At 41.7% G+C, this 115,343-nt stretch carries 119 protein-coding genes and 4 pseudogenes (2 of these 123 cut by a window edge); 110 read left to right on the plus strand and 13 right to left on the minus strand.

Annotated elements, in window-relative coordinates; genetic code table 11:
- The 3 genes from ydiJ to VV1_RS11255 form a co-directional block, all read left to right on the plus strand.
- Window positions 1-1,848 carry the 3' portion of a D-2-hydroxyglutarate dehydrogenase YdiJ gene (gene ydiJ, locus VV1_RS11245; RefSeq protein ID WP_011080252.1) on the plus strand. It extends 1,197 nt beyond the left edge of the window, so the window shows 1,848 of its 3,045 coding nt (coding positions 1,198-3,045); its start codon lies beyond the left edge, outside the window; the stop codon is at window positions 1,846-1,848.
- Window positions 1,849-1,920: 72 nt separating this feature from the next.
- Entirely contained in the window at window positions 1,921-2,382 is a 462-nt protein-coding gene (locus tag VV1_RS11250) for a methyltransferase family protein (protein ID WP_011080253.1), read from the plus strand.
- Window positions 2,383-2,658: 276 nt separating this feature from the next.
- A complete protein-coding gene (locus VV1_RS11255; RefSeq protein ID WP_224638851.1) occupies window positions 2,659-4,185 on the plus strand; it encodes a S1 family peptidase in 1,527 nt (508 codons plus the stop codon).
- Window positions 4,186-4,291: 106 nt separating this feature from the next.
- Here the strand turns inward: VV1_RS11255 and VV1_RS11260 are convergent, their stop codons facing one another.
- From VV1_RS11260 to hutC, 6 genes are all read right to left on the minus strand, one after another.
- Window positions 4,292-5,017, minus strand: a complete 726-nt coding sequence (locus VV1_RS11260) for a DUF3581 domain-containing protein (protein WP_011080255.1) — start codon at window positions 5,015-5,017, stop codon at window positions 4,292-4,294.
- Between the two features lie 186 nt (window positions 5,018-5,203).
- A complete protein-coding gene (gene hutH / locus VV1_RS11265) occupies window positions 5,204-6,745 on the minus strand; it encodes a histidine ammonia-lyase (protein ID WP_011080256.1) in 1,542 nt (513 codons plus the stop codon).
- 5 nt (window positions 6,746-6,750) lie between these two features.
- Entirely contained in the window at window positions 6,751-8,448 is a 1,698-nt protein-coding gene (gene hutU / locus VV1_RS11270; protein ID WP_011080257.1) for a urocanate hydratase, read from the minus strand.
- A 62-nt stretch (window positions 8,449-8,510) separates the two neighbouring features.
- A complete protein-coding gene (gene hutG, locus VV1_RS11275; RefSeq protein WP_011080258.1) occupies window positions 8,511-9,521 on the minus strand; it encodes a formimidoylglutamase in 1,011 nt (336 codons plus the stop codon).
- A complete protein-coding gene (gene hutI, locus VV1_RS11280) occupies window positions 9,514-10,734 on the minus strand; it encodes an imidazolonepropionase (protein ID WP_011080259.1) in 1,221 nt (406 codons plus the stop codon). The genes hutG and hutI overlap by 8 nt, the downstream gene beginning before the upstream one ends.
- 120 nt (window positions 10,735-10,854) lie before the next feature.
- On the minus strand, window positions 10,855-11,562 hold the full coding sequence (gene hutC, locus VV1_RS11285) for a histidine utilization transcriptional repressor HutC (RefSeq protein ID WP_011080260.1): 708 nt from the start codon (window positions 11,560-11,562) through the stop codon (window positions 10,855-10,857).
- A 193-nt stretch (window positions 11,563-11,755) separates the two neighbouring features.
- Between hutC and VV1_RS11290 the strand changes: the two genes are divergently transcribed.
- The gene (locus VV1_RS11290) at window positions 11,756-12,499 is read left to right on the plus strand and encodes a sporulation protein (protein WP_011080261.1); all 744 of its coding nucleotides are present in this window, start codon (window positions 11,756-11,758) and stop codon (window positions 12,497-12,499) included.
- A 17-nt stretch (window positions 12,500-12,516) separates the two neighbouring features.
- Here VV1_RS11290 and VV1_RS11295 read toward each other — a convergent pair whose 3' ends face one another.
- Window positions 12,517-13,500 carry a DUF3187 family protein gene (locus VV1_RS11295; protein WP_011080262.1) on the minus strand — a complete coding sequence of 328 codons (984 nt, stop codon included), beginning with the start codon at window positions 13,498-13,500 and terminating at the stop codon, window positions 12,517-12,519.
- A 337-nt stretch (window positions 13,501-13,837) separates the two neighbouring features.
- Here VV1_RS11295 and thrS point away from each other — a divergent pair, with 337 nt between their 5' ends.
- The 4 genes from thrS to rplT all read left to right on the plus strand — a co-directional run bounded on the left by thrS (window position 13,838) and on the right by rplT (window position 17,014).
- On the plus strand, window positions 13,838-15,766 hold the full coding sequence (gene thrS, locus VV1_RS11300; protein ID WP_011080263.1) for a threonine--tRNA ligase: 1,929 nt from the start codon (window positions 13,838-13,840) through the stop codon (window positions 15,764-15,766).
- Window positions 15,767-15,769: 3 nt separating this feature from the next.
- A complete protein-coding gene (gene infC, locus VV1_RS11305) occupies window positions 15,770-16,321 on the plus strand; it encodes a translation initiation factor IF-3 (RefSeq protein WP_072604784.1) in 552 nt (183 codons plus the stop codon).
- A 103-nt stretch (window positions 16,322-16,424) separates the two neighbouring features.
- Window positions 16,425-16,619, plus strand: a complete 195-nt coding sequence (gene rpmI, locus VV1_RS11310; protein WP_011080265.1) for a 50S ribosomal protein L35 — start codon at window positions 16,425-16,427, stop codon at window positions 16,617-16,619.
- 41 nt (window positions 16,620-16,660) lie between these two features.
- The gene (gene rplT, locus VV1_RS11315; protein WP_004727974.1) at window positions 16,661-17,014 is read left to right on the plus strand and encodes a 50S ribosomal protein L20; all 354 of its coding nucleotides are present in this window, start codon (window positions 16,661-16,663) and stop codon (window positions 17,012-17,014) included.
- Between the two features lie 57 nt (window positions 17,015-17,071).
- Here rplT and VV1_RS11320 read toward each other — a convergent pair whose 3' ends face one another.
- Window positions 17,072-18,034: an integron integrase gene (locus VV1_RS11320; RefSeq protein ID WP_011080266.1), complete on the minus strand. Its 963-nt coding sequence runs from the start codon at window positions 18,032-18,034 to the stop codon at window positions 17,072-17,074.
- Between the two features lie 317 nt (window positions 18,035-18,351).
- On the opposite strand from VV1_RS11320, the gene VV1_RS11325 reads away from it, so the two are divergent.
- Window positions 18,352-18,576: a hypothetical protein gene (locus tag VV1_RS11325; RefSeq protein ID WP_024701874.1), complete on the plus strand. Its 225-nt coding sequence runs from the start codon at window positions 18,352-18,354 to the stop codon at window positions 18,574-18,576.
- 225 nt (window positions 18,577-18,801) lie between these two features.
- Here VV1_RS11325 and VV1_RS24825 read toward each other — a convergent pair whose 3' ends face one another.
- Window positions 18,802-19,095 carry a hypothetical protein gene (locus VV1_RS24825; protein WP_011080268.1) on the minus strand — a complete coding sequence of 98 codons (294 nt, stop codon included), beginning with the start codon at window positions 19,093-19,095 and terminating at the stop codon, window positions 18,802-18,804.
- Window positions 19,096-19,343: 248 nt separating this feature from the next.
- Here VV1_RS24825 and VV1_RS11335 point away from each other — a divergent pair, with 248 nt between their 5' ends.
- From VV1_RS11335 to VV1_RS11455, 24 genes and pseudogenes are all read left to right on the plus strand, one after another.
- On the plus strand, window positions 19,344-19,994 hold the full coding sequence (locus VV1_RS11335) for a phosphatidylinositol kinase (protein ID WP_133295515.1): 651 nt from the start codon (window positions 19,344-19,346) through the stop codon (window positions 19,992-19,994).
- A 252-nt stretch (window positions 19,995-20,246) separates the two neighbouring features.
- Entirely contained in the window at window positions 20,247-20,468 is a 222-nt protein-coding gene (locus VV1_RS11340; protein ID WP_043920980.1) for a VF530 family protein, read from the plus strand.
- 755 nt (window positions 20,469-21,223) lie between these two features.
- Complete coding sequence (locus VV1_RS11345; RefSeq protein ID WP_043921097.1) at window positions 21,224-21,679, plus strand: hypothetical protein; 456 nt, start codon at window positions 21,224-21,226, stop codon at window positions 21,677-21,679.
- A gap of 155 nt (window positions 21,680-21,834) precedes the next feature.
- Window positions 21,835-22,473, plus strand: a complete 639-nt coding sequence (locus VV1_RS11350; protein WP_011080272.1) for a DJ-1/PfpI family protein — start codon at window positions 21,835-21,837, stop codon at window positions 22,471-22,473.
- Window positions 22,474-22,592: 119 nt separating this feature from the next.
- Window positions 22,593-22,777: pseudogene (locus tag VV1_RS25090) on the plus strand (hypothetical protein).
- A 1,129-nt stretch (window positions 22,778-23,906) separates the two neighbouring features.
- Window positions 23,907-24,660, plus strand: a pseudogene (locus VV1_RS25385) (hypothetical protein).
- A 154-nt stretch (window positions 24,661-24,814) separates the two neighbouring features.
- Window positions 24,815-25,240, plus strand: a complete 426-nt coding sequence (locus VV1_RS11365) for a hypothetical protein (RefSeq protein WP_043920981.1) — start codon at window positions 24,815-24,817, stop codon at window positions 25,238-25,240.
- 142 nt (window positions 25,241-25,382) lie between these two features.
- Window positions 25,383-26,207 (plus strand): DUF4393 domain-containing protein, encoded by an 825-nt coding sequence (locus VV1_RS11370; protein ID WP_011080275.1) that lies wholly within the window; start codon window positions 25,383-25,385, stop codon window positions 26,205-26,207.
- Between the two features lie 613 nt (window positions 26,208-26,820).
- The gene (locus tag VV1_RS11375) at window positions 26,821-28,125 is read left to right on the plus strand and encodes a KAP family P-loop NTPase fold protein (protein ID WP_011080276.1); all 1,305 of its coding nucleotides are present in this window, start codon (window positions 26,821-26,823) and stop codon (window positions 28,123-28,125) included.
- Between the two features lie 1,244 nt (window positions 28,126-29,369).
- Window positions 29,370-29,627, plus strand: a complete 258-nt coding sequence (locus VV1_RS11380; protein WP_005448240.1) for a type II toxin-antitoxin system Phd/YefM family antitoxin — start codon at window positions 29,370-29,372, stop codon at window positions 29,625-29,627.
- Window positions 29,615-29,917: a type II toxin-antitoxin system RelE/ParE family toxin gene (locus tag VV1_RS11385; protein WP_011080278.1), complete on the plus strand. Its 303-nt coding sequence runs from the start codon at window positions 29,615-29,617 to the stop codon at window positions 29,915-29,917. The genes VV1_RS11380 and VV1_RS11385 overlap by 13 nt, the downstream gene beginning before the upstream one ends.
- Before the next feature lie 695 nt (window positions 29,918-30,612).
- On the plus strand, window positions 30,613-30,984 hold the full coding sequence (locus tag VV1_RS11390; protein WP_011080279.1) for a hypothetical protein: 372 nt from the start codon (window positions 30,613-30,615) through the stop codon (window positions 30,982-30,984).
- Window positions 30,985-31,125: 141 nt separating this feature from the next.
- A complete protein-coding gene (locus VV1_RS11395; RefSeq protein WP_043920982.1) occupies window positions 31,126-31,461 on the plus strand; it encodes a hypothetical protein in 336 nt (111 codons plus the stop codon).
- Window positions 31,462-32,155: 694 nt separating this feature from the next.
- The gene (locus VV1_RS11400) at window positions 32,156-32,500 is read left to right on the plus strand and encodes a hypothetical protein (RefSeq protein WP_043920983.1); all 345 of its coding nucleotides are present in this window, start codon (window positions 32,156-32,158) and stop codon (window positions 32,498-32,500) included.
- A 175-nt stretch (window positions 32,501-32,675) separates the two neighbouring features.
- Window positions 32,676-33,485 carry a hypothetical protein gene (locus tag VV1_RS11405; protein ID WP_011080280.1) on the plus strand — a complete coding sequence of 270 codons (810 nt, stop codon included), beginning with the start codon at window positions 32,676-32,678 and terminating at the stop codon, window positions 33,483-33,485.
- A 192-nt stretch (window positions 33,486-33,677) separates the two neighbouring features.
- On the plus strand, window positions 33,678-34,136 hold the full coding sequence (locus VV1_RS11410) for a hypothetical protein (protein WP_043920984.1): 459 nt from the start codon (window positions 33,678-33,680) through the stop codon (window positions 34,134-34,136).
- Window positions 34,137-34,292: 156 nt separating this feature from the next.
- The gene (locus VV1_RS11415) at window positions 34,293-35,003 is read left to right on the plus strand and encodes a hypothetical protein (RefSeq protein WP_011080282.1); all 711 of its coding nucleotides are present in this window, start codon (window positions 34,293-34,295) and stop codon (window positions 35,001-35,003) included.
- A gap of 1,682 nt (window positions 35,004-36,685) precedes the next feature.
- Entirely contained in the window at window positions 36,686-37,579 is an 894-nt protein-coding gene (locus VV1_RS11425) for a DUF4747 family protein (protein WP_043920986.1), read from the plus strand.
- A complete protein-coding gene (locus tag VV1_RS11430) occupies window positions 37,579-38,049 on the plus strand; it encodes a hypothetical protein (RefSeq protein WP_043920987.1) in 471 nt (156 codons plus the stop codon). The genes VV1_RS11425 and VV1_RS11430 overlap by 1 nt, the downstream gene beginning before the upstream one ends.
- Window positions 38,050-38,173: 124 nt before the next feature.
- Window positions 38,174-38,599 carry a bifunctional diaminohydroxyphosphoribosylaminopyrimidine deaminase/5-amino-6-(5-phosphoribosylamino)uracil reductase RibD gene (locus VV1_RS11435; protein ID WP_011080284.1) on the plus strand — a complete coding sequence of 142 codons (426 nt, stop codon included), beginning with the start codon at window positions 38,174-38,176 and terminating at the stop codon, window positions 38,597-38,599.
- A 146-nt stretch (window positions 38,600-38,745) separates the two neighbouring features.
- Window positions 38,746-39,210, plus strand: a complete 465-nt coding sequence (locus tag VV1_RS11440; RefSeq protein WP_000203717.1) for an acyltransferase — start codon at window positions 38,746-38,748, stop codon at window positions 39,208-39,210.
- A 165-nt stretch (window positions 39,211-39,375) separates the two neighbouring features.
- Window positions 39,376-39,954 carry a PH domain-containing protein gene (locus tag VV1_RS11445; protein ID WP_080553426.1) on the plus strand — a complete coding sequence of 193 codons (579 nt, stop codon included), beginning with the start codon at window positions 39,376-39,378 and terminating at the stop codon, window positions 39,952-39,954.
- Between the two features lie 169 nt (window positions 39,955-40,123).
- Window positions 40,124-40,495 carry a nuclear transport factor 2 family protein gene (locus VV1_RS11450; RefSeq protein WP_043920988.1) on the plus strand — a complete coding sequence of 124 codons (372 nt, stop codon included), beginning with the start codon at window positions 40,124-40,126 and terminating at the stop codon, window positions 40,493-40,495.
- A gap of 165 nt (window positions 40,496-40,660) precedes the next feature.
- On the plus strand, window positions 40,661-41,122 hold the full coding sequence (locus VV1_RS11455) for a GNAT family N-acetyltransferase (RefSeq protein WP_011080286.1): 462 nt from the start codon (window positions 40,661-40,663) through the stop codon (window positions 41,120-41,122).
- 184 nt (window positions 41,123-41,306) lie between these two features.
- On the opposite strand, the gene VV1_RS11460 is transcribed toward VV1_RS11455, so the two are convergent.
- Entirely contained in the window at window positions 41,307-41,507 is a 201-nt protein-coding gene (locus tag VV1_RS11460) for a hypothetical protein (protein WP_043920989.1), read from the minus strand.
- 291 nt (window positions 41,508-41,798) lie between these two features.
- On the opposite strand from VV1_RS11460, the pseudogene VV1_RS25120 reads away from it, so the two are divergent.
- The 30 genes and pseudogenes from VV1_RS25120 to VV1_RS11610 all read left to right on the plus strand — a co-directional run bounded on the left by VV1_RS25120 (window position 41,799) and on the right by VV1_RS11610 (window position 68,040).
- Window positions 41,799-41,984, plus strand: a pseudogene (locus VV1_RS25120) (hypothetical protein).
- Window positions 41,985-42,732: 748 nt separating this feature from the next.
- On the plus strand, window positions 42,733-43,656 hold the full coding sequence (locus tag VV1_RS11465) for a hypothetical protein (protein ID WP_011080287.1): 924 nt from the start codon (window positions 42,733-42,735) through the stop codon (window positions 43,654-43,656).
- A 150-nt stretch (window positions 43,657-43,806) separates the two neighbouring features.
- The gene (locus tag VV1_RS11470; RefSeq protein WP_043920990.1) at window positions 43,807-44,439 is read left to right on the plus strand and encodes a hypothetical protein; all 633 of its coding nucleotides are present in this window, start codon (window positions 43,807-43,809) and stop codon (window positions 44,437-44,439) included.
- A 1,093-nt stretch (window positions 44,440-45,532) separates the two neighbouring features.
- Window positions 45,533-46,060, plus strand: coding sequence for a hypothetical protein (locus VV1_RS11475; RefSeq protein WP_243742139.1), 528 nt, complete (start codon window positions 45,533-45,535; stop codon window positions 46,058-46,060).
- 141 nt (window positions 46,061-46,201) lie between these two features.
- The gene (locus VV1_RS11480) at window positions 46,202-46,630 is read left to right on the plus strand and encodes a hypothetical protein (protein ID WP_011080291.1); all 429 of its coding nucleotides are present in this window, start codon (window positions 46,202-46,204) and stop codon (window positions 46,628-46,630) included.
- 136 nt (window positions 46,631-46,766) lie between these two features.
- Window positions 46,767-47,135, plus strand: a complete 369-nt coding sequence (locus VV1_RS11485) for a hypothetical protein (RefSeq protein WP_011080292.1) — start codon at window positions 46,767-46,769, stop codon at window positions 47,133-47,135.
- A 210-nt stretch (window positions 47,136-47,345) separates the two neighbouring features.
- The gene (locus VV1_RS11490) at window positions 47,346-47,936 is read left to right on the plus strand and encodes a hypothetical protein (protein ID WP_133295513.1); all 591 of its coding nucleotides are present in this window, start codon (window positions 47,346-47,348) and stop codon (window positions 47,934-47,936) included.
- A 145-nt stretch (window positions 47,937-48,081) separates the two neighbouring features.
- On the plus strand, window positions 48,082-48,561 hold the full coding sequence (locus VV1_RS11495) for a hypothetical protein (RefSeq protein WP_043920992.1): 480 nt from the start codon (window positions 48,082-48,084) through the stop codon (window positions 48,559-48,561).
- Window positions 48,562-48,713: 152 nt separating this feature from the next.
- Window positions 48,714-49,511 carry a hypothetical protein gene (locus VV1_RS11500; protein ID WP_043920993.1) on the plus strand — a complete coding sequence of 266 codons (798 nt, stop codon included), beginning with the start codon at window positions 48,714-48,716 and terminating at the stop codon, window positions 49,509-49,511.
- A gap of 1,045 nt (window positions 49,512-50,556) precedes the next feature.
- Window positions 50,557-51,432: a DUF6731 family protein gene (locus tag VV1_RS11510; RefSeq protein WP_011080297.1), complete on the plus strand. Its 876-nt coding sequence runs from the start codon at window positions 50,557-50,559 to the stop codon at window positions 51,430-51,432.
- Window positions 51,411-51,860: a hypothetical protein gene (locus VV1_RS11515; protein WP_133295512.1), complete on the plus strand. Its 450-nt coding sequence runs from the start codon at window positions 51,411-51,413 to the stop codon at window positions 51,858-51,860. The genes VV1_RS11510 and VV1_RS11515 overlap by 22 nt, the downstream gene beginning before the upstream one ends.
- Before the next feature lie 214 nt (window positions 51,861-52,074).
- A complete protein-coding gene (locus VV1_RS11520) occupies window positions 52,075-52,422 on the plus strand; it encodes a hypothetical protein (protein WP_043920995.1) in 348 nt (115 codons plus the stop codon).
- Between the two features lie 146 nt (window positions 52,423-52,568).
- Window positions 52,569-53,075 carry a GNAT family N-acetyltransferase gene (locus tag VV1_RS11525; RefSeq protein ID WP_043920996.1) on the plus strand — a complete coding sequence of 169 codons (507 nt, stop codon included), beginning with the start codon at window positions 52,569-52,571 and terminating at the stop codon, window positions 53,073-53,075.
- Window positions 53,076-53,755: 680 nt separating this feature from the next.
- Entirely contained in the window at window positions 53,756-54,013 is a 258-nt protein-coding gene (locus VV1_RS11530; protein ID WP_005448240.1) for a type II toxin-antitoxin system Phd/YefM family antitoxin, read from the plus strand.
- The gene (locus VV1_RS11535; protein WP_011080278.1) at window positions 54,001-54,303 is read left to right on the plus strand and encodes a type II toxin-antitoxin system RelE/ParE family toxin; all 303 of its coding nucleotides are present in this window, start codon (window positions 54,001-54,003) and stop codon (window positions 54,301-54,303) included. Before VV1_RS11530 ends, VV1_RS11535 begins: the two co-directional genes overlap by 13 nt.
- 633 nt (window positions 54,304-54,936) lie before the next feature.
- A complete protein-coding gene (locus VV1_RS11540) occupies window positions 54,937-55,431 on the plus strand; it encodes a GNAT family N-acetyltransferase (RefSeq protein WP_011080299.1) in 495 nt (164 codons plus the stop codon).
- A 34-nt stretch (window positions 55,432-55,465) separates the two neighbouring features.
- Window positions 55,466-56,311 (plus strand): hypothetical protein, encoded by an 846-nt coding sequence (locus VV1_RS11545; protein WP_243742157.1) that lies wholly within the window; start codon window positions 55,466-55,468, stop codon window positions 56,309-56,311.
- 640 nt (window positions 56,312-56,951) lie between these two features.
- On the plus strand, window positions 56,952-57,920 hold the full coding sequence (locus VV1_RS11550; RefSeq protein WP_011080301.1) for a hypothetical protein: 969 nt from the start codon (window positions 56,952-56,954) through the stop codon (window positions 57,918-57,920).
- A 1-nt stretch (window position 57,921) separates the two neighbouring features.
- Window positions 57,922-58,308 carry a hypothetical protein gene (locus tag VV1_RS11555; RefSeq protein WP_011080302.1) on the plus strand — a complete coding sequence of 129 codons (387 nt, stop codon included), beginning with the start codon at window positions 57,922-57,924 and terminating at the stop codon, window positions 58,306-58,308.
- Between the two features lie 149 nt (window positions 58,309-58,457).
- A complete protein-coding gene (locus tag VV1_RS11560) occupies window positions 58,458-58,799 on the plus strand; it encodes a hypothetical protein (protein ID WP_043920998.1) in 342 nt (113 codons plus the stop codon).
- Between the two features lie 1,192 nt (window positions 58,800-59,991).
- Window positions 59,992-60,327 (plus strand): hypothetical protein, encoded by a 336-nt coding sequence (locus VV1_RS11565; protein WP_011080303.1) that lies wholly within the window; start codon window positions 59,992-59,994, stop codon window positions 60,325-60,327.
- Between the two features lie 635 nt (window positions 60,328-60,962).
- Window positions 60,963-61,370 (plus strand): hypothetical protein, encoded by a 408-nt coding sequence (locus VV1_RS11570; protein ID WP_193387253.1) that lies wholly within the window; start codon window positions 60,963-60,965, stop codon window positions 61,368-61,370.
- Between the two features lie 151 nt (window positions 61,371-61,521).
- Complete coding sequence (locus tag VV1_RS11575; protein ID WP_011080305.1) at window positions 61,522-62,001, plus strand: GNAT family N-acetyltransferase; 480 nt, start codon at window positions 61,522-61,524, stop codon at window positions 61,999-62,001.
- 183 nt (window positions 62,002-62,184) lie between these two features.
- Window positions 62,185-62,838, plus strand: coding sequence for a hypothetical protein (locus VV1_RS11580; protein WP_043920999.1), 654 nt, complete (start codon window positions 62,185-62,187; stop codon window positions 62,836-62,838).
- Window positions 62,839-62,981: 143 nt separating this feature from the next.
- Window positions 62,982-63,503 carry a GNAT family N-acetyltransferase gene (locus VV1_RS11585; RefSeq protein ID WP_011080307.1) on the plus strand — a complete coding sequence of 174 codons (522 nt, stop codon included), beginning with the start codon at window positions 62,982-62,984 and terminating at the stop codon, window positions 63,501-63,503.
- A 783-nt stretch (window positions 63,504-64,286) separates the two neighbouring features.
- Window positions 64,287-64,550 carry a hypothetical protein gene (locus VV1_RS23410; protein WP_011080308.1) on the plus strand — a complete coding sequence of 88 codons (264 nt, stop codon included), beginning with the start codon at window positions 64,287-64,289 and terminating at the stop codon, window positions 64,548-64,550.
- A gap of 146 nt (window positions 64,551-64,696) precedes the next feature.
- Window positions 64,697-65,488: a Cthe_2314 family HEPN domain-containing protein gene (locus VV1_RS11595; RefSeq protein ID WP_043921000.1), complete on the plus strand. Its 792-nt coding sequence runs from the start codon at window positions 64,697-64,699 to the stop codon at window positions 65,486-65,488.
- A gap of 156 nt (window positions 65,489-65,644) precedes the next feature.
- A complete protein-coding gene (locus tag VV1_RS11600; protein ID WP_011080310.1) occupies window positions 65,645-66,070 on the plus strand; it encodes an N-acetyltransferase in 426 nt (141 codons plus the stop codon).
- Window positions 66,071-66,697: 627 nt separating this feature from the next.
- Complete coding sequence (locus VV1_RS11605) at window positions 66,698-67,456, plus strand: restriction endonuclease (RefSeq protein WP_043921001.1); 759 nt, start codon at window positions 66,698-66,700, stop codon at window positions 67,454-67,456.
- A 134-nt stretch (window positions 67,457-67,590) separates the two neighbouring features.
- A complete protein-coding gene (locus VV1_RS11610; RefSeq protein ID WP_043921002.1) occupies window positions 67,591-68,040 on the plus strand; it encodes a GyrI-like domain-containing protein in 450 nt (149 codons plus the stop codon).
- Between the two features lie 33 nt (window positions 68,041-68,073).
- On the opposite strand, the gene VV1_RS11615 is transcribed toward VV1_RS11610, so the two are convergent.
- Window positions 68,074-69,042, minus strand: coding sequence for an IS30-like element ISVa6 family transposase (locus tag VV1_RS11615; protein ID WP_011080312.1), 969 nt, complete (start codon window positions 69,040-69,042; stop codon window positions 68,074-68,076).
- Between the two features lie 776 nt (window positions 69,043-69,818).
- On the opposite strand from VV1_RS11615, the gene VV1_RS11620 reads away from it, so the two are divergent.
- The 5 genes from VV1_RS11620 to VV1_RS11645 all read left to right on the plus strand — a co-directional run bounded on the left by VV1_RS11620 (window position 69,819) and on the right by VV1_RS11645 (window position 75,842).
- Entirely contained in the window at window positions 69,819-70,163 is a 345-nt protein-coding gene (locus VV1_RS11620; RefSeq protein WP_043921003.1) for a hypothetical protein, read from the plus strand.
- A 1,114-nt stretch (window positions 70,164-71,277) separates the two neighbouring features.
- Window positions 71,278-71,796, plus strand: coding sequence for a GNAT family N-acetyltransferase (locus tag VV1_RS11625; RefSeq protein ID WP_011080315.1), 519 nt, complete (start codon window positions 71,278-71,280; stop codon window positions 71,794-71,796).
- A 145-nt stretch (window positions 71,797-71,941) separates the two neighbouring features.
- A complete protein-coding gene (locus tag VV1_RS11630) occupies window positions 71,942-72,430 on the plus strand; it encodes a hypothetical protein (protein WP_043921004.1) in 489 nt (162 codons plus the stop codon).
- Between the two features lie 587 nt (window positions 72,431-73,017).
- Complete coding sequence (locus VV1_RS11635) at window positions 73,018-73,551, plus strand: hypothetical protein (protein WP_133295511.1); 534 nt, start codon at window positions 73,018-73,020, stop codon at window positions 73,549-73,551.
- A 1,646-nt stretch (window positions 73,552-75,197) separates the two neighbouring features.
- Entirely contained in the window at window positions 75,198-75,842 is a 645-nt protein-coding gene (locus VV1_RS11645) for an 8-oxoguanine DNA glycosylase OGG fold protein (RefSeq protein WP_011080316.1), read from the plus strand.
- 25 nt (window positions 75,843-75,867) lie between these two features.
- Here VV1_RS11645 and VV1_RS11650 read toward each other — a convergent pair whose 3' ends face one another.
- The gene (locus VV1_RS11650; RefSeq protein ID WP_011080312.1) at window positions 75,868-76,836 is read right to left on the minus strand and encodes an IS30-like element ISVa6 family transposase; all 969 of its coding nucleotides are present in this window, start codon (window positions 76,834-76,836) and stop codon (window positions 75,868-75,870) included.
- A 245-nt stretch (window positions 76,837-77,081) separates the two neighbouring features.
- Here VV1_RS11650 and VV1_RS11655 point away from each other — a divergent pair, with 245 nt between their 5' ends.
- From VV1_RS11655 to VV1_RS11755, 22 genes and pseudogenes are all read left to right on the plus strand, one after another.
- Window positions 77,082-77,714, plus strand: a complete 633-nt coding sequence (locus VV1_RS11655; RefSeq protein WP_011080317.1) for a hypothetical protein — start codon at window positions 77,082-77,084, stop codon at window positions 77,712-77,714.
- Window positions 77,715-78,334: 620 nt separating this feature from the next.
- Window positions 78,335-78,541, plus strand: a complete 207-nt coding sequence (locus VV1_RS11660) for a hypothetical protein (protein ID WP_011080318.1) — start codon at window positions 78,335-78,337, stop codon at window positions 78,539-78,541.
- A 701-nt stretch (window positions 78,542-79,242) separates the two neighbouring features.
- Window positions 79,243-79,449, plus strand: coding sequence for a hypothetical protein (locus VV1_RS11665; protein WP_043921007.1), 207 nt, complete (start codon window positions 79,243-79,245; stop codon window positions 79,447-79,449).
- 234 nt (window positions 79,450-79,683) lie between these two features.
- Window positions 79,684-80,052: a VOC family protein gene (locus VV1_RS11670; protein WP_011080320.1), complete on the plus strand. Its 369-nt coding sequence runs from the start codon at window positions 79,684-79,686 to the stop codon at window positions 80,050-80,052.
- Window positions 80,053-80,344: 292 nt separating this feature from the next.
- The gene (locus VV1_RS11675) at window positions 80,345-81,553 is read left to right on the plus strand and encodes a site-specific integrase (protein WP_011080321.1); all 1,209 of its coding nucleotides are present in this window, start codon (window positions 80,345-80,347) and stop codon (window positions 81,551-81,553) included.
- A 274-nt stretch (window positions 81,554-81,827) separates the two neighbouring features.
- Window positions 81,828-82,064: a helix-turn-helix transcriptional regulator gene (locus VV1_RS11680; RefSeq protein WP_011080322.1), complete on the plus strand. Its 237-nt coding sequence runs from the start codon at window positions 81,828-81,830 to the stop codon at window positions 82,062-82,064.
- On the plus strand, window positions 82,057-82,308 hold the full coding sequence (locus tag VV1_RS11685; RefSeq protein ID WP_011080323.1) for a hypothetical protein: 252 nt from the start codon (window positions 82,057-82,059) through the stop codon (window positions 82,306-82,308). Before VV1_RS11680 ends, VV1_RS11685 begins: the two co-directional genes overlap by 8 nt.
- Window positions 82,305-83,840, plus strand: coding sequence for a replication endonuclease (locus VV1_RS11690; RefSeq protein WP_011080324.1), 1,536 nt, complete (start codon window positions 82,305-82,307; stop codon window positions 83,838-83,840). The genes VV1_RS11685 and VV1_RS11690 overlap by 4 nt, the downstream gene beginning before the upstream one ends.
- 171 nt (window positions 83,841-84,011) lie before the next feature.
- Window positions 84,012-87,782, plus strand: coding sequence for a DNA replication protein (locus VV1_RS11695; RefSeq protein WP_011080325.1), 3,771 nt, complete (start codon window positions 84,012-84,014; stop codon window positions 87,780-87,782).
- 305 nt (window positions 87,783-88,087) lie between these two features.
- On the plus strand, window positions 88,088-88,555 hold the full coding sequence (locus tag VV1_RS11700) for a GNAT family N-acetyltransferase (RefSeq protein WP_021276192.1): 468 nt from the start codon (window positions 88,088-88,090) through the stop codon (window positions 88,553-88,555).
- A gap of 1,375 nt (window positions 88,556-89,930) precedes the next feature.
- Window positions 89,931-90,341, plus strand: coding sequence for a hypothetical protein (locus tag VV1_RS11705; RefSeq protein ID WP_043921008.1), 411 nt, complete (start codon window positions 89,931-89,933; stop codon window positions 90,339-90,341).
- A gap of 610 nt (window positions 90,342-90,951) precedes the next feature.
- Window positions 90,952-91,548, plus strand: a complete 597-nt coding sequence (locus VV1_RS11710) for a class I SAM-dependent methyltransferase (RefSeq protein ID WP_011080328.1) — start codon at window positions 90,952-90,954, stop codon at window positions 91,546-91,548.
- Window positions 91,549-91,708: 160 nt separating this feature from the next.
- Window positions 91,709-92,146, plus strand: coding sequence for a hypothetical protein (locus tag VV1_RS11715; RefSeq protein ID WP_039470159.1), 438 nt, complete (start codon window positions 91,709-91,711; stop codon window positions 92,144-92,146).
- Between the two features lie 594 nt (window positions 92,147-92,740).
- Window positions 92,741-92,953: pseudogene (locus tag VV1_RS25535) on the plus strand (hypothetical protein).
- A gap of 765 nt (window positions 92,954-93,718) precedes the next feature.
- Entirely contained in the window at window positions 93,719-94,183 is a 465-nt protein-coding gene (locus VV1_RS11720) for an ASCH domain-containing protein (protein ID WP_043921009.1), read from the plus strand.
- A 636-nt stretch (window positions 94,184-94,819) separates the two neighbouring features.
- Complete coding sequence (locus VV1_RS11725) at window positions 94,820-95,053, plus strand: hypothetical protein (protein WP_043921010.1); 234 nt, start codon at window positions 94,820-94,822, stop codon at window positions 95,051-95,053.
- Between the two features lie 181 nt (window positions 95,054-95,234).
- Window positions 95,235-95,594, plus strand: a complete 360-nt coding sequence (locus VV1_RS11730) for a VOC family protein (protein ID WP_011080330.1) — start codon at window positions 95,235-95,237, stop codon at window positions 95,592-95,594.
- Window positions 95,595-95,729: 135 nt separating this feature from the next.
- Window positions 95,730-96,242, plus strand: coding sequence for a GNAT family N-acetyltransferase (locus VV1_RS11735; RefSeq protein WP_031791505.1), 513 nt, complete (start codon window positions 95,730-95,732; stop codon window positions 96,240-96,242).
- Between the two features lie 170 nt (window positions 96,243-96,412).
- Window positions 96,413-96,946 carry a P-loop NTPase family protein gene (locus tag VV1_RS11745; protein WP_011080332.1) on the plus strand — a complete coding sequence of 178 codons (534 nt, stop codon included), beginning with the start codon at window positions 96,413-96,415 and terminating at the stop codon, window positions 96,944-96,946.
- Window positions 96,947-97,478: 532 nt separating this feature from the next.
- Window positions 97,479-97,649: a hypothetical protein gene (locus tag VV1_RS24840; RefSeq protein ID WP_005500224.1), complete on the plus strand. Its 171-nt coding sequence runs from the start codon at window positions 97,479-97,481 to the stop codon at window positions 97,647-97,649.
- Window positions 97,650-97,843: 194 nt separating this feature from the next.
- Window positions 97,844-98,743, plus strand: coding sequence for a TIR domain-containing protein (locus tag VV1_RS11750; RefSeq protein WP_011080333.1), 900 nt, complete (start codon window positions 97,844-97,846; stop codon window positions 98,741-98,743).
- A 793-nt stretch (window positions 98,744-99,536) separates the two neighbouring features.
- A complete protein-coding gene (locus tag VV1_RS11755; protein ID WP_011080335.1) occupies window positions 99,537-100,067 on the plus strand; it encodes a GNAT family N-acetyltransferase in 531 nt (176 codons plus the stop codon).
- A 25-nt stretch (window positions 100,068-100,092) separates the two neighbouring features.
- Here VV1_RS11755 and VV1_RS11760 read toward each other — a convergent pair whose 3' ends face one another.
- Window positions 100,093-101,061, minus strand: coding sequence for an IS30-like element ISVa6 family transposase (locus VV1_RS11760; RefSeq protein WP_011080312.1), 969 nt, complete (start codon window positions 101,059-101,061; stop codon window positions 100,093-100,095).
- 236 nt (window positions 101,062-101,297) lie between these two features.
- Here VV1_RS11760 and VV1_RS11765 point away from each other — a divergent pair, with 236 nt between their 5' ends.
- The 20 genes from VV1_RS11765 to VV1_RS25200 form a co-directional block, all read left to right on the plus strand.
- On the plus strand, window positions 101,298-101,861 hold the full coding sequence (locus VV1_RS11765) for a hypothetical protein (RefSeq protein WP_011080336.1): 564 nt from the start codon (window positions 101,298-101,300) through the stop codon (window positions 101,859-101,861).
- A 617-nt stretch (window positions 101,862-102,478) separates the two neighbouring features.
- Window positions 102,479-102,664: a hypothetical protein gene (locus VV1_RS25185; RefSeq protein ID WP_011080338.1), complete on the plus strand. Its 186-nt coding sequence runs from the start codon at window positions 102,479-102,481 to the stop codon at window positions 102,662-102,664.
- Between the two features lie 282 nt (window positions 102,665-102,946).
- Window positions 102,947-103,426: a GNAT family N-acetyltransferase gene (locus VV1_RS11770; protein WP_011080339.1), complete on the plus strand. Its 480-nt coding sequence runs from the start codon at window positions 102,947-102,949 to the stop codon at window positions 103,424-103,426.
- Window positions 103,427-103,560: 134 nt separating this feature from the next.
- Window positions 103,561-104,010, plus strand: coding sequence for a GNAT family N-acetyltransferase (locus VV1_RS11775; protein WP_011080340.1), 450 nt, complete (start codon window positions 103,561-103,563; stop codon window positions 104,008-104,010).
- Window positions 104,011-104,183: 173 nt separating this feature from the next.
- Window positions 104,184-104,642: a hypothetical protein gene (locus tag VV1_RS11780; RefSeq protein ID WP_043921013.1), complete on the plus strand. Its 459-nt coding sequence runs from the start codon at window positions 104,184-104,186 to the stop codon at window positions 104,640-104,642.
- 135 nt (window positions 104,643-104,777) lie between these two features.
- On the plus strand, window positions 104,778-105,293 hold the full coding sequence (locus VV1_RS11785; RefSeq protein ID WP_011080342.1) for a GNAT family N-acetyltransferase: 516 nt from the start codon (window positions 104,778-104,780) through the stop codon (window positions 105,291-105,293).
- A 150-nt stretch (window positions 105,294-105,443) separates the two neighbouring features.
- Window positions 105,444-105,857 carry a hypothetical protein gene (locus VV1_RS11790; RefSeq protein ID WP_043921014.1) on the plus strand — a complete coding sequence of 138 codons (414 nt, stop codon included), beginning with the start codon at window positions 105,444-105,446 and terminating at the stop codon, window positions 105,855-105,857.
- A gap of 135 nt (window positions 105,858-105,992) precedes the next feature.
- Window positions 105,993-106,466 carry a hypothetical protein gene (locus VV1_RS24845; RefSeq protein WP_011080343.1) on the plus strand — a complete coding sequence of 158 codons (474 nt, stop codon included), beginning with the start codon at window positions 105,993-105,995 and terminating at the stop codon, window positions 106,464-106,466.
- Window positions 106,467-106,609: 143 nt separating this feature from the next.
- Window positions 106,610-106,795: a hypothetical protein gene (locus VV1_RS25190; RefSeq protein ID WP_011080344.1), complete on the plus strand. Its 186-nt coding sequence runs from the start codon at window positions 106,610-106,612 to the stop codon at window positions 106,793-106,795.
- Window positions 106,796-107,550: 755 nt separating this feature from the next.
- Window positions 107,551-108,126, plus strand: a complete 576-nt coding sequence (locus tag VV1_RS11800) for a hypothetical protein (protein WP_011080345.1) — start codon at window positions 107,551-107,553, stop codon at window positions 108,124-108,126.
- Between the two features lie 140 nt (window positions 108,127-108,266).
- Entirely contained in the window at window positions 108,267-108,596 is a 330-nt protein-coding gene (locus VV1_RS11805; RefSeq protein ID WP_011150407.1) for a hypothetical protein, read from the plus strand.
- 627 nt (window positions 108,597-109,223) lie between these two features.
- Entirely contained in the window at window positions 109,224-109,616 is a 393-nt protein-coding gene (locus VV1_RS11810; RefSeq protein WP_011080347.1) for a hypothetical protein, read from the plus strand.
- 63 nt (window positions 109,617-109,679) lie between these two features.
- Window positions 109,680-110,162 carry a hydrolase gene (locus tag VV1_RS11815; protein WP_011080348.1) on the plus strand — a complete coding sequence of 161 codons (483 nt, stop codon included), beginning with the start codon at window positions 109,680-109,682 and terminating at the stop codon, window positions 110,160-110,162.
- A gap of 154 nt (window positions 110,163-110,316) precedes the next feature.
- On the plus strand, window positions 110,317-110,622 hold the full coding sequence (locus VV1_RS11820) for a hypothetical protein (protein ID WP_043921015.1): 306 nt from the start codon (window positions 110,317-110,319) through the stop codon (window positions 110,620-110,622).
- A 1,085-nt stretch (window positions 110,623-111,707) separates the two neighbouring features.
- A complete protein-coding gene (locus VV1_RS11825; protein WP_011080349.1) occupies window positions 111,708-111,950 on the plus strand; it encodes a DUF6868 family protein in 243 nt (80 codons plus the stop codon).
- A 167-nt stretch (window positions 111,951-112,117) separates the two neighbouring features.
- Window positions 112,118-112,690 carry a hypothetical protein gene (locus tag VV1_RS11830; protein WP_011080350.1) on the plus strand — a complete coding sequence of 191 codons (573 nt, stop codon included), beginning with the start codon at window positions 112,118-112,120 and terminating at the stop codon, window positions 112,688-112,690.
- A 114-nt stretch (window positions 112,691-112,804) separates the two neighbouring features.
- Window positions 112,805-113,179, plus strand: a complete 375-nt coding sequence (locus VV1_RS11835; protein WP_011080351.1) for a RidA family protein — start codon at window positions 112,805-112,807, stop codon at window positions 113,177-113,179.
- 161 nt (window positions 113,180-113,340) lie between these two features.
- The gene (locus VV1_RS11840; RefSeq protein WP_011080352.1) at window positions 113,341-113,781 is read left to right on the plus strand and encodes a GNAT family N-acetyltransferase; all 441 of its coding nucleotides are present in this window, start codon (window positions 113,341-113,343) and stop codon (window positions 113,779-113,781) included.
- A gap of 520 nt (window positions 113,782-114,301) precedes the next feature.
- Window positions 114,302-114,844, plus strand: coding sequence for a cation-transporting ATPase (locus VV1_RS11845; protein WP_011080353.1), 543 nt, complete (start codon window positions 114,302-114,304; stop codon window positions 114,842-114,844).
- 158 nt (window positions 114,845-115,002) lie between these two features.
- Window positions 115,003-115,343, plus strand: the 5' portion of a protein-coding gene (locus VV1_RS25200; protein WP_052298471.1) for a tetratricopeptide repeat protein. It continues 136 nt past the right edge of the window; only the first 341 of its 477 coding nucleotides appear in the window; it begins with the start codon at window positions 115,003-115,005; its stop codon lies off the right edge, out of view.

The raw sequence follows: 115,343 nt of genomic DNA on the forward strand, positions 1-115,343 counted from the left end.
GCGGTTGGCTTGCTTGGTGCTGCGAAAGGACGAGCCAAACCGGTCGCGTTTGCGGAAGATACCTGCGTGCCACCAGAAAATTTGGCCGATTTTATCGCTGAGTTTCGTCAATTGCTGGACAGTAAAAATCTCGAGTACGGTATGTTTGGTCATGTGGACGCCGGGGTTTTGCATGTTCGTCCTGCACTTGATCTATGCGACCCGACACAAGAACTGCTCATGCATGAGGTGTCTGATGACGTTGTCAAACTGGTTGCGAAATATGGCGGTTTGATGTGGGGTGAGCATGGTAAGGGTTTTCGCTCAGAATACGGCCCTGACTTTTTTGGTCAAGAGCTGTTTACCGAGCTAAGACGCATTAAAGCGGCGTTCGATCCTCACAATAAAATGAACCCAGGTAAGATCTGTACACCACTTGGTAGCGATGCAGAACTCGTCAAAGTCTCTGATACCAAAAGGGGTTTTTACGATCGCCAAATCGACGTAAAAGTGCGCGACAGCTTCAAACAGGCGATGGAATGTAATGGCAATGGCTTGTGTTTTAACTACGATACAAGCTCGCCAATGTGTCCCTCGATGAAAGTGACGGCAGACAGACGCCATTCACCAAAAGGTCGTGCAGGTTTGGTTCGTGAATGGTTGCGCCAGTTGACTGAGCAGGGCATTGATATTTTGGATTTGGAAGCTCAAACCCTACAGGGTTCTCCGACCATTAAGAACATGCTTGATCGAGTCCGTAATCGAATTAATCAGCGTCATGAGTACGACTTCTCTCATGAAGTGTATGAGGCTATGAATGGTTGTTTGGCGTGTAAAGCGTGTGCCAGCCAATGCCCAATTAAAGTGGATGTGCCGAGCTTCCGTTCGCGCTTTCTCAACATCTACCACAGCCGTTATCAACGCCCGGCGAAGGATTATCTGGTTGCGAACATCGAAACCTTGTTACCTATCATGTCTAAAGCGCCACGCTTGATTAATGGTGTGATTCGCCAGTCGTGGATGCAAAGCTTAACGGAGAAAACGGTCGGTTACGTGGACACACCTTTATTGTCGGTCCCAACCTTGAAGCAGCGACTGGCAACACTTAAAGAGTTTGATTTACAACAGTTAAATGCGCTTTCAAGTGATGAAAAACGCGATCACGTCTTGATTGTGCAAGATCCCTTTACCAGCTATTACGATGCACAGGTTGTTGAAGATTTTGCTGCGTTAGTCACAAGCTTAGGTAAGACGCCAATATTGTTGCCGTTCAAACCCAATGGTAAAGCGCAACACATCAAAGGCTTTTTAAAGCGTTTTGCGGCAACTGCGAGTGATACTGCGAAGTTCCTAGAGCTGGTGGCAGATTTAGCGATTCCTATGGTTGGTGTCGATCCTGCATTGGTGCTTTGCTATCGTGATGAATACCAAGAGATCTTAGGGGACAAACGAGGCGATTTTCAAGTGCTCACTGCGCACGAGTGGTTACTGCCTCGTCTAGCGGAGTTTGATGTAACCAAAGGCAGCGCGGAGCCGCCTTGGTATTTGCTGGCGCATTGTACAGAAAAGACGAAATTACCGAACGCGGAAAAAGAGTGGGGCACTATTTTTGCTCATTTTGGCGCTCAGCTTAATACCGTCCCAGTTGGTTGCTGTGGTATGGCTGGCACGTTTGGCCACGAAAGTGACAAGCTACAAATGTCGAAAGATATCTACGCCTTGAGCTGGCAGCCAAGTTTGGAGACATTACCAAAAGAGCGTTGCTTGATCACTGGCTACTCATGCCGCTCTCAAGTGAAGCGCTTTGAAGGCGTTCAACCTCTCCATCCGGTGCAAGCACTGCTTTCCATCTGTCGCCAGAATGGATGACCGTGAGCCCAGCGTTATGCTGGGCTTTTTTGTGAAAAGAACCAGCGACCGTAAAGGTCTCCGGAGTTGAGAATGGACAAACTCGAGTTAAAAATCCCCCCTGTTGCCGTATTTCTTATCCTCATATTTTTTATGTATTTGACGAGTGAGTTTTTCATCTCATGGTCATTTTCACTTAGTGGTCGATTATGGTTCGCTGGTGTGTTGTTTGGCTTGTCTGGTGTCATTGGTATTGCCGGCGTATTGGCGTTTCGTCAAGCGCAAACAACGGTGAATCCGGTCAAACCAGAAAGTGCTTCGACAGTGGTATCTAATGGCATTTTTGCGTATACCCGCAACCCCATGTACCTCGCTTTATTGCTACTGTTACTCGCTTATGCGATTTGGTTAGAGAATATGTTGGCCTTTGCTGGTTGCCCTTTATTTGTTGCCTATATGAACCGCTTTCAAATTTATCCCGAAGAAAGAGCGTTAGAAGGATTGTTCGGTGAGCGTTATTTAGTTTACAAACAAAAAGTTAGACGCTGGATGTAATATAAAAGAAAGCTGTTTCTAATGTAGTGATTGTGAATATTGAGAAGCGTGATATTGATCTGTGAAATGAATTCCATCTTGATGGTGTTTGCTCTTTATGAATGGTGCGTTTGATATATGATTTATTGATTTTTAAGAACAATAATCATTAACGTCATGTTGTAAGGAAATATCATGTATCGTCGGAAAATACTTTCTATCGCTATCATATCTACATTGGCTTTCGCGAATAGCCAGGCTTTAGCTCTCGATTCATTGAATAGCTCGGAAAGTTCTGTGGAACGCTCTAATCGAATTATTGGTGGGGCTACGGCACCTGCCGAAAAGTGGCCATTTATGGCGGCGGTTGTGAGTAAGGGTTACAACGGAGGTAAAGGCCAATTTTGTGGCGCCAGTTTCATTGGCTCTAGATATGTCCTGACGGCTGCGCACTGTTTGGATGCAACCTTGGGTGAAGACATTGAAGTGATCATCGGCCAGCAGAATCTGTCTGCAGCGACGAGTGAACAACGTCTTTCAGTGCGTAAAGTATATATTCATGAAGAGTATGCTGACGCTGCTCTGGGAAATGACATCGCCATCTTAGAGTTGAGTGAAGAGTTTGAAGGCGCTCCCGTTGCCTTAGTAGAAGCCAGTTTTAGGAATTCATTGGCTGCTGGGACTAACTTGACAGTGATGGGATGGGGAGATCAAGACCCAACAGATAACTTTCGTGGTGCAACTCAGTTACAGCAAGTTGACGTCAATCTGATTGCTCAGCAAACATGCCGCAATGTCGGAGGAGATTACGCTAAGATTTCCGATACGGCATTTTGTGCGGGACTGGTTCAAGGCGGCAAAGACTCATGTCAAGGTGACAGTGGTGGCCCGATTGTTGTCAGTGATAATGGCCAATACAAACAGTTGGGTATTGTCAGTTGGGGTGATGGTTGCGCGGAGAAAGGCAAGTACGGTGTGTATGCCAATGTCAGTTATTACGCTGATTGGATTGCCAATAAAACAAAAGGCCTGAGTTACGATCAGCATGTTTATGAGGGCATCGTCTCACCAGGTATTCAGAGTGCGACGTTAACTTACCGAAATAATACCGAGAGTGAGTTATTGCTATCCAACTTCTCCACGACGTCAAGTGCTCAAATTGTTCATAATACTTGCGAACAGCCTCTTGCAATCGGAACAGAGTGCCAAATTACTACAAGCTACAGTCTTCTTGGCTCTGGTGATTTTTCTTATGATGTGACAATGGATAGCAACCAAGGTATAGGCCAAGTGAAATCGACGGTGCATTATCAATCTTACCCATTGGCCGACCCGTTCATATCAGATTGGATCATGGGACAAATTCCTAAGCAACAACTGTCCGTATTTAGTCAGGGTATCGAGTGGGATTTTTCTGCGATAGGGATTATGTCCGGTAATTTAGAAAAGGATCAACATTCAGGTATTGCGATTTCAGGGATAGAAAAAGGACAACTGGCCTTGGACATGTCTGTCTCTTCGGAAGAAAAATTTGATGAATTAAAGATTTTCGTCAATGGCAGACTAGAGTTGTCGGTAAGTGGAGAGCAAAAAGGGACGGTCTCATTCGTGTTACCCCGCGAGAAAAACGTAATTGAATTGGTATATGTGAAAGATGAGTTAGGAAGTGAAGGGGCAGATCGCGGTTTCTTAAATGCCATTCGCTACAGTTCATCACTCATCTTACCATCGGCAGAAAGTTCAAGTTCGGGTTCAAGCAGTGGTGGTAGCTTAGGTTGGTTATCGTTATTTGCTTTGTTGGGTTTCTTAAGACGAAAATACTAACAGAATAGTAATGTGTACGTTTTGACCATCTCGTATTAAAGAGAAAGGGAGCTTTAAATAAGCTCCCTTTTGTTCTTAGTATTGTTTGTTTACTTGGCTAAGTCACTTATGCTGCTTGCGCAAACTGCTGCAAGAAGGCTTCTTTACGTTCGTTAAAGCGGTTAACCAAGTCATCAACAGCATCTTGGTCATAAGGCTTTAGGCCGCTGGCTACCATGCGTTTAATCCCTCGTCCAACTACTTCGCCATCTTCTTTAAACGCGAAGTTAAGGGTGACAACACCACGTTTACCATCGACATCAAAGGTGGCGCCGGTAAATGCCACCTCTGGGTGAGAAAGATCCAGACGTTCAAATTCGACTTCCATGCTTTCGTAAATCACCAGAGGACGCTGGCAATTGATCATCATCTGCTGCTCTTCCATTAGAGGCACCATGATGTGTGGGAAGTTCATGCCTGAGAATTGAACATAGTTGGTCACCACGTGCTCAATGAAAGCCGCATCGCGATTCACGTCGCCTTCGCGGCTCATGTGCAGATACTCTTTACCTGCAGCATCAAGTACGGCACTCTCTTTTGCACACTTATTTTCAATGTGAAGAGCCACACCATCGTTGACCATGCCAGAAAAGTCGAAACGCATTTTTTGGCTGACGCCTTCTTTGCTGAGCAGTACGGCAAACAAAAGATCGCCAGGTACGCAGAAGCGCTTGCTGTCTTCATCATGGATTGGGTTATAGTCTCCCGCGACTTTTTTTGCAAAGTGGCTTGCTTGCTCGCGAGTGAACTGAAATTGATGGTTATTGCTTGAAAAATAAGGTGTTAGAAACATATGTCGTATGATATAGCCAAAACTGTGGCTGATTATACGCTATGAGAATAGATTCAATGGTCCATCCAGTGTGAAAGTTCAATATTTGCTCACAGATTTGGGTGCAAAGTGAACGGTTTACATCTGGAAACAAGAAGCAAGAGGGCAAGTTATGCCCTCTTGTGGTTATGGTTTGCTTATCCGTGATTAGAGAACACTCGGTAACAGCGCTTCTGGCATCAGCACGTTGTGCATGGCCAGCTTTAGCAGTGAGTTGGCCTTTTCAATATCCGGTGCAAAGTAACGGTCTTTATCATAGAAACTGACTTTCTCTCGTAGCATCTGCTTTGCTTGTTCTATGCGAGGTGAGGATTTATGTGGTGCACGGAAATCCAGTCCTTGCGCCGCTGAGAGATACTCTACCGCTAAGATGCCACGTGTGTTTTCACCCATTTCACGTAAACGACGGGCGGCAAAGGTGGCCATGGACACATGATCTTCTTGGTTCGCTGACGTTGGTAAGCTATCCACGGATGCCGGGTGTGCAAGAGTTTTGTTTTCACTTGCCAACGCCGCTGAGGTCACTTGCGCAATCATAAAACCAGAGTTGACTCCGCCGTTATCGACCAAAAATGGTGGCAGCTTAGAGAGTGCGCTATCAATCAGCAATGCCATGCGGCGCTCTGAGAGGCTACCGATTTCTGCAATCGCGAGAGCAAGGTTGTCTGCTGCCATAGCAACAGGCTCCGCGTGGAAGTTACCACCAGAAATGATGTCGTCATCTTCAGCAAATACGAGGGGATTGTCGGAAACCGAGTTCGACTCAACCAACAAGATCTCAGCTGAGTTACGGATCTGCTGCAGACATGCGCCCATCACTTGCGGCTGGCAACGCAACGAATAAGGGTCTTGCACCTTTTCACAGTTGCTGTGTGACTGGCCAATTTCACTACTGGTGTCCAGTAGATGACGATAGGCCATCGCCGAATCCATTTGGCTACGGTGTCCGCGCACGCGGTGAATACGCGGGTCAAAAGGACGGCGACTCCCTAACGCAGCTTCGACTGACATTGCGCCGCAGACGGTGGCGGATGCGAAGAGGTCTTCAGCGATAAACAGACCTTCCAACGCGAAAGCCGTCGAGGCCTGTGTGCCATTCAGTAGTGCCAGACCTTCTTTTGGTGCAAGCGTGATCGGTTCAAGGCCAGCAATTTTGAGTGCTTCTAGGCCTGAGATAATTTTGCCGTTGTGACGCGCTTGCCCTTCACCCAGTAACACTGTGCTCATATGAGCCAGTGGGGCCAAGTCGCCCGATGCCCCAACCGAGCCTTTTTGTGGTACACAAGGATAAACTTGCGCGTTGACCAAATCGATCAGCATTTGAATGACGTTGAGACGAATACCGGAATAACCACGGGATAGGCTATTGATTTTGAGCACCATCATCAGACGTACCGTTTCATCTGCCATGAACTCGCCGATACCCGCTGCGTGAGAAAGGACGATACTGCGTTGCAGTGTTTCAAGATCTTCTGGGGCGATGCGTGTATTGGCCAATAAGCCAAACCCAGTATTAATGCCGTAAACGGTGCGATCCTCGGCGATGACTCGTTCAACCACTTGAGTGCTCTCTTCAATGGCTGGAATCGCGGACGCATCAAGAGAAAGATTGATCGGGGAACGACTGACTTGACGCAGTTGATTTAAGCTAAGACAACCGGGCTTTAGCGTGAGATTTAACATATCCATATTCCTTACTTCAACTTGCTCAATTCTTCGTTCAGCATCGGCAGGTCAAGACCTTGCTGCGCTGCGCACTGTTTGGCGATGTCGTAACCCGCATCGGCGTGGCGCATCACTCCCGTTGCAGGATCGTTATGCAGCACTCGGGCAATACGCGCTGACGCATCTTCTGTTCCGTCACAGCAAATTACCATTCCAGAGTGTTGCGAGAAGCCCATGCCTACACCACCACCATGATGGAGTGATACCCAAGTCGCACCACCGGCGGTATTGAGGAGGGCATTGAGCAGTGGCCAGTCAGAAACCGCGTCTGAACCGTCCATCATGCCTTCCGTTTCACGGTTTGGGCTGGCGACGGAACCCGAATCTAGATGATCACGACCAATCACGATCGGCGCTTTTAGTTCGCCATTTTTCACCATTTCATTAAATGCCTGGCCTAGGCGTTCGCGATCTTTCAGACCCACCCAGCAAATACGTGCGGGTAAACCTTGGAATTGAATTCGCTCGCGTGCCATGTCTAACCAATTGTGCAGATGAGGATTGTCAGGAATCAGCTCTTTCACTTTTTGGTCTGTTTTGTAAATGTCCTCAGGATCGCCCGACAGCGCCGCCCAGCGGAAAGGGCCAATGCCTTCGCAGAACAAAGGTCGAATATATGCTGGCACAAAGCCCGGGAAATCAAATGCATTCTCGACCCCTTCTTCTAGCGCCATTTGACGAATGTTGTTGCCGTAATCGAGCGTGGCGGCTCCACGACTTTGCAGTTCAAGCATGGCTTTGACTTGAACCGCCATGGACTGTTTTGCGGCTTTGACGACAGTGCTCTCGTCTTGCTGACGCATTTCCGCTGCGTAGGCCATACTCCAGCCTTGCGGTAAGTAGCCATTCAACGGGTCATGTGCCGAGGTTTGATCGGTGACGACATCGGGCGTGATGTTGCGCTCCACCAATTCTGCGAACACATCGGCGGCGTTACCCAGTAAGCCAACAGAGACAGGCGTGTCGGATTCTTTGACGATGGCCAACGCTTCCTCTAGGGTGGTCGCTTTCTTATCGACATAACCCGTACGTAGGCGATAATCGATACGCGATTCATCACATTCAACGGCAATCATCGAGAAGCCAGCCATGGTTGCAGCAAGTGGCTGTGCGCCGCCCATGCCACCAAGACCACCAGTGAGTACCCAACGACCTTTTGCTTCACCGGCGAAGTGTTTTTTTGCAACAGCGACGAAGGTTTCGTAGGTACCCTGTACGATGCCTTGAGAGCCGATGTAGATCCAGCTGCCCGCGGTCATTTGGCCATACATCATCAAGCCTTGTTTATCGAGCTCATTGAAGTGTTCCCAGTTTGCCCAGTGTGGAACCAGGTTAGAGTTGGCGATCAGCACGCGTGGTGCATTTTTATGCGTAGGGAAGACACCCACAGGTTTACCTGATTGAACCAACAAAGTTTGGTCGTCTTCCAGACGCTCAAGCACTTCAACAATCTTGTCGAAGCATGCCCAATTGCGTGCAGCACGCCCAATGCCGCCATACACCACTAAGGCGTGCGGATGCTCAGCCACATCAGGATCCAAATTATTCATCAGCATGCGCAATGGCGCTTCGGTCAACCATGACTTGGCTCTTAGCGTGGTGCCATGAGGGGCGCGAATGGTTCGGCTGGTGTCTAGGCGAGGATCTTGTCCTTGGCTCTGTGTCATTGTAAGACTCCTTTAATTTCACGTAGCGGTGAACTCATCGGTTCACCTGATTGTTGTTCTGTTTATTGATGTTCGAGTTTGTCGTTCATGGCGTTGGCAATGTCCCAGCACAATCTGGCCGCTAGCCGCGCTGTTTGGCTGTCGACGTCATAAGTCGGGTTGTATTCGGCAATGTCGGCCAACATTAATTTGTCTCGGTGCGCGAGGATACGATCAAGAAAGGGCGCTAAGTTGTCGTAACTGACCCCTCTTGCCGCAGGGGCGCTTACGCCTGGCGCGGTGGCCGCAGGGAAAACGTCCAAGTCAATGGTCAAATAGAGGTAGTCGCAGTCGTCGATAAAATGCTGCAACTGGGTAAGATGGTAGTCGTGGTTGACCGAGCCAAGATCTTTGTCTTCAACAAACCACACGTTGAGTTGCTCGGCGCGCTCAAACAAGGCGCGTGTGTTGCTTGCCTTACTCACACCTAGGCAAGCGTAATGAAAATCCCAACCTTGTTGCTGGCAATAGTGCTGTATTTGATTGAAAGGCGTGCCCGAGCTTGGCTTGATATCGGCTTGTGAACTTGAAAAAGCGCGTAAGTCGAAATGCGCGTCGAAATTGATGATGCCAATTTTGGGTGCTTTTTCTGGATGATGCTGTTCAAAATAACGCGCCAAACCAGAAAAGGACGCCCATGCCACTTCGTGGCCACCCCCTAGGGTAATGACAGGAACACTCGGAAGAACTTCGGCAATCATTTTGGCGCAGTGCTGCTGGCTTGATTCCAGCAGGTCGTCATCGCACACAACGGTGCCCAAGTCGTAGAGCGGATGTGGTGAATGCCACGCTAAGTTAGCTAAAGCTCGGCGGATCAAGTCCGGTGATTTCTTTGCGCCAATGCGGCCTTTATTGCGCGCCACGCCCGCATCACAGGCGAAGCCAAGCAGTGCGACACCATAAGGATTTTCACCGATATGGGTATAATCAATCTGCTGCACCACATGATGAACACGCGAACCCGCGGCACCGTCTTCCGCATCGTGGCGACCTTGCCAATGAAATTCATTATGAAGAAAAAAATGTTTACTCATCACAACACTCCTTGTGTTGCTCGAATTGACCATCAACGACTCTTGCAAAGAGACGCTGAGTTCCGACTTGATAACTGAGATCGGCGGGATGCTCGATCTGCCAGATGGCGAGATCCGCTTCATAACCTGTTTTGATTTGCCCTCGACTCTCCGCATAGCCCAATGCTTGCGCCGCATTTTGAGTGACGCCACGTAAAGCTTCTTCTGGCGTTAAACGAAAGAGGGTACAAGCCATGTTCATCATTAAAGTTAAATCACAAAATGGTGAGGTGCCGGGGTTAACATCGCTGGCAATGGCCATGGGCACACCAAACTGACGCAATAGTTCAATCGGCGGCAATTGAGTTTCACGCAGAAAATAGAACGCCCCAGGCAATAGAGTCGCGACGGTCGATGAACGGGCAAGTGCTTCGACGCCTGCTGGATCAAGAAATTCAATATGGTCAGCAGAAAGCCCCTGATAACGAGCAGTTAAAGCGGTTCCGCCCAAATTTGACAGTTGCTCTGTGTGCCCTTTGATACGCAGCCCGTGCTCGACAGCACACGCATAGACTCTTTCTGTTTGTGCCAAATCAAACCCAATTGACTCACAAAATACATCGACGCTGGTGGCTAACTGTTCTTCGGCCACCAGTGGGATGATCTCTTGGCAAATAAACTCGATGTAGTCGTTCGCACGGCCAGTAAATTCAGGGGGGAGGGCATGGGCGGCCAACAGTGTTGGTGTGACCTTCACCAATCGATGCTGTGATAAGGACTTTGCCACTCGCAGCATTTTGATTTCATCAACCAGTGTCAATCCATAACCCGATTTGACTTCAACCGAAGTGACGCCACTGGCAAGCAAGCCATCAAGACGTGGTAGCGTTTGTTCGAGTAACTGCGCTTCACTGGCTTGGCGTGTCGCGTAAACGGTAGAAAGAATGCCCCCGCCTTGGCGAGCGATTTCTTGATAGGGAACGCCCTGCAATCGCATTTCAAATTCGTTGGACCGATTACCCGCGTAAACAAGATGTGTGTGGCAGTCGATAAGGCCGGGAGTAACCAGCTTACCTTTTAGATCAATTTGCTTAGTAGCAGCCAGTGCCGTGTCAATGCCTAGATAATGGATCTTCCCCGCCTTAATGCCAATCGACATCGGCGTGCTGGGTTGATAACCCATTTCCCCTGATTGCAAAGTGACAAGGCGTGCGTTGGTAAGCAACAGATCCATGATTAAGGTTCCAATGATTTGTATTGACTAAATGTATATACAAATAAATAGGAGAAAATAACCGTTGTGACAAGGTGAATGTTGCTGAAATGTGATCAAATCGAAGTGTGATACTCTAAATTACAACAAAATCTTAGAGCTCAGCTTGTAGCGATTACCCGGATGATACAGCAGTGCGGTGCTGACGAGTTTGTCTTCACTCCAAGTACGACGGTTGAGCAGCAGACAAGGTTCATTGACTTTCATGTTGAGCTCTTGGCGAATACGGGTATCGGGCATGATGGCTTCAACCGTATGTTCCATCGCACTCAAAGGGCAGTTCTCAGAAAGATACTGATTGGGGGTCATTTGGGTGAAATCTTGTTGCAAATAGCGGGGTGCATAGAGGCTGTTAACCCAGCGCAACTCGAGCTGGATAGGCTCCTTATCCTCGTAGTGAATAATTTCACTGTAGAACACTTTGGTTCCTAGCATTACACCGAGTTTGGTTGCAATCGTATCATCCGCTTTGAGGACCAACTGTTGAATGACTTTGCTGTGATGCGTCTTGCCACGATTGACCACTTCTTCGGCAATGTTACGGACATCGAGCAGTGGAGATTCTGCCTTTTCTGGTTTATCACAGACAAACGTGCCTAAACGTGGTCGCCTTTGCAATTTCCCCTCATTGACCAAATCGCGAATGGCTTTATTGACGGTCATGCGGCTGACGCCAAATTGCTCGGTCAGCTCTAGCTCAGTTGCGATCTTAAAGCCGATGTGCCACTCGCCACTGTCGATTTTTGTTTCAATGAACTGTTTGATCTGAATATACAGCGGTGATGGCATAATCTTTCCTCTAATTGACTATACAAATAGTGCGTAATTAACGTTGAAAAAGCAACTTCATCGCCGCATTTTGTGGTGAAACACATTGTTACGAGCGAGGTGAGCTAATTTGCTTGCAGGTTTGAGTGGGGTTGTGTAAACAGAATCAGATAACAAAAACGACTGAAATAATACAGAGATAGAAAGGAAAGGTATGTTTAAGAAGTTAAAAGCGTCTTTGGGTATAGGGGCGGCGAAGGTCGATACAATTCTTGATGAAATGAGTGTGCAGCAAGGGCAAACTCTAAAAGGTCAGGTGCATATTCAAGGCGGTGATGTTGAGCAGAAAATCGACGCGATTACGGTCAAGCTCAACACGGAGGTCAAAGTTGAATCGGATAGCGGTGTGAGCTACCAAACCTTCACCATCGATAAAATTCAAGCCGTAGAGCCGTTTGTCATTCAAGCGGGCGAGCAAAAAAGCGTGGCGTTTGAATTAAAACTTCACGATGAAACGCCAGTCACTGCGGTGAACGCATTGAAAAACCAATGTCATGTTTGGCTGGAAACTTCATTAGACATTGAGTTTGCAATAGACCCGAGAGACCGAGACTTTATTGATGTTAAACCTTTGCCAGTGATACAAAAAGTGATTGCCGCAATCACTAGCGCCGGTTTTAACATGGTGAAAGCGGATGTAGAGAAAGGTTTTCTTCGAGGGCAAAATTTTGCGTCGCGCTCTGGTTGTTATCAAGAGCTCGAGTTTCGTAGCAATGGCTTCCTAGGCAGCAAAGAGATTGAGTTATCTTTTATTCTGGAGGGTGGTGTGGTGCATTGCTTAGCGGAAATTGATCGTTCGCTCAGTTTAGCTGGGGATCAGTACCGCTCATTCACTCTGCCATTAAATGCAACGGACTCGCAAATCGCGCAAGCCATCGCGCCAGTATTAAGTGCCTAACCGTTCGTGATATGTACTTAATCAGCGCGCGATTTGAAGAGATAGCGATATCCAAATGTAAACGCGATATCGGTACTGTTGTCCATATTTCTGGCGTTTTCTATCATCAAAACTTCGAGCGCTGAACTGTCCATCACATAACGATAGCCCAACACAAACTCATTTGATGGGTCTGAAAAATCATCAGGCCCTTCAGTCGCCCCCTGATAGATATGGTATTCCGCGAGAATGTGATGCTGGCGAGTAAAGGCATAACGGTATCCGGTCGCAAAAGCGAGTGTGTCTTTACGGTAGGGGATGTCTGCAATTGAGACTTCTTTGTTGCGATGGGTCATACCAAACATTGCGTAAATTGCGTGTTGCTCCTTTTGGTAACCGTAATTGAGTTGTAAACCTTGTTCAAAACTACTGCCTTCGAAAGGCCCACTGTTTACATCGTTGTAATAGAGGCTCCCTCCCACAGATAAGGCGTGGTGTTGATCTTGATAGAGTTGATATTGCACATAAGTGGATATGGCGCTGCTGAGCGTTTCCCCTTCAAATCCCTCTTCATGAACACCGTATTCCGGCATGGAGATATAAAAGCGGTGTTTATCGACGGTGTCTCTGCCATTTTGCCCGATACCAAAAAAATCATGGAACGCAATCGTAAGGTTATCTAAATGGTTGTCCGCAGCAAACGTCCAGCGATAGTTCAGCTCCCATTGCCACTGTTCGTTAACTTGCCATCTCGTGCCGATTTCCAATTGATTGTGATAGTAATCCAGCATGTAATCATTGGTTTCCGCCCAAACGCTTGCTGCAGTGAGAGAGGTGTAAGCTTCTATCGAGTCATCAGGCAATGAACGTGCATTTCTCAAAACATTGCTTAACGCGTTTGACTGCATCGGTGATTGCGCGTAACTCCGCGTTGGTCCATATAAGTCATCGGCGTAGATATCACCGCTAATGGTAAGTAATATAGCTCCGCTCAATGATAAAGAAAGAATAGTCTTATTCATATCTATATGATCTTACTGAAATAATCTCATTGTTTTTTATTAGATTACTGCGCGAATTGAGTTGTGCAAGAGGCAAGGGGGCTTCCTCCTTGGGAGGAAAAAACAATTCTGCTTACAAATCGTGTAGTTGCTGACAAGAAAAATTTTTTAATCATTGTGATTTAGGTCTAATCGTTTACAATGTGTCGCTTCAGAGGCTGGTACATCCGTATTTGTACCAAAATCTGTACCAAATTATCCAAATTCACTTATGTTTGATTATTAATACATTGATTTTCAAAGCATAATTACTGAACACGTGTTGCTTGGTGTGCAACACCACTGTAAAGGAATCAAAATGCCTATTATTACTCTTCCTGACGGCAGTCAACGTCAATTTGATAACCCTGTATCAACGATGGATGTTGCGCTATCTATCGGCCCTGGTCTTGCGAAAGCAACCATTGCTGGTCGTGTGAATGGCCAACGTGTTGATGCATGCGATTTAATCGAAGAAGATGCAAGTTTAGAGATCATCACTACGAAAGATGAAGTTGATGGTCTAGAAATTGTTCGCCACTCTTGTGCTCACCTACTTGGTCACGCACTGAAGCAACTTTATCCAAATGCCAAAATGGCTATCGGCCCAACCATTGATAATGGTTTTTACTACGATATCGATTTGGAAGAGTCATTGACGCAAGAAGATCTGGAAAAGATTGAAGCGCGCATGAAAGCTCTAGCGAAAACCAAATATCAGGTTATCAAGAAAAAAGTAAGCTGGCAGGAAGCGCGTGACGCATTTGAAGCTCGTGGTGAAACATACAAGATGGAAATCTTGGATGAAAACGTATCACGTGACGATCGCCCAGGTCTTTACCATCACGAAGAATACATCGACATGTGTCGTGGCCCACACGTGCCTAACATGAGCTTCTGTCAGCACTTTACTTTGTTGAACGTGGCTGGCGCGTACTGGCGTGGTAATAGTGACAACAAGATGCTTCAACGTATCTATGGTACCGCTTTCCACGATAAGAAAGCGCTGAAAGATCATCTGACTCGTCTAGAAGAAGCAGCAAAACGTGACCATCGTAAAATCGGTAAACAGCTCGATTTGTTCCATATGCAGCAAGAAGCACCTGGTATGGTGTTCTGGCATCACAATGGTTGGTCTGTATTCCGCGATCTTGAAGTCTTTATTCGTGAGAAGCTCACGGAATATGGCTATCAAGAAGTAAAAGGCCCATTAATGATGGACCGTGTACTTTGGGAACGCTCTGGCCACTGGGATAAATACGCAGATGCGATGTTCACCACTTCTTCAGAGAACCGTGAATACGCTATCAAGCCAATGAACTGTCCTGGTCACGTGCAGATCTTTAACCAAGGTCTAAAATCGTACCGCGATCTACCGCTACGTATGGCTGAGTTTGGCTCTTGTCACCGTAACGAGCCATCTGGTGCGCTACACGGTATCATGCGTGTTCGCGGCTTTACTCAGGATGATGCACACATCTTCTGTACAGAAAGCCAAATCCAAGATGAAGTGACCAACTGTATCAAGATGGTTTACGACACGTACCAAACATTTGGTTTTGATAACATCGCGGTGAAACTGTCTACACGTCCTGAACAGCGTGTAGGTAGCGATGAAATTTGGGATCAATCTGAGGAAGCGCTAAAGCAGGCCCTAGAATCTATGGATATCGCATACGAGATCCAAGAAGGCGAGGGCGCATTCTACGGTCCTAAGATTGAATTTACACTATTCGACTGCCTAGGTCGTGCGTGGCAGTGTGGTACCGTTCAGCTCGACTTCAACCTACCAAATCGCTTAGGTGCGACTTATGTTGGTGAAAACAATGAGCGTTTAGTGCCAGTGATGATTCACCGTGCCATTTTGGGTTCTCTTGAGCGTTTCATCGGTATTCTAATTGAAGAATATGCTGGTTTCTTCCCAACTTGGTTGGCACCAGAGCAGGCTGTTATCATGAACATCACTGACAAACAGGCTGATTATGTTCAGGAAATCGCCCAGAAACTACAAAAATGTGGAATTAGAGCGAAAGCGGACTTGAGAAATGAGAAGATTGGCTTTAAAATCCGCGAACACACTTTGAAGCGTGTGCCGTTTATGTTGGTTTGTGGCGACCAAGAGATGGAAGCCGGAGAAATCGCAGTACGTACACGTAAAGGTAACGATTTGGGTAAATTTAAAGTGGATGACTTTGTTTCTTACATCCAAGATCAAATCGCTAGCCGTAAGCTCAATCTGGAGGAATAAACTATTAAAGGCGGAAGACGTGGCCAAGTTCCGGTCAAACAAAACCAGCACCGTTTAAACGGTGAAATTCGTGGCGTTCGTGAAGTTCGTTTAACAGGCGCTGACGGTGAATCTGTAGGTATCGTTTCGATCCAAGAAGCACTTGCTGCAGCAGAAGAAGCTGGTATGGATCTCGTAGAGATCAGCCCTAACGCCGAGCCACCAGTTTGTCGTGTGATGGACTATGGCAAGTTCCTCTTCGAGAAGAGCAAAGCTACGAAAGAGCAGAAGAAAAAGCAAAAACAGATTCAGATCAAGGAACTAAAATTCCGACCTGGAACTGATATCGGAGACTATCAGGTAAAACTACGCAACCTGATCCGTTTCCTTGAAGAAGGCAACAAAGTGAAGGTAACAATTCGCTTCCGTGGCCGTGAGATGGCTCACCAAGAGATCGGTGTCGACGTTCTTGAACGTTTGAAAGTGGATACAGTGGAACATGCCGTTGTTGAATCTTTCCCAACGAAGATTGAAGGTCGTCAGATGATCATGGTGTTGGCCCCTAAAAAGAAGTAATTAACGGCTTACAAGTAATTAAACCCAGCCGTTGAAAGGCGGCTGGGTTTAATTCGCCCTAATTACGTTGTTATTAAACTACTACAATGCGGAGTTATTCATCATGCCTAAGATGAAAAACAACAAAGGTGCTGCTAAGCGTTTCAAGAAAACTGCTGGTGGTATTAAGTACAAGCACGCTACTAAACGTCACATTCTGACTAAGCGTACTACTAAGAACAAGCGTCAGCTACGTCCAAACTCTCTACTTCCAAGATGTGAAGTAGCAGCAGTTGCTCGTATGCTTCCATACGCTTAATTCTTTTTAGTTTCATAATCGTTTAGTTTAGGAGAGACATAATGCCTCGCGTAAAACGTGGTGTACAAGCTCGTGCACGTCATAAGAAAGTTTTAAAACAAGCTAAAGGTTACTACGGTGCACGTTCACGTGTTTACCGCGTAGCTTTCCAAGCAGTTACTAAAGCTGGTCAATACGCTTACCGTGACCGTCGCGCTAAGAAACGTCAATTCCGTCAACTGTGGATTGCACGTATCAACGCGGCATCTCGTCAAAATGGTCTATCTTACAGCCGTTTCATCAACGGTCTTAAGAAAGCATCTATCGAGATCGATCGTAAGATCCTTGCGGATATCGCTGTATTCGACAAAGCTGCATTTGCAGTTCTAGTTGAAAAAGCGAAAGCAGCTCTTTAATTAGAGTTTAGGTTAAGAGAAAGGAGAGCTTAGGCTCTCCTTTTTTGTATTCTGAAACTAAAGCTTAGATAGAGGGCTTAGGACTCCGCCCGCACCTCTTTCTAATACATGAGTGTATATCTGGGTGGTTTTAACGTCAGAATGGCCTAGCTGTTCTTGTACGGTTCTAATATCGGCGCCGGACTCAAGTAAGTGTGTTGCAAAGCTATGTCTCAGCGTGTGGCAACTTATGGACTTGGTAATTCCAGCATCTTTTGCCGCTCTCTTTACGGCCCTTTGAAGAGCTTGCTCGTTGATGTGATGTCTTCTGAGTAAATCGGACTCTGGATCTCTTGATAACCTATCGGATGGGAATAAATAGTGCCAGTTGAAATCCATTTCGGCTCCTTGGTATTTTCTTTGCAGAGAAGACGATAACCAAACGCCGGCGTAACCCGCAGTAATTCTGTCTTTTTGATAATAACGTAGTGCTAATGCCTCTTGCTCTTTCAAGAGGGGATATAACTCCTTAGCGAGTGTAACAGTGCGGTTTTTCCCTCCCTTGCCTTGCCAAACTCTTAGTGCTCCATAATGGTAATCAACATCCTGGATTCTAAGACGAACGCACTCCATAACTCTTAATCCAGAGCCATATAACAGCATAATATGAAGTTTATATCTTGGATCTATATGTTGAATAAATGCACGAAGCTCTGGCTTGGTCAACACAACTGGCAATTTTCTATCGAGTAGAGACTTCTGAAACTTAATTTCATTATTAAGCGGTGTTCTGAAATATTCCCGATAGAGAAATAGAACGGAGTTTAATGCAAGTGCTTGTGTCTTTGCGGCAACTTTTTGTTCAACAGCGAGGTGGGTTAAAAATTCTTCAACATGTTTCTCATTCAATGTAGACGGATGTGCCATCCTATGGAAATAGATGTACTGTTTAATCCAACTGATGTAAGCCTGAATCGTTTTTGTGGCATAGTGTCGAGTTCGCATATGATCTTGAACACTTAAAATAAACTGATTTTTCATTCCTAACCTTTGTGTTTTTATATGTGTATATATACAGCCTTTTAAAGTTAGGCTAGTTGTAAAATTAAGCTACATCTAAATGCCTAATTGAGACTATTAGCACGCACTTTCATTCAAAATTGATATTTGTTTCATATGGTTGTGTGATAGCATTCTTGAAGTCTTTGACATAAAGATTGGCGGTAGCGTGCACGATTAGTACAACATGTTGGTGTATAGAGAGCGTTATGTGACTTCCCAATAGTGACACAACTCAGAATACAATAATTAAAATAAGTATATGCTTATATTTTGCAACAAAGACAGGTGGTTAGCGTATGGGAAATGTTATTTCAACACTTTTTAGTTGGGTCATTATGAGTATGTGGCTTCTATTGCCACTAGGTTGGGTCTATTGGCTTTGGGTTGCAGTAAAAATTGGCGGTTTTGCAATGTTTGCATTGGCGTTGTTCCCGATTACTTCACCAATAGCAGCTATTTTGGGCGGTTGGTCATTTTTATTCGGACTGCCTGATTGGGTGGTTAGTGTCTTCATATCATAGTCTCGAACAGCATCACATAACAAACGCTTCAAGAGGGACAGCCAACGCGTGGCATTTTTACTATGCGTTGGTTTTTGTGGTTACGGTGTTATGCAGAAAGTTGGTAGTAGCGTTGGCTGCCCCTTAAGCGGGCGTTAGTTTGCAAGAGGAAAAACGCAACCATATCGCAAGATCTAGTGTAAAGGCTCAAAGTTGAAATTGTCGTATTGGCGTTCAATTTCAGTGTTAATTAGCGTGGTAAAAATCCAAAATTGGCATCGTTTCAAGAGTAAATTTGTTCTTTGGTGTTGTGAGTTTTGGGGCCATTGAGTCGAACTTTTTTGCTTGAAACTCTGCTCTGTGAGTTTGTTGGTGCAAAAGCAGATTTACTCGCTGAAATGACGTTTTCTCTGGTGTGGCAAGTTCACGTGGTTTCAGTGGCTTTGTTGAAAGTCCGCATTGTGAGATTGGTTTTCCAAAAGCGCTTTTTGGTGTTGTGAGTTCGTTTTCTGCGGCGTTGTTTGTTCCACGTGGTTTCATTGAGTAGCCGCTTTGAGACTACGCCTGACTTGAGTGCGTCAAGGTGCGTATGGTTTGTTGTTTGCAAAGTTTAAAATAACGTAAAATCAACACTTTGGGTTTGCAAACTAACAAACTGTTCAAGAGGGATTCGCAACGCGTGGCATTTTCACTATGCGTTGGTTTTAGTGGTTAAGGTAGCATGCAGCGGCTTTTGTATTGCGTTGCTCACCCCTTAACAGGGCGTTAGGTTAATCAATGAGGATATGATGAAAACTGATAAGGTTACGGTCCGGACATTTCAGAATCGATACAATACTTACTTAAAACTTTTGCTGGCTCTTCGTAGTGATATGGGTTGGTTTTTTGATGATTCTCATAAAGCAAATATCCTAACAGTCCCATTTATTCTGACATTGGCAGCAGCACTAGAATGCTCCTTGAATGATCATTTAATTGAGCACTTTGATGATGAGTTTGGTGATAACTCGAAGCAGATGCTTCCGGGGCTAATGTCAATGAACTTTAAAGGAAAACTCATCAATATAGTGCCAATCTTGACGAAATATAAATTCAAGCTAAATGCCGAGCACAAAGTATATGCACTATTAGTCGAGTTAATTAAGCTACGTAATAGCCTTGTACATAATAAGAGCGACTATGACTCTCACGAATTCTCGCTACTGAAAGATGATGAAGGGAACGTGCAAGGGCTACAGTATGATGACTTAGAGTCCTTAATGGGGAAAGAGGTCGATTATACGTTTGGCATAAAAGCAGATGTTGGTGCTATTCATGACGCAGTAGAAAGGTTCCATGAGTTGTTTTTAGAACATTATCGAGAATCAGACTTCAGTGGTAACGAACTTGTTATTCCGTTAGAAGAGAACAATCGAATCAAAATCGTCGTAACAGATTAACCTAACAAGGCGTTCAAGAGGGATTCATGCCGCGTGGCATTTTTGGCATGCGGTCAGTTTTGGTAGTGAAAGTGGCTTGCGGAAGGTTGGTTTATGCGGCACTCACCCCTTAACGCAGCGTTATGCAAATACTCAAATCAGCTGATTTTCCAGTGCTTAGGTCTAGGCTATTGGCGAAAATAAATTGGCTAACTGCCTACAGCATTCTGGTAAACTGCGACCAAACTAAGCGGTATTATTAGGATCCAAGCGATGAGCCAAGAGCAACCAAACAACCCTTTACATGGATTAACCTTAGAGAAAATCCTTGTTCGTTTACAAGAGCACTATGGTTGGGAAGGGTTAGACAGAGAAATTCAAATTAACTGTTTTTACAGCAATCCATCAATCAAATCTTCTCTTAAGTTTTTGTGTCGCACACAGTGGGCGAGAGACAAGGTTGAGGCTTTGTATATAGATACGTTTTGCCGTTAGAACATTTGCATAACAAGGCGTTCAAGTGGGATTCATGCCGCGTGGCATTTTTGGTATGCAGTGAATTTTGGTGGTGAAAGTGGTTTGCAGAAAGTTGGTTTAGGCGGCATTCACCCCTTAACGCGGCGTTAGTTTGCAAGCGGAAAAACGCAGCCATATCTCAATATCTAGTGGTAAAAGCTCAAAGTTGAAGTTGTCGTATCGGCGTTCAATTTCAGTGTTAATTAGCGTGGTAAAAATCCAAAATTGGCATCGCATCAACGGTTGATTTGTTCTTTGGTGCGGCGACTTTGGGGTTAATTGAGTCGAACTTTTTTGCTGAAACTCTGCTCGTTGAGTTTGTTGGTACAAAAGCCGATTTATTCGCTGAAATGGCGTTTTCTCTGGTGTGGTAAGTTCACTTGGTTTCAGTGACTTTGTTGAAAGTCCGCATTATGAGGTTGGTTTTCCAAAAGCGCTTTTTGGTGTTGTGAGTTCGTTTTCTGCGTCGTTGTTTGTTCCACGTGGTTTCATTGACTAGCCGCTTTTAGACTACGCCTGACTTAAGTGCGTCAAAGCACATAAAGTTTTGCTCGCAAAGTTTAAAATAACGTAAAATCAACCTTTTGGGTCTGCAAACTAACAAACTGCTCAAGAGGGATTCACAACGCGTGGCATTTTTACTATGCGTTGATTTTAGTGATTAAGGTGGTATGCAGCGGCTTCGGTATTGCGTTGTTCACCCCTTAGCAGGGCGTTAAATGCACGAGGAAGTTATGGATAAACCGTTTCAGAGAATAGGCTCAAAATCTAATGCTCATGTAGGTCGTGAGTTCGAATCTGCAGCATCAAAATTTTTTCTGAGCCAAGGCATAGAACTTGTTCCCAATCTGAAAGTTGAAGTCGGCATTTCAAACTTGAAGAAACAACATGCGTTCGATCTCGGTTGTATTGATCAAAAGATCATTGTCGAGTGTAAGGCTCATAAATGGACAACAGGTGGTAATGTTCCTAGTGCGAAATTGACTGTTTGGAATGAAGCAATGTATTACTTTTATACAGCTCCAGTCGGTTTCAGAAAAATTATGTTTGTCCTTCGTGATTTCAGTACAAAGAGGAACGAGACTTTAGCTCAATATTATGTCCGTACTTATAAGCACTTAATCCCAAATGATGTCGAGCTTTGGGAGTACGATGAGAACACTGAAAGTGCATCGAAACTGTGCATTTAACAAAGCGTTTAAGACGGATTCCCAACGCTTGGCATTTTCGGTTTGCTTTGAATTTAGTGATTACGGCACAATGGTTTAGGTAGGGTGGTAGCGTTGCTCACCACTTAACGCGGCGTTATGCGATTCATGAGTGCAGCGATAAGGATAAAAATATTATGTATAAAGTCGGCATTGTTTTGTTTGATGATTTTACAGATGTAGACTTCTTTCTTATGTATGACTTGCTTGGTCGAACAACTGATAGTTGGACGGTTAGCGTGCTGGGAACTAAATCTGAACACACTTCCCACCTAGGTATGAAAGTCAAAACGGACGGACCTGTTTCAGAGGTGACGAATCAAGATGTCATTCTCATTACCAGTGGTAAACGTGGTATTCCAGCGGCAATAAACGATACTAAATTTATGTCAGCGTTGAATCTTGACCCAAATAAACAGCTAATTGGTTCAATTTGTGCGGGGTCATTCATCCTTCATGAACTCGGTTTACTTAAAGGCAAGCCATTGACGACAAATCCAGATGCTAAGGCTGTTCTACAAAGCATGGGAGGGGACGTTCAGGACCAACCTCTTGTTGTAGAGGGAAACATAGCTACTGCCGGAGGCTGTCTTTCACTGATGTATCTAATAGGTTGGTTAGCCGAGCGGCTGTTTGACTCAAATAAACGAAAAAGCATTCAAAATCAGTTGATCCCAGCTGGACAGTTAGAGCTATTCGAAGAGCTTATTTCTACAACTATCCAATCAGCTGAGTTGGCAAGCTCGCATAACAAAGCGTTTAAGAGTGACTCGTAACGCGTGGCATTTATACTGTGCGTTAGTTTTAGTGTTTAAGGCGCAATGCAGAGGCTCCGGCATGGCGTTACTCACACCTTAACGCGGCGTTATGCTTAATCAATTAAAATCAGTGGGTTATGGTTTTTCTTTGTTCCCTCAGCTTTTTGGTTTTGTGCTCGTCGGCAAGTTGGCTTAAGTGGGCGCTATTTTCGGACAGTTATTCTTTGGCGCTGAAAATTCAGAGAATTGCCTCAATCAATTTTTAGGTAAGCGCGAGGTTAGGGTGGCAGGCTCAATCAGCAATTTAATCTTAGGTTTTTGAGTATTAGCGGCCAAATTTCAATGTCTGATTTTCAAAATCATGAGTCATTTCCGTTTTTAGGTTTTGGCTTTTGTTTGTGAATCAAAGTCGAGTTAATCTTGGTTTTATCAAAACGTAAGCCATTGAAGCTTAAGCATAACAAAGCGTTTATCAGTGGTTTATGGTTTTTCTTTGTTCCCTCGGCTTTTCAGTTTTGTGTTTGTCGGCAAGTTGGTTTCAGTGGGCGCTGTTTTCTGGACACTTATTCTTTGGCGCTGGAAATTCAGAGAATTGCCTCAATCAGTTTTCGCGTAAGCGCGAGGTTAGGGCAGTTGGCTCAATCAGAAATTTGAACTTGGCTTTTTGAGTTTTAGTCGCCAAATTTCAAAGTCCGATTTTTAAAACTATGAGTCATTTCGGTTTTCTACGTTTTGTCTTTTGTTTGTAAATCAAGGTCGAGTTAATCTTGGTTCTATTAAAACGTAACCCATTGAAGCTTAAGCATAACAAGGCGTTCAAGTGGGATTCATGCCGCGTGGCATTTTTGGTATGCGGTGGTTTTTGGTGGTGAAAGTGGTTTGCAGAAAGCTGGTTTAAGCGGCATTCACCCCTTAACGCAGCGTTATGCGCTATTCAAATCTTTATTAACTTGGTCGAAAATACTCAAAGTATTCATGATTGTGCTCAGACCAAAAGTTACCATGTTCTTTTTATAAATTGGGGTACGATGCATGAGTATAGATCAACAAGAACGATGGGCTAAAAATAGGGAGAAAGGATTTGCTAGATACGTCGCTAGTAACACTATCTCGTTCCTACTGATCGTTTCCTTAGTTCGTGCAGTGTTTTACTTCGCTACTCAAGACAATGCTTCGATTGAAGGCTTTATCTCCGAGCAGTCCATGACCATAGTTTTTATAGCAATAGTTCTACCATTTGTATTTTGGTTTACTTGGTTGTACCAAGAGTCAAAATATAAAAAGGATTAGTAAAGCTGCGCGCATAACAAAGCGTTTAAGAGGGATTTGGCACGCGTGGCATTTTCAGTTTGCGTTGAGTTCGGTGGTTACGGCACTGTGCGGTAGCTTTTGTATTGCGTGCCTGCACCCCTTAACGCGGCGTTATGTTACTGCACTTTACGAGTAATTGAATGAATAAAAAGTTGTTAGTTGGCGGTTGTTTACTCGGTGTAACCGCTCTATTTTTTGTCGGTAAACGAGGTGGTGAGGAGTTATCGCTCCCCATGTGTGATTCCGTCCCTAAAATTGATACGCCAGTGCATTTTTTCACAGATGACTCCATTAGTGAGGCACGAATTGAAGAGTTTATTGACTATTCAAACCTTGTTCTAGAGAACTCTTGCATTCCAATTAGAAGGACCCTTTCAGGAATCACCAAACTTGATTTGACCAGTTTTAAAAAGTCAAGACAGTGGTAAGTTACATCAACAGTTACTCCTAAATGTTGGTAGCTCGGTTCTTGAGCCAATGCAAAAAGTTGGAAGTTATTATGTTCTAGTTCTTCCTAAAGACTTTCCTTTTGCAAAAGACAGTGCAGGAACTGCTCATGTAAATTTTAGTCGCAGTTTTTTGGTTCTATCTTCTGATGCAGAACTTCATGTACTTGAGCATGAGTTGGGGCATCTGGCTTGGGCATGGCACGACAACACAGCAATACATTGGTTAAAAGGGCAGCTTCTAAAAGAGCATCACAAGCAAATTAAGCCATATGCATTTGGGGCATTGTGTCATGAAGCGGGGACGGTAATGACTTATGCAGAGAAGCAGTTGCCAGCCTATTCATCACCGGATATCAAATATTATGGACAGGCTTGTGGCAATGCCGAAACTGCTGATAATGCACGTCATATGCGAGAGTTTGCGCTATCACTAGTAGCTCCGTAACATAACAAGGCGTTCAAGCGGGATTCATGCCGCGTGGCATTTTTGGTATACGGTGAGTTTGGGTGATGAAAGTGGTCTGCGGGAAGTTGGTTTATGCGGCATTCACCCCTTAACGCAGCGTTATGCGTCCTTAAAACTTGAGTAAGGTGTACAAGTGGAAAGTAGAGTTGTTAAAGCTTCAAAATTCTTAGGTTTGGGCATTGTGTTGTACCCGATCGCCTATTCGTCACTTAACTTTGTTCTACCCATTCTGATTGGCGTGCTAGGTAATGAAAATCACTTCCTGGTTACAGGTTTAGAGATCATCACCTGGTTTGTGCTCCCAATTTTTTCAGTGTTCTATTTACTAGCATTTCACCAATTAGCTGGGGCGCTTAGAAAATGGCAAAAATTCGTAGGGTATATGATGGTATCAACGGCAGTTATTGCTGAAGTATTGTTACCCTTTATCGACAGAGGTTTAGTGAGTAGATCTATTTCGTTTTTGGCTCATATGGCTGAGCTTGTCATTTTGTCCGGTTGCTTGTTGGCAATTGGTAGTCAAATGAAGCAAAGTGTCGATGTTAGCTGCAACGCATAACAAAGCGTTTAAGAGGGACTTGGCACGCGTGGCATTTTTAATTTGCGGTAAGTTTAGTGATTAAGGTGTAATGCGGTCACTTTTGTATTGCGTGCCTGCGCCCCTTAACGCGGCGTTAGAAGAATAAGGAACAATTCCAATTATGAGTAATGAAAGTAGTAACGAGAGCAATATTGAAGGAACTATCAATGCCGTAACTGGATTAGCTAAAGCTATTCCAGTTTATGAAGACGCATTACAACCTGCTGCGAAGGAAATAGGAAAGGCCTTAGGCACAGTAGCAAAAACTGTCAATGTAGCATTGGCTCCTGTCTCTGCGTTAGTTTGGGGTTATGACAAAATTAAAGATTTTGTTGATACAAAAGTGTCCGAGAAGTTATCTAATGTAAAAGATGAAGACATCGTTTCTCCTCCGCCAAATGTAGCAGGCCCTGCGCTCGAATCACTCAAGTACACAGGTAGCATAGAAGAATTGAAAGAGCTTTATGCTAACTTGATCGCTTCAAGTATGGATAAAAATACAACTCATAAAGCTCATCCATCTTTTGTAGAAATAATTAAGCAGTTGTCATCAGACGAGGCTAAATTGCTTGTTTACTTTGCTTCATCAGGTTCTGCTCCTATTGTAGACATAAAAAATAATCGTAAAGACAAATCGGGTGGTAGATATGAGTATAGGTATTTCACCAATATTGGTGAGAAACTTAAATTGGAGAATTTGGGATTAAACTCTTCGTATTGGAGTAATTTAATTCGTTTAGGGCTTGTTGATATCCCAGATAATTTTCAACTCATTGAAGAAGGTATCTACGACGATATTATTTCTCATACGGCGGTCAAAAGTATAGTTAGTAATATCAACAAACAAGAGGGTAGAGTTGCCGAAATAATAAAAACGGCTGTTCTTGTAACCGATTTGGGTCGTCAATTTATTGATGTTTGTGTAGTAGATCATCGAACACAATAATTCTTCTAACAAACTGTTCAAGAGTGATTCGCAACGCGTAGCATTTTTACTATGCGTTGCGTTTGGTGATTAAGGTGGTATGCGGCGGCATCGGTATTGCGTTGCTCACACCTTAACAGGGCGTTATGCTTAATCACGTAAAATCAGTGGTTTATGGTTTTTCTTTGTTCCCTTGGCTGATTGGTTTTGTGCTTGTCGGCAAGTCGGTTTCATTGGGCGCTGCTTTTCGGACATTTATTCTTTGGCGCTGAAAATTCAGAGAGTTGCCTCAATCAATTTTCAGGTAAGCGCGAGGTTAGGGTAGCTGGCTCAATCAGCAATTTGATCTTAGGTTTTGAGTTTTAGCAGCCGAATTTCAAAGCCCGATTTTCAAAACTATGAGTCCTTTCGGTTTTCTACGTTTTGGCTTTTGTTTGTAAATCAAAGTCGAGTTAATCTTGGTTCTAGTAAAACGTAAGCCGTTGAAGCTTAAGCATAACAAGGCGTTCAAGAGGGATTCATGCCGCGTGGCATTTTTGGTATGCGGTGAGTTTTGGTGGTGAAAGTGGTCTGCGGAAGGTAGGTTTGAGCGGCATTCACCCCTTAACGCAGCGTTATATTTTTCGAGGATCCAATGAGATTATCAATTGAACATCAAGCGACAAGGGTATGTGAAAGTAGTGAATACCTTTTCGGTCGTGAAGCTTTTGCAAAGAGCTTATTGAATATTTTTTCTAATTCAGAAAGTGGTTTTGTTCTAGCGATTGATGCTACTTGGGGAGCAGGTAAAACAGCTTTTATTCATCAGTTAATCCACGATCTAAAAGCAACAGAAAAAATTATTCCGATTTACTATGATGCATTTTCCAACGATTTTTCTAATGATACGTTTTTATCTATTGGTGCGACTATATTCCATGAAGTCGAAGGCTATTTTGAGTCAACAGGTAAAAGCGTAAAGGTTAAAAAGCAGTTAGAACATCTCAAAGACTTAACAAAAAAAACCGCAGGAGAGCTGATAAAGTTATCGAGCAATTTAGCCCTTAAATCTTTGACTGCTGGAATGATTGATAACTCAGAATTAGAGAAAATAGCTATAAAAACCTTTAATTCGGCGACTTTCGGTACACTAGAACTAGAGTTAAATGAGAAATTCAAAGCATACGAAAATGCTAAATCAAACATCCAATCGTATGTAGATGCTTTAGAATCAGTTAGCCAAAATGGTGAAAAAGTCATATTTTTCATTGATGAGTTAGATCGATGTCGCCCAGACTTTGCTGTTGAAGTTCTTGAAAAGGTAAAGCACTTATTTGCTGCTAAGAATGTGATTTTTGTTATTTCTTACAACAAGTCTCAATTGTCAAAGATAATATCTCACGTTTACGGTGTTGAAAATAAAGATGCATTGAAGTATCTAGAGAAGTTTATTCATATAGAGGCTAATTTACCAGTTGTTGATGAGAAGTCATCAACAAGCTCTTATGAACAGTTGTTTGATAGTTTTGTTCGGGAGTTTAATATTGAATTACCAAATCAACAGCAAAGAATTACGTCGCTAAAGAATATGTTTACTTTACTGTGTCAGCCAAAGCACTTAAATATGAATAGTCGCGAGATCGAAAGGGCGTTTAGTTACGTTAGTTTCTGCTTTGCAGCTCTTCCTAAAGAAAAAGGGTCTTCGCTTTTTGAGTTCTTTCTACCGGCTGCAATGATGAAAGTAAAAAATAGTGAAATCTTCAATCAGGTATCGGAAGGGCGGTTTTTCTCGACAAGCGCAAACTATAAATGGCTTCATGATTTCTTTAAAGAGCACTACAAAAGTTCATTGACTCCCCAAGCGTCGAACGTATTTTATGTAAAGCAGTTTGAAGAAGCGTGTGGCATAGTCTCAATGTTTAAAATGCCTACTGATGACATCATTGAAGACAAAATATAACAAAGCATTTAAGAGTGATTCGCAACGCTTGGCAGTTTCGCTTCGCTCAAGTATAGCCAAGCGTCGCTCACACCTTAATGCGGCGTTAGTTTGCAAGAGGAAAAATGCAGCTATATCGCAAGATCTAGTGTAAAGGCTCAAAGTTGAAATTGTCGTATTGGCGTTCAATTTCAGTGTTAATTAGCGTGGTAAAAATCCAAAATTGGCATCGTTTCAAGGGTAAATTTGTTCTTTGGTGTTGTGAGTTTGGGGTCATTGAGTCGAACTTTTTTGCTGAAACTCTGCTCTGTGAGTTTGTTGGTACAAAAGCCGATTTACTTGCTGAAAGGATGCTTTCTCAGGTGTGGCAAGTTCACGTGGTTTCAGTGACTTTGTTGAAAGTCCGCATTGTGAGATTGGTTTTCTAAAAGCGCTTTTTGGTGTTGTGAGTTCGTTTTCTGCGGCGTTGTTTGTTCCACGTGGTTTCATTGACTAGCCGCTTTGAGACGAAGCCTGACTTAGGTGCATCAAAGCACATAAAGTTTATTGTTCGCAAAGTTTAAAACAACGTAAAATCAACCTTTTGGGTCTGCAAACTAACAAACTGCTCAAGAGGGATTCACAACGCGTGGCATTTTTACTATGCGTTGATTTTAGTGATTAAGGTGGTATGCGGCGGCTTTGGTATTGCGTTGCTCACCCCTTAGCAGGGCGTTATGCTTAATCACCTAAAATCAGTGGTTTATGGTTTTTCTTTGTTCCCTCGGCTTGTTAGTTTCGAGTTTGTCGGCAAGTTGGCTTTTTTGAACGCTGCTTTTCGGACACTTATTCTGTGGCGCTGGAAATTCAGAGAATTGCCTCATTCAATTCTCGGGCAAGCGCGAGGTTGGGGCGGTGGCTCAATCAGAAATCCATTTCTAGGCTTTCAAACTTCAAACTAGATTTGCCAAAATTCCTAACCTGAATATCAAAACTATGATTCATTTCAGTTTTCTAAGTTTTGGCTTTTGTTTCTGAATCAAAGTCGAGTTAATCTTGTTCCCAGAAAAACGTAACCCATTGAAGCTTAAGCATAACAAAGCGTTTAAGTGGGATTTGGCACGCGTGGCATTTTCGGTTTGCGTTGGGTTCGGTGATTAAGTCGCTGTGCGGTAGCTTTTGTATTGCGTGCCTGCACCCCTTAACGCGGCGTTAGCCGTCATGGAGCTTGCTATACTCAAAGTGATAGAATAGTATCACTTTAGTATTTCTTTGGAGCAGCTCTCATGAAAGTAGAACTAGTTACATCACTCAAACGCCAAGCAACAAAGATCCTTGCCGATCTCCACGACACTAAAGAACCAGTGTTAATTACCGAACATGGTAAGCCATCGGCATATCTGGTTGATGTTGATGATTACGAGTTTATGCAAAATCGTTTAGCGATTCTTGAGGGGATTGCACGAGGTGAACGTGCATTAGCTGACGGTAAAGTGGTGAGTCACGATGAAGCCAAGGACAAAATGTCAAAATGGCTGAAATAATCTGGACTGAGCCAGCGCTATCCGACCTCAATGATATCGCTGAATACATCGCACTTGAAAATATCGTAGCTGCAAAACAATTGGTTCAAGCGATCTTTTCTAAAGTCGAGCGCTTAGAGGCTTTCCCTGAATCGGGTCGCATTCCGCCTGAACTAGAACATCTAAGTTATCGTGAAGTTGTAGTTAATCCGTGCCGTATTTTCTATAAACAAGACGGCGACAAAGTATTTATTTTGTTTGTTATGCGTGCTGAGAGAGACTTGCGTAAGTTCCTATTGAGCAAGCAATAACCTTTGGGAATGAACGGCTAACAAACTGTTTAAGAGTGATTCGCAACGCGTGGCATTTTTACTATGCGTTAGGTTTAGTGTTTAAGGTGTGACATGCGGTGGCTTCGGTATTGCGTTGCTCACACCTTAACAGGGCGTTAGGCAAAAGGCAGAAAAGTTCTTTGTTCTAATTTTTTGTTCCCTCTGGCAGTTCGCTTTTCTTAGTCGGCAATCCCGTATTGTCGGCTCTAATTCTTAAATCTCTTCAACCGTAAAACATGCCAAAGTTCGTGGGTTGCCTCATTGGGTTTCAGTGTTGGTTGGTGTTGAGCTTCACTGGCTCAAAGTGTGGAAAGGGCAAGTTAGTCGAAGCTTTCATTATTGCTGTCATTTCGCAGCTTTGAATTTCTCAGGTTCAAAAGCTGCTTTGTCGCGGATAAGTCGCATTTCGTGGTTGTTATAAGTGAGGCTGTAACATAGTGACTTCAGTAGTTCTTGAATCACAAAAAGTCAGTGGGAGATTGGTTGCTTATCGTGTTTAAGGTATTCTGCTTTCAAAGCAAGTTAGTGAGTAAATTAGAAATTTGCCTAACAAAGCATTTAAGAGTGATTCGCAACGCTTGGCAGTTTCGCTTCGCTCAAGTATAGCCAAGCGCCGCTCACACCTTAATGCGGCGTTATATTAATCAAAAAATTCGAGCACAAAAGGAGTTTCTATGAACTATGATGTTATCGCTTTGGCATGTGAACAATTAGATTATCGCGATAAGTTACGCCTTGCACAGTTGTTAATTCAGACCGCTCGAAAGGAAGAAGAAACAGTTAACCCTCAAGAGCGAATAATAGAATCAAAACCTTCTATTCCTGAAGCTATTGTAGAGGAGAAAGAAATTGACACTATTTCCTACGTATATGAACGTTTGCTTAAATTAAGACCAGCGAAAGCAAAATCGCTAACGAACTCCATTAAAGCAATGTTTCAGTTTCAAGGTGGTATTTCTGAAGCAGAAGTTTCCGATATTGTCAGTGAACTCCAACATAGAAAGTTAGTTAAGCTGACTAACAATAAAGTCGATTACAAAGATTAATATAACAAGCAATTTAAGAGGGATTCACAACGCTTGGCATTTTTGCTTCTACTTCAATTTTAGTGTTTATGGCACAATGATTTAGGTTTGGGTGGAGGCGTTGTTCACCCCTTAATTGGGCGTTATGTTTTAAGGATAAAAATGAAACATTCAGTTTTTATGAGTTTAGTATTTTTGACTGGGTGTGCTGCTAGTCAGGCAGCACCAATAGAAGTTCTCAGTTATGAAGCTGATGATAACAATTACACCTTGATAGCTATTAGTGAAAAAAAGCTAACAAGTTCAAATGGTGAAATCGATAGTGTTTTCGAGGAAAAAATTAAAGAGCTTTGCCCGTATGGTTATTTAGTTTCGGAACCAACAGAAGATAATGGCCCCGATGGTACATGGCTAAAAAGGCACATGGAGTACTATATAATGGCGAACAATGTCAAAAGTGCTCATTCTTACTCTAAAAATGTAAGTTGCACGCTTTGATTACAAACATAACAAAGCGTTTAAGAGGGATTTGGCACGCGTGGCATTTTCGGTTTGCGTTGGGTTCAGTGATTAAGTCGCTGTGCGGTAGCTATTGTAGTGCGTGCCTGCACCCCTTAACGCGGCGTTAGTACGGGTTTGACATCAAAGGTCATAAGTTCTGGTGTTTATCTGTTTTGGCGCTCGTATTTACACCTTTCAGTTAGTGCCTTTCACGATCTTTCCGGTGGCACTATATGCGGAGTGCTCGCTTTGATTTCACCGTCTACGGCTTCTAACTCTTAGCCTATTTCTTTGGCGCTTCTTCATTTTCGTGGTGTTTTTTGAGAGAGCCTTGATTACTTTTGGTGTGGCTGTTGAAGTACGAGGAAAGAATCCTTTTTTAATTTAAAGCCAGTGAAAGTAGGGCAGTTCAGTGCATTTTTCTTCTAGCCAACTTTCGTCTTTCAATCGGGGTAAAGTTTTGTAGCTGCCCGTCTCACTTCAGTGTTCAAAGCCTTTCATATCATGCCACTTTTCAATATCTTGGAGCGCATAAATAGAAGTAGCGCATGTACTAACAAATTGCTTAAGAGTGATTCGTAACGCGTGGCATTTTTACTTTGCGGTGGCTTATGTGTTTAAGGCGCCGTGCGGTAGCTTTTGTATTGCGTTACTCACACCTTAGCAAGGCGTTATGTGTTTGGAGATAGTCATGGCTAGGTATGGAGCTTTGTTTATGCTGTTTATTGCTAGTTTCTCAAGTTTAGCGACAACGTTAGTGACAAAGAACTATGTTGTTTCCATAGCATCAAACTGCATGGAAGGCGAGGTTACTTGTGATGATGTAACTTATTATGGCAAGTCTAAGAAATCTGGTGATGAGATCATTCTTAAAGGTCACACGTTACATACTCATTTGTCAGATGGTACTCCTTCAAAATTTTTGGGTTATAAGTTCACTAATAGTAACGTTGTTTACATGATTTCAGATTCTGGTGTACTAACAGTAACTCAAGATGAAAAAGTTTTGGTGAGTGAGCAGGGGCAGTGGGACTAGTTGAACCACACACATAACAAGGCGTTAAAGCGGGATTCATGCCGCGTGGCATTTTTTGTATGCAGTAAGTTTTGGTGGTGAAGTGGTCTACGGAAAGTTGGTTTATGCGGCATTCACCCCTTAACGCGGCGTTATGTTTTCTTTCAATTTTCGATTTCAAGGATGATTCCGATTTATGAATAAAAAGGTTTTGACCATAGGCACTATTATCGTGGTTTTCGGAATTGCAATTTTAACAAAACCAAACTCAGGAGGACTTAAGCTCCCTAGCTGTAATTTTGAGAAAGTGGCAAATACGAAGATTAATTTTTTTGTTGACCAAGAAGTCTTAGAGTCATCTTCAATAGAAGACATTAAAAAATCGCTGAACGCTTCAATAAAGTACGCGAATCAGGTTTTAAAGAATTCATGTGTTCCATTGACCCGAAGCTTGGGTGATGTTGTACCACTTTACATAGATAAAAGTGAAGTTCGTAGTCTAGTCGCAGCAGGCAACTTGGTCGGTAAGGCTCTCGAAAAACAAAAAATATCAGTTAAACAGCTTAGTCCTAATGAAAAATATGGTCTGATTTTTCATGGAAAGCATGAAAGTCAATTTGGATTGTCTGGCCAAGCATCATCGTATTTTGGAGCGTGGTTCTTTGCTATCTCTTCTACTGCGCCAATACATGTGTTAGAGCATGAATTGGGTCATTTATCGTGGGCGCAGCATAGTGAGAAACATCCAATTCCCAATCTAACAATGTTTTTGAAATCCGCTGTTCCGCAAGGATATCAGGAAAAACTCGTTCCGTATGCTCGCGCATTTAAGTGTGGCGATTCAGGCACAATAATGAGTTATGAGCGGAATATACTGCCCATATATTCAAGCCCTCAAATCAAGTATCAAGAGGAATTTTGTGGCAATAGTGCGTCGGCTGACAATGCAAGGGTGTTGCGTGACTATGCGTTGACTTTATTGGAAACTGGCAAAGTTGGGCAATGAAAACATAACAAAGCGTTTAAGAGGGATTTGGCACGCGTGGCATTTTCAGTTTGCGTTGAGTTTGGTGGTTACGGCACTGTGCGGTAACTTTTGTATCGCGTGCCTGCACCCCTTAACGCAGCGTTATGTACTTGGACTCGAGATTCAGTCTATAATCCACATTTTGAGTGATGTTATTTAAGTGATTGATTTATGAAATATTTTATTGGCTATCTATTGGTTTTAATTAACAGTGTTGCTTACGCAGATTTGCCTCAATGGATGAAACGAGAAGAACCTGATAGTTTAGGGTTATATTCTTCAGTCTTCGGTGACTGCCCATTTACTAACGATGCGTTATTAAAACGTATTGAAGGTGAGTTCCTTAGAGCTCGTGTGAAAGCTAATGAGGACCTTTCTTTTAACATTACAGTTAATACAATGTGTATGGATATAGAAAGTAAGGGTGGAGACAATAGAGGTACAGCTGTTTCTTATGAAATAAGGTTTGGGACAATCATGCCGACCGGCGGTTTTGTTCTATATGAAACTCCGAATTATGGTTCAATGCTTATTGGTGGAAATGGCACTGACTCATCTCAGTTTTTTATATCATCTATAACAAATAGTGTAGAAGACGCCCTTACAGATTACCTTAAAGCTAATTTTTAGCAAAAACGTACATAACAAAGCGTTTAAGACAGATTCCCAACGCTCGGCATTTTTTATTCCTTCGTTGGGTTTTGTGTTTACGATGGTATGGTTAGGTTTTGTGGTAGCGTTGCTCACTACTTAACGCGGCGTTAGGCAGGATGGGTAAGATTGAGCATGAATTTTGACAAAGAAATTGGCGAGTTTAAGAGTTCTTTTCAGAAAGGCAATGCATTGACTAAAGTGACAATGGTTATGGGCTTTATACTGACCTTGACGTCTTTAGCTGAATTATCTAGCAAAATCGTAGTTTGGAAAGGTTTCATTCTGTCTGGTATAGAGTTCTACAAGTCATTCTTTGTAGAACCTGTGATATCTATAGCGTCCATTGCAGGTTTGCACTATTCAGAGTTAGAGCTTCATGTAGCCACTATTTCCTCTGTTTGTATTGTAACTGGCATGCGTATTCAAGCTATAGGGCAGCAAGTTGCTTTTCGCGAGATTAGTGAAAGGTATGGTAATGAAGTAAAGCCCAATCTATTGTTTTATTGGGTCGTTGCTGTTGTAGCTCCTATTGGTTTATGGCTATGGTACGGTTTTGGTAATCCGACAATCTATCCTTGGTGGTCAGTGTTTGCAGCGCTTTTTTTCCCAGTTTTCATAGTTATCCCCAAAATTCTTATGGCCAAGTTTGCTGGGTATGAGTTTTTCGAGCAAAATAATTTTAGTTACTTTAAAAGTTATTACATCTACGTAGGCGCACTGATTCTATTCATCTGCATGTTAGCGGCTATAAATAGCGGTATTCGAGGGGACGTGGAGCCTTCAAAAGAAGCTGCCGAAGTATCAATATCTTTGGTTATAGGGACTGAGCCTAAACCTGCCTAACAAACTGTTTAAGAGTGATTCGCAACGCGTGGCATTTTTACTATGCGTTGCGTTTAGTGTTTAAGGTGGTATGCGGCGGCTCAGGTATTGCGTTGCTCACACCTTAACAGGGCGTTAGTTTGCAAGAGGTAAAACGCAGCTATATCGCAAGATCTAGTGGTAAAAGCTCAAAGTTGACATTGTCGTATCGGCGTTCAATTTCAGTGTTAATTAGCGTGGTGAAAATCCAAAACTGGCATCGTTGAAAGGGTAAATTTGTTCTTGGTGTTGTGAGTTTTGGGGTCATTGAGCCGAACTTTTTTCTGAAACTCTGCTCTGTGAGTTTGTTGGTGCAAAAGCCGATTTACTTGCTGAAAGGATGCTTTCTCTGGTGTGGTAAGTTCAAGTGGTTTCAGTGGCTTTGTTGAAAGTCCGCATTGTGAGATTGGTTATTCAAAAGCTCTTTTTGGTGTTGTGAGTTCGTTTTCTGCGGCGTTGCTTGTTCCAAGTGGTTTCATTGACAGCTGCTTTGAGACTACGCCTGACTTAAGTGCATCAAAGCACATAATGTTTGTTGTTTGCAAAGTTTAAAATAACGTAAAATCAACTCTTTGGGTTTGCAAACTAACAAACTGCTCAAGAGGGATTCACAACGCGTGGCATTTTCACTATGCGTTGAATTTAGTGATTAAGGTGGTTTTCGGCGGCTTCGGTATTGCGTTGCTCACCCCTTAGCAGGGCGTTATGCTTAATCTCGTAAAATCAGTGATTTAGTGTTTTTCTTTGTTCCCTCGGCTTGTTAGTTTCGAGTTCGTCGGCAAGTCAGCTTCATAGGGCGCTATTTTCTGGACATCAATTCTTTGGCGCTGGAAATTCAGAGGATTGCCTCAATCAGTTTTCGCGTAAGCGTGAGGTTAGGGCAGTTGGCTCATTCAGAACTTTGAACTTAGGTTTTTGAGTTTTAGTAGCCAAATTTCAAAGTCAGATTTTCAAAAATCATGAGTCATTTCAGTTTTTTAGGTTTTGCCTTTTGTTAACTAATCCTAGCCGAGTTAATCTTGGTTTTGGTAAAAATGTGGGCGTTGAAGCTTAAGCATAACAAAGCGTTAAAGTGGGATTTGGCACGCGTGGCATTTTTAGTTTGCGTTGAGTTCGGTGGTTACGGCACTATGCGGTAGCTTTTGTATTGCGTGCCTGCACCCCTTAACGCGGCGTTATGTTTAATCATGTAAAATCAGTTGGTTGCATCTTTTCTTGGCTTTCTAATTCTGGCTTTGTCGGCAAGTTAACTTCAGTGGTCGCTGTTTTCTGGACTCCAATTCTTTGGCGCTAAAAATTCAGAGAGTTGCCTCATTAAAATGTGGTGTTTGGGTGAGGTGAGTGCAGCTTGTTCAGTTTCAACGTTAGAGCTTCAGCTTTCGTTTTTCACGTAAAGACTCAATGTGAATTCAATCAATTTTATGAGTTAATTCAGTTTTTTAGCCTATGGTTTTGGTGTGCAAAGGTAAGTCGAGTTAAGCTCTTGGTATCGTAAAACTTAACCCTTTGAGTCTTAAACATAACAAGGCGTTCAAGAGGGATTCGTGCCGCGTGGCATTTTTGGTATGCGGTGAGTTTTGGTGGTGAAAGTGGTCTGCGGAAACTTGGTTTAGGCGGCACTCACCCCTTAACGCAGCGTTATAAATTTTTTAAAGGAGTCATGAGTGGCAAGCTCTGGTACATATTATTTAGGTCGAGTATTGAAACTTGGTACTCTCGATCAAGAAAAGTTAATGAATGCAATCAAAGAGCCTGTTTCCTTATCTTATAGAGGTTCATCTTGGACGTTCATTGACGTCCAAGAAGTTAAGGGTAACGGGGAGCATTATATTTTCGGTCGCCTAAGCAAATACAAGCCGTTAGGTGAGGTTACTGTCGTAGATACACATCGGAGAACAGAAGAAACACAAATTGAACCTAACTTGAAAGTTGCCTCTAGCCCTTTTGTATATATCCCGTCCCACTCGGGTATTGCGTTTCTTAATGTGTATAATCACATTGAACAAAAAGCTTTTGTTAATCGCTTTTGTTCTATTATCGAGGAAACTTATCAACGCTTTTTCGTTGATTGTGACATTGAGTTAGTCTCAGACTTACGCTCTTTTGCTGCGAAAGTATCATCATTGGATGGTATCTATCATGTTAACGCGAAAATATCTCCTCCAAACCCAATGTTCGGCTGTCTTTGGGCAGAGTTAAAGGACTACTTAATCAAACGAAACACTGATCGCATGACCGTCGTCGAAGATGCCCCAGAAAGTGAGCCGCTAAATACAGATCTGCCATATCACATAGAAAAAGCGGCAAACCAGACAGCAGATGAGCAATATGTGTCAGAAGAACCTCTTCCGATCGGGGACGCTGCAATACTTATGGCAGCAGACGGCTATGGTCATGGAACAGTTAAAGGGAAAAGAGATAATGAAGTTATAACTATTAAAACATCCGAGACAGTAAAGAACTTTTCCTTCGACAAAAATCCAGAGCCTGATGCTCTTTATCGTAAAGCTCTTGGAATATTTGACGAAATCAAAGAAAAAAGGCACCTGGGTCACTGATGAATCGAATTCTAGATATTTTTCGCTTTACTATTATTTCTCCGGAGTTTGTTGTTATTCTTCTGACGGTTGCAATGACATATAGTTATCCGGAAGTATTTGTACTTATAGGTGGAAAACTTAAAGGCAATACAGAACTATGGAAGTTTATCCCCTCATTGCCTGTTATCTTCACTGGCGTGACCTTTAAAGTGGCTCAAAAAGTTCATGCACCTTTGGAGAATACGTCCAACAAGCAACTTTACGAATGGAGCTCATTCAATAAGGTTTCTGATCGTATAATGGCGTCTTATTTGATTTGTATACTTTGTTGTGCCGCTAGTTTTACAATTTGGTTCTTCATGTCAGAGTTGAGTGAACTAATGTTAGGTTCAATATTATTGAGTTCAATCCTAATCTCTGGGTTAACTACGTTCCAAATTATCTTGGCAGCTCAAAAAATCAGGCAAGTCATAGAGCAATACACATAAAATTTATAACAAAGCATTTAAGAGTGATTCGCAACGCTCGGCATTTTCGCTTCGCTCAAGTATAGCCGAGCGCAGCTCACACCTTAATGCGGCGTTATATGCCTGAAATGAGAACTCCAAAATAATGTCAGAAGAACATATGCTTAGAGCTTTGGAAGTTTCTAAGTTTGCTTTGCCAAATTGCCTACCTAATCCACCAGTTGGTTGTGTGTTAGTTAAAGAAGGCAGTATTGTAGCCGAGGGCTTTACCCAAAAAATTGGCGGTAACCATGCAGAAGTGCAAGCGCTTGAAGCGTACTCAGGCGATATGGACAGTGTCACAGCCTACGTAACATTAGAGCCCTGTTCATTTATTGGTAGAACACCTGCCTGTGCTGCGACTCTCGTAAAGTCGGGCATTAAACATGTCGTTGTTTCAATACTTGACCCAGATCCACGCAATGGTGGGCGCGGGATTCAAATTCTTGAGCAAGCCGGCGTACAAGTAGATATTGGGCTATGTAGCAGTCAGGTTAGCGCTTTTTTAGAGCCATATCTGGGAAAGTCGTAGCGGCATATAACAAACGCCTCAAGAGGGACTGTCAACGCGTGGCGTTTCCAGTCCCAATGAGCCGCGGTGGTTACGGTTGTTGTGTTTGAGTTTAGTTGTTATGCGTTGCCAGCCCCTTAGGCGGGCGTTATGTTTTCGGAGGTAAAATGACAAGTCCGAGAGTTTTAAAAGCTCAAATTAAAGATGTTATTTGTGGCGAAAATGTCACCGTTATCGAGCCTTCTAATATTTATGGCTGTGAGCTAAAGGATGACGTGTTTATTGGTCCGTTTGTAGAAATACAAAAAAACTCCGTAATTGGCGCTCGAACAAAGATCCAGTCACACACTTTTATTTGTGAGTATGTAACCATTGGCAACGATTGCTTCGTTGGTCATGGGGTTATGTTTGCTAACGATCTTTTTAAGAACGGTCAGCCAGACCCAAATCCAGATAACTGGGGACGCACAGTTATCGCTAACAACGTTACAATTGGATCTAATGCAACAGTGTTACCAGTTAGCATATGCGATGGCGTAGTTATTGGTGCTGGTAGTGTTGTGACTAAGAACATTACAGAGAAAGGGATCTACGCAGGAAATCCGGCTAAAAAGTTAAGAGACTTGCCGTAAGTACAAACATAACAAACGCCTCAAGAGGGACTGTCAACGCGTGGCGTTTCCAGTCCCATTGAGCCGCGGTGGTTGCAGTTGTTGCGTTTGAGTTTAGTGGTAATGCGTTGCCAGCCCCTTAGGCGGGCGTTAGGCATCAGTGGCAATTATTCAGAAACTAATATTATGAAAGATATATTTAAACCAGTCTTAGATGACAATGAAGAAGTACTGTGGGTGGAAAAGCCTTATTTTATAGCATACATGCTAAATGCTTCTTTTGTGTTCTTATGCGGAATCCCACTATTTTTATTTTTAGGTAGGTCGTCCTCGGAACTTTTTCCTACAGATCCGGTGCAGCTTTTATCTGAGGGGTGTGTCATGTGGTTTGGTTTAGCGCTAATAATATACAAGTTACTAGTGTATCCAAACACGTTCTATGCGTATTCTAATAAGCGGCTTCTCTTTCGAAGTGGTTTTATGGGTATTGATTACAAAGTGATTGATTACGATAAGATCACAAATGCTGAAGTTAATATTAATCCAATTGAGAGTTTGTTTAACGTTGGAACAATCAAGATTTTTTGTGGTGAAGTCGGCGGTAAAGGTCAACAAATCACTAATGATATAATAGCGATCCCTTACCCAAATGATACATTCAAAAATATCAAACAAGTTTCTATCGATGTTAAGTCTGACTTGCACTATCCCAACTCACTCCGACCTGAAGAGAACCCCGGTTACAAGACCAAATACAAAAAATGATTGATTTTGTTGGGTAAGATGCCTAACAAACTGTTCAAGAGGGATTCGCAACGCGTGGCATTGTCACTATGCGTTGGTTTAAGTGTTTAAGGAGGCATGCAGCGGCATCGGTATTGCGTTGCTCACCCCTTAACAGGGCGTTATATGCTTTATCAGTTCAGGAGAAGAAATGGATATTTTAGTGGAACAAGAAATCGAACTTCATCAGTATGAGATACGTAAAAATAGAGCTGATATTGAACGCCTAATTCACCCGAGTTTTACTGAAGTTGGTAAATCAGGTAACAGTTTTAACTTTAACTCGATAATCGAAATGATGAGTTCAGAAAAGCCTTCGAATTTTCATGTTCATTCGCAAAAATATGAATGTATTCAACTTGAGCCGTCAGTTCAGCTTCTTAAATATGAATCAGCTTTAGTCAAAGAGTCTGGTGAAGTAAGCGATTATGCTAAACGTTGTTCTATTTGGGCTTTTACCGGGAGCTGCTGGCAGTTGAAGTATCATCAAGGAACGCCATGCGCGGCTTTTGAACTGATATAAAGCTAGGCTTGGTGGTCAGGCATATAACAAACAATTTAAGAGGGATTCCCAACGCTTGGCATTTTTGCTTCTACTTCAATTTTAGTGGTTACGGTACAATGTTTTAGGTTGGGTGGTAGCGTTGCTCACCCCTTAATTGGGCGTTATACCGCAAAGGAGAAATCAATGATAAAGCAAATAAGCGGTACAGATCAGTCGCTCTTATCTCTATCAAAAACAACCTTCTCCGAGCTAAGAAGAATCTATCGCCCGACTTCCGAAGCCCACAGAAATCCAGTTAGTTCAACAGATGAGTGGACTTGTTTGGGGTACTATTTGGATGACAAGTTAGTGGGTATTATAAAAGCTAAATTGTCTGGCAATATGCTTAATTTAAGTACACTTGCTGTCATGTCTGAGTACCGTAAAAGAGGTGTCGCTCGAAACTTAATTTTAGAGGCAGAGCGTATGTTCTCATCGGCAGATTTACTCTCAGTTTGGTGTGTTGAGCAAACTGGAAACGTGGAGATCTTTGAGGCATTAGGTTTCAAGGTTGCGGAGCGGGTTGCATCAGGTATTTTTGGGTTGGCTGACAACTCAAACGCTAAAGCAGTAGAAGTTCGTTTGGAGCGGCAGGCAGCGGTATAACAAATTGTTCAAGAGTGATTCGGCACGCGTGGCATTTTTACCATGCGTCAGGTTTTGTGGTTAAGGTGATATGCGGAGGCTTCGGTATTGCGTGCCTCACACCTTAACAAGGCGTTATGTGCTTGATGGAAAAACCCTACAATCTAGATCAACTGTAGGGTTTATGTAGTGTAGATATGATTGACTAAGACGCATGTTTTCTGAGCTCGTGTGGGTAAACTCTCATTCCATTTAAGGTGTTTTCGTACACAGAGAGCTCTTGAATGTAAGACCAAACGTGAGCGTCTGTGCTGGTTTGTGCCGCTAGACGAGAGATCACAGCGTCGATATTGCGGCCTGCATAATCTTTGTGAGGAACGAACAAATCCCTTATAGCTGACAACATAGTTAACTCCTTGTGTAATAAAATTACAGTGTTGTATAAATAAAACGTAGTAGGGTTTGTTTGTATGATCAAGTTAGGCGCATAAATTTAATTTAGATTTCATAATTGTAATTTTATGGTCAGACTACGCAGGGTACGCACATAACAAAGCATTTAAGAGTGATTCCCAACGCTTGGCATTCTCATCTCAAGGTTGGTTTTGTGTTTACGGTGCAATGGTTTAAGTTAGGTGGTTAGCGTTGCTCACACCTTAATGCGGCGTTATGCTTAATCACGTAAAATCAGTGGTTTATGGTTTTTCTTTGTTCCCTCGGCTGGTTGATTTCGAGTTTGTCGGCAAGTTAGCTTCATTGGGCGCTGTTTTCTGGACATTTATTCTTTGGCGCTGAAAATTCAGAGCGTTGCCTCAGTCAATTTTCGGGTAAGCGCGAGGTTAGGGAAGTTGGCTCAATCAGCAATTTTATCTTAGGTTTTTGAGTTTTAGCGGCCGAATTTCAAAGCCCAGATTTCCAAAACTATGAGTCATTTCGGTTTTCTATGTTTTGGCTTTTGTTTGTAAATCAAAGTCGAGTTAATCTTGTTTCTAGTAAAACGTAACCCATTGAAGCTTAAGCATAACAAGGCGTTTAAGTGGGATTTGGCACGCGTGGCATTTTCAGTTTGCGTTGGGTTCAGTGGTTACGGTACTGTGCGGTAGCTTTTGTATTGCGTGCCTGCACCCCTTAACGCAGCGTTATGTTTAATCACGTAAAATCAGTTGGTTGCACTCTTTTTTGCTCACGCAGCTTTCAAGTTTTTCCCTTGTCGGCAAGTTAACATCGTTGATCGCTGTTTTCTGGACTCCAATTCGTGGGCGCTAAAAATTCAGAGAGTTGCCTCATTGAAATGTAGTGTTTGGGTGAGGCGAGTGCAGCTTGCTCAGTTTTAAAGTTAGAGCTTCAGGTTTTCGTTTTCTAACATTGCAACTCAAAGTAAATCCAATTAATTTTATTAGTTAATTCAGTTTTTTAGGCTGTGGCTTTGGTGTGTAAAGGTAAGTCGAGTTAAGCTCTTGGTATCGTAAAACTTAACCCTTTGAGTCTTAAACATAACAAGGCGTTCAAGTGGGATTCATGCCGCGTGGCATTTTTGGTATGCGGTTGGTTTTGGTGGTGAAAGTGGTGTGCGGAAAGCTGGTTTAGGCGGCATTCACCCCTTAACGCGGCGTTAGGCAATAGAGGTAAAAATGAGCATTAGCGATATAAAAGATCTGATTCAAATATTTGGAAGTTTTGGCATTGGAGCAATAATAGGGGCTGGCTTTCTCTTTTTTGTATTAAAGTCATTCTTACCCGCTTATTTTACCGAAAAAGCTAAGAATCTCGCGACGAAAGAAGATATTGGAGAAATTACTAGTGAAGTTGAACAAGTCAAATCTGGTTATGCAGAGATGCTTGAAGAGGTTAAAAGTAACCATCAATTGAGACTAGCATCAATTGAAAGAGAAAAGCTCCTTAAGAAAGAAGTATACCTAGATAGTGTAGAAGCATTGACTAAGTATCAAGGCGCTTTAGGTTTGATGGCAAACCTTGATATTTCGAACCAGATAATAGCGGACTCATTTTCAGAGAACGCAGCTCAGATTGCTAAAATCACTCTGGTTGGGACGGAAATAACGGTAAAGAATTTAACTAACTTCACCGGTGAAGTAGGTGTAGCATATATGAGTCTTTTCCTCGAACGTGGTCTATTAATAAACCGTAAGGTTCATATCGAGTTCTTAGAAACTTATAGAAAAAAGCACAATGATGAAATCGAGCGCTGCTTAACCATTATGAAAAACATGAACTTAGATGGCGTCAGAGATGAAGGTGCATGGGGGCGTGTAAATCTTGCTTTTGAAAATGAGTGTAAGTCGCGAGATCAGATAGCATCTGAAATTGATGCGAATTGGGCTGTTCAAAATGAAGAACATTTTAAGTTTACTGAGCGTTGTATGTCTGAGTTTTTTCGAGTCAATGACTTAACTCCTCACCTCCTTCTTTCTGTGCGAGAGGAGTTAGATCTTGAGCTAGATGAAAGTGAGTATATTAAAATTCACGCAGCTAATTCACAGAAAGGTCGTGCAGTTTTCGAAACTTTTATGAGCAACCTGCAAAATATTGCCTAACAAAGCATTTAAGAGTGATTCGCAACGCTTGGCATTTTTCACTCCATCGTTGGGTTTTGTGTTTACGGTGGCATTGTTTAGGTTAGGTGGTAGCGTTGCTCACACCTTAATGCGGCGTTATACCTTTATCTGTAGTTATTTGGAGTCAGAGTGTTTTCAGATTTATTAAGAATATTAAAAGTGCTTTTTTCTGGCTTGGAGAAAGTAAAATCTATCTCTGATGATGCCCAAAGGCAAAAAGCACATGTACAAATATTTTCGACATACTTTGTCTTAAAAGACATGACCGAAGATGCCTTACGTCTTATGAACAGCTGTGGGTGGGATCCTGTTCATTATATCGGGTCACTCAAAGATGAAGACTTGAAGCCGTATCTCTCAGTTTGTGACTGTATTCTCCGTGAGCAAGGGGCTAGGCTATATGTGCTCCAGCAAGCCATCTTTTCAGATTCATGCCTTGCTTTCAAAGACTATGAGTTGCAGAAGCGGTTAAGGGAAATAATTGGTCATAAAAGTGATCGAGTACGGACTCTACATGGTGCAGCTTCTGGCTTGGTTATTAATGCAATGCTGCCGACTTGTGAAACACCAGAAGACCGCATTGAATTAATATTAAGCATGTCTGGTGTAGATCCTGATGCAGTTAATGCTAAAGAAATCGAAATAGAGATCAGAGAGTTTGAATCGTTACTTACTCGTTATAAAGAGTACGCGGAACAGCTTGTAGAACCATCAAACTTGATAAAAGTAATAGAAAAAGCCCGTTCAAATGCAAATGGTTAGAACAGGTATAACAAACTGTTTAAGAGGGATTCGCAACGCGTGGCATTTTTACTGTGCGTTGGTTTTAGTGTTTAAGGTGGTATGCAGCGACTTTGGTATTGCGTTGCTCACCCCTTAACAGAGCGTTATGTTTAATTACGTAAAATCAGCAGCTTGCATCTTTTCTTGGATTTCTAATTTTGGCTTTGTCGGCAAGTTAACTTCAGTGGTCGCTGTTTTCTGGACTCCAAATTGTGGGCGCTAAAAATTCTGCGAGTTGCCTCAGTCAATTTTCGGATAAGCACGAGGTTAGGGTGGCTGGCTCAATCGGAAATTTGATCTTAGTTTTTTGAATTTTGACTGTTAAGTTCAAAGTTTGATTTTCAAAATTTTGAGTCGTTTCAGTTTTTAGGTTTTGGCTTTTGTTTGTAAATCAAAGCAGAGTTAATCTTGGTTTTGGTAAAACGTAAGCCCTTGAAGCTTAAACATAACAAGGCGTTCAAGTGGGATTCATGCCGCGTGGCATTTTTGGTATGCAGTGAGTTTTGGCGGTGAAAGTGGTCTGCGGAAAGTTGGTTTAGGCGGCATTCACCCCTTAACGCAGCGTTAGTTGCCAACGAGGAAAAATGTACCTGAAGCAGAATGTTTAGGGCTAATGTCGATGTGTTTTTGGCTAGGTTTTCGTATTTCCATTTCTAGTTATTTGGATTTGTGAAAATCGTGTTTTGGTTCCTTGTGCGGTTTGGGTTTTCTGCTGCAGACGCTGATTAGCTTGTTGAAAGTCTGCTCTGCTGTATTGTCGTTCCAAAAGGTTTGTTTGGTGTTCAAAGTCCGTTTTCTACGGCGTTGTAAATTCCAAGTGGTTTCAGTGACAGACGCTTTGAAACTGCGCCTGATTTGAGTTTTCAGAACACATAACCTTAGTGTTGGCAAAGCGGTAATTGACTTCAAATGAAAGCGTTAGGCTTGGCAACTAACAAAGCATTCAAGAGGGACAGTCAACGCGTGGCGAGTTTGGTTTAAATCTTGGCATCTGTGTTTACGGTGTTAAATTGAAGTTCTGTGGTAGCGCGTTGCTGCCCCTTAATGCGGCGTTAAGCTACTAGGAGAAAATATGGCACGAGTTAGAGTATATCCACACAATGATTTGATGAATCTTGCGCATTATCAGAGAGAAACTATTCGTAATAAGTTAGCAAGCGATGAAGAATATGCATTAGCTTTAGATTGTTTATCATGTCTGATTTCATTGGCATTTTCAGTAGAAGCTCTCGTTAATTTCGTCGGTTCAAAGAGAGTTAAAGGGTGGGAAGAGCGCAAGCCTTACCATGACAAAATTTCTCAGGTGTGTTCTTCAGCAGGAGAAGAGTTTGATAAAAGTGTAGGTGTCTATAAATCGCTTTGGGAGCTGAAAGAATTGCGAGATTCAATCGCTCATGGGAAACCAATCGAATTTACTACAGATGTTAAAACTCGTGATGAATTACGCACGCAAATGCAATGCCCATGGGATAGCAGTTTGACTCCTGAACATGTAGAAACCAATTATGAAATCGTCAAAAATTTTGAACGAATGCTGTTTGAAAAATGTAAGATTAATATTGGTGAAACCGTTACCTCAGCGGTAATGGCGGGCAAGTAGCTTAACAATCTGTTTAAGAGTGATTCGCAACGCTTGGCATTTTTGCTATGCGTTGCGTGTAGTGTTTAAGGTGGTATGCGATAGCTTCGGTATTGCGTTGCTCACACCTTAACAGGGCGTTAAGTGTCAAAAGGAGAAATAATGGCAGCAAATGGAGCAATATACATACAAAGAGATAATGTTGATCTAAAAGATGTATTTGATGATGTGACAAGCGACAAAGGTATATTTAGAAAGCCAACGTACTACGATGTCAAGTTAGGTGAGGATGTTGTTCGATTCAATATTATGGAATCTTCAGAAATTCCTAATCATATTGATGGTTTTCTTGGGTACATCGCTTCTTTGAACAATAGCGACGATAGAAAAGAGAATACTAGTTACGCAATTAGTCATACAAAAGTTGTGCTTGGACTAGTTTCTGATACTGACTTTGAAGATAACCACAAGATCTGGCAAAGCCTATTTCAGATAGCAGACAAATATGACGGCTTTGTCTTCGTTTATGACAGCGTTCTTTTACCTAATGGGGCAGCCTTGGTTGGACCATTGGTACAAACAGACACTTAACAAAGCATTTAAGACGGATTCCCAACGCTCGGCATTTTTGGTTTGCTTCAACTTCGGTGTTTACGGCATCATACTTTAAGTTTGGTGGTCTGCGTTGCTCACCACTTAATGCGGCGTTATAAGCCAAAGAGGAAATATGGAAAATTCTTTAATACTTGTTACTCTCAGTGCGGAGCAAATATCCCAAGCTAAAGCGGTCAATGGGCAGCGCAAACAGATTACCCATGCATTGCTTTGCGGTTCTTATGGGCAAATGTTTGGTACTGAAAAACAGTGCTCGAAATACTACAACGTATGGAAAGATATTTTCCAAGACCTATTTTCCGAGTCAAAATCTGTGCAGGCTTGTGATGTGATTAATTATGAATCAACCTTTGATTTAGTGAACATTCTAATAGCTGCTGCTGACGAAAAGAAACAGGTTAATAAATGCATTAAACCAACTAAAGGTCAGAAACCTCAGCCAACAGAAAAGAAAGGGTTTTGGGCACGTATCTTTGGGTAGGCTTATAACAAGCAATTTAAGAGGGATTCACAACGCTTGGCATTTTGGGTTCTACTTCAAATTTAGTGTTTATGGCACAATGCTTTAGGTTGGGTGGTAGCGTTGTTCACCCCTTAATTGGGCGTTATGTTTACAAGGAGTATGATGAAAAAGGACAAATTTGCTCGAAAGCTTACAAAACTAGATGATCGTGCATATATACGGAGATGTATGTGGCCTGATTTAGATGTAAGGATAGAAAAAGAGTTTAAGACCTTTCAGAAAGAGTCTCTAGCTGCTTTTGGTGACGTGTACCTGACTCAATTGAAACAACGAAAAAAATACAGAAATTCAAACTTATTAAGTAGTCAGTTCCATAATGCAACATACGTAAAATTCGGTAGTAGAAGTCTAGGTATAGCTAAAATTCCAAATGAAAATAAGGAACCTTTGGCGATATGTAGTGAACGAAATGCGCAACTTTATTACACTCAAGGCTCAATTGGAGATGTTTTAGTAGTGCTTTCTCCGTACACCTCAGAGATCTACAATGTTCACGAAAAGAATATTGTCATTGCTAGATATAAACAACCTGTAGACATATCGCCTAGGTTGATTAATAAGCATCTAAAGGTTTTCAAAAAATATGCTTTGGCCTCGAGTCATGCCTCTGCTGGGTTATTATCGCCATACCTGTTTAGGCGTTGGCTACAGTTAAAAGATTTCAGGTACAAAGACAACAATAGAGCAGAACTGATACGTGTTATTGAAAGGGTTATTTTGGTCTCGCTTGCTGCAATTAGTGCTTGGTTGGCAAAATAAACATAACAAGCAATTTAAGAGGGATTCACAACGCTTGGCATTTTTGCTTCTACATCAAATTTAGTGTTTATGGCACAATCTTTTAGGTTGGGTGGTAGCGTTGTTCACCCCTTAATTGGGCGTTAGAAATTACAAGGAATGTATCTTGCGTAAAAATAAGATTTTTTGGGGCTTATCAGCCCTATGTCTGAGTATGCCCATTGCAGCGAGTAGCGCAGACAAATTGCTGTTAGAAGCGAACTCAAAGTTAGCATTATCGTATTCACCTTATCGCCTTGCTGAAGTTGAAACTACCGATTCAAAGTCGGTATTTGGTCAAATAATGGCAGGAACTCCTGGGCAAACAATTGCTGTAGTAGACAAACTTGTACTGAAAGATGTACTTGATAGTTTCCATCAAATGTGTGGCTATCAGCCAAGTCAAGTGACTGCCATAAATGTAGTCTCACATAGCTACCCAGAGTTTTATGAAGTGTGGGAGTTTGATGACAACGACTCACATATGGACAACGGAAAGTCAGCTCTATCATTGGTTTTAAAAGCTTTACCCAATAATGGTGGAACAGATATAGACATTTATGGGGATTGCCATCCCAAACCACTGAGTTTCACGAACCTAAAGTAATTTCTAACAAAGCATTTAAGAGGGATTCACAACGCTTGGCATTTTTGGTTTGAATCGGCTTTAGTGTTTACAGCACAATGGTTTAGGTTAGGTGGTGGCGTTGTTCACCCCTTAATGCGGCGTTATTCAGCTTAAGAAACTTCGAGGAAATAATGGAAGAAAAGTACAAAATCCACTCATTTTATATTCTAACAATTCTTTTAACGATAATTGTACTGTTAGTTACCGTAGAGTGGTCGACAATAGAAGGATTGAAAGATTACATATCTTTTGCACTTACTGTGTTTTCACTAGGTTTAGCTATTATAGCTATCATTTATTCTATGTATTCAAACTCATCTCTTACGTCGAGTTTAACGTTGCTGGAGACTTCAAGTAGTAAACTATCTTTGACATCAGAAAGTCTTTCTTCGTCTACTAATCAATTATCGGAAACTGTTCGAGGTATCCCAAAGGCCATTGAAAAAGTAGAATCCAGAGTTTCTGAAACTCATGATTTAGTTAAAAATTTGGAGTTAAGTGCTCCACCTTCAAATATTGTCGGGAATGTATCTGACGAGCTATCCGAGGGGTTTATAAATGACTTTATTAGTAGGTTATCTTACAACGGATTACTAACATTGTTTACTATCAACTTTTTCTATCGTCACAAAATGATATTTGAATTTGACGGAGAATTAGTAGAAGCGATGGAAATGGACAAAGATTATGCATTTGCTTCGTTTATAGCGATGAAAGCTATGGGGCTATTTAAAGTTAAAGATAAAGGAAGTGCTTATTTGGTAGTCGATTTTCATCCATATACCGACTCAATGATTGTCAAAGGGTTGAATGAAAAAATAGGCGAGTTGTTTTCTGATGAAGAAGACTTACTAAACGAAGTGAAAGAGGATTTCAATCGCTTTCAAGCTTATTTAAACTCAAAAATGGAAGCAGAAATCGCAGAATAACAAAGCATTTAAGAGTGATTCGCAACGCTTGGCGGTTTCGCTTCGCTCAAGTATAGCCAAGCGTCGCTCACACCTTAATGCGGCGTTAGTTGCCAACGAGGAAAACGCAGCTTAAACAGAATGTTTAGAGTTAAAGTCAGTGTGTTTTTGGTGGGGTTTCGTACTTCAATTTTAAATCGTTCGGGTTTGTGAAAATCGTTCTCAGGTTTCTTTTGTGGTTGGATTCGTTTCAGAAACCGAATCACTAGTTGAGAGTCAGCTCTGTGACATTGTCTTTTCAAATGAGCGTTTTGGTGTTGTCAGTTCGTTTTCTACGGCGTTGCGTGTTCCAAGTGGTTTCAGTGACAGGCGCTTTGAAACTGCGCCTGAACTGAGTTTTTCAAAGCACGTAAAGCAAGTGTTGGCAAAGTGGTAATTAACTTCAAGTCAAAGCTTTAGGTTTGGCAACTAACAAAGCATTCAAGAGGGATTCACAACGCTTGGCAGTTTTGGTTTGAATCAGCTTTAGTGTTTACGGCACAATAGCTTAGGTTGGGTGGTGGCGTTGTTCACCCCTTAATGCGGCGTTATATGCAGTGCAGCTCTGAAACATAGACATTAAGCTAAATTTATGATTTATGTGACCTCAGTTGCTTATTGTCATTCTTATTATCACTAAACTTGTCGAGTCTGTTCAAAGCAGAACATTGGCTTGCGAAATACAACGGAGATAATAAGGAAATATAATGAGAGTCTTAATTTTATTGTTGGCTACATTGTTTGTGAGTAATTCTGTCCTAGCTCATGGCGGAGGGTGTCGTAAGAGTTCACCACCTGGTCAATGTTGCCACAAAGACAATAGTACAGGCACAGTACATTGCCACTAGTCTGAACCTTGCATATAACAAGGCATTTAAGAGGGATTCAAAACGCGTGGCATTTGCGGTTTGAATCCATTTTTGTGTGTACTTTGTTCAATTTTAAATTGGGGGTAAGCGTTTTTCACCCCTTAATGCGGCGTTAGCTAACCAACGTAAGAATAATAATATGTAGTAAGGAAATATAGATGGCAGGTAATTTTCGAGTTCATGCATTTGGTATTGTTGGACTAAACGACAAAACTGATGACTTAGAGGACGTTTTAAACGATATACTCGCTGATGATATCGAGGACCGTGTTAGAACAATTGGTCAACACGAGATTCGAGTAGAACATATTGAGAAGGTTGACGGTGTATGGCATCTAGACTTTGTGAAATTTCGTGATGTTCATGGACCTGGTAAAGGTTCGAGAAAGACAAAGGTTTTAGGCTTTGACTTTAAGGCGGGTGAAGTTTTTTGTGAGGAAACTGCATTAATGTACTGCCCTAAGCGCAGTTACATTTTACTTCAGTATAACCATCATGGGGTTCGGTATTCTGCTATAGAGGATTACTTCAGTGTTTATAGTGGGAACCCTGATAATCAATATGAGCTTCAAGCCAAGTACGATGATGATGTGGATCGCAAGTTTACATCTAGGAAAGCGACTAAGTCGCTAACCTTGGCAATCGATCCTAGGCTGTTAAGCGATAAGGATCGAGACTCAAAGACAGCATTAGGCAGTGCAATTGAGTTGGGTGACAAGTCAAATGCGTCGAAGATTGAAATTACTATCACAGCAGGCAGAGAGAAGAAGCGTTTTCTTTCAAAGTTTATCGACGATACTGCGACAAAAATGAAAAAACTTGCAGAGAAAAATCCTGATGCAGTAGGTAAATTGCGTGCAGGAGTTGTTAGCTCGGGCGTCGATGAAAAACTGCAAGTTTTAGACTTAATTGAAGAGCGTTTGTGCCGAAACTTTACTGATATCCCTGTAGGCAACGATAAACGTTGGCCCAGAGATGCGAGATATAAAGCTCTCGAAAGGGCACGACGCGGTTGGAAAAAAATAATGGGTTAATTTTTATGCACTTATATGTTGAAAAATCATATCCATATGTTTTGGCTTCAGGTGCCAGCTTTGCGTGGTTCTATTTCAAAATGTCGTTTCCAGTAGGGAACGACATTTTGTCAGCATCTCTAACAATTGGAGCCATACTTACTGGCTTTTTAGCTACAGCAAAAACATTGCTTATGACTTTAGATACGCCTGTAATGAATAGGATCCGAAGTACAGCTTATGCTCAAGATTTAGCCTCTTACCTTGGTGAAGCTATTTGGCTATGCTTTGGCTTTTGTGTCTTAGCAATGGTTGGCTACTTTTGTAGTACTAGTAAACTTTGGTACGGGGTTGTTTGGATTTTTATTTCAATTGCAGCGTCATTTGCTTTCATTAGGGTGACGACGATCATGCTCAAAATCATTAAGCACCAACCAAGCAAAAGTTAGCTAACAAACAATTCAAGAGTGATTCAGCACGCTTGGCATTTTTGGTTTGGGTTCGGTTCAGTGTTTACGGTGTTCAAATGAAATGTCGTGGCAGCGTGCTTCACACCTTAATTGGGCGTTAGCTTACTCGCAAGCAGTAATACTATAAGCAGACTCAGAGTATTAGCATTTTGTTATTATTTCATCATTTCTATGAGTGATATCGGTATTAATAATGTCTAACTTCAATGTTGTGTTGGTGACCAGTTTTCTGTTCAATTTTGCGTTAGACATGATGGAAACTGAGAGTTTTAGGCTTGTAGCAGTAATGGTTTCCTTCTTTGTGTCGCTGTCGTTTATCCTAGATCAACAAACTTGGTTTCTATCGACGGCAGAGAAGTTTGCTGATTGGTCAAAGGCGTTTTTCATTGCCTATGTAACTTGTGAAATTACGCTGGTCATAAACTTGGTTTATGTCGTAGTTAACAAGTACAGTGTGAGTTCAATGGCTTGGTATACGCCAAGTTTATTGCTAGGCGCATTTTCTCTCTACAGGATGAGAAAAAACGCAACGTCTCAGTAAGCTAACAAAGCGTTAAAGAGGGATTCATGCCGCGTGGCATTTTTGGTATGCGGTGAGTTTTGGTGGTGATGGTGGTCTGCGGAAAGCTGGTTTGGGCGGCACTCACCCCTTAACGCAGCGTTATGTAACAAGGAGAGTTTGGCTAAATGGAAGTAATATCTGAAAGGCTACGGATGAAGCCATTATCGGGAAATGACTTGTCTTTATTTCTACAACTCCATACAAACCCAAGTGTCATTTCGCTCTGTTTCGATGAACTGCCAAAGTTAGAAATTGAGAGTAAATTTAAATCTCGATTAGCACCTTGGTTTGTAGATTCGGAGCATTGGTTATGTTTAGTTGTTGTCGAGTCCACAACGAATAAAGCAGTAGGTATAACAGGTTTTTGTGTTAACGATTCTGTTGCTGAAGTTGGGTTTATGTTTTTACCCGAATATCATGGGCTCGGGTATGGTACAGAGTCACTGCAAGCCCTCATAAATTATTCAATGTCAGAGTTCGGCATCGATAAATACAGTGCAGTTGTCACCGAGGGCAACATTGGTTCCGAAAAGGTACTTACAAAAGTGGGTTTTGTGCTCGATAGGATAGTGCCTCAAGCTTATGAAATTGGTGGTCATTTGTACGCAGACCATGTCTACAAATATGCGTAAAATTGTTACATAACAAGGCGTTCAAGAGGGATTCATGCCGCGTGGCATTTTTGGTTTGCAGTGAGTTTTAGTGGTGAAAGTGGTCTGCGGAAGGTTGGCTTAGGCGGCATTCACCCCTTAACGCAGCGTTATGCTTAATTACGTAAAATCAGTGGTTTATGGTTTTTCTTTGTTCCCTCAGCTTTTTAGTTTTGTGCTCGTCGGCAAGTTGGCTTTTTTGAGCGCTGTTTTTCGGACACTTATTCTTTGGCGCTAAAAACTCTGAGAATTGCCTCAATCAATTCTCGGGCAAGCGCGAGGTTAGGGCGGTTGGCTCAATCAGAAATCCATTTCTAGGTTTTCAAACTTCAAACCAGATTTGCCAAAATTCCGAGCCTGATTATCAAAACTATGATTCATTTCGGTTTTCTGTGTTTTGGCTTTTGTGTGTAAATCAAAGTCGAGTTAATCTTGGTTCTATTAAAACGTAACCCATTGAAGTTTAAGCATAACAAGGCGTTCAAGAGGGATTCATGCCGCGTGGCATTTTTGGTATGCGGTGAGTTTTGGTGGTGAAGGTGGTCTGCGGAAAGTTGGTTTAGGCGGCACTCACCCCTTAACGCAGCGTTAGCCGTCATGGAGCTTGCTATACTCAAAGTGATAGAATAGTATCACTTTAGTATTTCTTTGGAGCAGCTCTCATGAAAGTAGAACTAGTTACATCACTCAAACGCCAAGCAACAAAGATCCTTGCCGATCTCCACGACACTAAAGAACCAGTGTTAATTACCGAACATGGTAAGCCATCGGCATATCTGGTTGATGTTGATGATTACGAGTTTATGCAAAATCGTTTAGCGATTCTTGAGGGGATTGCACGAGGTGAACGTGCATTAGCTGACGGTAAAGTGGTGAGTCACGATGAAGCCAAGGACAAAATGTCAAAATGGCTGAAATAATCTGGACTGAGCCAGCGCTATCCGACCTCAATGATATCGCTGAATACATCGCACTTGAAAATATCGTAGCTGCAAAACAATTGGTTCAAGCGATCTTTTCTAAAGTCGAGCGCTTAGAGGCTTTCCCTGAATCGGGTCGCATTCCGCCTGAACTAGAACATCTAAGTTATCGTGAAGTTGTAGTTAATCCGTGCCGTATTTTCTATAAACAAGACGGCGACAAAGTATTTATTTTGTTTGTTATGCGTGCTGAGAGAGACTTGCGTAAGTTCCTATTGAGCAAGCAATAACCTTTGGGAATGAACGGCTAACAAACTGTTTAAGAGTGATTCGCAACGCGTGGCATTTTTACTATGCGTTAGGTTTAGTGTTTAAGGTGTGACATGCGGTGGCTTCGGTATTGCGTTGCTCACACCTTAACAGGGCGTTATGCTTAATCACGTAAAATCAGAGGTTTATGGTTTTTCTTTATTCCCTCGGCTGATTGGTTTTGTGCTTGTCGGCAAGTTGGCTTCTGTGAGCGCTGTTTTTCGGACACTTATTCTTTGGCGCTGGAAATTCAGAGAGTTGCCTCAATCAGTTTTCGCGTAAGCTCGAGGTTAGGGCAGTTGGCTCAATCAGCAATTTGATAGTAGGTTTTTGAGTTTTATCTGCCAAATTTCAAAGTCTCATTTTCAAAGATTATGAGTCATTTCAGTTTTTAGGTTTTGCCTTTTGTTAGCTAATCCTAGTCGAGTTAATCTTAGTTTTGGTAAAAATGTGGGCGTTGAAGCTTAAGCATAACAAAGCGTTCAAGTGGGATTTGGCACGCGTGGCATTTTTAGTTTGCGTTGAGTTCGGTGATTACGGCACTGTGCGGTAGCTTTTGTATTGCGTGCCTGCACCCCTTAACGCGGCGTTATGTGCTTTTGAGGAAAATTGACATGGAAGTAGTAGAAGCGAGTCCAGATTTAGCTCCGATATTAGTGAGGTACGCGAAAGAATGTTTGGAGTCGGGTATCCTTAAATATTCCAGCGTTGAGCAAGATCCTGAAGCTTATTTATTAGGTTTGGTTGAACGCTCTAAGGCAACTTCTGAGTTACCAAGCGGGTATTTACCCAGCACAACTTATTATTGCGTATCTGACTCTGAAATCTTAGGCGCTATTCGAGTTCGTAAAGGTACTAACGCCAACGTAGAAAATGTCATTGGGCATGTTGGCTACGAAACTAAACCGTCAGCTCGTGGTAAAGGTGTAGCTTCATTTCTCCTCGTTTGGGTGCGAGACCATGTTGTCACTGACTCAGTTATTGTTACTTGTTCAATTGACAATCCAGCGTCCCAAAAGGTTATCGAAAACTGTGGCGGTGAGTATCTTGGCAACTACACAAGCGAAAACGAGGGCACTGTAAGGCGCTACCGTTTAGCACGCACATAACAAAGCGTTCAAGAGGGATTCTCAACGCTTGGCAGTGTTGGTTCAAAGTTTGGCTTTTGTGATTATGGCACAATGGTTTAGGTCAGGCGGTGGCGTTGTTCACCCCTTAACGCGGCGTTATGTTCTAGGAGGTAAATTGAACATTAATTGGGAAAAAATTGAGAAAGTATTCAGGTTATTCTTCCCTGAGTTCTCAAACAAAGTAACTTGGGCTGTAGTCATTGCCGGTATCGGCCTGACATCGACTTCATTAGTGCAAAGTATTATCAATGCGTTCTTGGAAACTCAATTTAATATTAGAATTTTAGGTCCATACGATTCCCTTATCGGCGTTGTCCTAATTGCCTTTGGGTTGATTCACAACATATTGCTACAAAGAGAAAAAACTAAAATTGAGGTGAATGGCAAGATTGAAGTTAATAAACAAGCCATTGAGCATGACAAGGCTTTATTCGAGCACCTCGATAATATACTGGACGACGAATACTTAATGCGCTTCTTTGAGGGTGTAGAAGTAAATCATGCCTATTTTTATAGTAAAGTTAAGCCGCTCACGGACTTTATGTATGAAATTGGAAAGGTTAAAACTGAATTCGTACTGGAACCCATAGCATCATCTCTCAATCAATTAAAGCCAGTAACACGTCAACTGGACGAGTTTTTTGTCTGTAACTTTGATGCTTATGGTCCAGGGAGAGGTGATGATTTTTGGTTATGTTTACATCCTCAATGGAACTGTGACAGAGCTGGAAGTTGGGATGACTTCGAGGGATCTAAAAAATATGATGTCGCTATGAGGGAGCTATTTCAGATCATTGATAACTATAAAGAATTGTATAAAGTTTATCGGCTTAATGTGAAAAAAGAGTTATGCATTTAGTCCGAACATAACAAAGCATTTAAGAGTGATTCCCAACGCATGGCATTTTTCATTCCATCGTTGGGTTTTGTGTTTACGGTGGCTTGGTTGAGCTTTGTGGTAGCGTTGCTCACACCTTAACGCGGCGTTAAACGACATATGGAGGCTAATCAGGTGAAATTGAGTTTGATAGCTTTGCTGTTATGTTTTAGTTCATTTTGTTTTGGAGGCAATTTGGGGAAAGGGAAAGAAGACACCCAACACTTATTTGACTCGGTGCTGCCTTTCTTAAAGCAGCTGCAAATCGACAATATAGCACCACCGCGGTAGTTTACGATGTTCGTATTATGCTTCCTTCAGGTAAGGCTTCAGATGCAATAGCCGTTAATCTTGATCATAATTCTGGCTATTCTATTGTCGTGTATTTGCCTTACAAAAAAGTAAACCAAGCTATAGAGTACGGTGAACTATCAGTTCAAGAAGGTCGTGGAGCAATATTTAATTAAGCGCGTGATATGTGCGTTTAACAAACTGTTCAAGAGGGATTCGCAACGCGTGGCATTTTTACTATGCGTTGAATTTAGTGGTTAAGGTGGTATGCGGCGGCTTCGGTATTGCGTTGCTCACCCCTTAACAGGGCGTTAGTTTTATCAGGAGACATATGAGTACGACATTGACTTTAAAAAGTATTGCATTAGAAAAATTAAACAGAATACTAAACCCAAATTTTGAAACTAAGTTCATATGGGCGCTACTTGTCGCAGGGTTATCTTTACTGGGGTATCAAAGAGTAGTTCAATTGGGCTCCAGTATTGAGGTTCTTTCACCTGAGTGGTACGTAAAGTTATCCTTGAGTTCGGGAGCGGACACGTTTTTTGTATTTCTAGGCTTTATTTTTGTATTGATTTCTTGTGGACTATTTTATTTAAAATACTATCACCGTGACCTCGATAAGGTAGTAACTTACAAAAGTTTGAGAAAAGCTGCTTCTGCTATCAGGCCGTTGTTAGATGAAAATAGACGCATTTTTATGACATTTGGCCCAAACTCAGGCTCAGGCAGTACTGGCGACTTACGTCATGATATGTCGCTGTGGGAAGAGTTAAAGAAAACCCAAATAGTTCCGAATAACGATAAAATCCGTAATATCTTAGATTCTGTATCTGAGTTTAGTCAAAGCGAACAAGTTACAGTGTCTGACATTAAGTCTCATATTGAAGCATTTAAGAAACACTGTGAAGATCCGGAATTTGACTATTCAAATAACCAGTTTCCCCAATCATTTGCCGATTTAATTTTTTCTTATTGTGCAAAAAAACATAACAACGTAGACAAATACTCTTACTGGTTACGCAATGAAACTCTCGCTGAGAAAGCTAGAATTGAAAATATCCTGATTTTTGGAAGTGCGTTGTACGGAGAGGAAAAAATAGATGTCGATATTGTTATAAAAACTAATGATTCTTCAATAGAGCAAGTAAGGTCATTTTCAGCTTATATAACTGAGCTTAAAAATCGTTTTAAGGGCAAGTTTGGTTTAACTCTTCACGCTACAGTTTTTTCTGAACTGGAAGTGAAGTCTTATGAAGAGTTTATGCTAAAAATTCATTCAACCAAGAAGGTACTTTAGTATGGGGCGAAATCTTCACTATACAATTCCCCGCTTTCTACAAAAGGCACTTGACGAACATACGAAAGTGCGAGATTGGCAGAGAATCGATCATCCTCAGAACGACAACGATTTTATCTATCGTATCCGACGTACTGATGGACTCTCAGATATAGTTCTACATGCGGCAGACGACTATAGGTATTTGCTTACGAACTATTTTCAGAAGCCAGATAAAGTTGGGCAAGGTGCTTTTATTCTTATCGCAAGACCTGAAGGTGGCTATGCAGATGAGGTGGTCGACATAGCGAAGCAAGATGAAATTAGTATAGGTAAGTTTAGTGCCCTGATGGGAGCCTTATATCGAGAAGACCACTGGAATTATGTTCCCAAAGAACGTAGAGAATAAAACTAACAAACTGTTTAAGAGTGATTCGCAACGCGTGGCAGTTTTGCTATGCGTTGCGTTTAGTGTTTAAGGTGCTATGCGGAAGCATCGGTATTGCGTTGCTCACACCTTAACAGGGCGTTAGCTTAAATCATTAACAAGGATGTGTAATGAGAAACAAAAAATGGGTCTTTGCGGCGATTTTGCTCATTGGTGGCCCTTCACTATTGCCCTTTAGTTTGGAAGTGATTTCTGCAATCGAGTTATTTGGCCTTTTGGGTTTATGGACAATTTACTCATCCTATGCGGAATATTTGGTGAATCATCCTAGATTCAAAAGAGGTGTTTGCTTAGCGACTAGTTGGGACTTTCAGCCTCAGATGCTGTTCTCTCCAAGTGAGCTTAAGGCATGTCCCCAGCTAATTTTTCATATGCTTCCAGTTCAAAGCGCTATGGTTTGGACTCTGAATATTCTGTTTTGGGGCGGTGTGGCTTGGTGCTACATAATTTAAGCTAACAAGGCGTTCAAGAGGGATTCATGCCGCGTGGCATTTTTGGCATGCGGTGAGTTTTGGTAGTAAAAGTGGTCTGCGGAAAGCTGGTTTAGGCGGCATTCACCCCTTAACGCAGCGTTATATTTATCCACGTATTTCCATAATCCATTTGATGCTTATGTATGTGTGTAGTTATAATCAGAACACGCAACTTGGGCAAGGCTCTTTTTGCTAGAAGTGCATTCGCATCTTAGATGGTCAGGCGACTGTTGATGATAGTTATGTTGAATGGTTGCACACTTTGCTGCTTTCACTGCAACTGAGAGCAAATAATCGTTGGTAAGGATTGCAAAACCTTATTCAGCGCGTGACGGCCACTCACGTAAAATATCAGGATTAACTCTTGAGTCGGCTCGAGAATTATCAGGCGAACTTTATGTTTACTGTTAAAACTCGAAATATAGTGGTTTCAATTGATGTTGCTGCAATAATTAGGGCTTCGGCTTTATTGTTGGTGCTTTTTTTGTAACCTTTGGTTGGGGCATCTTTGCCCCAAACCATAAATCTCCACCAATATAAATATAACAAAGCGTTTAAGACGGATTCCCAACGCTTGGCATTCTCAGTTTGTTTCAACTTTAGTGTTTACGGCTCAATGCCTTAAGTTTGGTGGCCGCGTTGCTCACCACTTAACGCGGCGTTATGCTTAATCGCGCAAAATCAGTGGTTTATGGTTTTTCTTTGTTCCCTCGGCTGATTAGCTTCGAGCTAGTCGGCAAGTTGACTTAATTGGGCGCTGCTTTTCGGACTCTTATTCTTTGGCGCTGAAAATTCAGAGAATTGCCTCAATCAATTTTCAGGTAAGCGCGAGGTTAGGGTGGCTGGCTCAATCAGCAATTTGATCTTAGGTTTTTGATTTTTAGCAACCAAATTTCAAAGTCTGATTTTCAAAAATTATGAGTTATTTCAGTTTTTTAGGTTTTACCTTTTGTTAGCTAATCCTAGCCGAGTTAATCTTGGTTTTGGTAAAAATGTGGGCGTTGAAGCTTAAGCATAACAAAGCGTTTAAGTGGGATTTGGCACGCGTGGCATTTTCAGTTTGCGTTGAGTTCGGTGGTTACGGCACTGTGCGGTAGCTTTTGTATTGCGTGCCTGCACCCCTTAACGCGGCGTTATATGCTAATTATGTCCACTAAACTAAAGGTGCTTTATGGAACTAGATAAATTTGTAACAAAGACATTATTGATGATATCGAAGGGTGTTTATGATGCTCAAAATAGTAGTCCCGAATATGGCGTTAAAGTAAACGAGCTTCCAATTACCAGCTTTTCTCGCAATGATCCATTGTCTCAAAATGGAACTTTCATGCAGAATGTTACTTTCGACGTCGCAATTACTACTGAAGAGGTATCTGAAGGAGATGCGAAAATATCAGTTTTGGGTCTTTCTTTGGGTAAAAATGGCAGTTTCACAGATGTGTACTCATCGCGGATAAAATTTACAATCCCTCTATCTTTTCCCAGATCAAGTCTAGATAAACAATAGGCACGCATATAACAAGGCGTTCAAGTGGGATTCATGCCGCGTGGCATTTTTGGTATGCGGTGAGTTTTGGCGGTGAAAGTGGTCTGCTGGAAGTTGGTTTGAGCGGCACTCACCCCTTAACGCGGCGTTAGTTGCCAACGAGGAAAAACGTACCTAAAGCGGAATGTTAAGGGCTAATGTTCGTGTGTTTGGCTAGGTTTTCGTATTTCAATTTCTAACTATTTGGGTTTGTGAAAATCGAGTTTTGGTTTCTTGTGTGATTGGATTTTCTGTTTCGTAAGCTTATTTGGGTGTTGAAAGTCAGCTCGGTTAAATTATATCTGTCCAAAAGAGCTTTTTGGTGTTGTTAGCCCGTTTTCTACGGCGTTGTATGTTCCAAGTGGTTTCAGTGACAGGCGCTTTGAAACTACGCCTGATTCGAGTGTTCCAAAACACGTAAAGCTAGTGTTGGCAAAGCGGTAATAAACTCCAGATCCTAGCCTTGAGCTTGGCAACTAACAAAGCATTCAAGAGGGATTCACAACGCTTGGCAATTTTGGTTTGAATTGGCTTTAGTGTTTACGGCACAATGGTTTAGGTTAGGTGGTAGCGTTGTTCACCCCTTAATGCGGCGTTATGTAGCAAGGAGATACGGTGTGCTTAACTTTTTGAATAAAAAGTCTTATGTTCAGTCAGTTGCTAAAGATGTAGCTCCTAAACTGTGTGCTAAGTTTGGGAAAAAGCTCGTCTATTCGTTTCAGGAAATTAGTTGGGCATTGAGTGAGATTAAGCGTAGTGATGACCAGTTCTATAGGTCAGTTTCTTATGGCATGTTGTTGCCTTACAGTAAAGAGTTGACTATCGAGTTACAAGAAGACTTGGGTGACTTGTTAGAGTTTCAAAAGTCTGTCGGAGAGATCTTATTTAACGTGTCGGAAGTTCCATCGTTTGAAAGCTACCTGTTATATGCAGAGGTAAATTCAGCACCTAAATGTAGTGTTACGAACACGACTCTAGATAGTTCCGGTGGAGTAAACTTTCTTGATTTTGGTGGCGCTGACTAGCTACATAACAAGGCGTTTAAGAGGGATTCATGCCGCGTGGCATTTTTGGCATGCGGTGAGTTTTGGCGGTGAAAGTGGTCTGCGGAAAGCTGGTTTAGGCGGCATTCACCCCTTAACGCAGCGTTAGGCGCTATTCACTTTAGGATTAGGGATGAACGTAGAATTTAGAGTGATCAATTTGGCGCAAGATTATGATTTTTGCGTAGCTGCTCGAAAGGATGCTTACTATTGCAGTTTCGAGACCTTTTCGGGTTTTGATGATTTCATAGCAGGTTATCGAGAACGAATCCAAGAAAGGCAATCTGAAGCAGGTTGGTTTTACATCCATATCTGGTTGGATGGAAAATTGGTAGGGCAGTTAGAGTTTCGTTCCTTTTCACCCGAGCCAGAGACCGGTTATGTTCATTTGGTTTACTTGTTGCCTGAAGTTCGCGGTTCTGGTTTGAGCCAGCAAGTTCAGGTCTACATCGAAACAGAATTAGCACGAGCTGGTTGTGATCGTGCTGTGCTTTCCGTGAGTAGAACGAACGCAAGGGCGTTAAGGTTCTATAAGCGTAATGGTTGGGTATATTGTTGCGCTAATCCGAAGCACGATGAAACCGATTTTTACCAATTACAGCTGCGCGCCTAACAAAGCGTTAAAGAGGGACTTGGCACGCGTGGCATTTTCAATTTGCGTCGGGTTTAGTGGTTAAGGTGTGATGCGGTCACGTTTGTAGTGCGTGCCTGCGCCCCTTAACGCGGCGTTAGGCATTTCTTGGGATAGAACGCTTTGTGACCATGTTCTATGATCTTAAAATTAAAGGTAATTAACATGAATCAGTTTCGGTCTTTAAACATAGATGTTGTGGTTAATGGTGAAACAGTGAGAGTTGACGGTAAAAAAAGGACTAACTTTGTTAGAGACTACGGTTTGGATGAATTAATTCCTAATCGTTATTCTGAAATTCTTGTGGTCGATTTGCTGATGAATCTAGAGTTAAATGGTATCGACCCGAGAAGCATCATTGAACAAATTGAGCGTCTTGAACGGACAGACGTTGAAGGTTACACAAAGCAAGCTACTCAATTCAAACATGCCCCTTTATTCCCTCTTTGGCATCAGCACTACTTTTCAGCACATTATTTAATTCATAATATTCAAAATGAACACAGACGTAATTTTAAGAATATCTGGGATAAATCTATGGGTGAACAAGGGAGTCTTATAGAGCAACATCATATCAATAACTTATTACACAATGCCTTTGAAGGTGCGATTGAAACCCGTAGCGATGAAAAACGGATGACGGGAGAATGGTTAGTCTTTTCAGCTCAAGAAACTGGAAATGTGTACTTGTGTATGGCGACTCACACGACGGGAGATGAAAATATTTACAAAAAGTTGGCTTACTGTTGTGAACGTCAATTCCCGTTACTAGAACCGTTTGCTTCAGATCGCAGTAAAGCTGAGCGTCTAAAACAGTAAATGCCTAACAAACAATTTAAGAGTGATTCAGCACGCTTGCCATTTTGGGTTTGAATCAAGTTTAGTGATTATGGTGTTCAATTTGAGGTCTGTGGTCGCGTGCTTCACACTTTAATTGGGCGTTAGCCCTTTCGAGGAAAACAATGGATATTGTATTTGAAATTAATGTAACGGAAGCACAACACAAAGCTATTGAGACTTTGAGGAATCAGTCTTTTCCTGAGCATCAAGCCAATCGATCCTACTACAAGCAACTGCCTCATATGCGTGCTTTGCAATATGAAGGTGACATGCTCGTGGGCTATTTAGGGTTAGATTATCGCGCCGTGAAAGTCGGTGATGAAGTTTATAAAGTCTTGGGTATCATTGATTTCTGTGTTGCAGGACAATATCGAGGTAAAGGCATTGGGTCACTTATGCTTTCTGAAGTGTCGTCGTTTGCAAAGGGAAAAGGGGTTGATTTCATTATGCTAATCTCTGAACTAGATGGCTTCTATCTGAAGCATGGTTATAGCAAAGTCGAGACAATCCATTCTTGGTTACGGCTTAATGAACACACAAACTATGGTGTGGCAGTTGAGCATATTGACGATCTGTTTATCAAACCAGTAAGTGGCAAAGAGTGGGCAAATGGTCATTTGGACTGGTTAGGTTATATGTACTAATCGGCACAGGGCTAACAAAGCGTTAAAGAGGGATTCATGCCGCGTGGCATTTTTGGTATACAGTGAGTTTTAGTGGTGAAAGTGGTCTGCGGAAACTTGGTTTAGGCGGCATTCACCCCTTAACGCGGCGTTAGTACGGGGGTGGCATCAAAGGTTAAAAGTTTCAGTGTTTATTGGTTTCGTTTCCTAGCTTTACACCTGCACGGGCATGCCTTTCACGTTCTTTCCGGTGGCACTATATGCGGAGTTTCCGCTTTGACTTCAGCGTTTACGGTTTCTAATTTTTTGGCTATTTCGTGGGCGCGGCTTCTTTTGTGTTGTTGGCTTTTTAGCCTTCAATTCTGTACGTTGGTGTGGTTGTAAAAGTTTGGTGACCGAATCCTTTGCTAATTTGAAACTGGTCAAAATGGGGTAGTTTGGCGCGTTTTTCTTCTAGCCAATTTGCGGTTTGAAGTTGAGTTCTAGTTTGGCCGTTGTCCCTATAGTTTCAGCGTTTTAAGCCAACAGTTTCGTGCTATATTTCAATATGTTGGTGCATACCAGAAGGTTCAGGAACAGCGTACTAACAAACAATTTAAGAGTGATTCGGCACGCGTGGCATTTTTGGTTTGCGTTGGTTTTAGTGGTTAAGGTGGTATGCGGCAGCATCGGTATTGCGTGCCTCACACCTTAATTGGGCGTTAGTTGCCAAGGCGAAAAACGCAGCTAAAGCAGAATGTTTAGGGCTAATGTTCGTGCATTTCTGGCTCGGTTTTGTATTTCAAATTTTAGTCTTTCAGGATTGTGCAAATCAGGCTTTGGTTTTTTGTGGTCGGACTTTCTGTTTCAGAAACCGATTTACTGGTTGAAAGTCAGCTCTGTGATATTGTCTTTTCAAATGAGCTTTTTGGTGTCGTTAGCCCGTTTTCTACGGCGCTGTTTGTTCCAAGTGGTTTCAGTGACAGGCGCCTTGAAACTGCGCCTGATTTGAGTTTTTCACAACACACAAAGACAGTGTTGGCAAAGCGGCAATCAATTTCAAATCAAAGCTTTAGGTTTGGCAACTAACAAAGCATTCAAGAGGGATTCACAACGCTTGGCAGTTTTGGTTTGAATCGGCTTTAGTGTTTACGGCACAATGGTTTAGTTTGGGTGGAATGCGTTGTTCACCCCTTAATGCGGCGTTAGCTATCAATCGGAAATTGTGAGTGTCTATGAAGAATGAATATTATTGGTGGGATTTGGAAGGTTCTCGCTTCAAAGGGGTCTTATATGATTCGATCAATTGTTATTTTCTCCATGACTTGCCTTACCAAAATTGGCAAGAGTTTTCTGAAGCTGACCCACACATGGCTTACGCACATTTAACTTATGTTCGGTTTAATATGCTTGAGCAGCAGTTCATCGATTTACGGGTAATCCCTCAAATGCTTGGAGTTGAGACTGTTCCAGTGAAATCTAGTGTTCAAGATATAAACAGATACGACTGGCTTAAATCTATCGTAGACTTGACGCTATTTCGTTTTTCCAGTCTGCGAGATATAGCTTTCCACTTTGTGAATGAAGTCTTGGAGCTTGGTCTTTCCGACTTTCAGTTGAATATAAAGCAGCTGAAAAAGGCGCTTAAAACTCAGCATCCAGAAATTCTTGAAGACTTAATAATCTTAGATAAAACTGGTGAAGAACTGAGGACCGATCGTAATGACCGAGCTCATAAAGGTTTTAGTGAGCTTTATACAGGTGACGACCAGATGTTCAAAAACATGTCATGGATGGAGGGCAAAGTCATCGACAATACTGGTTATGATTTAGTCGGTATTTATGAAAGTTCCCGTGACAAAATTTGTGAACTAGTTGTGCAAGAGGTACAGGTTGCACTAAAAGCTACAATCAACTTAGTTGATAATTGCTATGCCCATTATCGTGATACACACCTTAGATTATCACGTGGCTCTGCAATGGGAGTGTCGCAACATTTTCCTCTGCACTGCGAAAAAGATAGCTAACAAAGCATTTAAGAGTGATTCCCAACGCATGGCATTTTTCATTCCATCGTTGGGTTTAGTGTTTACGGTGGTCTGGTTAAGTTTTGTGGTAGCGTTGCTCACACCTTAATGCGGCGTTATGTTGCCCCTATAAATTTGGAAATCTAGAGTTCGAAAATGATAAGAAAGTACAATTCACATGACTTAGATTCGGTTCTTGAAATCTGGCTTGAAGCCTCTGTTAAAGCGCATGATTTCGTCCCAGCGGACTTCTGGGAATCTCAAGTTGAGAGCATGCGTAATATTTACATTCCTGCTTCAGAAGTTTTCGTTTATGAAATCGAGTCGAAAACAGTTGGTTTTTATGCACTGTATGAAAATACTTTGGCAGCTATATTCGTATTTCCTCAATTTCAGGGTAAAGGCATTGGTAAGCAATTATTAAGTCATGCCAAAGCTCAAAGGGCGATCTTGAGCCTTTCCGTATACAAGGAAAATCAGGCTAGTTATCAGTTCTATTTGTCTCAAGGTTTCGCAGTCGTCAGTGAGCAACTGGACGAGCATACGGGACACCCAGAGTACACAATGAGTTCGGGCACATAACAAGGCGTTTAAGACGGATTCACAACGCTTGGCGATTTCAGTTCAAGTTAGCTTAAGTGTTTAAGGTAGAATGGTTTAGGTTTGGTGGTTGGCGTTGTTCACCACTTAACGCGGCGTTAGTTGCCAACGAGGAAAAACGTTCCTAAAGCAGAATGTTTGGGGCTAATGTCCGTATGTTTTTGGCTAGGTTTTCGTATTTCAATTTCTAGCTATTTGGGTTTGTGAAAATCGTGCTTTGATTTCTTGTACGGTTTGGTTTTTCTGTTTCAGACGCTGATTAGCTTGTTGAAAGTCAGCTCGGTTAAATTATCAGTCCAAAAGGGCTTTTTGGTGTTGTTAGTCCGTTTTCTACGGCGTTGTATGTTCCAAGTGGTTTCAGTGACAGGCGCTTTGAAACTACGCCTAATTTGAGTGTTTCAGAACACTAGAAATAGGTGTTGGCAAAGTTTCAATAAACTTCAAGTCACCGCCTTAGGCTTGGCAACTAACAAACTGTTCAAGAGGGATTCGCAACGCGTAGCATTTTTCCTATGCGTTGGCATTGGTGTTTAAGGTGGTATGCGGCGGCTTCGGTATTGTGTTGCTCACCCCTTAACAGGGCGTTAGTTTTTTCTTGGAGTTATGTGGATGTGGCAGTTCGTTGGTGAGATTGAATATGAGTGTTCAAGTTGTTCATCTTATGGAGAAATACCGATAGATGAGTTTGACTGTGAGTGTCTTGGTGGCAGTGAGCGCTCAATGGGTGACGAGGAGATTTACGAATTATCCTGCGCTTTTGAATGTGACGACTGCGCCCGCCCGATCAACTTGGCTTTCGAAGTTTCTGAGTATCCTATTGGTCTTATAAATTTCATAATCGACAAATGTGATGGCGCAACTGCCCTTAACGAACCCGATATCGAATATATTCGTGAAATTTATTCAGCTAGAGACCTCTTCGACCTTTATAGTTCTGTATCGGAATTAGTTATAGCTTTACAAGCTGAGCCTGCTTTGCTTACTGACTTAGAACCTCGTCAGTTCGAAGAAGTAACTGCAGAAATTTTCCGAGATAAGGGTTTTGAAGTTGAGTTAACCAAACGTACAAGAGACGGTGGCAAAGATGTTATTGCGTTCCATAAAGACCAACTCGGTATACGATCCAAATATATCATCGAATGTAAGCATTATGCTGATACCAATAAAGTTGGAGTAGACATCGTAAGAGCATTGTATGGCGTTAAAAACTCTCGTTCCGGCGGCAATGTAGGAATCATCGTAACCACATCTACTTTTACATCGGGAGCAAGAGAGTTCATTGAGAATGAGGCAACAACGAATTTAGATTTAACTTTGGCAGACAAAGAGCAATTACTTGAGTGGTTAAAGGGTTACGGAAAAAACTAACAAACTGTTTAAGAGTGATTCGCAACGCGTGGCATTTTTACTATGCGTTGCGTTTAGTGTTTAAGGTGGTATGCGGGAGCTTTGGTATTGCGTTGCTCACACCTTAACAGGGCGTTATGTAACTAGGAGGAAAAATGAAGATAAGTGAAATAAACGGCTTTGAGGCTACGGGCTTCGTCATTCGCACAACTAACGCGGGTGAAGTAAATCCATCGACTGCAAAAATTGGAGAGCTTTGGGCAAAGTTTTACGCAAATGCTGCGCCAAAATTGAATGAAAAATCAAAAGTTTTTGGCATTTACACAAACTATGAGTCTGATTTTACTGGGGCTTTTGACGTTATCGCTTGTTCGGATACTTTATCACCAGAAATATTATCAGACTCAGTAAAAGTGAACGTTACCTCTGGAAAATACGTAACTTTTGCTGCGAGCGGTGAAATGCCACAAGCAGTTATAGATCTTTGGGGCAAAGTCTGGAGTTATTTTAGCTCTGAAAATTGCCTTTACAAACGCGCATACACAACGGACTTTGAATACTATAAAAGCGCTCATGAAGTCGAGATCTCTATTGCTGTTAGGTAGTTACTTAGTATCAAGTTTGAAGTGCGACACTTTTTACAGATGCGCATGAATATACTCCGTTGGTGTCCTATACCCAAGTCTTTTGCGTGGGCGCGTATTTAATTTGTGTGCAATTTCATTGCAGAGCTTCTGTGTTACGTGTGACATAGAAGTTCGTTTTGGTAAGTATTGTCGTATCAAACCATTGGTGTTTTCATTAGTCCCTCGCTCCCATGAATGGTATGGATTTGCAAAGTAAAACAGACAGTTATGATGTTTTTCCAGTTGTGCATAACCATGAAATTCAGTGCCGTTATCCGCAGTTATCGTCTTAAAAGGTAAGTCAGAGCGGGTCATGATTTTGCTCATTCTTACGTTGAGCGACTCGCTTGTTCTATCGTCCATTTGCCCTATAAAAGTGTAGCCAGTCATTCTGTCGACTAAAGTTACGATACAGTGCTTGGTTCCGCGGCCAACGACGGTATCAATTTCCCAATGGCCAGGCTCATTTCGATGCTCAGCTTTTGCAGGTCTTTCGGTAATATGACGCTTTGCTGCCAGCCGACCTCGGCTGTCTTTTGAGTTATATCTTTTGCGCCTTTTCTTGGTCGATTGGCGTAGATGTTTCCATAGTGTTCCACCGAGAGTTTTGTCGTTCCAAATATGCTGATAAATGAGCTCGTGGCTCATTGTTGGATAGCCTCTTACCCTTAGGTATCCGACGATTTGGTCAGGGCTCCAATCCAGTCGTAGCAAGGCTTCAGGTAACCTGAAGTCGATTTCGCTATAGCGCTTGTTTCTGCGCGAGCGGCTTAGCCGGTTGCGAGCCATCTGTTGGGCTCTCCATGCTTGATAGGAGAACCTTCTAAAGTGTCTGTTGTATCGGGAATTACGTTCAATTTCTCGATAGATAGTAGCTTTGTGACGACCTAGTTGTTTAGCTATTTTAGCGGTACTAATTCCTTGCTTTCTGAGCGCAGAAATCATATACCTTTCGTTCTCAGTGAGGTGCGTGTATCTCATGTTTTTTACTTCTTGGCGGGAGCAAACTTCATGATTATCGCATCTCACTGTTTTTATGTTCAGAGGTGTCGCACTTCGTACTTGAATCCAAGTTACATAACAAACTGTTTAAGAGTGATTCGCAACGCGTGGCATTTTTACTATGCGTCGGTTTTAGTGATTAAGGTGGTATGCGGGAGCTTCTGTATTGCGTTGCTCACACCTTAACAGAGCGTTATGCGACAAGGCTAAATTTTAATATAACTTCAATTTCGTTCTCTTTGGCAATTCGTTTTTTGGTTTCGGCAAATCAGCATTGTCGGCTCAAATCCTTGAATCACTCAAACCATAAAACATGCAAAAGTTCGTGAAGCTGCCTCATTAAAAATCGCATTTGGCCGAGGTAAGGTTTTCGGGCGTAAAGTGTGGAAAGGGCAGGTTTACGGAAAGTCGGTAATTGCTGATATTTCGGCTCGTTGAATTTCTCACAATCAAAATCCAAATCTTCGCTTTAAAGCTGCGTTCCGCACTCGTGGTGACCTTTTTACGAAATGTTGAATCTGTCGGTTCTTGAATCACAAAAAGTCATCTGAGCGTTTGTAGTTTGTCGTGTTTAAGGTAATGTTTTCGTTAGCCAATTTAGCATTGCCGAAAAATCGCATAACAAACAATTTAAGCAGATTCGCAACGCGTGGCAGTTTTGGTTTGCAGTGAGTTTTGCGTTTATGGTGCAATGCGGTAGCGTTTGTACTGCGTTGCTCACTACTTAATTGGGCGTTATGTGTTTGGAGATAGTCATGGCTAGGTATGGAGCTTTGTTCATGCTGCTTTTTGCTAGTTTTTCAAGTTTAGCGACAACCTTAGTGACAAAGAACTATGTTGTTTCGATAGCATCAAACTGCATGGAAGGCGAGGTTACTTGTGATGATGTAACTTATTATGGCAAGTCTAAGAAATCTGGTGATGAGATTATTCTTAAAGGTCACACGTTACATACTCATTTGTCAGATGGTACTCCTTCAAAATTTTTGGGTTATAAGTTCACTAATAGTAACGTTGTTTACATGATTTCAGATTCTGGTGTACTAACAGTAACTCAAGATGAAAAAGTTTTGGTGAGTGAGCAGGGGCAGTGGGACTAGTTGAACCACACACATAACAAGGCGTTAAAGCGGGATTCATGCCGCGTGGCATTTTTTGTATGCAGTAAGTTTTGGTGGTGAAGTGGTCTGCGGAAAGTTGGTTTATGCGGCATTCACCCCTTAACGCGGCGTTATGCTTAATCACGTAAAATCAGTGGTTTATGATTTTTCTTTGTTCCCTCGGCTTTTCAGTTTTGTGTTTGTCGGCAAGCCGGCTTTTTCGAGCGCTGTTTTTCGGACACTTATTCTTTGGCGCTAAAAACTCTGAGAATTGCCTCAATCAATTCTCGGGCAAGCGCGAAGTTAGGGCGGTTGGCTCAATCAGAAATCCATTTCTAGGTTTTCAAACTTCAAACCAGATGTGCCAAAATTCCGAGCCTGATTATCAAAACTATGATTCATTTCGGTTTTCTACGTTTTGGCTTTTGTTTGTAAATCAAAGTCGAGTTAATCTTGGTTCTATTAAAACGTAACCCATTGAAGCTTAAGCATAACAAGGCGTTTAAGTGGGATTTGGCACGCGTGGCATTTTCAGTTTGCGTTGGGTTCAGTAGTTACGGCACTGTGCGGTAGCTTTTGTATTGCGTGCCTGCACCCCTTAACGCGGCGTTAGTTGCTAGCGAGAAAAACGCAGCTAAAGCAGAATGTTTAGGGCTAATGTTCGTGCATTTTTGGCTCGGTTTCGTATTCCAAATTTTAGTCTTTTAGGTTTGAGCAAATCAGCTTTGGTTTTTTGTGGTCGGACTTTCTGTTTCAGAAGCCAATTCACTTGTTGAGAGTCAGCTCTGTGATATTGTCTTTTCAAATGAGTTTTTTGGTGTTGTTAGGCTGTATTCAAAGGCGTTGTATGTTCCAAGTGGTTTCAGTGACAGGCGCTTGGAAACTGCGCCTGATTTGAGTTTTCCAAAATACGCAAATACAGTGTTGGCAAAGCGGCAATTAACTTCAAATCAAAGCTTTAGGTTTGGCAACTAACAAAGCATTCAAGAGGGATTCACAACGCTTGGCAGTTTTGGTTTGAATAGGCTTTAGTGATTACGGCACAATGGCTTAGGTTAGGTGGTGGCGTTGTTCACCCCTTAATGCGGCGTTATACCTTATCGGAGAAAATTACATGGAGTTAGTTGTACCATCGCAAGAGTTTAAGTCTGCTTTTGAACGGTTCTATGAGGACTTTGCTCAAAACGATGTTGAAAATGCTGATTATTACCTTGAAGGTAAAGTTGATTTTTCCAAATATGTTCAGCGCTTGAGTGACGAAGCTAAGGGTATAAACTTACGTGACGGTTATGTACCATGTAGTCATTTCTGGCTGATAGATAGTGTAAGGTCTATCCTCGGAGTTATTCGGGTTCGCCATAATATTGACAATGATTTCCTCTCTTTAGAAGGTGGGCATATTGGCTACGATATAGCCCCCTCATATCGTAGAAAGGGTAACGGTAAGTTAATGCTGAAGTTGGCGCTTTCGAAAGCTGCCGCTCTTGGCATCGAGCGAGCACTGCTGACTGCTGATGAAGATAACTTTGCATCGCGTGGTGTTATCGAAGCTAACGGTGGTGAGTTTGAAAAAATCGTTATAGGTAAGATGTTTCCAAATCCTTTAGCTAGGTATTGGGTCAGCTGTAAGTAACGGTATAACAAAGCGTTTAAGTGGGATTTGGCACGCGTGGCATTTTCAGTTTGCGTTGGGTTCAGTGATTACGGCACTGTGCGGTAGCTTTTGTATTGCGTGCCTGCACCCCTTAACGCAGCGTTAGCTTTACAAGGAGAATTGTATGAAAGTTTGGTTAATTGAAGACGAGATTAAAGTCCAAGTTGCTCTTTGGTATTACAAAAAGCTGAAACCACAGTGCACGGAGGATGAAATTGAGACTACTTTAAAGAGGCTGATAAAACAGGGCTACAAAATCGCGTATCTAAATGATGGTGCGGATGATTATGGAATAGCCGGTTTTTTTCTTCGGGAAAATTTTTCTCATGGAAAACACCTTCATATTGAAGACTTGCTAACAAAGGGAGAAATCCAAAGTCATAACGAAAATTATCTAAACAATGATGTTTATTCCCATGTGGATCCTGATGAATATTATGGTGGTATTTTTCTTATAAAGTGGCTAAAGAAGTATGCTAGAGAAAATGGCTGTAGTCATATCAAGATTGATTCTTCAGTCAACGAGGTTTACTCACATAGATACTTATTAAAAACTGGTTTTGACATTAAAGCACATGCTTGTTCGTTATTACTTCCACAAAATGAAAGCTAACAATCTGTTTAAGAGTGATTCGCAACGCATGGTATTTTTACTATGCGTTGCGTTTAGTGTTTAATATGGTGTGCAGGAGCTTCAGTATTACGTTGCTCACACCTTAACAGGGCGTTATGCTTAATCACTTAAAATCAGTGGTTTATGTTTTTCTTTGTTCCCTTAGCTGATTTGTTTTGTGCTTGTCGGCAAGTTGACTTCATTGGGCGCTGCTTTTCGGACACTTATTCTTTGGCGCTGAAAATTCAGAGAATTGCCTCAATCAGTTTTCAAGCAAGTGCGAGGTTAGGGTGGCTGGCTCAATCAGCGATTTGATCTTAGCTTTTTGAGTTTTAGCGGCCGAATTTCAAAACTATGAGTCATTTCGGTTTTCTACGTTTTGGCTTTTGTTTGTAAATCAAAGTGGAGTTAATCTTGTTTCCAGAAAAACGTAACCCATTGAAGCTTAAGCATAACAAGGCGTTCAAGAGGGATTCATGCCGCGTGGCATTTTTGGTATGCAGTAAGTTTTGGTGGTGAAGTGGTCTGCGGAAAGTTGGTTTATGCGGCATTCACCCCTTAACGCGGCGTTATGTGTTTAAGAGGAAATGATGATTGATGTACGTTTAAAGCAATTTTGGTTGGATGAACTTAAAGCCTCGGCACATTTTTTAGAGGGGCTTTATCGCTCACAAGAGTGGCATGAACGACTAGAATATGAGGTTGAAAAATCGATATTTGTTGGGTTTTACGCTATCCGAAAATTGCGGGAAAACGGGCATTTAGATCAAGGCGTATCCAGCCTTAATTGGACATTAACAGCTTACCCCTCTTCCGAAGAGGCAAAGTCAGAAAAGTGGATTCGTAATTACAATCACAGTAAGGGCTTTGATAAGCAGTTTAGTCTAAAGAAAATTTGCCACCAATTTGTTCATAGTGTTCATTTTTCGCCATTTGTACCCGACGGGAACTTTTGTGTGGGCTTCTATTTTGTTTCTGACTACGACAGTAAGAAAGAATTGTATTATATTCAGTTGGTTAATGTTCTGAGTGTTTTTTTAAGTGTAGCAAGTGGAAAGAATGTGAAGCTAAAAGTTGAGCACAGTGAGAATAGTCTTTCTGTCAATTTAGCCAACACATAACAAAGCGTTTAAGACAGATTCCCAACGCTCGGCATTTTCGGTTTGCTTCAAATTTAGTGTTTACGGCACAATACTTTAAGTTTAGTGGTCTGCGTTGCTCACTACTTAACGCGGCGTTATGCTTAATCACGTAAAATCAGTGGTTTATGGTTTTTTTTGTCCCCTCTGCTTTTCAGTTTGGTGTTTGTCGGCAAGTTGGCTTTTGTGAGCGCTATTTTTCGGACACTCATTCTTTGGCGCTGGAAATGCAGAGAATTGCCTCTATCAATTCTCGGGCAAGCGCGAGGTTAGGGCGATTGGCTCAATCAGAAATCCACTTCTAGGTTTCTAAGTCTGAGTGGCCAGACTCCCGAGTCTGATCATCAAAACTATGAGTCATTTCGGTTTTCTACGGTTTGGTTTTTGTTTGTAAATCAAAGTCGAGTTAATCTTGGTTCTGGTCAAACTAAGCCATTGAAGCTTAAGCATAACAAAGCGTTCAAGTGGGATTCATGCCGCGTGGCATTTTTGGTATGCGGTGATTTTTGCGGTGAAAGTGGTGTGCGGAAGGTTGGTTTAGGCGGCATTCACCCCTTAACGCGGCGTTAGGCGACGGGCAGGAACGTTCTTTGTTCTCATCTTCTTTGTTCTCATCTTCTTAGTTCTCATCTTCTTAGTTCTCTTTGAGCATTCGTTTTTCTAAGTCGGCAATTTGGTATTGTCGGCTCAAATCCTTGAATCTCTCCAACCGTAAAACATGCCAAAATTCGTGGGTTGCCTCATTATTTTTCAGTGTTGGATGGCGGTGAGTTTGACTTGCTCAAAGTGTGGCAAGGGCAAGTCAATTGAGGCTTTCGATTTCGCTGCTAGTTTGTCGCTTTGGCATTTTCGGGCTCAAATCCCGCTTTGTTGCTGAAGGTCAGCATTTCGTGGTCGTTGGAATTTTGGCTGAAATATAGTGATATTTTGGTTCTTGAATCACAAAAAGTCAGTGGGTGTTTGGTTGCTTATTCGGTTTCGGGTAATCTGCTTTCAAACAACCTTAAACCCCGCTGGGAAACTTCGCCTAACAAGGCGTTTAAGGCGGATTCACAACGCTTGGCGATCTCAGTTTAAATTGAATTTAGTGTTTAAGGTACAATGGTTTAGGTTTGGTGGTTGGCGTTGTTCACCACTTAACGCGGCGTTATGTTTAATCACGTAAAATCAGTTGTTTGCACTCTTTTTTGTTCACGTAGCTTTCAAGTTTTTCCCTTGTCGGCAAGCTAACTTCAGTGGTCGCTGTTTTCTGGACTCCTATTCGCGGGCGCGAAAAATTCAGAGAATTGCCTCATTGAAATCCAGTGTGTTGGCGAGTGTTCTCTATCCCAAAGTTAGAGTTCCAGTTTTCGGTTTTTCAAGCTAAAACTCAATGTTAGTAAAATCGAATTTATGAGTTAATTCAGTTTTTTAGCTTCTGGTTTTGGTTTTCAACGCTAAGTCGAGTTAAGCTCTTGGTTTCGTAAACTTAACCCTTTGAGCCTTAAACATAACAAGGCGTTTAAGTGGGATTTGGCACGCGTGGCATTTTCAGTTTGCGTTGAGTTCGGTGGTTACGGCACTGTGCGGTAGCTTTTGTATTGCGTGCCTGCACCCCTTAACGCAGCGTTAGGTATTCAGAGGGAACTATGGAAAATTACAAATCCTTGATTGGTCATTTGCCTGTAGCAGACCATGCTATTGGCACAAAACTAGCTACTTGGGAAAAGTATCAAGAGAGCCACCCAGAAATCTGGAATACAATACAGTCTATATTTTCTGGTGAACTGGAGGTAAAACTATGCAGGCAAGACCTCAAAGACATCGCAGACACTCAGGATTACAACAAGTTAATAATAGCAACGATTCTATGGGGCTACTCATCGGGTATGAGAGGCAACAACTTCTCAAAGATTGTCAATAAATTGCCTGAAATAGCCTCTTTGTTAAAGTGTGCATCGCAAGGTATTGATGACTGGAAAATACACTACAACAAAGTAAAAGAAATTAGTGGGTTAGGTTTGTCTACATACTCAAAATTTCTCTATTTTGTTGGAGGTAAAATTGAGGGGCATGAGCCACTAATTTTGGACATACGTGTAATTGAAGCTATCAATACAGGTATTTATAAAGAGTTTGTTTGCATGAAGCGTATAACTTATACAAATGCCCCAAACCTTTATCCTGAGTATCTGAAAATTATGAACGACTTTGCACTATCTTCAGAGTGCACAGCAGCACAGGCAGAGATGTTTTTGTTTATGTTTGGGCAAAATCTAAAACAACATACTTAGTATCAAGTTTGAAGTGCGACACTTTTTACAGATGCGCATGAATATACTCCGTTGGTGTCCTATACCCAAGTCTTTTGCGTGGGCGCGTATTTAATTTGTGTGCAATTTCATTGCAGAGCTTCTGTGTTACGTGTGACATAGAAGTTCGTTTTGGTAAGTATTGTCGTATCAAACCATTGGTGTTTTCATTAGTCCCTCGCTCCCATGAATGGTATGGATTTGCAAAGTAAAACAGACAGTTATGATGTTTTTCCAGTTGTGCATAACCATGAAATTCAGTGCCGTTATCCGCAGTTATCGTCTTAAAAGGTAAGTCAGAGCGGGTCATGATTTTGCTCATTCTTACGTTGAGCGACTCGCTTGTTCTATCGTCCATTTGCCCTATAAAAGTGTAGCCAGTCATTCTGTCGACTAAAGTTACGATACAGTGCTTGGTTCCGCGGCCAACGACGGTATCAATTTCCCAATGGCCAGGCTCATTTCGATGCTCAGCTTTTGCAGGTCTTTCGGTAATATGACGCTTTGCTGCCAGCCGACCTCGGCTGTCTTTTGAGTTATATCTTTTGCGCCTTTTCTTGGTCGATTGGCGTAGATGTTTCCATAGTGTTCCACCGAGAGTTTTGTCGTTCCAAATATGCTGATAAATGAGCTCGTGGCTCATTGTTGGATAGCCTCTTACCCTTAGGTATCCGACGATTTGGTCAGGGCTCCAATCCAGTCGTAGCAAGGCTTCAGGTAACCTGAAGTCGATTTCGCTATAGCGCTTGTTTCTGCGCGAGCGGCTTAGCCGGTTGCGAGCCATCTGTTGGGCTCTCCATGCTTGATAGGAGAACCTTCTAAAGTGTCTGTTGTATCGGGAATTACGTTCAATTTCTCGATAGATAGTAGCTTTGTGACGACCTAGTTGTTTAGCTATTTTAGCGGTACTAATTCCTTGCTTTCTGAGCGCAGAAATCATATACCTTTCGTTCTCAGTGAGGTGCGTGTATCTCATGTTTTTTACTTCTTGGCGGGAGCAAACTTCATGATTATCGCATCTCACTGTTTTTATGTTCAGAGGTGTCGCACTTCGTACTTGAATCCAAGATACCTAACAAAGCATTTAAGAGTGATTCCCAACGCTTGGCATTTTTCATTCCATCGTTGGGTTTTGTGTTTAAGGTGGTATGGTCAAGTTTCGTGGTAGCGTTGCTCACACCTTAATGCGGCGTTATAAAGATTAGGAGACTTTCACGATAAATGGACTTAGTTGTTGAGTTACTAAAAAGTGGTGATTACTGGATTGCGATTGTTGTAGTGATCGTAACTATTGCTATAAATGCTCCTAGAGTAACCGAGTACTACTTCTTGCTTAGAAAAAATAGAATGGCTCAAATTTTATCTGCTTTACAAGAACCGAGTGTCTCGGAAGAACTAAAGACTCATTTAAAAAACGAGCTAGATATTGAGTGTTTTAAAGGTATTCATGGTACTCGTGTTAGTTTCCCAATGTTAAAAGCAGTTTATGTACTTAATGAAAGAGTTGGGGCGACGGTCTCTTTCAGACATGTTTTGAAAACAGTCCAACTTTTACCTGATATTTCAGGTGTAGAACTTTTGTCGTACCGGATCAGATTAAATATCCTAGATAAGGTTATTGCTTCTTATAATTTGGTGTTTGGATTGCTGATAGCTGGCTTTGGGTTCATAACATTTTTATTATCGATTTACTCCATTGTTACTGGATTTGAGCCAAGCCTTATTATTTCTGGTGTTATCTTCCTACCATTAGGCTTTTATATGCTCAATGATGGTAGTGCCTTGTTTTCTGTGTATCACATCAATAGAGCACTCAATGACTATGAAAAGGCAACTGAGAAAAAATCTTTATAACAAATTGTTCAAGAGTGATTCGGCACGCGTGGCATTTTTACTATGCGTTAGTTTTAGTGGTTAAGGTGGTATGCGGGAGCTTCGGTATTGCGTGCCTCACACCTTAACAAGGCGTTATGCTTAATCTCGTAAAATCAGTGGTTTAGTGTTTTTCTTTGTTCCCTCGGCTTGTTAGTTTCGAGTTCGTCGGCAAGTCAGCTTCATAGGGCGCTATTTTCTGGACATCAATTCTTTGGCGCTGGAAATTCAGAGGATTGCCTTAATCAGTTTTCGCGTAAGCGTGAGGTTAGGGCAGTTGGCTCATTCAGAACTTTGAACTTAGGTTTTTGAGTTTTAGTAGCCAAATTTCAAAGTCAGATTTTCAAAAATCATGAGTCATTTCAGTTTTTTAGGTTTTGCCTTTTGTTAACTAATCCTAGCCGAGTTAATCTTGGTTTTGGTAAAAATGTGGGCGTTGAAGCTTAAGCATAACAAAGCGTTAAAGTGGGATTTGGCACGCGTGGCATTTTTAGTTTGCGTTGAGTTCGGTGGTTACGGCACTATGCGGTAGCTTTTGTATTGCGTGCCTGCACCCCTTAACGCGGCGTTATATGCTTCCGTCAGTAGAAGGAATAGAACTTATGTCACTCTATGAGAAACGAAATAGCAATTCGCAGCAAGAAGACGCGATGTTAGTTGCTTCGGATTCTTGGTTTACAGTCAAATTTGCCCAGGAAGCAGCAAAGTCTTGGAAGCGTATTATCTTACTCTTCGTTGTTGCCATTCTATGTTTGTTTGCACCAGCATTGGGCCTTATTGTATCTGCAATTAATGCTTTGTTTTCGTAAATACATAGGGAATCGTCTGAAAGGTAGGTAAGTGCCACTTAAAGAAGTCGTATTTTCATATTCAAGTACGCATATAACAATAAATTTAAGCAGATTCGCAACGCTTGGCATTTTTGGTTTGAGTCAGCTTTTGTGTTTACGGCACAATGCTTTAGGTTAGTGGCAGCGTTGCTCACTACTTAATTTGGCGTTATGCTTAATCACCTAAAATCAGTGGTTTATGGTTTTTCTTTGTTCCCTCGGCTTGTTAGTTTCGAGTTTGTCGGCAAGTTGGCTTTTTTGAACGCTGCTTTTCGGACACTTATTCTGTGGCGCTGGAAATTCAGAGAATTGCCTCATTCAATTCTCGGGCAAGCGCGAGGTTGGGGCGGTGGCTCAATCAGAAATCCATTTCTAGGCTTTCAAACTTCAAACTAGATTTGCCAAAATTCCTAACCTGAATATCAAAACTATGATTCATTTCAGTTTTCTAAGTTTTGGCTTTTGTTTCTGAATCAAAGTCGAGTTAATCTTGTTCCCAGAAAAACGTAACCCATTGAAGCTTAAGCATAACAAAGCGTTTAAGTGGGATTTGGCACGCGTGGCATTTTCGGTTTGCGTTGGGTTCGGTGATTAAGTCGCTGTGCGGTAGCTTTTGTATTGCGTGCCTGCACCCCTTAACGCGGCGTTATATGCTTCCGTCAGTAGAAGGAATAGAACTTATGTCACTCTATGAGAAACGAAATAGCAATTCGCAGCAAGAAGACGCGATGTTAGTTGCTTCGGATTCTTGGTTTACAGTCAAATTTGCCCAGGAAGCAGCAAAGTCTTGGAAGCGTATTATCTTACTCTTCGTTGTTGTCATTCTATGTTTGTTTGCACCAGCATTGGGCCTTATTGTATCTGCAATTAATGCTTTGTTTTCGTAAATACATAGGGAATCGTCTGAAAGGTAGGTAAGTGCCACTTAAAGAAGTCGTATTTTCATATTCAAGTACGCATATAACAAGCAATTTAAGAGGGATTCACAACGCTTGGCACTTTTGCTTCTACTTCAGTTTTAGTGTTTATGGCACAATGCTTTAAGTTTAGGTGGAGGCGTTGTTCACCCCTTAATTGGGCGTTATATGCTTTCAAAATCTGTGAGCAAAAGGGAGTTTAAAATGATTCTAAATCATGTCTCAGTTGGTGTTTCAAATGTGCCATCTGCGGTGGTTTTTTACGATTCAGTTCTATCTGCTTTGTCCATAAAACGGGCTCATTACATTGAGAATGTCGCGGCTGCCTACGGCGAAAACTTTGAGTTTTGGGTAGGTTGCCCATGTGAAAATGCAGCTTCTTCAGGTAATGGAACTCACATTGCTTTCAACGCGCCAAACAAAGAAGCGGTTGACCAGTTTTATGCTACTGCATTAGAGCTTGGTGGCGAGTGTGCCGGTAAGCCTAGCTTGCGTCCAGAGTACGGTGAGACTTACTATGCAGCGTTTGTCCGCGATGTTGACGGTAACAAAATTGAAGCAGTCTTTATGTAGCCGAAGCTACGCATATAACAAGGCGTTCAAGTGGGATTCATGCCGCGTGGCATTTTTGGTATGCGGTTAGTTCATTTGTGAAAGTGGTCTGCGGAAGGTTGGTTTATGCGGCATTCACCCCTTAACGCTGGGATTGGTATGTATTACTCAGTAAACAGCAAAGAACAGAGAAGATATTTAATGTAATCTAAATCAATGCTTTAAATGTTGGTTGGTTGTTTGTTGTTGTTCATTTAAATGCCTGCGTATACAATAATTCTGCTACATAATCGCTACACAAGGAATCTGTGTCATGGCTATCAAGCAGAAAATCACCGCCAGCTCTATCAAAAATCTCACCATCGCAGACAAGCGATTGAACGACACTGAAATCAGCGGATTTCATGCGCGGATTTCGCCCAAAGGGGTGATCAAGTATTACCTCTACTATCGAATTCACGGTAAGCAGCGCAATTTCTTGCTCGGTTCAGCTAATGCTTTAACGCCAGCGCAAGCGCGAGACTTAGCCAAAGAAAAAGCAGGGCAAGTCGCGGCGGGGGAAGATGTGCAAGTCACTCGCCATGAAGCGAAAAAGCGAGAGCAGCGTAACAGCCTGACACTGAGTAAATTCCTTGAGGAACATTATTCCGCCTATCTCATGTCGATTAATGAAAAAACGGCGCAAAAGTCGTTGATGTGCATTCAAAGCAACTTCAAACATTTATCCACTAAGCCACTAGTTGAAATTACCGCTTGGGACATTCAGCAGTGGGTGGCCGAACGTAGCAAAGCAGGTCGCGCCCCTGCGACCATTTCCTATGCCTATAACCGCCTAAGAGCAGTGTTCAATCGTGCGGTGGAGTGGGGTTTTATCGATTCTCACTCTCTTGATAATGTAAAAATCCCTCGCATTGATAACAAGCGTATTCGTTACCTGTCGGTGAGTGAAGAGGCGGCATTACTGGAGAGCTTGAAAGCGCGTGATGCACGTTTAAAAGACGAAGCATTGCAAAGGTACGGTAAGCGCGCCCAAAGGCTGGTGTCACAGCGCTATGTGGATTTCTTAGAGCCGTTGATTGTACTGGCACTCAATACAGGTATGCGCAAAGGCGAAATGTTGTCGCTTAAGTGGTCACACATCAACATGGAAGACAGGTATTTGACCATTCGCTCTGAGAATGCCAAATCGAAAAACAAACGCACCATTCCACTCAATAACACGGTGTATACCATGTTACAGGCTTGGCATGAGCAAAATCCGGATACCGAATTGGTGTTTGAGCGAAATGGCAAACCGCTCGACTCTTATCAGTACCAGTGGGAGTCGTTACTCAAAGATGCGGGAATAGAGAATTTCCGTTTTCACGACTTGCGCCACCATTTCGCCAGTAAGTTGGTGATGAAAGAAGCGGATTTGAACGTGGTTCGTGAATTGTTGGGCCATGCGGATTTAAAAATGACGCTGCGCTATGCGCATCTGGCTCCTGAACATAAGGCCAGTGCGGTGAATCTCATCGGTTAAATGCGTGATGATTTTTAGAATGTTGCTCTATTGGATTGGGTATCTGTAGGGATTTTATTTAGAAACATTGTGAACATGATTTAGAAAAACGTCTGCAATCTGCAATCTATTTGGTTTTTTATGCTGACATAGCGCTTTTGGGAGTCCCCAAAAGGGTGTTTTGTGATTGGCTTAACAAATCGAAACACGCGATTCTAAATCCGATTTCAAATCCCTTTTTTAAACTGTGTAGTTTCAATGTCACTTCCTAAACAACAAAGTAGGTGACACACATATGAAAACACTTGATAAACGTGCATACACAGAGCAAGAAACCTCGATTTACATTGGCATGAGCCGTTCTTTCTTACGTCAAGCCCGTATGGAAGGGCAGCGTAAAAACCGTACTCTTGCACCACCGTTCATTAAAATTGGTCGTGCGGTTCGCTACCTCAAAGAAGACTTAGACGCATGGCTTGATAGCCAAACCAAACTTAACCACCTTTCTCAAGGAGGGTGGCTGCATGGTTAATTTAACACCGGAGCAAATCACGCTACTGAAATGGATGAGAGCAGGGCGCACCTTTGATGTGTGCTCGGATTACTGTCCCCATAATGGCGATGTGCAACCGAAATCCCTTTTACCGATACAGGTGCATCACAAAACCATCCATAAACTGATGAAAGAGGGGCTTATCCACTATACCCCACAACAGTTCAACGGTTTGCGTTGGGATGTCTTTTCCATCACTGAAAAAGGGAAGGGCATTCGATGAGCACACTCGACCTTTCTTGCATTGACCGTGACGACAGAGCCTTTGTTCAGCAAAGGCTTTTGCCATTTCCGGACGTCATTCAGCGTTTGCTACTTAAAGAATACCTGAGCTATCCGACCAAGTTTGAACGCAATACCTACCTTAGAGCCACGGTGGAGGCGATTGCGGCCAAGTTGTCGCTGCCGATTGGCAAAATCACGCTGAACGTCAGTGAAGAAGACTTGCGCGCAAAAGCCAAAACGAACGCTGCGGAAGTGTTGGAGCGCCGCCGCCGTTTTCGTAATGACGAACGCGCCTTGAGCGTGCTGCGTGAGTTTGTCGCCCAAAAAGGGTTAACGCCCTATGGCGGGCAATATTCACTTAGAGGTGAAGTAGCTCGACGCAAATGGTGGCTGCGAGGATTGCGCAAGGCGTTACGACGTAACATCGAACTGGTGTTGCATCACCTCAACCAAGTGAACAAACACAAAAGCCTCTATTGCTCGATGCCCACACTGATGGCAAGGCGTCAGCAGAAAGCCTATCAAAAGGCGTATCTCGAAAACACCATCGCCACCAATGAGCTAGGTCAGTCGTTCTCTTTACTGGAACTGTCACAAAAAGGCGTTTCCGACCCGACCATTCGCAAAGGCGAGCTGATGGTCAGAGCCAGAGGCTTTGAAGACCTAGCCAAAGAACTCGGTCATGTAGCAACCTTTCTCACTATTACTTGTCCGTCAAAGTACCATCGCAGTTATTCCACATCGGGACAGGTGAACCCCAAATGGGCAGGGCATACCCCGCTGGACGGGCAAACTTACCTTAATGACATCTGGAAACTGATGCGCTCAACACTCAATCGTTTGGGTGTGCGTTTCTACGGTTTTCGTGTAGCAGAGCCGCAACATGACGGCACACCGCACTGGCATTTGCTGCTGTTTGTCGAGCCCAAACACTATGACCTGATGGTGCAAACCATGCGTGATTACGCCATGCGCGAAGATGGAGAGGAAAAGGGCGCAACGGAGCACCGTTTTACCGAAGTCAAAATCGACCCCGCCAAAGGCAGCGCTACCGGATACATCGCCAAATACATCTCGAAAAACATTGATGGAAGTGATCTTGATTGTGGTGTCTATGGGGAAGACCCAAAGGACGCCGCCGCAAGAGTGGACGCATGGGCTTCATGTTGGGGTATCCGCCAGTTTCAACAGCTCGGCGGCTGCTCTGTGACGGTATGGCGAGAGCTGCGCCGCCTCAAAGAAATGCAAGATTTACCCGTAGTGGCAAAAGAGATTGTGGAAGCGGCAGATAAAGGCGACTGGAAGCGATTCACGCAGCGCATGGGCGGTGTGTTCAGTACACGCAAAGCGCAAGTGTTTAAGCCGCACTATGCGTTTTCAATCGACACGGAGACCGGCGTTATCAAAACCACGTTGTACTGTGCCAGTGAGCTGGTTAGAGCGTTGAAAGGGGTTGCCATTGAAGGGCGTGAAATCATCACTCGTCTGTTTAAGTGGCGCATCGAATCTAACATGCGTCACGCTTTTTAACTTGGAGTTCTGTGAATAACTGTATTCAATCAAAAATCAGACAATAGAGCTTAGAGGTATCGAAAAATAAGTAAAGTATCTAACCCGAATTATCGACTTGTTGTAGTATATTCAAAGAGTTTCTATCAAGTGTTATTGTGTATGCTTTAGTGGCGTTGGAGAAATGAACTAATGGGAAGCCAAAATCAGATTAAGTCCAAGTTATTGGAACTGGAAGGCGGAAAGTTTCAACGGCTCTGTGATGATTGGCTGCATAGGAAGGGGTATGAAAATATTAACCCAATCGGAATGATGGATACTACCAACAGGACAGTTAAAGGTACGCCTGACTGTTTGTTTATGCAGTCAAATGGAAAATATGTTTTTTTAGAGTATACAGTTCAGCAGGATCGTCTAGCGAATAAGCTAAGAAACGACATTGAAAAGTGCTTTGACGTAAGTAAAACGTGTATCCCAGTAGACAAAATCAGCGAAATAATCATATGCTACACGGGTAAATTATCAACGGAAGAAATCAACCAACTCCGAACTATTTGTTACGATAGAGGAGTAATGTTAACGCTTAATGGACTTGATTCAATTTCATTAAGTATTAAAAACTCCTATCCTGTCTTATCAGAAACTCATTTAGATTTACCTTTAGATACTGGTCAATTGTTGGGCCTTGACGATTTTGTAGAGAGGTACGGTAGAAGCAATTTTACAACGTCTATCGACAATGAACTGTTGTTCAGTGATGACTTGTTGAGTAGCGCGGTTAGAACAATGAAATCCTCAAAGTTCCTACTTGTGTCAGGAGCAGCAGGATTAGGAAAAACGTTATTTTCAGTCACTTTGGCAAGACGAATTCAGCAAGAGAATAAAAACACCAGTATCATTTGTGTTTTTGATAAAGGTGCAGACCTAACAAGAGATATCACTGCATACTTTAGCGAGCCTGGAGATTATTTGATTTTTGTTGATGATGCCAATAGATTAGATAATAGACTTGATTATATTCTTCATTATCTAACTGAAAAAGATGAAAGTAGAAGTTTTCGTATTATTGCTACGGTGAGAGATTATGCACGAACTTCTATTATAGAAAAGATTAGAAAATTTACAGTTTTTGATGAGCAAGTTATCAGGCCCTTAACTGATGAACAAATTAAAGAACTGACTGAAATATTGTTTGGAATTAAAAATGGAGAATATCAAAAAAGAATAAAAGAAATATCCTGTGGTAATCCAAGATTGGCAGTAATGGCATCAAAAGTTGCAATTGAGAAGAATCAAATACAATCCATTCAAAATGTCACTTCCTTGTATAGAGATTACTTTAGAGAAAATGAAAATGTAAAACTTATTATTGAAGATGAAAGGTTAATTCTTGCAGCATGCGCTATTTCATTTTTTAGAAAGATTGACAAACTCAATGAACAGCAAATGAGTTTGCTGGAGAACTCTTTCGGTGTTCAGGCTGAGGAGTTTTGGGAGCTTGTTGATATCTTACATAAAAATGAATTGGTAGATTTGTATGAAAATGAAGTGGTAAAAATATCCGACCAAGTTCTATCTACGTATCTTTTTTATATAGCTGTCTTTGAAAAGAAGATAATGCAATTTTCATCAATTGTTAAATATTTTTATCCAGACTACACCAGAACTATTGTTGACTCACTTAATCCCATCATAAGTGCATTTGATCAAAGAAAAGTTGTTGCAGGGATTAGAAGTGAGATCAAAGATATTTTTGAAGTTTTTTCTAAAAATGAGGAGATAGATAAATCAGTAGAATTCTTAAATACTTTTTGGTTTGCTCTACCAACTGAAGCATTAGTTTACTCATCAAAGATTATTAAAGGAATGCCGGAAGTTTGGATTGATTGGAAAAACGAATCTTATGAAGAGTCTAAGCACGAGGCAGGTAAGTCATCTATAATCAGCTTGTTAACAAGTTTTAGATTTTATAGTGAGCAAGAGTTTAAATTGTCTTTTGAGTTGCTGCTAGAATATCTTTCTAAAAACAGAACATCTTTGGGTTTTGTCGTGCGATTATTATCTGAGTGTTATAGCTTTAAGCCTGATGATTTTCGATATGGCTACTATGTACAATCGTTCATTGTAGACATGTTGATTGAAAAAATGGAAAACGGGGAAAACCACTTATTTAGTCGCCTTTTTATATTAATAGCTAATTATCTGCTAAAAGTCGAGCATCAGGATCACCAGTACTCTAGAGGGGATTCAATAAGTATTATTACCTTTAGATTAAACCCTGATGAATACTTACTCACTTTAAGAGAAAAAATTATATCAAACTTATCTGTTTTAATAGCTAAAGATGAGTTTAATTCTTTAGCCATTGAAGCATTTAAAAAATATGTAGATAGGGTAAGATATGAAGGGATTGATATGGCTGAGGCTGACCTTCCTTTCATTGAGAGATATCTAATTAAAAAATTAGATAAAGATAACTTAACTCACTGCATGATGATGCAAAACTATTGTGAGCACCTTAATTCTTTAGAGTTGAACTATCCCAAAGAGTGGAACGCTGATTTCTTCAATGAAACGCTTAAAATATCACGCTTAATTCTTGAAGACAGATATGAGCGGCGTATACTTGAAATGGGTTATGAGGAGTATAACCAGTATCGACATAAGGGGTTGGTCGAGTATTTTACTGGTATTTCTATGGCGGATTTCATTGACTTCATAAATAGGTGTAAAGAGTTGAATAATGCTCTATCGGGGAGAGATAGGGATTATTCTCTAAAAAATGGAATTGAAATGAGTCTTCATGCAATGGCTGAATCAGTACCAAAACTCTTTCCTGATATTGTACTCATGTATATGGATTATGATGATTATTTTGAAGTGAATCCTCATCTAATAATCATTGATCTATTTAATTCTCGATCGAAAAAAGATGTTTTCTTAATGCTAAACAGCAAAGAATATCGAAAGAGGAAATTATGGCTATCTGCCTATTTTGCATTATTACCAGAGAAGTACATTGTTGAAGATGATGCTAGATTATTAGTAGAGCATGTAAGGACTACACCAAGTAATGAATTGCAAGATTGGCTAAATTATTTGGATAAGTATGAGTCTGTTGATGATTCTATATATAGAAAGATTGTCAGATCTCTAACAGATAAATCCCGTGAAGATGCTTACTATGCAAGGCCGTTGGAGCACATTTTTAGTAAAAATTCCAGTATTTTTGGTAGGTGGTTTGAAATGTTCGAACCCGATGTGGAATTGGTTTTTGATGCATATCTAGCAGCTTACGTTTTAGGCAATTACTGGGATTATTCTGGCGACGCATTAAAACTTATCCTGGATAGGAAGTTTGAGTTTTTATATAGTTTGGTTGATAAGATATACGAAAAGGAAAGATGGCCATGCTTGCATACCAATATGCCTGAGTTGAATTTTTTGTGGGAAAGAGAAAACTATATTGAAGAGATTGAGGGCTACGCGAAGTATATTCATATAAAAAATGAGAAATCCTATAGGTATAAAGATAATATATTTGGCAAATTGTTTACTAAAGAAAATAGTAAAGCTGACTCAGAAGAGATGATTCAAAAAAAACATAATTTCTTTCGTAGAGTTATCACTAAGAATGCAACTGACATTACATTCATGTGCTTTCTATTTGACTCGGCCAACTACCTTAGCAAAGAAACAAGGAGGGAACTATTAGAGTTATTCCTTAAAGAAAATGATAAGTTCGAGGACTTTAAAATGTTAGATTGCGAACTAACTACTCGGATTTGGTCAGGTAGTCGAGTCCCCATCTTGGAACGAGAAAGGAATTTCCTTGAAAGTTTACTACCACTTTTTAACTCCATTCGGTTTCTTGAACATAAATCCTACGTAGAAAAACAAATTGAGTATAAGTTGAAGTCTATCGAGGATGAAAAGAAAAGAGATTATCTTGAGAGCAGATAATTAGGCATCTACTTAGGTTGTTGTTGAGTAGAAATAATATGTATATAGTGAGTGATTTTTGACTACACATACACATGTATATGGGTTTCTGATAAAGCTTTTCTACATTTAGCTATAGTTCAGTAGTTACTTTTTGCTAATTTTTAGATAAGAGATATTTAAAATCATTGATACACATTTGCTACATGACAATTTAATTTTAAACAATGTTTCTGGTGTAAGTGTAAGATTTAATTAAATTTAATGCATTTATGTTAACCCCTTAACGCGGCGTTAGCTTACACATTAGATTCAAAGGATGAAAATTGAAAATTAGAGAAGCTCAAGCATCAGATATAGATTCGCTTTTACGTCTAAATTATCAGATTGGAGTCATGCACTTTGAGAATGCACCAGAAGCATTTGTTGAACCATCGTTTGAAGAAAAAGAGTTTCTCCTTCGCACTATAAATGATCAATCAAATCTCTTTCTGGTTGCAGACGTTAATAGTGATGTTGTTGGTTTTTTGACTGCTACTGTTACTCAAAATGAAGCTATTCCATTCTTAGTTAAAACGCCTATTTGTCGTGTTAGCACAATCGTAGTCGATGAAAAAGCGAGAGTTTCAGGTATTGGTTCTCAGCTTATGGCTCATTGTAACGACTGGGCTAGATCTCAAGGTGCAGAGCAAATTAGACTTGAGGTAATGGCTTTCAATAAGCATGCGCAAAGCTTCTATGCGAAATTGGGTTTTCAAGAGCAGTCAAAAACAATGTGGAAAAATGTAAGCTAACAAGGCGTTTAAGAGGGATTCATGCCGCGTGGCATTTTTGGTTTGCAGTGATTTTTGTGGTGAAAGTGGTCTGCGGTAAGTTCGTTTAGGCGGCACTCACCCCTTAACGCGGCGTTATACTTAATCATGTAAAATCAGTGGTTTATGGTTTTCTTTGCTCCCTCGGCTGGTTGGTTTCGAGTTTTTCGGCAAGTTGGCTTCGGTGGGCGCTATTTTCGGGACACTTATTCTTTGGCGCTGGAAATTCAGAAGGTTGCCTCAATCAGTTTTCAGGTAAGTGCGAGGTTAAGGTGACTGGCTCAATCAGCAATTTGATCTTAGGTTTTTGAGTTTTAGCGGCCAAATTTCAAAGTCCGATGTTTAAAACTATGAGTCTTTTCGGTTTTTTACGTTTTGGCTTTTGTTTGTAAATCAAAGTCGAGTTAATCTTGGTTCTAGTAAAACTTAAACCATTGAAGCTTAAGCATAACAAGGCGTTCAAGCGGGATTCATGCCGCGTGGCATTTTTGGCATGCGGCAATTTTTTGTGGTGAAAGTGGTCTGCGGGAAGTTAGTTTGTGCGGCATTCACCCCTTAACGCGGCGTTAGTTTGCAAGAGGAAAAATGCAGCTATATCGCAAGATCTAGTGTAAAGGCTCAAAGTTGAAATTGTCGTATTGGCGTTCAATTTCAGTGTTAATTAGCGTGGTAAAAATCCAAAATTGGCATCGTTTCAAGGGTAAATTTGTTCTTTGGTGTTGTGAGTTTGGGGTCATTGAGTCGAACTTTTTTGCTGAAACTCTGCTCTGTGAGTTTGTTGGTACAAAAGCCGATTTACTTGCTGAAAGGATGCTTTCTCAGGTGTGGCAAGTTCACGTGGTTTCAGTGACTTTGTTGAAAGTCCGCATTGTGAGATTGGTTTTCTAAAAGCGCTTTTTGGTGTTGTGAGTTCGTTTTCTGCGGCGTTGTTTGTTCCACGTGGTTTCATTGACTAGCCGCTTTGAGACGAAGCCTGACTTAGGTGCATCAAAGCACATAAAGTTTATTGTTCGCAAAGTTTAAAACAACGTAAAATCAACCTTTTGGGTCTGCAAACTAACAAACTGCTCAAGAGGGATTCACAACGCGTGGCATTTTTACTATGCGTTGATTTTAGTGATTAAGGTGGTATGCGGCGGCTTTGGTATTGCGTTGCTCACCCCTTAGCAGGGCGTTATATTTTTTGGTGAAATATGTTTGATAGTATTGAAGTTTGTAGTACTTGGCAGTGCGTGAATAGTTTCTCATCGTGGTTCTCTGCTATTGTATCTCCAATAATTGCTTTTTTGTCTCTTTACATTTCGTTCAAGGCTTACACTTATGCAAAAGAAAAGATAAGCCTAAGATTGATGTAGACATGAATTACTGCTTTGTTAATGTTTCTAGTGGTGACGGTTTGGCTTTGGCTTTGAACGTTAAAAATACTGGATTGCGCAAAGTAACAATCAATTCATACGCGTGGAAATATAAGCTTCCAAGATCTTTACCAATCTCAATTTCGACCTTTCATATGCAAAATGAGCTAAACTCTTTATCCACCTCTTTGCCAGCAAAGTTAGAAGAGGGGGAAAAAGCAGTGTTTCTCAATAAATATGATGTGTTAAGTAGTGCAGGATTCCTAAATAATCATAATAAATTTATGGCGTGGCTTGCTGTACAACGTATGAAGGTCCAAATCGATTGCACAACCTTTGAGTATGAAATCCCATTGCCTAGACCTCAAAAACAGGATCTCTGGAGAGCTTACTTGGAAGCAAAAAAAATATAACAAATTGTTCAAGAGTGATTCGGCACGCGTGGCATTTTTACTATGCGTTAGTTTTAGTGGTTAAGGTGGTATGCGGGAGCTTCGGTATTGCGTGCCTCACACCTTAACAAGGCGTTAACTGGCGCAGAAAATACGAAAGCACATTGATACGGTTTCTAGGTTCGGAGGTTTAGCGTGTTCGGTCGGTTTCCTTAGCTGAGGTAATGCGACTAATTTCAGTTTGGTACTTAAGTTTACTGATGTGAAAGGCGGCATAAAGCCTTCTAATAATATAAGGCGTTCGCGATTAGTTCGGCGCACTTACATCGCCGAAGTATGGTGTTGTGAGACGCATTTCAAACTAAAGATCAACGGTATTTTTTTTGTTAAACACATATTTGAGTTAGCTTTGCTAATCATTAATTAGCAAAACGAGCTTTGGCGAAAGTGGCTGAAAAATCGGCGAAAACTGAAAGGCGCTCAGTTAACAAACTGTTCAAGAGGGATTCGCAACGCGTGGCATCTTCACTATGCGTTGGTTTAAGTGATTAAGGTGGTATGCGGCGGCATTGGTATTGCGTTGCTCACCCCTTAACAGGGCGTTATGTACTTTATTGGAATATTGAACTTTATGGATGATAGCTTAGCAACTTGGCGTCAATACTACGAAAAATCATTGTTACGCCCCCACAATTCGCGCACTGAAATCGCAATTGAGTTGAATCAGTCTGGACTGCAAACCGCTGTCGATTGCGGTTGTGGAACGGGAAGTGAGATAGCGTATCTAGAGCAGCAAGGTTATCAGGTGTATGGCTTTGATATTAACCCAGACTCTGTTGCGATATGTTCTGAAAGGTTTAGTTCCAAACCACTGGTTAAACTTTCAGAGTGTTCATTTGAGTCTTTCAAATATCCTTCTGCTGGTATAGTGATAGCAAACTCAAGTTTGTTCTTTGCTGACCCGCTAGAGTTTAAAAATACATGGCGTAAAATTGCCTCTTCTATTGCGGTTGGTGGTGTCTTTGTCGGTGATTTTATGGGGCCCAGAGATAGTTGGGCAACGAATTATCGTTTACCTACGGCGCCGTTGAGTAAAAAACAAGTTGAGCTCTTGTTTAAAGAGTTTGAAATAGTCAGTTTCAAAGAGCGTGATGAGCCTGGCGCAACAAGGATTGGATATCCTAAGCATTGGCATATCTTTTCAGTGATTGCCGTAAAACGTACATAACAAGGCGTTCAAGAGGGATTCATGCCGCGTGGCATTTTTAGTATGCGGTTAGTTTTAGTGGTGAAAGTGGTTTGCAGAAAGCTGGTTTAAGCGGCATTCACCCCTTAACGCAGCGTTATGCTTACAATCAAATTTTTATTAACTAAGGTTGTTTAACAATATGAAAAATATAGCAATACTGACACTATCTTCTCTAATGCTCTTTTCTTCTTACACTTTTGCTAGAGATGATATTGGCTCATATTCCATAGAAAACGCTCTGAGCTCAGAGGCCGCAAAAAACAAGCTAGGTACAGATGTAAAGTTTTACTTTGGAGAACAGAAATTTCCTAAAGTTGTGGCAGAGTTTGGCGAGTTCAAAACGAACAAAAAGACAAATGCATTTAATAAAACAGATGAAGAGGCGTGTAACTGGGTCTTTTTGTCGGCCATGATAGTACTGAAAGAAAGAGCAATCAAAGAAGGTGGTAACGCGGTCGTTGATATCAAATCCAACTACAAAAACAACCTAACTTCAAGCGTTGACACTTTTCAATGTGGTGCTGGGACAATGGTCGCTGGCGTTGCATTGACGGGTAAAGTCGTGAAGCTAAAGTAAGCATAACAAGGCGTTCAAGAGGGACTTGGCACGCGTGGCATTTTCAATTTGCGTCGGTTTTGGTGGTTAAGGTGTTATGCGGTCACTTTTGTATTGCGTGCCTGCGCCCCTTAACGCGGCGTTATGCTTAATCAAATAAAATCAGTGGTTTATGGTTTTTCTTTGCTCCCTTAGCTTTTCTGTTTGGTGCTTGTCGGTAAGTTGACTTCATTGGGCGCTGTTTTTCGGACACTTATTCTTTGGCGTTGGAAGTTCAGAGAATTGCCTCAATCAATTCTCGGGCAAGCGCGAGGTTAGGGCAGTTGGCTCAATCAGAACTTTGAACTTAGGTTTTTGAGTTTAAGCAGCCAAATTTTAAAGTCTGATTTTCAAAACTATGAGTCATTTCGGTTTTCTGTGTTTTGGCTTTTGTGTGTAAATCAAAGTCGAGTTAATCTTGGTTCTATTAAAACGTAACCCATTGAAGCTTAAGCATAACAAGGCGTTCAAGAGGGATTCATGCCGCGTGGCATTTTTGGTATGCGGTGAGTTTTGGTGGTGAAGGTGGTCTGCGGAAAGTTGGTTTAGGCGGCACTCACCCCTTAACGCAGCGTTATGCTTAATCACGTAAAATCAGTGGTTTATGGTTTTCTTTGTTCCCTCGGCTACTTGGTTTCGAGTTTGTCGGCAAGTTAGCTTCATTGGGCGCTCTTTTCTGGACACTCATTCTTTGGCGCTGAAAATTCAGAGAATTGCCTCAATCAATTTTCGGGTAAGCACGAGGTTAGGGCAGTTGGCTCAATCAGAACTTTGAACTTAGGTTTTTGAGTTTTAGCAGCCAAATTTCCAAGCCTGATTTTCAAAAATTATGAGTCATTTCGGTTTTCTACATTTTGGCTTTTGTTTGTAAATCAAAGTCGAGTTAATCTTGTTTCCAGAAAAACGTAACCCATTGAAGCTTAAGCATAACAAGGCGTTCAAGAGGGATTCATGCCGCGTGGCATTTTTGGTATGCGGCGAGTTTTGGTGGTGAAAGTGGTCTGCGGAAAGTTGGTTTAGGCGGCACTCACCCCTTAACGCGGCGTTATGCTTAATCACCTAAAATCAGTGGTTTATGGTTTTTCTTTGTTCCCTCGGCTTGTTAGTTTCGAGTTTGTCGGCAAGTTGGCTTTTTTGAACGCTGCTTTTCGGACACTTATTCTGTGGCGCTGGAAATTCAGAGAATTGCCTCATTCAATTCTCGGGCAAGCGCGAGGTTGGGGCGGTGGCTCAATCAGAAATCCATTTCTAGGCTTTCAAACTTCAAACTAGATTTGCCAAAATTCCTAACCTGAATATCAAAACTATGATTCATTTCAGTTTTCTAAGTTTTGGCTTTTGTTTCTGAATCAAAGTCGAGTTAATCTTGTTCCCAGAAAAACGTAACCCATTGAAGCTTAAGCATAACAAAGCGTTTAAGTGGGATTTGGCACGCGTGGCATTTTCGGTTTGCGTTGGGTTCGGTGATTAAGTCGCTGTGCGGTAGCTTTTGTATTGCGTGCCTGCACCCCTTAACGCGGCGTTATATTTTTAATCAATTTTCGAGTCGAAATCATGGATGAAAGAAGTAGAGTTTACCTGGAACAATATCTGAACTCTTTACCTGATGAGGTCGCTTCCAAATACACTTCGTTCAGCTCAGACTATTTCTGTGCAGATGAACACAATGCTAATCTCTGTGCCGAGTTAATCCTTCGTGGTGAAAAGCGTGCATCATGCAGCTTAGACTATTGGTACAGTGAAAAAGGCGAGCCAATGCCGGTTGTTGGACACCTTCAAGTCGTGACAAATTGGGATGGTATACCGATTTGTATTATAGAAATGACGTCTGTAACCAAGCAAAAATACAGCGAAGTAACACCGGAGTTCGCTGCTTTAGAAGGTGAGGGTGACAAGACTCTGGCTTGGTGGCGAGAGGCGCATTGGAACTTCTTCTCAAAAGAGTGCGTAGTGTTAGGAATATCACCGTCGGAAGATATGTTGCTGGTACTAGAGCAGTTCAAAGTAGTGTGCAAATAAAAATATAACAAGGCGTTCAAGAGGGATTCATGCCGCGTGGCATTTGTGGTAAACAGTGAGTTTTAGTGGTGAAAGTGGTCTGCGGAAGGTTGGTCTAGGCGGCATTCACCCCTTAACGCAGCGTTATGTTTAATCACGTAAAATCAGTTGTTTGCACTCTTTTTTGTTCACGTAGCTTTCAAGTTTTTCCCTTGTCGGCAAGCTAACTTCAGTGGTCGCTGTTTTCTGGACTCCTATTCGCGGGCGCGAAAAATTCGGAGAACTGCCTCATTGAAGTCCAGTGTGTTGGCGAGGAGAGTGAGGTGTTCTCAATTCCAAAGTTAGAGTTCCAGTTTTCGGTTTTTCACGCTAAAACTCAATGTTAGTAAAATCAAATTTATGAGTTAATTCAGTTTTTTAGCTTCTGGTTTTGGTTTTCAACGGTAAGTCGAGTTAAGCTCTTGGTATCGTAAAACTTAATCCTTTGAGTCTTAAACATAACAAGGCGTTCAAGAGGGATTCATGCCGCGTGGCATTTTTGGTATGCGGTGAGTTTTGATGGTGAAAGTGGTCTGCGGAAAGCTGGTTTATGCGGCATTCACCCCTTAACGCAGCGTTAGTTGCTAGAAGATAAATTCGTATCAAAGGAGAAGCAAAGTGGTACATGCTTACGGCGCTGAGGAAACAAAAGCGTTCTGTTGTAACTGCAAAAAAGTTACGGTTCATAAGTATGAGAGCTTTTCAAAAACAGAACCTAAAACTGAAGCAAGAGGTTTCTTTTCTGGGTTATTTGCTGCAATAGCAAGTGCTTTGATGGAAGGTGAGCCAACAGGTGATTATAAATGTAAGGTTTGTGGCACCAACCTTAGCACGCCAGACTACTTGGACTAAGTTCTTTGGCAAACATCAGCTGCGCAACTAACAAGGCGTTCAAGTGGGATTCATGCCGCGTGGCATTTTTGGTATGCGGTTGGTTTTGGTGGTGAAAGTGGTTTGCGGGAAGTTGGTTTGTGCGGCATTCACCCCTTAACGCGGCGTTATGCGCTAATTGGAAAAATGACAGGAGTTAACAATGAATCAGCATGAAAAGCTCAATTATGTAGAATTTGCAGCGAAAGACTTGGAGTCAACGAAGGCATTCTTTTCAAAGGTTTTTGGCTGGAGCTTTGTTGACTATGGGCCTGAATACGCAGCTTTTTCAAATGAAGGTTTAGATGGTGGTTTTTTCAAATCTGAGCATTCTAGTCGTACTGAAAATGGTGGCGCACTCTTAGTTTTCTTTAGTTCAGATATTGAAAGCACATTGGATAAAGTTGTGAAAAATGGCGGCGATATCATCCGTCCAATCTTTGAGTTTCCTGGTGGTTGTCGTTTTCATTTTGTAGAGCCAGGTGGCAATGAATTTGCTGTTTGGTCTGAAGCACGCGCATAACAAGGCGTTCAAGAGGGATTCATGCCGCGTGGCATTTTTGGTATGCAGTGGTTTTTGGTGTTGAAAGTGGTCTGCGGAAAGTTGGTTTATGCGGCATTCACCCCTTAACGCAGCGTTATGTGAATGGAGCTCATCTTGAAAATATCAGTCGTCAAAAGTGGTGAAATTGAGGCGTATGAAGCGTCACTTAATGCACATCTAAACTCAGTTTTTGGTCAAGATTCTACAGTTAATTTTAACCAAGAATTCGTTTGTGCAGTTCTCATTGAAGACGATAGTCAGATTGTTGCTACCGGTTTTGCTTATAGCCGGTTAATGTCACAGGGCTCCATCAACTTCAAAGCAGGCATAGTTGGCGGTATAGCGGTTGCAGCAAATAAGCGTGGTCTGGGTTTAGCCAAGGTTATCGTAAAAGAACTGGATAAATACTTGGTGTCTTTTGGTGTAACTCATTCTTTTCTCTTCGCTTATGAGCCAGATGTATATCGAAGTTCAGGGTATTCAGAGTTAGTTTGTCCTATTCATTACTACGATATGCAGCAGAAAAATTGGAACGAGTTTGTCTACCGTGGAGGCATGGTTAAAGCTTACAATGTTGGTCACGCTCTAAGCAATCAAGTTATTGAGTTTAATGGTTGTGTGTATTGAGCGCGCTGGAAAAATTCACATAACAAGGCGTTCAAGAGGGATTCATGCCGCTTGGCATTTTTGGTATGCGGTGAGTTTTGGTGGTGAAAGTGATCTGCGGAAAGTTGGTTTGAGCGGCACTCACCCCTTAACGCAGCGTTATGTGCTAGGGAAAGAAATCAGGTTTGGTGATGAAAAGAATTAATGTAATAGGTACAAGTGGTAGTGGTAAAAGTACTTTCAGTCGCCAACTTGCTAGCAAGCTTAAATACCCATATTTGGAAATGGATGCGATATTTTGGAAGCCAAATTGGCAAGAGTCTACAGATGAAGAGTTCTACGCAAATCTAACTGAGAGTCTAAGTGGCGAACATTGGGTGCTTGATGGTAACTATAGCCGGACAGCCGAAATCAAATGGGCTAGGGCTGACACCATCATTTGGGTGGACTATTCCTTTTCTAGGACGTTATTTCAAGCTGTGAAACGAGCGTTAACTCGTATTGTGACTAAACAGGAACTGTGGGGTAAAACGGGCAATGTTGAGTCATTCAAAAAGTCGTTTCTTAGCAAAGATTCGATTATTCTCTGGACATTGAAAACGTATAAAACAAATCGTATTCGTTATACAGAGTTACTTAATGACCCGAGGTATAGCCACATAAAGTTCGTTAGAGTAACTAGCCCGAAAAAGGCTAGGGTGTTCATCGATGAGCTGCGCACATAACAAGGCGTTTAAGAGGGATTCATGCCGCGTGGCATTTTTGGTATGCAGTGAGTTTTTGTGGTGAAAGTGGTCTGCGGAAAGCTGTTTTAGGCGGCACTCACCCCTTAACGCAGCGTTATGTGCTAAGTGTGCAAACATTCCTTTACTAATAAATTAAAGGGGCTTTAGGCAGAGGTATTGTGGGAAAATTAATTGATATTGTCTGTTAATTGCGCTTGCATATGGTGATTAATGTCACATTTCTGAATTAAAAAAGAGCTAGATTTTAGTCTGTTTTTTGATGATTTTTTCATCTATCAATTTGTTTTAGGTGAAAAAAAACCTCAGAACAGACGCTGATTTTTGTTTAGAGTACCACCTTGTTGTCTAAATACCAAGTTAGTTATTTCCCGAGTTATGTAGCTATATAACGCCCTATTAAGGGGTCGTTGTGCTCGATCGTTTTTCTGTCCATTGGTTCCTGCGTAGTTGACCAAAAGGGATGTTTTCACTAATTTTGAAACCGAGATTAGAGCTTTAGTAAGGAATTGATATGAAAGGTAATGTTGACAGTGAGAGGCGTCGTTTGATTGAGAAAAGCATCAAACTAAACCCAACCCAGCAGGGATCGGATTGCTACTTGAGGAACATTTCTTTAAGCGCATTGATCAAATCCACTTTGGTTGGGGTAGCCGCTATTATTTGGGCTTTATCGCATTTCTAGGTTTTCTAGCTAGGCAAGTGTAGATAGCACATAACAAAGCATTTAAGAGTGATTCCCAACGCTTGGCATTTTCAGTTCAAGGTTGGGTTTCGTGTTTAAGGCGCAATGGTTCAGGTTTGGTGGTAGCGTTGCTCACACCTTAATGCGGCGTTAGCTGTTTTCGTCAAGTTTAGTAATTTAGTTAAAGGATAAATATGTACAACTTAATAATTGGGTATACAGGACCGAGTGAGAGCGAGAATGAAGTTATTGTTTCTGCTTCAAGGTTTCTCGAATACACTGACTCTGAAACGCAAATGCGATACAGAAACTTGAACGCAGATAATGTCCGAGAGCTAAAAGACTTCCCTGCACTATTTTTGCAAGAACATTGCCCTGATGGAGCTTTTGTAGCCAACATCACTAATATCACTCGTTCATATAGAGATTATAAAATTACGTTTGAAAGAGATGATAGCTATGGTGTAATCCCGAAAGAAACAATAGAAGACTTGGCTATTGAGTTAGGCATCGAGGAATTTGAGTTCTATCGAACGCATTGGGCAGTCAAAAGCTCAAACTTGGCAAATATCTTAAGTCCCATCGAAACTCCAGTCCGTCCTACTTCACCAGTTGAATTCGAAGCTGAAAACCTACCGCCAGAGGACGGTTCTAGTTTTAATAAGAACCAAGTATTCATAGTGCATGGGCATGACGAACACGCCAAGAACGATGTTAAAGCATACGTTGAATCTAAAGGTTTAGAGCCAATAATTCTTCATCTACAGGCTAGTGGTGGAAGAACTATCATTGAGAAGATTGACCACTATAGTAATGTTGGATTTGGTATCGTTCTTTATACTGAATGTGACCTAGGAGCTAAAAGGGATACTTTGAGCTTTAAATGGAGAGCTCGTCAAAACGTAGTTTTTGAACATGGCTACCTCATTGCAAAACTATCGAGAGAAAGAGTGGCAGCCTTAGTTAAAGGTTCTGTTGAAACCCCAAATGATATTAGTGGGGTTGTTTACGTTTCTATGGATGCTGCGGGAACGTGGAAAGATGAGTTAGATGCAGAGTTACGCAACGCTGGGTATGAGATTCCAAACAGCTAACAAACTGTTTAAGAGTGATTCGCAACGCGTGGCATTTTTACTATGCGTTGCGTTTAGTGTTTAAGGCGATATGCGGCGGCTTCGGTATTGCGTTGCTCACACCTTAACAGGGCGTTATGTGTTCTTCCAACACCAGCGTATCTACTGGTGTTGGAGCCTAGAAAGACAGCGTCAGTTCTAGATCATAGGGCCTCTGGGGCAGCCAATTGAAATTACTTCCCCGTAGCTTGTTGTGGGCGTGAATATCATGGCTAAATCAAAGGGTAGAAAAACAACATCTGTAGCTAAATTTATTGGTACTGCCACTAACGATAAAGGGCTTAAAGCGTAGTCGACCGCTGTTCCCCGAAAGAAGCAAGGCAGACGGACTACTGACAATGCCGTTCCGGAAAATGGTTTGCCATAACCTCCGTAACCATGTGCATCCATCGATGAGCAACCAGACGTTAAAGTAACAAGTAGTAATGATAGTACTATTTTTAAACTGAATTTCATTTACCTAGACCTTAGCTAACGTTTTATTAATGAATGAATATCAGATAACTTTATAGCTAGCGCTAATCGTTTTCTAATGATTGGTTGTTTTTGAATCAAAAAATGTGCTATTGACGAAGAAATACTAATTTTCATAGAGTTAGCAAACACATAACAAGGCGTTTAAGCGGGATTCATGCCGCGTGGCATTTTTAGTATGCGGTGAGTTTTGGTGGTGAAAGTAGTGTGCGGAAAGTTGGTTTATGCGGCATTCACCCCTTAACGCAGCGTTATAAGCCTTAATTGGATAATGGTAAATATGGAAACAGAGAGACTTAAACTACTACCTCCTTCAATGGAGTATCAACCTTTGATGCTCGAAGCGATATTGGAAAGCCAAGACGAACTTGGTGTCTACCTTCCGTGGGTTCCATATGCTTTAACAGAAGCTGGTTCCATTGAAACTACGCAACAAGCTATCAATAACTTTGAGAATTTTGAAGGTGAGTTACGCTATTCAATCATAGAAAAAAGTACAGGGCACTTTCTTGGTGCAATAGGGTTAATCATCCGTGATAAAACGGTTCCGTACTTTGAAATTGGTTATTGGTTACGTAGTTCAAGTGTTGGTAATGGTTTCATTTCTGAAGCAGTGAAAGCACTAGAGTCATATGCGTTTAATGAGCTTAACGCTAACCGAGTTGAAATTAAAGCAGCCGAACACAACTTGAAAAGTCGAGCGGTAGCTGAGCGTTGCGGGTATGTTTTTGAAGGTATTTTACGTAATAACCGAAGGTTGCCGTCAGGCGATTTGAGTAGCACGGCAGTTTATTCGAAAACAGGCACTTAGTATCAAGTTTGAAGTGCGACACTTTTTACAGGTGCGCATGAATATACTCCGTTGGTGTCCTATACCCAAGTCTTTTGCGTGGGCGCGTATTTAATTTGTGTGCAATTTCATTGCAGAGCTTCTGTGTTACGTGTGACATAGAAGTTCGTTTTGGTAAGTATTGTCGTATCAAACCATTGGTGTTTTCATTAGTCCCTCGCTCCCATGAATGGTATGGATTTGCAAAGTAAAACAGACAGTTATGATGTTTTTCCAGTTGTGCATAACCATGAAATTCAGTGCCGTTATCCGCAGTTATCGTCTTAAAAGGTAAGTCAGAGCGGGTCATGATTTTGCTCATTCTTACGTTGAGCGACTCGCTTGTTCTATCGTCCATTTGCCCTATAAAAGTGTAGCCAGTCATTCTGTCGACTAAAGTTACGATACAGTGCTTGGTTCCGCGGCCAACGACGGTATCAATTTCCCAATGGCCAGGCTCATTTCGATGCTCAGCTTTTGCAGGTCTTTCGGTAATATGACGCTTTGCTGCCAGCCGACCTCGGCTGTCTTTTGAGTTATATCTTTTGCGCCTTTTCTTGGTCGATTGGCGTAGATGTTTCCATAGTGTTCCACCGAGAGTTTTGTCGTTCCAAATATGCTGATAAATGAGCTCGTGGCTCATTGTTGGATAGCCTCTTACCCTTAGGTATCCGACGATTTGGTCAGGGCTCCAATCCAGTCGTAGCAAGGCTTCAGGTAACCTGAAGTCGATTTCGCTATAGCGCTTGTTTCTGCGCGAGCGGCTTAGCCGGTTGCGAGCCATCTGTTGGGCTCTCCATGCTTGATAGGAGAACCTTCTAAAGTGTCTGTTGTATCGGGAATTACGTTCAATTTCTCGATAGATAGTAGCTTTGTGACGACCTAGTTGTTTAGCTATTTTAGCGGTACTAATTCCTTGCTTTCTGAGCGCAGAAATCATATACCTTTCGTTCTCAGTGAGGTGCGTGTATCTCATGTTTTTTACTTCTTGGCGGGAGCAAACTTCATGATTATCGCATCTCACTGTTTTTATGTTCAGAGGTGTCGCACTTCGTACTTGAATCCAAGGCATATAACAAGGCGTTTAAGGCGGATTCACAACGCTTGGCGATTTCAGTTCAAGTTGAATTTAGTGTTTAAGGTACAATGGTTTAAGTTTGGTGGTTAGCGTTGTTCACCACTTAACGCGGCGTTATATGAAAAGGTCGAAATATGTACAAGTTTCCGGGAATATTACCAGAACACTCAGCTCCAGAAGTCTGGAGGCTACAACAGTTCTTACTTCAAGAAGCAGAAAGCTTATTGGGGCGAATCGAGCAAGATAAGAAAGTATATCAACCTACGTTTTCAGAAAATACTACGAGTGGTCCATGTATTATTAATAGCGTTAACTTTGATGGAGCTTGGGCTAAGTTGAGTCATAATTCTAAAGGTTATTGGCCCTGTGCTTTATATGAACTAGCGCATGAAACAATTCATTTGTTAAATCCAGTCGCTGGTTATACAAACTTTCTTGAAGAGGGTGTTGCAGTGGCATTTTCTGTCGATATGTCCAGTAAGTATACTCAGCATCCAATGTCGCCTTCAGATAAATTTTATTCTAGAGCGCATGAATTGGTACAGAAGCTACCAGATGGCATTTATGAAAGTGCAAAGAAAATAAGGGAACGTTGTGGTTCTCTTGGTAACGCTTCAGTAGATGCTCTTGCTGAACTGTTTCCAGAATTGGACGCTAAAATTATAGAAGAATTATGTTCAGAGTGTAATTTCACATAACAAGGCGTTTAAGACGGATTCACAACGCTTGGCGATTTCAGTTCAAGTTGAATTTAGTGTTTAAGGTACAATGGTTTAAGTTTGGTGGTTAGCGTTGTTCACCACTTAACGCGGCGTTATGCTTAATCAAATAAAATCAGTGGTTTATGGTTTTTCTTTGTTCCCTCAGCTTTTGGTCTTGTACTCGTCGGCAAGTTGGCTTCAGTGGCCGCTATTTTCTGGACACATATTCTTTGGCGTTGGAAGTTCAGAGAATTGCCTCAATCAGTTTTCGGGTAAGCGCGAGGTTAGGGCGGCTGGCTCAATCAGCAATTTGATCTTAGGTTTTTGAGTTTTAGCAGCCAAATTTTAAAGTCTGATTTTCAAAAATTATGAGTCATTTCAGTTTTTTAGGTTTTGCCTTTTGTTGCCTAATCCTAGCCGAGTTAATCTTGTTCCTAGTAAAACGTAACCCATTGAAGCTTAAGCATAACAAGGCGTTCAAGTGGGATTCATGCCGCGTGGCATTTTTGGTTTGCGGTGAGTTTTGGTGGTGAAGGCGGTCTGCGGAAAGTTGGTTTATGCGGCATTCACCCCTTAACGCAGCGTTATGCTTAATCAAATAAAATCATTGGGTTATGGTTTTTCTTTGTTTCCTTAGCTTTTGGGTTTTGTGCTCGTCGGCAAGTTGGCTTCAGCGGGCGCTGTTTGCTGGACATCAATTCTTTGGCGCTGAAAATTCAGAGAATTGCCTCAGTCAATTTTCAGGTAAGCGCGAGGTTAGGGCATCTGGCTCAATCAGCAATTTGAACTTAAGTTTTTGAGTTTAAGCAGCCAAATTTTAAAGTCTGATTTTCAAAATTATGAGTCATTTCGGTTTTCTATGTTTTGACTTTTGTTTGTAAATCAAAGTCGAGTTAATCTTGTTCCTGGTAAACGTAAACCATTGAAGCTTAAGCATAACAAAGCGTTAAAGTGGGATTCGTGCCGCGTGGCATTTTTGGTATGCGGTTGGCTTTGGTGGTGAAGGCGGTCTGCGGGAAGTTGGTTTAGGCGGCACTCACCCCTTAACGCGGCGTTAGGCGCTATTCACTTTAGGATTAGGGATGAACGTAGAATTTAAAGTGATCAATTTGGCGCAAGATTATGATTTTTGCGTAGCTGCTCGAAAGGATGCTTACTATTGCAGTTTCGAGACCTTTTCGGGTTTTGATGATTTCATAGCAGGTTATCGAGAACGAGTCCAAGAAAGGCAATCTGAAGCAGGTTGGTTTTACATCCATATCTGGTTGGATGGAAAATTGGTAGGGCAGTTAGAGTTTCGTTCTTTTTCATCCGAGCCAGAGACTGGTTATGTTCATTTGGTTTACTTGTTGCCTGAAGTTCGCGGTTCTGGTTTGAGCCAGCAAGTTCAGGTCTACATCGAAACAGAATTAGCACGAGCTGGTTGTGATCGTGCTGTGCTTTCCGTGAGTAGAACGAACGCAAGGGCGTTAAGGTTCTATAAGCGTAATGGTTGGGTATATTGTTGCGCTAATCCGAAGCACGCTGAAACTGATTTTTACCAATTACAGCTGCGCGCCTAACAAAGCGTTAAAGAGGGACTTGGCACGCGTGGCATTTTCAATTTGCGTCGGGTTTAGTGGTTAAGGTGTGATGCGGTCACGTTTGTAGTGCGTGCCTGCGCCCCTTAACGCGGCGTTATGTGCTTGGAGGATAAATGGATATTTCCTATGAACTTGTAACTCAGGAAGATCAGCAGTTAATTTTAGCTTTAGGCGAATCTGTTAACGAAGAGTTTGTTATTCCCTATCTGAGCTCCGACGGTCAGGAAGCTATGCGAAATGCTCGTAAAGGTGATATTGAGCAGGCTACAAATACTGACATCTACACTTCAATTAAAGCTGTTAAAAACGGTGCAATAGTCGGTTATGTTGCTTGGAGAGAAGGGAACTATATTGCACAGTTATATGTCAGTGCAAAGAATCAGAATCAAGGGATTGGCAGAGGCTTGATTAACCAAATGAAAAGACATAGTGGGGTTTCAAGCATTGAATTAAAAGCCTCAGTTAACGCAGTAGGTTTCTATAAGCGGCTAGGTTTTCAGTCCGTAGATACTGAGCAAGTTAAAAATGGTATTCGTTATGTGCCGATGGTCTTAAAGCTGTGACTACGCACATAACAAACTGTTTAAGAGTGATTCGCAACGCGTGGCATTTTTAGCATGCGTTGGTCTATGTGATTAAGGTGGTATGCGGCAGCTTCGGTATTGCGTTGCTCACACCTTAACAGGGCGTTAGGGCTTTTTATTACTTATGTGGTTAATTTATACAAGGACAATAGATGAACGCTAGAACAATACTATCCATTGGTATTCGAATTTTTGCAGTGTTTTTGATTTTGGAAGCAGTTTACACGACTTCTTCGCTTATGGCAGTTAAGGATATTGCCCGTGAAAATATGGGGTTACTGGTCGTCGCGGCAGCTTATGCCGTAATAGCTATAATTGCTTGGAGTTTTCCGTTTACCATAGCTAAAAAATTAATGCCAATTGAGGTCAACACAGAAGAAGTAACATCTATAAGCGCATTTGATCTGGCAAGGGTTGGTGTAGCGTTGATGGCTCTCAACTTAATTATTAACAGTGCATGGTCAGTGATACCAGCAATCATCTCAATATCAAGTCACTACGGTGGTGACCCAACGTCATCACTGTCGTCATTGATGATGTTGGTTGTAGGAGTATCTCTATTAGTAGGCAACAGAAAGGTTGCATACATCTTAGTCGCTAAGCAGCCCTAACAAACGCTTTAAGACGGATTCACAACGCGTGGCATTTGTGTTTTGCGGTAAATTTAGTGAATTAGGTGGTGTGCGGAAGCTCTGGTATTGCGTTGCTCACCACTTAAGCGGGCGTTAGGTGAATTTGGGGAAATAATGCAGCAAATTTTGGAAACTGAACGTTTAATTCTTAGATCATTTAAGCAGTCTGATGCTGAGCAAGTATCAGTATTAGCTGGTGATAAACGAATCGCAGAAATGACAGCAAACATACCGCATCCATACGAAGTTTCAGATGCAATTTCATGGATTGAAACACATGAAATTGGTTTTGCCAGCGGAGAGAGTATTGTTTATGCGATTGTACATAAAGAATCGTTAGAGCTTATTGGGGCCGTGAGTTTGCCAAGCTTAAAAGATGGCCAAGGTATATTAGGTTATTGGTTGGGTGTCGATTTTTGGGGGCAGGGTTATGCGACAGAAGCTTCAAAGGCGCTAATTGAGTACGCAAAAGAATCTCATGGATTGAGAGAGTTAAAGGTTATGCATCTTGTTGGTAATGCTCGTTCAAAGTCAGTTATCGATAAACTTGGCGTTACTTACATAGAAAATCAAACACTTCGTATGCAAGGTGGTGAACGCGAGGTTTGTGTTTATATTTCAGCGGTATAAATTCACCTAACAAAGCGTTAAAGAGGGATTCATGCCGCGTGGCATTTTTGGTATGCGGTATGTTTTGGTGGTGAAAGTGGTCTGCGGGAAGTTGGTTTAGGCGGCATTCACCCCTTAACGCAGCGTTATGTTTTATTGGGAAACTTTAATATGTCAGATTTAATTCAAGAGATTAAAAGCCTAAGTTCACACCAAATTATCTATTCATTGGCTTTTTCTGCAGCCATTATATCTCCGGGCTTGCTTATAATTTTTACATACAAGAGAGAGCTGTTTTTAAATCTAGATCTTATTAAGCTTCTGATGCTATCAGTTAGCCTGTCAGTTCCAATTATTGTGTGTGCAACTTTACTTGCAGTGTATGATACGGACGAACAGTCATTGGATAAAATAACTTTTTTTGGCTACTTTATTAGTTTGATTTTAGTGTATCCAACACTGTTTTCTGCTTATCTGTTATCTTTTTCATTTAAAACGTTTTCTTTTATGCTGTTAGGTTCATATCTTGGGCTCTTTTTTATGACTTGGTTTAATAAAAAATCATCAACGCTGAAAAAAACATAACAAGGCGTTCAAGAGGGATTCATGCCGCGTGGCATTTTTGGTATGCGGTGATTTTTGTGGTGAAAATGGTCTGCGGAAAGTTGGTTTAGGCGGCACTCACCCCTTAACGCAGCGTTATGTGCAGCAGGAGATTGTATGACAAAAAAGGAAGAGCTAAGTAAACTTGAATACAAAATGTTCAGCCAGGCAATGCGTGGGTTTCATGAACCAGAAGGTTCTATCGCTAGGATATTGACTATTCACCTGATAACAGAGGCAGTCTTAGAGAAAATCATAGGTTTAATATTAGATAGGCATGCTTCAGCGGTTCTGAGTGTCAGCCTTTCATATAGACAGAAATTAGAACTATGCTCTAAGTTACAATTTGAAGATGGCGAGAGGGTTCTCAATAGTTCCGTGGTTGGTTCTCTAAAAAAGCTAAATACACTACGAAATAACCTAGCGCATAAGTTGGATCATGAAGTCACCAAGGAAGAGCTACTTTCTGTGTTTTACGTCATAGAGCCCAATATTCCCGACGAAGTGTTATCATCTGATTTAGAGGTGATTGTAAAGTCATATCATGCCCATATATTCCCTTTGATGTTTGGTCGGAAAGTAAGCACATAACAAACTGTTCAAGCAGATTCGGCACGCGTGGCATTTTGGGTTTGCGGTGAGTTTTGTGATTACGGAGTAGTGCAGAGGCATTTGTATAGCGTGCCTCACTACTTAACAGGGCGTTATGCTTAATCAAATAAAATCAGTGGTTTATGGTTTTTCTTTGTTTCCTCTGCTTTTGGGTTTTGTGCGCGTCGGCAAGTTGGCTCCAGTGGGTGCTGTTTGCTGGACACTTATTCTTTGGCGCTGAAAATTCACAGAGTTGCCTCAATCAACTTTCGGGCAAGCGCGAGGTTAGGGCGGTTGGCACAATCAGAAATTTGATCTTAGGTTTTTGAGTTTTGATTACCAAATTTCAAAGTCTGATTTTCAAAACTATGAGTCATTTCGGTTTTCTACGTTTTGGCTTTTGTTTGTGAATCAAAGCCGAGTTAATCTTGTTTCCAGAAAAACGTAACCCATTGAAGCTTAAGCATAACAAGGCGTTCAAGAGGGATTCATGCCGCGTGGCATTTTTAGTATGCGGTTAGTTTTAGTGGTGAAAGTGGTCTACGGGAAGTTGGTTTGTGCGGCATTCACCCCTTAACGCAGCGTTATGTTTAATCACGTAAAATCAGTTGCTTGCATCTTTTTTGGCTTTCTAATTTTGGTCTTGTCGGCAAGTGACTTTAGTGGTCGCTGTTTTCTGGACTTCAATTCGTGGGCGCTAAAAATTCAGAGAACTGCCTCATTTAATTTCAGTGTGTTTGTAAGTTGAATGAAGCGATCCTAGTTTCAAAGTCTGAGCTCCAGTTTTGGTATCTCACGCTAAAACTCAATATCAGTAAAATCAAATTTATGAGTTAATTCAGTTTTTTAGCATCTGGTTTTGGTTTGCAGAGGTAAGTCTAGTTAAGCTATTGGTGTCGTTAAACTTAACCCTTTGAGCCTTAAACATAACAAGGCGTTCAAGAGGGATTCATGCCGCGTGGCATTTTTGGTATGCGGCGAGTTTTGGTGATGAAAGTGGTCTGCGGGAAGTTGGTTTGTGCGGCATTCACCCCTTAACGCAGCGTTAGGCGATTCGGATAAACTGAAGTGAAGAGATATAAAATTGCCAATATATAATGTCAAAATCGAAAATTTACCTGAGCAATTTCCAACTCACAATCATTCGCCTTTGTTTTGGGAAAGTTTAGGGCGAACAATCGCAACATATGGCTTTCTCGAAGAGATATTGCTTAGAGCAATTTTTGCACTGAGCGTAACAAAGGAACACAAAGAAAGTGACCTCGAATTAGTCTACGAGAAATGGGCAGGGTTGATGGAGCGTTCATTATCAGATCAATTAGGAAGTTTAATTGACTCTTTCAGTAAGCAAGCTCGAACTCATCAGTGCGTTTCGTCGGATATTGAACAGTTAGTACATGATTTACGTGAAGCCTCAAAACTAAGAAATGTTTTATGCCACGGTTCTTGGGCTGTACCGGATTCGTGCGGAAAATCGGTCCCATTTTTTGTTAATAAAAACAAAGAAATATTTGATACAGCAATAGATGTTACTTATCTCAATCAAGTCCAACAACATGTCAAAGAATTGAGTTGCTCGGTTATCAATACAGTGACTCAAAAAGGCTTTCGTTTTCCAGGTACAAATGGTCCTGGGCGAGAGGTTTGGGAATTCGCCTAACAAACTGTTCAAGAGGGATTCGCAACGCGTGGCATTTTTGCTATGCGTTGGTTTTAGCGATTAAGGTGGTATGCGGCGGCTTTGGTATTGCGTCGCTCACCCCTTAACAGGGCGTTATGTTCACAAGATGGATTGTAGATATGGATGAAAAAGTACAAATAGCTTTTGGTGTTTGGGCGGGTGTTTCACTCCTCGGTTATGTGTTGTTCTATGCGAATAAAAATACACAGTTTAAGAGGAAATATTATCCAGCATTCTCTGTCGTGACAGGCGCTTTATTTTTGTTCATTGTTAACTTGATGGGCTTCTTTAAACATCAATTCTGGATTGTAATTGTCCCCATTGTTGCGCTAATAACTTTTATGAACATACGTGGTGCTAAGTTTTGCGACAACTGTGGGAAATCAAACTTTACGCAATCGTTAAAAGATAGAAAAATCGAATGTCAAAAATGTGGGCATACTATTTGAGCAATGTGAACATAACAAGGCGTTCAAGTGGGATTCATGCCGCGTGGCATTTTGGGTTTGCAGTGAGTTTTGTGGTGAAAGTGGCCTGCGAAAGGTTGGTTTGTGCGGCATTCACCCCTTAACGCGGCGTTATGTTTAATCACGTAAAATCAGTTGGTTGCATCTTTTCTTTGCTCCCTCGGCTGGTTAGTTTCGAGTTTGTCGGCAAGTTGGCTTCAGTGGGCGCTGTTTGCCGGACATCAATTCTTTGGCGCTGGAAATTCAGAGCGTTGCCTCAATCAATTTTCGCGCAAACGCGAGGTTAAGGCTGTTGGCTCAATCAAAAATCAGCTTTCACTTACTTGTTGTCAAAGCTTGAATTGTTAAAATTCCAAGTCTGATTTTCAAAAGTTATGAGTCATTTCAGTTTTTTAGGTTTTAGCTTTTGTACGTGAGTCAAAGCCGAGTTAATCTTGGTTTTGGTAGAATGTAAGTCCTTGAAGCTTAAACATAACAAAGCGTTAAAGAGGGACTTGGCACGCGTGGCATTTTTGGTTTGCAGCTTGTTTAGTGGTTAAGGTGGTATGCAGCAATTTTTTTATTGCGTGCCTGCGCCCCTTAACGCGGCGTTAGCTGGTAGGAGGTTATATGGAAATTAATACCGACTTTGAGAAGATGAGCTTTCATGATGTATCTATCAATGATGTTTCCAGAACTGACTCCAAGATCATCATCGTTCTCAGTGGTATTTTCATCAGCAAAGAGCACCCAAGTTCCAATGGAAAAGATCTAATTGTTCAGAATGGGGTGATGACTCTATACAACGTGTCTAATGAAAAAAGCCTCACTTGGTTGAATGATGTGGCACCTGTCAGTCACAAAATTCCAGAGTACCCGATTGATGAAATCATGAATGCGAAGTTTGATGGGAGTACATTCCACTTTGATGGTTTTAAGGAAACGATGCCTTGGCATGAGTGGTTTATTCAGGCAACAAGTTTCAACTTGGTAGCTTTCGATGTTGTGGAAACAACCAGCTAACAAGCAATTTAAGAGGGATTCACAACGCTTGGCACTTTTGCTTCTACTTCAAATTTAGTGTTTATGGCACAATGCGTTAGGTTGGGTGGAGGCGTTGTTCACCCCTTAATTGGGCGTTATGTGCTTTGGGAGAAAATGGAAATGGATATTCCCGACAGATTCAAAAATGTAAGATACGTTTCATCCCGCATTCCGGGTTGCAAAGATGATTCAGACTTAACGCTTGGAGCTAACTGTCAGGTCTTTGCTTATAACCTGCTCAGAGACTTCGGTCTAAATCCACCTAACTACCGTTCTAGTGAATTGTGGGATGACTCGGAGTTTAGTGAGGTGGTCACTGAGTTTAAGCCGTTAGATATCATGATGTACAACGACTCTACTGACTCATACGGAGCACACGTTGGGGTGTATGTCGGTAATGGACTCGTCTACCACCTTTCTTTATCCAATGGCGTACCCATGTTTGAGCGCCATTTAGACTTACTTCAACAAAGTAAGTATCAGTTTTTTATTGGCGCTAAGCGTATAAAACAGTTTGGTGCATAACGTAAGTACGCACATAACAAACTGTTCAAGAGGGATTCGCAACGCGTGGCATTTTCACTATGCGTTGGTTTTAGTGATTAAGGTGGTTTGCGGCGGCTTTGGTATTGCGTTGCTCACCCCTTAACAGAGCGTTAGGCAAATAAAAGGAAAGCATATGACACTTGGGTCCTTAATTCTTCTTTCATTTCTACACATTGCAGTTTGTTTTGTTAGTCCTTTTGTGTTTTTTGTTGCCGTATTTCAATTGCGTGAATTTGAACTTTCTAAATATCACGCAGATATCTGTATGGCGTTAGGTGGAGCATATGTCATTTCGACAATTGTGAGCGTAATTATCGTTTCTAATTATTACCTCGCTGATAGTCAGGCTCCTTACTATTGGTGGTTTGCAATGCCTTGGACGTTATTGGTCACTATTATTGTGTACGTTTTGAAAGTAGCGAAGGTTAAATTTGCCTAACAAGGCGTTCAAGAGGGATTCATGCCGCGTGGCATTTTGGGTATGCAGTGAGTTTTAGTGGTGAAAATGGTCTGCGGTAAGTTGGTTTATGCGGCATTCACCCCTTAACGCGGCGTTATGTTTAATCACGTAAAATCAGTTGGTTGCATTTTTTCTTTGCTTTCTCGGTTTTCTAATTTTGGTCTCGTCGGCAAGTTGGCTTAATAGGGCGCTGTTTTCTGGACATCCATTCTTGGGCGCTAAAAACTCTGAGAATTGCCTCAGTCGATTTTCGGGTAAGCACGAGGTTAGGGCATCTGGCTCAATCGGAAATTTGAACTTAGGTTTTTGAGTTTTAGCAGCCAAATTATAAAGTCTGATTTTCAAAAATCATGAGTCATTTCAGTTTTTTAGCTTCTGGTTTTGGTGTGCAAAGGTAAGTCGAGTTAAGCTCTTGGTATCGTAAAACTTAACCCTTTGAGTCTTAAACATAACAAGGCGTTCAAGAGGGATTCATGCCGCGTGGCATTTTTGGTATGCGGTGAGTTTTAGTGGTGAAAGTGGTCTGCGGAAAGCTGGTTTATGCGGCATTCACCCCTTAACGCAGCGTTATGTTTAATCACGCAAAATCAGTTGCTTGCATCTTTTCTTGGCTTTCTAGTTTTGGCTTTGTCGGCAAGTTAACTTCAGTGGCTGCTGTTTTCTGGACTCCAATTCATTGGCGCTAAAAATTCAGAGAGTTGCCTCATTGAAATACAGTGTTTGGGTGAGGTGAGTGCAGCTTGCTCAGTTTCAAAGTTAGAGCTTCAGCTTTCGTTTCTCACGTTGTGATTCAATGCAAATTCAATCAATTCTATGAGTTAATTCAGTTTTTTAGCCTATGGTTTTGGTTTGCAAAGGTAAGTCGAGTTAAGCTCTTGGTATCGTAAAACTTAACTCTTTGAGTCTTAAACATAACAAGGCGTTTAAGTGGGATTCATGCCGCGTGGCATTTTTGGTATGCGGTTAGTTTTTGTAGTGAAGGTGGTCTGCGGAAAGCTGGTTTAGGCGGCGTTCACCCCTTAACGCAGCGTTATGCTAAATCCCCTTAAAGATAGGATATCATCATGAGTTTAGAGCAAATTACCGAGTTTTTGGGTTGGTGTACGTTGATAAATATTGTGATTCTGTCTCTTAGTACAGTTTTAGTGCTGCTACTAAAAAGTAAGATTTTGTCGTATCACAGTAAGTTGTTTGATATTTCCAAGCCTAGGCTAAATGCATTGTATTTCAGCTATCTCGGTCACTACAAAGTGATCACCTTAGCTTTCTTTTTAGTACCTTATCTCGCCTTAAAGGTGATTTCTTAGTATCACTTTGAATTTTTAGCATAACAAACAATTCAAGCAGACCCTCAACGCTCGCCGATTTTGTTTTGCGTCGGGTTTTGTGTTGCCGAGTAATGCGGAAAGTGAGCCAGGGCGTTTCGGGCTACTTAATTGGGCGTTAGTTGCTTTCAGAAATAATAGGTAAGTACATGAAAGATAGATTGGTCTCATTTGATCTTGAAACAGATCTAGTTATGTCATTGCGGTGCTTACTTGATGCTTTATCTCAAATAGAAGTAGGGCAAAACTCGTATTTTAAATGGGCAGTAATATACGGACATAATTCGGTTCAATCGGCAATGTGTTTAGCTCTAATTACTTCAGATTCACGTCTGGTACGGAAAAGAGACAGCTACCATGCTGATTATGGCGATTTAGATAATATTGAATGGCTCTATGAAAAATTGCGTAAGGAGGATTTCCTCCCTTACATGGGAAGTCAAATCATTGATAACCAGCGATTTAAAAAGGAAAGCGTCAGTCGCTTACAGACAACTCGGAACACATTTATTCATCAACATCCATCACAGTATGTCTTTACGTTTAAGGAACTAACCGAGTTACTATTTTTATCAGTTGAGCTAGTTGATTTCCTCGTTAATGAAAGTGAGCGTTTAGCTATAGACGGTCATACACAAAGTCAAATTAAGAGCTTGGTGGGTGAGTTGAGTACGCAACTAACAAACTGTTCAAGAGGGATTCCCAACGCTTGGGATTTTTGATTCCAATTTGAGTATTGTGTTTACGGTGGTAATTTTAGGTTAGGTGGTAGCGTTGCTCACCCCTTAACAGGGCGTTAGGTGAATTGCGATAATTCAACAAGATCGGGGGATAGAATGAGCGAAATTAAGAGATGTGATGTAAATGAAGAATGGGCACACTCAGGTTACGTTGTAGCTGGAGATTATGTTTTCCTTGGTTATTGTGTTGGCAATGTTGGGAAAAGTGTCGAAGAACAAGTAAACGGAGCTTTTGATGATATGGCTAGAAAGCTTGAAATGGAAAATCTAACGTTAGATAGTGTAGTGAAAATCGATGTTTTGCTCAGGGATGTATGGAATATTCCATTAGTAGAGAAAGTTATCAAAGAACGTTTTAAGAATGGCTATCCTGCGAGAAAAACGATTTCTACTGATTTTGCTCATAGAGGTGGAGAGTCATCAGGTCTTCATGTGCAAATAGATGGTGTCGCTTATATCGCAAAAAAATAAGCCATGTGCAATCCAGTTATTCACCTAACAAATTGCTTAAGAGTGATTCGCAACGCGTGGCATTTTTGGCTTGCGTTGGGTTTAGTGATTACGGCGCAATGCGGAGGCTTGGTGAAGGCGTTGCTCACACCTTAGCAAGGCGTTAGAAAGTTTAGGAAAATATGGTGTTAGAATTAAGAAAGTCGGTGATATCAGAAGCCAGGGCTTTTGTTGAAATGGAGTGTTCTCATGATACAAAAGGCTTTGTTATCCCTTATTCACTAGAAAAGCACGCAAGTCTAATAGAGAGCAATGACGTAATTTATCTGTCTTTGTACTACGAAAACGAGTTGTCAGGCTTCATAATTTTGTCGCAAGAAAGCCAAGATGTCGTTGAGTTCAGGAGAATTGTTGTTGCTTCCAAAGGAAAGGGTCTTGGTCAACTCGCAATTAAAGAGATGGAACAGTATTGTGCGGAAAACTTAAACTGTTCAAAAGTCTGGTTAGATGTATTCGAATCAAACTCAAGAGGAATATATATTTATAAAAAGCTGGGCTATACGCAATTTAAAGAAGCGTTCTATGAAGGTAAGAAATTGTTATTCATGGAAAAAACGTTCTAACAAAGCGTTTAAGGCAGATTCCCAACGCCTGGCATTTTTCATTCCATCGTCGGGTTTTGTGTTTACGGTGGCAAGGTTAGGTTTAGTGGTGGCGTTGCTCACTACTTAACGCGGCGTTATGTTTAGTCACGTAAAATCAGTTGGTTGCATCTTTTCTTTGTTCCTTCGTATTTCTAATTTTGGTCTTGTCGGCAGGTTAACTTCAGTGGTCGCTGTTTTCTGGACTCCAATTCGTGGGCGCTAAAAGTTCAGATAGTTGCCTCATTGAAATGCAGAGTGTAGGCGAGGTGAGTGAAGTGATTTTGATTTCAAAGTTAAAGTCCGGCTTTTCGGTTTCTCACGTTAAAACTCAAAGTCAGAATATTCAAAATTATGAGTTAATTCAGCTTTTTAGCGTCTGGTTTTGGTTTTCAAAGGTAAGTCGAGTTAAGCTGTTGGTATCGCAAACTTAACCCTTTGAGCCTTAAACATAACAAGGCGTTTAAGAGGGATTCATGCCGCGTGGCATTTTTGGTTTGCAGTGAGTTTTGGTGGTGAAAGTGGTTTGCAGAAAGTTGGTTTAGGCGGCATTCACCCCTTAACGCGACGTTATATGCAATGGATTGGAATGTTTATGAAAGGATTAAATGGCATCTTAAACGGTTTCACCTGGAGAATCGGTTTCTCAGTTGCAATCATTCTGAGTGGGTTGGTTTATACAAAGTTTGTTGAACCGTCGCTCGGAAATATTCTTGAAGACAAAGAAATCGACGACAAAGCAATTGAGTATTTAGCGGATTTCAAAACTGCCTATGGTTTAACATTGAAAAATGTCTTCAAAGATGGGGACGACGTGCGTTTAGCTGTCGTACAGGAAAACCTTACGGAAGACGCATTATATTCTCGTGAAGTTTTAGCATCTGCGTTTGATGTGAATGGTAATTTTATTGGTAATTGTATCGGCGAAAATGAACTTTTCATTATGCAGCCAAAGGAAACCTCTTATCTTGAGATCAAATGTGCATTTGTACCGTCGCAAGTCGAGCAAATCGATTCGTTTAAGTTAAGAATTAAGCCGATTTAGCAAGCGCCAGAAAATTGCATATAACAAGGCGTTCAAGAGGGATTCATGCCGCGTGGCATTTTTAGTATGCGGTTAGTTTTAGTGGTGAAAGTGGTTTGCAGAAAGCTGGTTTATGCGGCATTCACCCCTTAACGCAGCGTTATGTTAATGGAGTTCGTATGAGAGTAATGTTGGTGCTATCTGCAATTGCTTTTTCAGCATTAGGTGCATCTGTAGATGATGCGAAGTTGAATATCAGTGAAGGTAGATTTGAACAAGGAAAAAGTGAGTTAGAACTTTTGGCTTCAAAAGGTGATGCTGAAGCACAGTACGAGCTTGGTCGTCTATATTTTGGAAGTAGTGACATGGAGCAAGATTACTCTAAAGGTATCCCGCTTTTACGGAGTTCTGCAGGACAAGGTTATCCAGTGGCTCAAGTTGATCTTGCGGAACTGTACTTATATGGAATTGGGGTGTTACAAGATTTTAAGGCTGCATATATGTGGGCGAATATTGGCAC

This window comes from Vibrio vulnificus CMCP6 (assembly GCF_000039765.1).
Classification (GTDB): Bacteria; Pseudomonadota; Gammaproteobacteria; order Enterobacterales; family Vibrionaceae; genus Vibrio; species Vibrio vulnificus_B.

Bases quoted from the DNA above. Each gene is read 5' to 3' on its own strand.
- VV1_RS11250 (WP_011080253.1), top strand. From the start codon at position 1,921: ATGGACAAACTCGAGTTAAAAATCCCCCCTGTTGCCGTATTTCTTATC.
- VV1_RS11260 (WP_011080255.1), bottom strand. From the start codon at position 5,017: ATGTTTCTAACACCTTATTTTTCAAGCAATAACCATCAATTTCAGTTC.
- hutH (WP_011080256.1), bottom strand. From the start codon at position 6,745: ATGGATATGTTAAATCTCACGCTAAAGCCCGGTTGTCTTAGCTTAAAT.
- hutU (WP_011080257.1), bottom strand. From the start codon at position 8,448: ATGACACAGAGCCAAGGACAAGATCCTCGCCTAGACACCAGCCGAACC.
- hutG (WP_011080258.1), bottom strand. From the start codon at position 9,521: ATGAGTAAACATTTTTTTCTTCATAATGAATTTCATTGGCAAGGTCGC.
- hutI (WP_011080259.1), bottom strand. From the start codon at position 10,734: ATGGATCTGTTGCTTACCAACGCACGCCTTGTCACTTTGCAATCAGGG.
- hutC (WP_011080260.1), bottom strand. From the start codon at position 11,562: ATGCCATCACCGCTGTATATTCAGATCAAACAGTTCATTGAAACAAAA.
- VV1_RS11290 (WP_011080261.1), top strand. From the start codon at position 11,756: ATGTTTAAGAAGTTAAAAGCGTCTTTGGGTATAGGGGCGGCGAAGGTC.
- VV1_RS11295 (WP_011080262.1), bottom strand. From the start codon at position 13,500: ATGAATAAGACTATTCTTTCTTTATCATTGAGCGGAGCTATATTACTT.
- thrS (WP_011080263.1), top strand. From the start codon at position 13,838: ATGCCTATTATTACTCTTCCTGACGGCAGTCAACGTCAATTTGATAAC.
- rpmI (WP_011080265.1), top strand. From the start codon at position 16,425: ATGCCTAAGATGAAAAACAACAAAGGTGCTGCTAAGCGTTTCAAGAAA.
- rplT (WP_004727974.1), top strand. From the start codon at position 16,661: ATGCCTCGCGTAAAACGTGGTGTACAAGCTCGTGCACGTCATAAGAAA.
- VV1_RS11320 (WP_011080266.1), bottom strand. From the start codon at position 18,034: ATGAAAAATCAGTTTATTTTAAGTGTTCAAGATCATATGCGAACTCGA.
- VV1_RS11325 (WP_024701874.1), top strand. From the start codon at position 18,352: ATGGGAAATGTTATTTCAACACTTTTTAGTTGGGTCATTATGAGTATG.
- VV1_RS24825 (WP_011080268.1), bottom strand. From the start codon at position 19,095: ATGAAACCACGTGGAACAAACAACGCCGCAGAAAACGAACTCACAACA.
- VV1_RS11335 (WP_133295515.1), top strand. From the start codon at position 19,344: ATGAAAACTGATAAGGTTACGGTCCGGACATTTCAGAATCGATACAAT.
- VV1_RS11340 (WP_043920980.1), top strand. From the start codon at position 20,247: ATGAGCCAAGAGCAACCAAACAACCCTTTACATGGATTAACCTTAGAG.
- VV1_RS11345 (WP_043921097.1), top strand. From the start codon at position 21,224: ATGGATAAACCGTTTCAGAGAATAGGCTCAAAATCTAATGCTCATGTA.
- VV1_RS11350 (WP_011080272.1), top strand. From the start codon at position 21,835: ATGTATAAAGTCGGCATTGTTTTGTTTGATGATTTTACAGATGTAGAC.
- VV1_RS11370 (WP_011080275.1), top strand. From the start codon at position 25,383: ATGAGTAATGAAAGTAGTAACGAGAGCAATATTGAAGGAACTATCAAT.
- VV1_RS11375 (WP_011080276.1), top strand. From the start codon at position 26,821: ATGAGATTATCAATTGAACATCAAGCGACAAGGGTATGTGAAAGTAGT.
- VV1_RS11380 (WP_005448240.1), top strand. From the start codon at position 29,370: ATGAAAGTAGAACTAGTTACATCACTCAAACGCCAAGCAACAAAGATC.
- VV1_RS11385 (WP_011080278.1), top strand. From the start codon at position 29,615: ATGGCTGAAATAATCTGGACTGAGCCAGCGCTATCCGACCTCAATGAT.
- VV1_RS11390 (WP_011080279.1), top strand. From the start codon at position 30,613: ATGAACTATGATGTTATCGCTTTGGCATGTGAACAATTAGATTATCGC.
- VV1_RS11395 (WP_043920982.1), top strand. From the start codon at position 31,126: ATGAAACATTCAGTTTTTATGAGTTTAGTATTTTTGACTGGGTGTGCT.
- VV1_RS11400 (WP_043920983.1), top strand. From the start codon at position 32,156: ATGGCTAGGTATGGAGCTTTGTTTATGCTGTTTATTGCTAGTTTCTCA.
- VV1_RS11405 (WP_011080280.1), top strand. From the start codon at position 32,676: ATGAATAAAAAGGTTTTGACCATAGGCACTATTATCGTGGTTTTCGGA.
- VV1_RS11410 (WP_043920984.1), top strand. From the start codon at position 33,678: ATGAAATATTTTATTGGCTATCTATTGGTTTTAATTAACAGTGTTGCT.
- VV1_RS11415 (WP_011080282.1), top strand. From the start codon at position 34,293: ATGAATTTTGACAAAGAAATTGGCGAGTTTAAGAGTTCTTTTCAGAAA.
- VV1_RS11430 (WP_043920987.1), top strand. From the start codon at position 37,579: ATGAATCGAATTCTAGATATTTTTCGCTTTACTATTATTTCTCCGGAG.
- VV1_RS11435 (WP_011080284.1), top strand. From the start codon at position 38,174: ATGTCAGAAGAACATATGCTTAGAGCTTTGGAAGTTTCTAAGTTTGCT.
- VV1_RS11440 (WP_000203717.1), top strand. From the start codon at position 38,746: ATGACAAGTCCGAGAGTTTTAAAAGCTCAAATTAAAGATGTTATTTGT.
- VV1_RS11445 (WP_080553426.1), top strand. From the start codon at position 39,376: ATGAAAGATATATTTAAACCAGTCTTAGATGACAATGAAGAAGTACTG.
- VV1_RS11450 (WP_043920988.1), top strand. From the start codon at position 40,124: ATGGATATTTTAGTGGAACAAGAAATCGAACTTCATCAGTATGAGATA.
- VV1_RS11455 (WP_011080286.1), top strand. From the start codon at position 40,661: ATGATAAAGCAAATAAGCGGTACAGATCAGTCGCTCTTATCTCTATCA.
- VV1_RS11460 (WP_043920989.1), bottom strand. From the start codon at position 41,507: ATGTTGTCAGCTATAAGGGATTTGTTCGTTCCTCACAAAGATTATGCA.
- VV1_RS11465 (WP_011080287.1), top strand. From the start codon at position 42,733: ATGAGCATTAGCGATATAAAAGATCTGATTCAAATATTTGGAAGTTTT.
- VV1_RS11475 (WP_243742139.1), top strand. From the start codon at position 45,533: ATGGCACGAGTTAGAGTATATCCACACAATGATTTGATGAATCTTGCG.
- VV1_RS11480 (WP_011080291.1), top strand. From the start codon at position 46,202: ATGGCAGCAAATGGAGCAATATACATACAAAGAGATAATGTTGATCTA.
- VV1_RS11485 (WP_011080292.1), top strand. From the start codon at position 46,767: ATGGAAAATTCTTTAATACTTGTTACTCTCAGTGCGGAGCAAATATCC.
- VV1_RS11490 (WP_133295513.1), top strand. From the start codon at position 47,346: ATGTGGCCTGATTTAGATGTAAGGATAGAAAAAGAGTTTAAGACCTTT.
- VV1_RS11500 (WP_043920993.1), top strand. From the start codon at position 48,714: ATGGAAGAAAAGTACAAAATCCACTCATTTTATATTCTAACAATTCTT.
- VV1_RS11510 (WP_011080297.1), top strand. From the start codon at position 50,557: ATGGCAGGTAATTTTCGAGTTCATGCATTTGGTATTGTTGGACTAAAC.
- VV1_RS11520 (WP_043920995.1), top strand. From the start codon at position 52,075: ATGTCTAACTTCAATGTTGTGTTGGTGACCAGTTTTCTGTTCAATTTT.
- VV1_RS11525 (WP_043920996.1), top strand. From the start codon at position 52,569: ATGGAAGTAATATCTGAAAGGCTACGGATGAAGCCATTATCGGGAAAT.
- VV1_RS11530 (WP_005448240.1), top strand. From the start codon at position 53,756: ATGAAAGTAGAACTAGTTACATCACTCAAACGCCAAGCAACAAAGATC.
- VV1_RS11535 (WP_011080278.1), top strand. From the start codon at position 54,001: ATGGCTGAAATAATCTGGACTGAGCCAGCGCTATCCGACCTCAATGAT.
- VV1_RS11540 (WP_011080299.1), top strand. From the start codon at position 54,937: ATGGAAGTAGTAGAAGCGAGTCCAGATTTAGCTCCGATATTAGTGAGG.
- VV1_RS11550 (WP_011080301.1), top strand. From the start codon at position 56,952: ATGAGTACGACATTGACTTTAAAAAGTATTGCATTAGAAAAATTAAAC.
- VV1_RS11555 (WP_011080302.1), top strand. From the start codon at position 57,922: ATGGGGCGAAATCTTCACTATACAATTCCCCGCTTTCTACAAAAGGCA.
- VV1_RS11560 (WP_043920998.1), top strand. From the start codon at position 58,458: ATGAGAAACAAAAAATGGGTCTTTGCGGCGATTTTGCTCATTGGTGGC.
- VV1_RS11565 (WP_011080303.1), top strand. From the start codon at position 59,992: ATGGAACTAGATAAATTTGTAACAAAGACATTATTGATGATATCGAAG.
- VV1_RS11575 (WP_011080305.1), top strand. From the start codon at position 61,522: ATGAACGTAGAATTTAGAGTGATCAATTTGGCGCAAGATTATGATTTT.
- VV1_RS11580 (WP_043920999.1), top strand. From the start codon at position 62,185: ATGAATCAGTTTCGGTCTTTAAACATAGATGTTGTGGTTAATGGTGAA.
- VV1_RS11585 (WP_011080307.1), top strand. From the start codon at position 62,982: ATGGATATTGTATTTGAAATTAATGTAACGGAAGCACAACACAAAGCT.
- VV1_RS11595 (WP_043921000.1), top strand. From the start codon at position 64,697: ATGAAGAATGAATATTATTGGTGGGATTTGGAAGGTTCTCGCTTCAAA.
- VV1_RS11600 (WP_011080310.1), top strand. From the start codon at position 65,645: ATGATAAGAAAGTACAATTCACATGACTTAGATTCGGTTCTTGAAATC.
- VV1_RS11605 (WP_043921001.1), top strand. From the start codon at position 66,698: ATGTGGCAGTTCGTTGGTGAGATTGAATATGAGTGTTCAAGTTGTTCA.
- VV1_RS11610 (WP_043921002.1), top strand. From the start codon at position 67,591: ATGAAGATAAGTGAAATAAACGGCTTTGAGGCTACGGGCTTCGTCATT.
- VV1_RS11615 (WP_011080312.1), bottom strand. From the start codon at position 69,042: ATGAGATACACGCACCTCACTGAGAACGAAAGGTATATGATTTCTGCG.
- VV1_RS11620 (WP_043921003.1), top strand. From the start codon at position 69,819: ATGGCTAGGTATGGAGCTTTGTTCATGCTGCTTTTTGCTAGTTTTTCA.
- VV1_RS11625 (WP_011080315.1), top strand. From the start codon at position 71,278: ATGGAGTTAGTTGTACCATCGCAAGAGTTTAAGTCTGCTTTTGAACGG.
- VV1_RS11630 (WP_043921004.1), top strand. From the start codon at position 71,942: ATGAAAGTTTGGTTAATTGAAGACGAGATTAAAGTCCAAGTTGCTCTT.
- VV1_RS11635 (WP_133295511.1), top strand. From the start codon at position 73,018: ATGATGATTGATGTACGTTTAAAGCAATTTTGGTTGGATGAACTTAAA.
- VV1_RS11645 (WP_011080316.1), top strand. From the start codon at position 75,198: ATGGAAAATTACAAATCCTTGATTGGTCATTTGCCTGTAGCAGACCAT.
- VV1_RS11650 (WP_011080312.1), bottom strand. From the start codon at position 76,836: ATGAGATACACGCACCTCACTGAGAACGAAAGGTATATGATTTCTGCG.
- VV1_RS11655 (WP_011080317.1), top strand. From the start codon at position 77,082: ATGGACTTAGTTGTTGAGTTACTAAAAAGTGGTGATTACTGGATTGCG.
- VV1_RS11660 (WP_011080318.1), top strand. From the start codon at position 78,335: ATGTCACTCTATGAGAAACGAAATAGCAATTCGCAGCAAGAAGACGCG.
- VV1_RS11665 (WP_043921007.1), top strand. From the start codon at position 79,243: ATGTCACTCTATGAGAAACGAAATAGCAATTCGCAGCAAGAAGACGCG.
- VV1_RS11670 (WP_011080320.1), top strand. From the start codon at position 79,684: ATGATTCTAAATCATGTCTCAGTTGGTGTTTCAAATGTGCCATCTGCG.
- VV1_RS11675 (WP_011080321.1), top strand. From the start codon at position 80,345: ATGGCTATCAAGCAGAAAATCACCGCCAGCTCTATCAAAAATCTCACC.
- VV1_RS11680 (WP_011080322.1), top strand. From the start codon at position 81,828: ATGAAAACACTTGATAAACGTGCATACACAGAGCAAGAAACCTCGATT.
- VV1_RS11685 (WP_011080323.1), top strand. From the start codon at position 82,057: ATGGTTAATTTAACACCGGAGCAAATCACGCTACTGAAATGGATGAGA.
- VV1_RS11690 (WP_011080324.1), top strand. From the start codon at position 82,305: ATGAGCACACTCGACCTTTCTTGCATTGACCGTGACGACAGAGCCTTT.
- VV1_RS11695 (WP_011080325.1), top strand. From the start codon at position 84,012: ATGGGAAGCCAAAATCAGATTAAGTCCAAGTTATTGGAACTGGAAGGC.
- VV1_RS11705 (WP_043921008.1), top strand. From the start codon at position 89,931: ATGAATTACTGCTTTGTTAATGTTTCTAGTGGTGACGGTTTGGCTTTG.
- VV1_RS11710 (WP_011080328.1), top strand. From the start codon at position 90,952: ATGGATGATAGCTTAGCAACTTGGCGTCAATACTACGAAAAATCATTG.
- VV1_RS11715 (WP_039470159.1), top strand. From the start codon at position 91,709: ATGAAAAATATAGCAATACTGACACTATCTTCTCTAATGCTCTTTTCT.
- VV1_RS11720 (WP_043921009.1), top strand. From the start codon at position 93,719: ATGGATGAAAGAAGTAGAGTTTACCTGGAACAATATCTGAACTCTTTA.
- VV1_RS11730 (WP_011080330.1), top strand. From the start codon at position 95,235: ATGAATCAGCATGAAAAGCTCAATTATGTAGAATTTGCAGCGAAAGAC.
- VV1_RS11745 (WP_011080332.1), top strand. From the start codon at position 96,413: ATGAAAAGAATTAATGTAATAGGTACAAGTGGTAGTGGTAAAAGTACT.
- VV1_RS24840 (WP_005500224.1), top strand. From the start codon at position 97,479: ATGAAAGGTAATGTTGACAGTGAGAGGCGTCGTTTGATTGAGAAAAGC.
- VV1_RS11750 (WP_011080333.1), top strand. From the start codon at position 97,844: ATGTACAACTTAATAATTGGGTATACAGGACCGAGTGAGAGCGAGAAT.
- VV1_RS11755 (WP_011080335.1), top strand. From the start codon at position 99,537: ATGGAAACAGAGAGACTTAAACTACTACCTCCTTCAATGGAGTATCAA.
- VV1_RS11760 (WP_011080312.1), bottom strand. From the start codon at position 101,061: ATGAGATACACGCACCTCACTGAGAACGAAAGGTATATGATTTCTGCG.
- VV1_RS11765 (WP_011080336.1), top strand. From the start codon at position 101,298: ATGTACAAGTTTCCGGGAATATTACCAGAACACTCAGCTCCAGAAGTC.
- VV1_RS25185 (WP_011080338.1), top strand. From the start codon at position 102,479: ATGGTTTTTCTTTGTTTCCTTAGCTTTTGGGTTTTGTGCTCGTCGGCA.
- VV1_RS11770 (WP_011080339.1), top strand. From the start codon at position 102,947: ATGAACGTAGAATTTAAAGTGATCAATTTGGCGCAAGATTATGATTTT.
- VV1_RS11775 (WP_011080340.1), top strand. From the start codon at position 103,561: ATGGATATTTCCTATGAACTTGTAACTCAGGAAGATCAGCAGTTAATT.
- VV1_RS11780 (WP_043921013.1), top strand. From the start codon at position 104,184: ATGAACGCTAGAACAATACTATCCATTGGTATTCGAATTTTTGCAGTG.
- VV1_RS11785 (WP_011080342.1), top strand. From the start codon at position 104,778: ATGCAGCAAATTTTGGAAACTGAACGTTTAATTCTTAGATCATTTAAG.
- VV1_RS11790 (WP_043921014.1), top strand. From the start codon at position 105,444: ATGTCAGATTTAATTCAAGAGATTAAAAGCCTAAGTTCACACCAAATT.
- VV1_RS24845 (WP_011080343.1), top strand. From the start codon at position 105,993: ATGACAAAAAAGGAAGAGCTAAGTAAACTTGAATACAAAATGTTCAGC.
- VV1_RS25190 (WP_011080344.1), top strand. From the start codon at position 106,610: ATGGTTTTTCTTTGTTTCCTCTGCTTTTGGGTTTTGTGCGCGTCGGCA.
- VV1_RS11805 (WP_011150407.1), top strand. From the start codon at position 108,267: ATGGATGAAAAAGTACAAATAGCTTTTGGTGTTTGGGCGGGTGTTTCA.
- VV1_RS11810 (WP_011080347.1), top strand. From the start codon at position 109,224: ATGGAAATTAATACCGACTTTGAGAAGATGAGCTTTCATGATGTATCT.
- VV1_RS11815 (WP_011080348.1), top strand. From the start codon at position 109,680: ATGGCACAATGCGTTAGGTTGGGTGGAGGCGTTGTTCACCCCTTAATT.
- VV1_RS11820 (WP_043921015.1), top strand. From the start codon at position 110,317: ATGACACTTGGGTCCTTAATTCTTCTTTCATTTCTACACATTGCAGTT.
- VV1_RS11825 (WP_011080349.1), top strand. From the start codon at position 111,708: ATGAGTTTAGAGCAAATTACCGAGTTTTTGGGTTGGTGTACGTTGATA.
- VV1_RS11830 (WP_011080350.1), top strand. From the start codon at position 112,118: ATGAAAGATAGATTGGTCTCATTTGATCTTGAAACAGATCTAGTTATG.
- VV1_RS11835 (WP_011080351.1), top strand. From the start codon at position 112,805: ATGAGCGAAATTAAGAGATGTGATGTAAATGAAGAATGGGCACACTCA.
- VV1_RS11840 (WP_011080352.1), top strand. From the start codon at position 113,341: ATGGTGTTAGAATTAAGAAAGTCGGTGATATCAGAAGCCAGGGCTTTT.